Origin of the sequence: Lentzea sokolovensis (assembly GCF_033949975.1) — a bacterium.
In the GTDB taxonomy this organism is placed as follows: domain Bacteria; phylum Actinomycetota; class Actinomycetes; order Mycobacteriales; family Pseudonocardiaceae; genus Lentzea; species Lentzea sokolovensis.
The window spans coordinates 1-113322 of sequence record NZ_JAXAVU010000007.1; the positions used below are offsets into that span (position 1 = coordinate 1).

Genomic DNA, 113322 nt, shown 5'->3' on the forward strand with positions numbered 1-113322 from the left:
CACGGGTCACCCGTCGTTCGTGATGTCGAACTCCTTCTCCAACCAGGTGATCGCCCAGATCGAGCTGTTCACCAAGTTCAAGGAGTACGACAACGAGGTCTACCGCCTCCCCAAGGTGCTCGACGAGAAGGTCGCCCGCATCCACCTCGAGGCCCTGGGCGGCGAGCTGACCAAGCTCACCAAGGACCAGGCCGAGTACATCGACGTGGACGTCGAGGGCCCGTTCAAGGCGGACCACTACCGCTACTGATCGCTGCTTTGAGGGGCGCCCCGGTCAGGGGCGCCCCTTTCGCTTTCCGGAAGAAGTCACATGGCGATCCCCGCCGAACTGAAGTCGGCGTTGAACGACATGCGCGCGGTCCGCGCTCGCCGGCCGCAGGGCCCGTCCACCACACGGCAGTACGCGGAGTGGCGGATCGCCATGGCGGTAGCGCTGGAGTCGCTGTCTGCGGTTCTCCCGCTTCCCGCAGATCGGCAGAGGGCGACTGAGGAAGCCGCGGCGGCGCGAGCCGAGGCGTCTTCCATAATTCAGGGGATCAAGTCGCCGCACGCGGACCAGGAGCAGTAGTGGGATTCTTCGGCACCTACGCCTACGAGCACGGTTCCTGGAAGACGCTGTCCGAGGGCGAACTGCCGCCACTCGCGGAGCCGTTCCTGTGGATCGACATCCACGACAGCGACATCACGTCGGTCGTCTACGCGCCCGCGGGTCCCGGCGCAGGCGTCGCCTACCTGGGCCTGACGCCGCGCACCTACTTCGAGAACCCGAACGCGTCCGACCCGACCGACGTCCTGCGCGAGGCCGCGGGACTGGCGGCGTGGTGGGCGCTGTCGAACTCCGGGGACGTTCCGGCCAAGCAGGCGGAGCTGCTCGCGTTCCTCGCGGAGGACGAGGACCCGAACGGGTTCGAGTGGGACGAGTCGGAGGACGTCGACGAGATCGACGACGGGGAGGTGTTCGTCGAGGTCAAGACTCGGCGGTTCCTCGCGGCGCTCGACCTGCCGCTGCCCGACGGGTTGGCTGACGAACGCCCGCCAAGCTGACGCAGGGGTCCCCCGCCAAGGGGACCCCTTCTTTAATTCTTGCAGGTGGCACCGACAATTTTGGTGATCATGAAACCGGCGGCCTCGCTGTGGGGCTGCTGCTTTACGTGAGATACAGCTGCCTGCTGTGGTCTTCCCGCGCTCGGCTGGCGAGATCCGCGACCATCGCGCGCGACTGCGCCTCGCTGAGTGCGACCGCGTCCAAGCGCTTGAAGATCGTTTTGCAGCTTTTGACTCCGGCGGGGTCCTGAACGAACACCTGCGCGATTTCGCAGTCCGTGAACGCCACGGTGCTGCGCTTTTCGTACTCCCACATCGTGTAGCTGGCCATGAAGACTCCGGCCGGACCGCTCGACGCCGACACGACTCGGAGAATGTGGCTCTGGAAGAGCAGCCTCATGAGCTGGTCTTCCATGACCTCGGGACTGCCGACCCTGAGCCGCAACGCGTTCTCGTGAATGAAGTAAGTGCACTGCGGCCGATCATGGCTCCGCAAGAATGCCTGCCGCTCCATCCGGGCGCGAACAGCGACTTTGATCTGGTCTGGCGGGACCACGCCGCGAGCCTCGTACAAGCTCAACGCGTACTCCTCGGACTGCGACAGCCCTGGCATGACGGCCAGGTTGTAGCTGAAGATCTTCTGCGCGCTCGACTCGGCCATCGACAACGTGCCGAGTCTTCCCGGTGCCTGCACGAAGTAGAGGTCGAACGCCGACCGATACCTGTTCAGGAAGTCGGTGATGAACTCTTGGCTGCGGCCGCACCTACCCAGGTACTGGATGATGTCGATCTCGGTGGCGCGCACCTTGCCGTGTTCGATGTTGGAGACCTTGCCGGGATCCCACCCGAGCATTCGGGCGATCCGGCGGCCGCGGAAGGTCGTGAAGCGCTCGCGCACCTGACGCAACTCATCGCCCAGGTCACGGCTGTAGGGAGTGGACGGATCGCCGTTCATGCAAACTGACGTTAGGCGATGGAGGAGAAACAACATCGTGCCCAAACGGGTGGAATTAGGCCTGGCCAGCGTGCCGCACGACGTCGTGCACGAGGACGTGGTCGTGCCGCTCGTCGACGGCGTCCCGCTCACCGACTGGTTCGGCGAAGACGAGTTCAGCGGTGTTCGCCGCGAGGACCTCGAATCCCAGCCGTTCCAGCCCGGCAAGGCGCGGCTGGTGCTCGGCTGTTCCTGCGGCATCGCGGCATGCGGACCGCTGGTCGCCGACATCACCGCCGACCGCGACACGATCATCTGGACGAGGTTCCGTCGGCCGCATCGCGACGGGCACGAGTACGTCGGCATCGGGCCGTGCGTCTTCGACCGGGCGCAGTATGAGAAAGCGCTGCTGGAACTCGGTTGACGTGCGGGTTTTACTGGCCTGGTGCGGACGACCATCATCAAGAAGACCCTGCGCGTGCCGGCCTCCGACGGTGCGCCGGGTGACGGTGCCGCGGTCGCGAGGCAGTTGGACGCCGCGCTGATCAGCTCGGGTTTCAAGGCGTCGCGAGAGCTGCTGGAACACGTCGGCGGGTTGGCCGAGGCCGAGGACTTCGCTGCGGAGATCGTGCGCGCGGTCAAGGAACTCATCGGGGCGCGGGGGCAGCACAACCCGTACTTCAAGGAGTTCCCGCACAACGTGCCGGACACCCTCGCGTTCTGGTGGGAGTGCCTGCGGGACGCGCTGGAGAAGGGCGCCGAGCCGACCAACAACCTGCTCGACCTGCCGAAGTACGGCCGGGTCCAGCACTCCTACGAGGAGATGCTGCGGGCGCACGACGAGTTGATCCCGTCGTTGAAGGACCGCATCACGGTCGTGCACCTCGGTGGCACGCTCGACGAAGAGGTGCGGCGCCTGTTCGAGGAACTCGCCACGAGCCCGATTCCGTTGGCGGAGAACGACAGGGCGTTGCTCGGTGAGCTGGCCGTGCTCTGCGTCGACAGCGAAGTCGAGGTCCCGGTCCGGGAGAACCGCGCGATTCTCAACGCCGCGCGGCTCGTCGCACAGCGCCCACTCCAGGACGTGGACACTGTTACCGACGTGCTGCGGCTCGCGGCGGAGGCGTCCGGGGGAGACGTCACGCTCAAGGAAGCGACGCGATTTCGGTCGTTTCGTCGGCCCGAACGCAGGGCGTTGCTCGGCGCGTTGAACGAGGTCGCGGAGAGCAAGCTCGGCGACGTCAACTCGAACCGCGAGGCGTGGAAGCGTCTTGGCGAGCGGTTGCACCCGCACGAGTACCCGTTCGAGCGGGCGCAGGACGTGTTCGCGGTGGCGCGTGGGGAGAAGGTCGCGCGGTCGTTCGCCGGGCAGGTCGAGATGGCGTTCGCGGAGAACGACACCGAACGTGCGATCGGCATTCTGGCCAAAGCGCCGGGCATGTTGTTGCGGCAGCTCGACAGGCTTCTCCGGCACGGCGCCGAGAACCTCGCTGAGCACGTTGAAGCCGCCGTGCCCGAAGTGTCGAGCAGGGTCCTCATCTCGGTGCTGGAGCACCTGTCGAACCGCACGACGCCGGACGCCGCGCGCGTCTTCGCCAGTCGTGCGCGCCGGGTCTGGATCGCCGACGACGACCGTGAGCCGCTCGATCGCAAGGCCGTCGAGGCGATCGTCGAGGTGGTCGAGAACGAGCTGATCCGCAGGCTGCCGGAGTACTCCGAGCTGGTCGTGGACGACGAGGTGCTCGACGTCGTGGTGCCGGTTTCCGGTACCGAGGAAGGCTTCGGCGTGCTTCCGCGCGGGTCGAAGCTCTGGTTCGGCGGCGACGTGCTGCGGTTCTTCGTGCACTGGCGGCAGCACGTCAAGCGGACCGACTACGACCTGTCCGCGGTGCTGCTCAACGAGAACTTCGAGTACAAGGGACAGGTCTCGTGGACGAACCTCAAGCAGGCCGGTGCCTACTACTCGGGTGACCTGACCGATGCCTCTGACGGCGCGACGGAGTTCATCGACCTGCACCGCGACGCGATGAGGGCGAAGTACGTGGTGCCGCAGGTGAACATCTACTCGGGGGAGGGGTTCGACGAGGTCGCCGAGTCGATGTTCGGGTTCATGAGCCGCGATCTCGACCAGATGGGCAAGCCGTTCGAGCCGAGCACGGTTCGCGCGCGTTCTTCCATGCGTGGCAGGGGAAAGGTCGCGTTGCCGGTGATGTTCGAACGGGAGGGCGACTCCTGGTTCGGCACCTGGCTGCACCTCTACCTGCGCGGCTCGTCGTGGGGCAATCGCGTCGAGGAGAACCGCGACGTCGTGAAGCTGATCGCGGCAGCGGCGTTGCAGCGCAAGTACTTCACCGTGACGCGGCTAAGGGATCTGTTCGTGCGCAAGGGATCCACAAAGGACGCCCCGGTGATCCGCATCGGCTTGACGCAGGACGAAACCGGAGCCGTCACCACGGTGGCAGAACTCGGGAAACTGCTGTCGGACTGACCGGCCTCGCTGCTAACGTGGTCCCAGCGAGGCCATGAGAGAGCTTCCTTCTAACTCTGGAACCGGAATGGTCTTCGGACCGCCGGTCTTTAGCCCTCTCGCTTTCCTCGCCCCTAGCTCCACTCGACGGCGATGCCCGCGATCCCCGGCCCGACGTCGCCGAAGTACGCGCTGACGACGCCGCCGAGCCCGCACACGAGCTCGTCGACGTCGACCGGCGTGGCGTCGGCGGAGGCCAGGAACTGCTTCATGCAGCGCGCGGGCATCGCTCGCCGGTGGAACGAGAGCTGCACGAGGTAAGAGCCGCACGTGTCGCGGAACGTCCGGTGGTGGCCCGGGCTCGCGCTGCCGGTGTCGTCGGCGATCGTGAAGCTGAAGACGTGCTCCTCGCCCGCCGCGAGCCGCCGGTCGAACAGCATCTCCACCGCGAGGTTGCGGGAAGCGCTTTCCCGGCGCAGACGCCCCTGCCGGCAGCCTTCGCCGGATCTCACCATCGCGTTCTCGATCAACGAGCCTTCGTCGCCGTGGTGCATCGCCAGGTACCGGTCCGGCCCCTGCCGCACCGCGCGCACGACCAGCCGTGTGGTGATGGAGCGTTGCTCGCGGTGCATGCCTATCTGGACGGTGTCGTGCACGGAGAGCACTTCGAGGTCGGCGTTGCCTCGTGCCGCTTCTGGTACGGAGTCGAACGTCGCGAGCAACGGCGCGGGATCCGGCCAGGTCGCGACAGGACGTGGCGCGTAGGTGTTCGCGTGGCGCGGGCCGATGAGGTCCAACAAGGACGATGGCGGCAGGCGCAGCACGGTCTCCAGCGCGCGCACTGTGCTGATGGCACGTGGCACCTCGGGATGACGCAGGCCGCGTTGCCAGTACGAGAGTGTCGACTGGCCCACTTGGACACCCAGTTGCTCAAGATGAGCGCGCAGTCGTGCCAGCGAGAGGCCACGGTGGGCGATCGCCTCGCGCAAAGCGCGGTGGAACGGCCCGTAGCGCAGCGTCTCGGCGAGGGGGGTCGGTAAACCCCCAGTCGGGAGCCCGATCGGTTCATCGACCGACCCGGCGTGCCCGGAATCCGCGGCCACCGCGGCACCTACCCTTCACACGCGCCGTGTGACTGTTCACCGTAGTCACTCGTTCTGGTGATCGAAAGCTCGGATTTCGCCCGTGTGGGGGACGTACTGCGGCCGTGTGAGTGGCTGGGGCCGCTCCCGTTAGGGTTTTGGCGTGGGAAAGCTCGTAGTGATCGAAGGCCTCGACGGTGCAGGCAAGCGCACTCTCGCCAACGGATTGACCGAGGCGTTGGCCGCTCAGGGCAGGACCGTGGCCGGCCACGCGTTCCCGCGCTACGGCCAGAGCGTGCACGCGGACCTCGTCCGCGACGGCCTCTACGGCCGGCTCGGCGACCTCAGCGACTCGGTCTACGGGATGGCCGTCCTCTACGCGCTGGACCGGCGCGGCGCGGCTGACGAGATCCGCAAGGACCTCGAAGAGCACGACGTCGTGTTGCTCGATCGGTACGTGGCGTCGAGTGCCGCGTACAGCGCCGCGCGCCTGCACCAGGACGAGCACGGCGAGTTCGTGCGGTGGGTGCGCGAGCTGGAGATCGACCGCTTCGGGCTGCCCGTTCCCGACCTTCACCTGCTGCTGCGCGTGCCCGTGGAGGTCGCGGCCGAGCGGGCGGCCAAGCGCGAGCAGGACGACGATTCGCGGGCCCGCGACATCTACGAATCCGATGGCTCGCTGCAGGCGCGGTGCGGTGTCGTTTACGACGGATTGGCGAACATCGGCTGGCTCGCGCCGTGGCAAGTGGTCGACGGGCGGTCAAACGTGAACTTTCATTCGCTTCTGGAACCGCTCTTCACTCCTTGAGTGGTCGCTCACGTGCGTACCGATTGACACGATCGAGTGTCCGGTACGTCACTCTGAGTGCATAGGGGATTGCGATTTGAAGCGTGTCCTGCAGCGCCCTCCGGTCGGTGTCGCCCGTACGGCGGTCCTGATCGCTGCCGCCCGCGCCACCGAGCGACGTCAGCTCCGACCGCTCTTCGACGACCCGCTGGCCGCTGGACTCGTGGAGGCCGCCGGCTCCGCGAGCGACCTGAACGGCGTGCGCACCCTCGCGGGCGATCACTTCGTCCTGCGCACCCGGTACTTCGACGACGAACTCCTCGGCTCGGCCCTGCCCCAGGTTGTGATCATGGCGGCGGGTCTCGACACAAGAGCGTTCCGGCTGCGGTGGCCGCCGGGCACGACACTCTTCGAACTCGATCTGCCCGAGCTGATCGAGTTCAAGGAGGACGCCCTGCGCGACCAGCTCGCCCAGCCCGCGTGCGAACGCGTCGTCGTCCCGTGCGATCTGCGCGACGACTGGGCGACAGCGCTCATACGTGCCGGGTTCGACCCGAAGAGGCCCACGGCGTGGTTGCTGGAGGGCCTCTTCATGTTTCTGCCGCCGGACGCGGGCGAGCAGATCCTGTACTGGGTGAGCGCGATGTCCGCCCGAGGCAGCACGCTCGCGCTCGAACACGTCAACCACGCCTTCCGCGAGTTGCCGCAGATGAAGGCCGTGCATCAGCGGTTCGACGCGCTGGACGCCCGCTGGCAGTCCGACGTGGAGGACCCGGTCGAGTGGCTCGACGGCTACGGCTGGCACGCCGCGGTGACGCATCAGGTCGACCTGGCCGCGCGGCACGACCGCGCGGTGCCGGCGATCACCGACCCGAGGAAAGTGGGTGACGCGCGCATCTGGTTGGCTTCTGCCGTTCGCACAACCTGACAACACCTGGTAACAAAAGGTGATCCTCGCGCGGATACTCCCGCGACGAACAGGTCAAACGGGGCGAGGTGGGGTACGTGGAACGACAGTTCCGGCCGGTTACCGAACGAGCGCACATCGCCACCAGCAGCAACGGAACGTGGGCGGTGCGCGAACGTGCGACCGGGAGTGCGACGATGTTGAGTATGAAGGCACGCGTGCTCGTCGTCGATGACGACCCCGCCCTGGCGGAGATGCTGACGATCGTGTTGCGCGGGGAGGGCTTCGACACCGCGGTGGTCGCCGACGGTGCCCGTGCCCTGCCCGCGCTGCGCGAGCTCAAGCCCGACCTCGTGCTGCTCGACCTGATGTTGCCGGGCATGAACGGCATCGACGTCTGCAAGGCGATCAGGTCCGAGTCGGGCGTGCCGATCGTGATGCTCACGGCGAAGAGCGACACGGTCGACGTGGTGCTGGGTCTCGAGTCCGGCGCGGACGACTACGTCGTCAAGCCGTTCAAGCCCAAGGAGCTGGTGGCCCGCATCCGGGCTCGCCTGCGGCGCACCGAGGCCGAGCCGTCCGAGGTCCTGCAGATCGGTGACCTCACGATCGACGTCCCCGGCCACGAGGTGTTGCGCGAGGGCAGGCCGATCCAGCTCACGCCGCTGGAGTTCGACCTCCTCGTCGCTCTGGCCCGCAAGCCGCGCCAGGTGTTCACCCGCGAGGTGCTGCTCGAGCAGGTGTGGGGTTACCGCCACGCCGCCGACACGCGCCTGGTGAACGTCCACGTGCAGCGGCTGCGGTCCAAGGTCGAACGGGACCCGGAACACCCCGAGGTGGTGTTGACTGTCCGCGGTGTCGGGTACAAGGCCGGCCCTCCGTGACAGGTGGCGTATGAAGTTCGTTCGGCCGGCCATCGCGAAGGCGCAGCTCCTCGCCGAGGAAGCGCGTAAGCGATGGTCCGCGTTTGGTGACCTCTGGCGTCGTTCGCTGCAGCTGCGCGTCGTCGTGTCCACGCTCGCGCTCTCGTCGGCCGTGGTGTTCGTGCTGGGCATGGTGCTGCAGATGCAGATCACCAACCAGCTGCTGAACACCAAGGAGGATGCCGCGGTGCGCCAGGCCATTGCCTCGCGCAGCCTGATCCAGTCCGATCTGGTCGGTCTGAATCCGGGGCCGGACAGCGTGCAGACGCGGTTCACCAGCGCGATCAACAAGCTCGCCGTCGGTGGCGCCGGCACGGACGCCACGACGGCGGGTGCCGGCGCGTTCGAACCGGTCCTGGCCGACGGGCTGGGTTCCGCCGGCGCCGGGCGCGTGCCGTCCGTCGGCAAGCTCGACGACGTGCCGCGCGGCCTGCGCGAGATGGTCGAGGACGGCGGTTCCGGCACCCAGATCCACACCGTGCAGCGCGACGGCGCGCAGACCACGTTGTTCGTCGTGGGCCTGCCGATCAGCACGTCCGCGCGCTCGATGCAGCTGTACCTGATCTTCCCGCTGACCTCCGAGCAGCGCACGGCCGAGGTCGTGCAGTCGACGCTCGCGGTCGGCGGCATCGTCCTGCTGGTCCTGCTCGCGCTCATCGCGAACCTGGTGACGCGCCAGGTGGTGCGGCCGGTGCGGCAGGCGGCCGAGGTCGCGGAACGGTTCGCGGACGGCACTTTGCACGAACGCATGCACGTCGTAGGCGAGGACGACGTGGCGCGCCTGGCCGAGTCGTTCAACGAGATGGCCGAGTCGATCCAGGCGCAGTTCAAGCAGCTGGAAGAGTTCGGCCAGCTGCAGCGCCGCTTCACCTCGGACGTCTCGCACGAACTGCGCACGCCGTTGACGACGGTGCGCATGGCCGCGGACGTCCTGCACGCCTCGCGCGAACAGTTCCCCGCCGGGCTCGCCCGTTCCACCGAACTCCTGGTCGACGAGCTCGACCGGTTCGAGTCGCTGCTGGGCGACCTGCTGGAGATCTCCCGCCTGGACGCCGGCGTCGAGGAACTCACCGCCGACCAGGTCGACATCCGCGTGCTGGCGCGCCGGGCGCACGACTCGGTGCGCGCGATCTCGACGAGCGCCGGGTCGCCGGTGGTGCTGGACCTGCCGGACGACGAACTCGTCGCCGAGCTCGATTCCCGCCGCGTGGAACGGATTCTGCGCAACCTGCTGGCGAACGCCATCGACCACGGCGAGGGCCAGCCGGTCGAACTCACCATGCGCGGCAACGCCGACGCCGTCGCGATCACCGTGCGGGACCACGGCGTCGGCCTGCGCCAGGGCGAGGCCGACCTGGTGTTCAGCCGCTTCTGGCGCGCCGACCCGTCGCGCAACCGCCGCACCGGCGGCACCGGTCTCGGTCTGTCGATCTCGCTGGAGGACGCCCGGTTGCACGGCGGCTGGCTGGAGGCGTGGGGCGAGCCCGGCCACGGTGCCGTGTTCCGTTTGACGTTGCCCCGCAGGCACGGCGAGGAACTGCGCGAAAGCCCGCTGCCGCTGGCGCCCGCGATCCAGCTGGAACCCGTCACGGTGGTGGAGGAGCCGATCGCCGACGAGGAGCCCGGCGAGATCGAGCTGCGGCCCGAGGAGATCACCTGGCAGCCCGCCGAGCCCGTCGACGGGACTCCGGCGGACAAAGCGGCGAACGAGGTTTCGGAGGAAGTGCGGTGAAGCGGCTGTCGTTGCTGGTGCTCGTCCTCGTGACCCTGACCGGGTGCGCCGCGATCCCGACGAACACCCAGCCGAAACCGATCGGGTCGAAGGACAGCAAGGCGTCCAACACCCCCGCCGCGCCCGAACCGCGCCAGAACATCGACCCGTTCATGCTCGTGCGCGACTTCTTGAACGCGACGGCGAACCCGGACAGCGACTACGCGGCGGCCCGCGCGTTCATGACGCCTGAGGCCAACAAGAACTGGGACACCAAGAACCCCACGATCATCGAGACCGGCTTCTCCACCGTGCCGACCTCGCAGGCGGCGCAGGACAAGACGCAGACCGTTCTCCTGCAAGGCAACTACGTCGGGCGGCTGGGCAGCGACAACGCGTTCGTGCCGCAGCTCGGCGAGTTCCGCATCCCGGTGAAGGTCGAGCGCGCCAGCGACAACCAGTGGCGGATCTCCGAGCCGCCGCTCGGCGTCTACATGCCGCAGAACCTGTTCAACACCACCTACCGCCGCGTGACCCTGTACTTCTACAACCCCGAGTTCACCGTGCTGGTGCCGGATCCGCGCTACGTCGTGATCCCGCCGGCGACGAGCATCCCGACGCGCGTCACCGAGCTGCTGATCGCGGGCCCCGGTGACGCGGTGCGCGACACGCTGGTGAGCGCGCTCGGCACGGAGACCGAGAAGTTCTCGGACACCAAGGAGTCCGACGACGGCGCGTTGGAGGTGAACCTCACCAACGTGGGCAAGGACCTGACGCCGGAGAAGCGCAAGCAGATCGTGGCGCAGGTCGTGAAGTCGTACTCGGGCGTCACCTCGTCGCGGGTGCGCGTGCTCGTCGACGGCCAGCAGATACTGCCGGACCAGCGCGACTACCGGCCGTCCGACGTGTCGGCGACCGCGGGTGAGACGTTGCTGGCGCTGAACGCGAACCTCCAGGGCATGCTCGTGACGGACGGGTCGATCCGCTCGCTCACCGACGGCAACCCGATCAAGGGCCCCGCCGGCGCGGGCACTTACGGCGCTGTGTCGGCCGCGCAGTCCCTGGACGGCTCACGGCTCGCCGTGGTGTCGCGTGAGGGCGGCGGAATGCGTTTGCGCGTGGGTGAGCTGGAGCAGGACCTGTCCGAAGTGGACCAGCGCGCGACCACGCTCTCCAGGCCGACGTGGCAACTCTCGACCGGCCAGGGCACCGAGGTCTGGACGGCCGTCGACGGCAACTCGGTCGCCCGCGTGACCCGTTCCGACAACGGCAGCTGGACCGCCAAGGGCGTCAACATCACCGAGATCATGCCGTTCGGCTCGATCAGCGAACTGCGCCTCTCCCGCGACGGCACGAGGGCCGCGCTGGTGATCGCCGGCAAGCTCTACATCGCGTCGGTGGTGCGCGACAACCAGGACGTGTCCCTGCGCTCACCCCGGCAGCTGCAGCCGTCGATCCTGGCCGCGTCCGTGCAGTCGATCGACTGGCTCTCCCAGGACGTGCTGGTCGTCTCCTCCTCGCTGCCCGCGTGGCCGGTCACCAAGGTCTACACCGACGGCTACAAGATGGACCGCTACAGCCAGTCGAACCTCACCGTGCCGGTGGGTTCGGTGGCGGCGGCCGCGGCACGTCAGGTGCAGGTGGTCGACTCTTCCGGGCTGTGGTCGGCATCGGACATCACCGATGTGTGGAAGTCGAGCGCGATCCGGGTGCCGTCGGGCGCGCTGGTGTTCTACCCGGGCTGATCCGGACGGGGTTCGCGCGGTTGGGCTGAGGCTGGCCGGGTTCAGGTTTGTGGGCTGTCGCGGTGGGCTGTCGGCAGCTTGGTTCAGGTGGCTGGGTTGTCGGCAGCGGGCTGACGTCGGTGGGCTGACGTCGGTGGGCTGACGTCGGTGGGCTGACGTCGGTGGGCTGACGTCGGTGGGCTGACGTCGGTGGGCTGACGTCGGTGGGCTGACGTCGGTGGGCTGACGTCGGTGGGCTGACGCGGAACTGGTCGATGGCAGATGGGTTGCCGCAGTTGGACTGACGGCAGCCGGCTGCAGGTGGTCGGGCTTACGTCGGCGGGCCTGATCCGGACTGGGCTCGCGCGGTTGGGCCGATGCCAACCGGATTCAGGCGGACGGGGCCGGCGGCAGTGGACTGACGCCTGCGGGCTGTCGGCAGCGGCCAATGAGGGCGGGCTGATGCCGGTGGGCTGATGCGAGTGGGTCGGCGAGGTTGGGCCGACTCGGGCCAGGGCCGGCGCGGGCCGGTGTGGCGGCGGCAGGTGCGCGAGCTCTGTGCGGGCCGACAGGCCCACGCGGTTGGCCCGCGTCGGCGCTTCCGGACTGACGGCAGCGAGCCGTCGTAGCCGACTTGCCGGCAGCGAGCCGTTGTACCGGCTTGCCAACGCAGCGACCGGCTTGCCAACGCAGCGACCGGCTTGCCGAGGCAGCGAGCTGTCGCGGTTGGGCTGCCGACGGCGCGCAGGCTGCGTTTCCAGGTGCCCGGCGAAGTCCGCGGCCCTACTGCCCTGGCCGGTGTGGCTGGGCCGAGGTCAGCACGAGCACAGCGTTCGTGCGCACCCCCGCCTGCCGTAAGGCACGCACGCAGGCCGAGGCCGTGGCACCGGTGGTGATCACGTCGTCCAGCAGCACCGTGGTGCCTGGTGGCGCCGGACCGCGGACCTCCACCCGCCCCGCGAGGTTGCGTTTGCGCGCGATCGCGGTCAGGCCCACGGAATCGGCCACGCCCGGCGCCAGCCGGAGGATCGGTGCGACGGTGGCGATGTCCGTTTCCTGTGCGATTCGGAGCATGTGGTCGCCGCCGCGGTTGCGCGCGGCGCTGCGGCGGGAGGGCGCTGGGATGAGCGTCCACGGTGGAGGGCCGATCGCCACCAGGGTGGCCGCGACCAAGGCGCCGAACCACGCTGCAAGGGCTCGTGCGCCCCGTTCCTTGAAGGCGAGCACCAGTTCCCTTGCGGTGCCGTGATAGGCCGCCAGCGTCCACACAGGCGGCCCCACGCCGGGCACCTGGAGTCGTGCGGGCGGGCCGAAGCCGGCGAGGCACGTGGCGCAGCAGGCGGTGCCGGCGACGCCGCAGCCGGAGCAGGTGGGCGGGAGGAGCAGGTCGAGAGCTGTCATGGGATCAGGATGGCGGCGAGGTCTGACAGAAAATCGCGGCCGGGACCGAAACAAGACACCGGAGGAGCTCAGCGGGGACTTTCGGCACCGCCCACAAGGGTGAAGTTGGGGTGACGATGTCGATCTCCGGCACGGTCGTGGCGCGCGAAAACCCGCTGCTCGGCGCGCGTTCTGTGACGACGTCCCAAGATCTTGTAACTCGTTTCGCCCCGTTTGTCCCAACCTCTGTTGAGCGGACGTTTCAGAACTGAGGCGTCCGCACGTCACGTCGTCGATCAAGGCCTTGCCCTGGGCGGCGATCGCCTCCTGGGGTGACCCGTGGACGGGCCCCTCGCGCCGCCCTGAGTTAACGATTATTCACGTATGGAGCTGACCAGCGGTTATTCATTGGAATGCTGGTACGTCCCGTCGCGATGGTGATCGACTGCCTTGTCCTGCATTGGGCGAAATCCACCGTTCGGGCGGGCGTGACAGGGCCGTGATCGGGTATCGGGGCCGCACGGTTGGGTTGCAAGAAGTGCGGTAAGCGTCCACGGAGTGGTTCGGAATCGATCTCTTCCAGGTTTCGGGAACATGACGCGGGGGCCGCCCGTTGGCTGGGTATGAGGCGGCGACTGGACCCGTTCGACGCAGCGAGGCTGCCGTCGAGTGCCGGTTCGGCCGTGCGCCGTTCGGGTGAGCCAGGGGCTGTCGGGTTTGGTTCGGAGCACGCTCGGGAAACGCTTGGCAACGCGCTGTCGTCGCGCTGCGTAGTCACCAAAAAATCTCGTCGTTCCCCCGGCAAGGGGGCTTACGCGACGGTGAATCCCAAGCTAACGTGCACCGCTATCAGCGTTCCCGGCCCTCGGGGAGGAGGCGAACAGCCCATGATCCTGGCGCCGTGAGAGCTGAGGGAGACGACCCTCTGCGACACATCCGCGATCCAAGATCGCCACGGCGCTTTAAAGCAGTCCAGCCATAGCTCGCAGCAAAGCGAGGGAGGTCGTGTATGGACATCGTCGTTAAGGGCCGCAACGTCGAGGTGCCCGATCACTACAGGGTTCACGTCGCCGAAAAGCTGGCCCGGCTTGAGCGCTACGACCGCAAGGTCATCCGCTACGACGTGGAACTTTTCCACGAGCCGAACCGCCGCCAGTCGAAGAACTGCCAGCGGGTCGAAATCACCGGCAAGGGACGTGGACCTGTGGTCCGTTCCGAAGCCTGCGCGGGTGACTTCTACGCCGCGCTCGATTCTGCGGTCGCGAAGCTCGAGAACCGTCTGCGTCGGTCACACGACCGCAGGCGCGTCCACCACGGGGCCCGCGCCCCGATCTCGGTGGCCGAAGCGACAAGCGGACTGGTCGACCAGTCCGCCGGCGAAAGCATGACGTCGCGCCGCGCCAAGACCGCGGTGCTCGACGCACCCGAGGCCGACTACGAGGGCATGGCGGAAGTGCCCGCGCAGCGTTGGGACGACGGCCTCGAAGACAAGTTGCCCGGACGCGTCGTACGCGAGAAGGAGCACGCCGCCAAACCGATGACCGTCGACCAGGCCCTCTACGAGATGGAACTGGTCGGACACGACTTCTACCTGTTCGCAGACACCGAGTGCGGACGCCCGAGCGTCGTCTACCGCCGGAAGGGATTCGACTACGGCGTGATCAGGCTGGCCTGACCGCCCACCACGTTCCTTCGACCGCCGCCGCCCCGCACCCCTCGCGTGCGGGGCGGCGGCGTGCGTCTACGGCACTCGCTGGTCACCGTGGTGGTGCGGATTTCGGCCCTTTTGGCAGCCGAAACACCCGCTGCGGTCGGGTTGTGCGAACGGCGTACAAGTGTCGGGCCTACCCGACTCCCGACCAGGTTGAGCTTCTCAACCGCACGTTCGGGTGCGTGCGTCTGGTGTGGAACAAGACCCTGGCCGAGCGGAGTCGCCGCTACCGAGTCGAGGGCGTCCGCGCCTCGTATCGCGAAACCGACGCCGCGCTGACCGGTTGGAAGCGGTCTGAGGAACTCGCATTTCTGTCCGAGGTGTCTTCCGTGCCGTTGCAGCAGACGCCGCGTCACCAGCACACGGCGTTTCGGAACTTCTTCGCCGGACGTGCGCGGTATCCGAGGTTCAAGACGCGAGCAAGTCGCCAGAGCGCGCACTACACGCGTTCGGCATTTCGAGTGCGCGACGGAGCGTTGACTCTCGCCAGGACCAACGAGCCCCTGAGGTTCGTGTGGTCGTTCGACGAGGCCAGCCTCGTGACTTTGAATCCCACGATGGTCGTGATCTCCCGTGAGCCTGACGGCCGTTGGTATGTGACGTTCGCCGTCGACGTCACGGCAGTCGCGCCGCTCGACACCACTGCCAGTGCTATCGGTGTGGATCTCGGTTTGACCCACCTGCTGGTGACCAGCGATGGCGAGCGGATCGCCAACCCGCGGCACCTGGCTCGCAAGGCGCGGAACCTGGCTCGCTACCAGCGACGGTTGGCCCGCTGCAGACCAGGGAGCCGAAATCGCCGCAGGGCCAAGCTCAAGGTCGACCGCGCTCACCGCAAGGTCCGCAACGCGCGGCGTGACTTCCTGCACCGCACAACCACGGCGCTGGTTCGCTCGGCGCAGACCATCGCGATAGAAGATCTCAACGTCGCGGGGATGGTCCGCAACCGCCACCTCGCCCGAGCGATCTCGGACGCGAGCTGGGGTGAGTTCCGGCGGCAGTTGGAGTACAAGTGCGACCGCGCGGGTCGCACACTGGTCGTGATCGACCGCTGGTTTCCGTCGAGCAAGACCTGCTCCACCTGCGGCCGCCGGCTGGCGGATCTGGCTCTGTCCACCCGGCACTGGACGTGTCCGGGATGTCGCACCCGGCACGACCGGGACGTCAATGCGGCGAAGAACATCCTTGCGGCTGGTCTAGCCGTGGTCCGGGGTGCCCCCGGCGATGTCTGCGGAGCTGATGTCAGACGGCGAGGGTCTTCCCTGCCGCTGTCGGCGACGAAACAGGAAGTCCGTGCCGCGAGGCACAGCGGTTGAACGCTCTCCGCCACGAGGCGGGTGGGAATCTCCGTCTTTCGGGGCAGGGAGAAGTCAACGTCAAGGTGAAATCGGCCGGACCAGGAACCTTTACGCCGTCCTCATACGTTCTCCACACCAGTAGCCGAGGTGGGGGCTCCGGCAACAGGTGGCCTGGGAAGATCGCAGAAACGGCACCTGACCTGCGCAGACCAGGTCGGGCCAGCCAATCCGCCTGTGTCCGTGCACACATCTTGGCGACTTGCCTACGATGGGCAGGGGAAAGGCGTCCGACGTGGGCGCGCCGCGATACAGGTGATGAGGTCTATCCAGATGGTGCTGTCCCGACTGCTCCGCTCCGGCGAGGGCAAGATGCTCAAGCGCCTCCGCAACATCGCACAGCACATCAACCACCTGGAAGACGAGGTGGTGGACCTCTCCGACGCCGAGTTGCGGGGCAAGACCGAGGAGTTCCGGAAGCGCTACGCCGAGGGCGAGTCGCTGGACGAACTGCTGCCGGAGGCGTTCGCCGTGGCCCGCGAGGCCGCGAAGCGCACCCTGGGCCAGCGCCCGTACGACGTCCAGATGATGGGTGGCGCGGCGCTGCACCTCGGCCAGATCTCCGAGATGCGCACGGGTGAGGGCAAGACGCTGACCTCGGTCATGCCCGTCTACCTCAACGCCATCGCCGGCAAGGGCGTCCACGTCATCACCACGAACGACTACCTGGCCAAGCGCGACGCGGACTGGATGGGCCGCGTTCACCGCTTCCTGGGCATGTCCGTCGGCGCGATCCTCTCCGAGATGACTCCGGAGCAGCGACGCGCGTCGTACAACTCGGACATCACCTACGGCACGAACAACGAGTTCGGCTTCGACTACCTGCGCGACAACATGGCGTGGAGCCTGGACGAGTGCGTGCAGCGCGGCCACTACTTCGCGATCGTCGACGAGGTCGACTCGATCCTCATCGACGAGGCTCGCACGCCGCTGATCATCTCCGGTCCGGCCGAGCAGTCCGCTCGCTGGTACACGGAGTTCGCGCGCCTGGTCCCGCGGATGCGCGGCATCGACGTCACCCAGCTCTCCCAGAAGGACCGCATCGAGGTCATCGAGGAGAAGTCGAAGTCGTTCCACTACCAGTACGACGAGAAGAAGCGCACGGTCGCCGTCACCGAGCTCGGTGTGGAGTTCATCGAGGACCAGCTCGGCATCGACAACCTGTACGAGGCGGCGAACACGCCGTTGGTGGGCTACCTGAACAACGCCCTCAAGGCGAAGGAGCTCTACAACCGCGACAAGGACTACATCCTCCGCAACGGTGAAGTCATGATCGTCGACGAGTTCACGGGTCGTGTGCTCTCCGGTCGCCGTTACAACGAGGGCATGCACCAGGCCATCGAGGCCAAGGAGAACGTCGAGATCAAGGCGGAGAACCAGACTCTCGCCACGATCACGCTGCAGAACTACTTCCGCCTGTACGAGAAGCTCGGTGGCATGACCGGTACCGCCGAGACCGAGGCGGCCGAGTTCCACCAGACCTACAAGCTGGGCGTCGTCGGAATCCCGACGAACCGCCCGCCGCAGCGCAAGGACCAGCCCGACCTCGTCTACAAGAGCGAGGAGGCGAAGTTCGAGGCCGTCGCCGACGACATCGCCGAGAAGCACGAGAAGGGCCAGCCGGTCCTGATCGGCACGACGAGCGTCGAGCGCTCCGAGTACCTCTCGAAGCTGCTGGTGCGCAAGGGAATCCCGCACGAGGTCCTGAACGCGAAGCACCACGACCGCGAGGCGCTGATCATCGCGAAGGCCGGCCGCAAGGGCGCCGTCACCGTCGCGACGAACATGGCCGGCCGCGGTACCGACATCGTGCTGGGCGGCAACCCGGACATCATCGCCGACCACGAGCTGCGCGACCGCGGCCTCGACCCGGTGACCACGCCGGAGGAGTACGAGGCCGAGTGGGCCAAGGTCGTCGAGGAGCTGACGACCCAGGGCAAGGCGGAGGCCGACGAGGTCCGCGAGGCCGGCGGTCTCTACGTGCTCGGCACCGAGCGCCACGAGTCGCGCCGCATCGACAACCAGCTCCGCGGCCGCACCGGCCGTCAGGGCGACCCCGGTGAGTCGCGCTTCTACCTGTCCCTGCAGGACGAACTGATGCGCCGCTTCAACGCGTCCATGGTCGAGATGGTCATGACGCGCCTGAACGTGCCGGACGACGTGCCGATCGAGCACAAGATGGTCACCCGCGCCATCCGCAGCGCGCAGACCCAGGTCGAGCAGCAGAACTTCGAGATCCGCAAGAACGTCCTCAAGTACGACGAGGTCATGAACCGCCAGCGCACGGTCATCTACGCCGAGCGCCACCGCGTTCTCGCCGGTGAGGACCTGCGCGACCAGGTCGAGCACATGATCGAGAGCGTCGTCGAGGAGTACGTCAACGGCGCCACCGCCGACGGGTACGCCGAGGACTGGGACTTCGAGAAGCTCTGGACCGCTCTCAAGACCCTCTACCCGGTCTCGCTGGACGCGAAGGAGATCCTCGAGTCCGATGAGGACGTGACGCGCGAGTACCTGCGCGATCTCCTCGTCGAGGACGCGATGAACGCCTACCGCGCCCGCGAGGCCGACATCGACGCCCGAGTCGGCGAAGGCGCCATCCGTGAGCTGGAGCGCCGCGTCCTGCTGTCCGTCCTGGACCGCAAGTGGCGTGAGCACCTGTACGAGATGGACTACTTGAAGGAGGGCATCGGCCTGCGCGCGATGGCGCAGCGCGACCCCCTCATCGAGTACCAGCGCGAGGGCTTCGAGATGTTCAACGCGATGCTCGACGCGTTGCGCGAGGAGACCGTCGGCTTCCTGTTCAACCTCCAGGTCGAAGCGGCCGAGCCGGAGCCCGTCGCCGAGCCCCAGGTCCCCGTGGCCCTGGGCGCGGCACCGCAGGCTCTTCCGCAGGTCTCCGGCAACGGCGGTGGCGGCGGTGCGCGCGCTCGTGCCCGCGCCGCGGCGGCCGCACAGCAGCAGGCGCAGCGGGAGCCCGAGGCGCCCGCTGGCCCGGCCATGGCCCAGCTGGCCAGTGGCAACGCCATCCCGCCCGCCCTGCGCGGCAAGGGTCTCGGTGGCCCCGGCCAGCAGAACCTGAACTACAGCGGCCCGGCTGAGGACGGCGGCGTGGAAGAGCACGCCGAGGCGAGCGGCGCGGCCGGCCAGCAGGGCGGCACCCGCAAGGAGCGCCGCGAGGCGGCCCGTCAGGCCGCGAAGAACCAGCGCAAGCCCCGCTGACCCGCACCACCACCGCGTGGGCCGTGTTCCTCCGGGAACGCGGCCCACGCGGCTTTCCAGGCCCTCATTCCAGCACCGTGAACGAGGTGAACCACCACCTCCCGCTCCGGTGCTCGGCCCGTCCGGCCACGGCCAGCACCCGCCCCTCCCTGCGCACGGTCACCGAGACCTCTGCCGCGAACCGGGACGGATGACAGACCCTGGGCGCGCGCACCATCCGCGTGGTCCGAGGACGAACCAGCCCGCCCAGCCGAGCGGCCAGAACGGGCACCGCGACCTCCCGCAGCAGCCGGGTGGCCCGACGTCCGTCCAGCACCTCCAGCACGACCCCGACGAGCCGTGAAGCGTCGAAGGCGGGCGGGGGCGGTTCCGGCACCGGCACCCAGACGGGCCTGGGCCGTGGCCGGGGAATCACGAAGCCGCCGGAGACTCCGACCGGAGGCTCGTAGGCGGGCAGGCGGCGAACGACTGGGGGCATGCCGAACCTGGCGCGCCGACAACGACATCAGGACATCGGGCACCCGAAAGTGGGTACCGTCCTGCAGGTGCTGAAAGCCCTGGTGCTCGACTACGGCGGCGTCCTGACCGACCCCGGCGAGGACAACCCCGCCGAACCTCCGCTGCTCACCGCGCTGCGCAAAGCGAAGGCGCACGGCCTCAAGACCGCGCTGCTGTCCAACGCGGACGGCTGGTGGCACCCGCCGACCGTCTACACCGGCCTGTTCGACGCCGCGATCATCTCCGGCGAGGTCGGGCTCGCGAAGCCGGACACCGAGATCTACCTGCTCACGGCGAGGAAGCTGGCCCTCGAACCCGAGGAGTGCGTCTTCGTGGACGACCTGGCGGTCAACGTCCGCGGCGCTGCCGAGGCGGGCATGGTCGGCGTCCACCATCGGTCGACACGGTCCACCCTCGAGGAGCTGGAAATCCTGCTAGCGATCGCGCTCCGCGATTGAGGGTTCACCCCGCAGCGTCATTGCCCATTATTCGGCAAAGCACTACCGTCGATTTGGTCAGTAGCCGATTGCATAGGGGAGAAAATGCGAAGAATTGTCGCTTGTGTTGCAGTCGCCATTGCAGCCACGGCAATTGCATCACCCGCGCAGGCGCAGGAACGCGGTTGCTACGAGGACTACCTGCGGGACGGGCGCACCATCGAGGTCTTCTGCGACGAGGGCAGGCCGGGCCGCTTCCGGGCCGTCGCGCACTGCACGAACGGCCTGGGCGTCTGGGACCAGTACGGGACGATCGGCCGGGTCAGGGGCGAGCCGTCAATCGCGGCCTGCACGTCACTGCTGGGCTACCCGCGGGTCAACGGGTACCACGTCGACTGGCTCTGAGCGGGTCACTGGGCCCGGCGCACGAGTTCGAAGCAGAGCACGGCCGCCGCTGACGCGACATTCAGTGATTCCACGCCCGCCGCCATCGGAATCGAGAGCCACGACGTGATGTGTGGACGCACGTCGTCGGTGATTCCGGACGTTTCGCTGCCGAGCACGAATGCGGAGCGCGACGAAAAAGAGGCGGAATAAATCGTGTCGGAAGCGTGGGAATCCAGCGCGTAAAGCGGAAATCCGGACGCGCGCAACAAAGCCGAGGCCTCCGCCGAGGTGCCGCAGCGCAGCACGGGCGCTCGGAAAGCCACTCCGGCGGAGGCCTTCACCACGAGCGGGTCGATCGAGGCGACGCCCCGGCGCGGCACGACGATGCCGTCGATGCCCGCGGCGGTCGCGGTGCGCAGGATCATGCCGACGTTCGCGGGCGTGGTGATGCCGTCCAGCACCAGAACGGACTTCAGCCCGCCCTCTTCGAGAGCCAGCGCCAACGGCTTCATGCGCGGCGCCACGACGTCGGCGAGCACGCCCTGGTCCTGCTTGCCGTTGCCCGCCAGCACCTTCACGCGCTGCGCGGTCGCCCGCTGCACCTGGACCCCGCGCGAACGGGCCGCGTCGATGATCTCGTGCGCGGCCGCGCCTCGGGCCGTGTCGGCGAGCACCACCTTGTCCACCGTGAGCGCAGGGTCGTCCAGCGCTTCCAGCACTGGCTTGCGGCCGTAGACGGTGACGAAGCGGTCCTTGGGCGAGATCTCCACCGGAAGAGAGTGCCAGAGGCAGGCGCACAGGGCTCAAACGGGTGAAGAGCTCCACTAGAGCCGTTCGGCCCTTGTGTTTCGGATCATATCGATGATGATCGTCACATGACGGCAGGTATGCGCAGCGTCGCGCAACGTCAACATCTCGCGAGCGGTCAGGACTCGGATGTGTTCATCCGGTCGGACGGGCTGCTCGTCAAACGCACGCGCACCGGCCGTGACCTGCGGCGCGAGGCCGAGATGATGTCGTATCTGAGCGGCTTCGGGATCCCCGTGCCGCGCGTGCACGAGGCCACCGCCGACGAACTCGTCATGCAGTACGTGCCCGGCCCGCGGATGTCCGAGGAGATCGGCCGCAAGCCGTGGCTCGCGGGCGGTCTCGGCGCGGAGCTCGCGGACCTGCACCACCGCCTCGACCTCATCCCGGCACCGGATTTCCTGAGCGGCGAGGGCAACCTCCTGCACCTCGACCTGCACCCCGGCAACGTCGTGCTGGGCCCGGAAGGGCCCGTGGTGCTCGACTGGGCAAGTGCGACCAAGGGCGACCGCAGGCTCGACGTGGCGCTGAGCTGGGTCTCGCTCGCCGTCGCCCACCTCGCGCCGGTCATGAAGCTCACGCGGTGGCGGTTCCTCCGGTCGTTCATGGCCAACGTGGACCCGAAGGCGGTCGAGGCGATCCCGGAGGCCGCGCGCATCCGGCTGGAGCGGCACGACCGTGATCCGCGCGAACGCGCCGCACTTCAGAAGTTGATGGACCGCGAACGCCACTAGGCTAGGTCGTATGCCGGACCGACTGTCAGCGCTGGACGCCTCGTTCCTGTACCTGGAGGACTCCACGACGCCGATGCACGTCGGTGGCGTGGCGGTGTTCCGCCGGCCCAAGGCCGGTTTCGACTACGACAAGCTCGTCGACCTCATCGAGCAACGCCTCAGCCTCGTGCCGCGCTACCGGCAGAAGGTCGTGCAGGTCCCCGGCCGCATCGCGCGCCCGGTCTGGGTGGACGACCCGGACTTCGACGTCACCTACCACGTGCGCCGGTCCGCCCTGCCCAAGCCGGGCAACGAGACGCAGCTGGACGACCTGGTCGCGCGCCTGATGTCGCGCCCGCTCGACCACTCCCGCCCGCTGTGGGAGATCTACCTGGTCGAGGGCCTGGAGAAGAACCAGACCGCGGTCATCACCAAGACCCACCAGGCCATGATCGACGGCATCGCGTCGCTGGAGATCGGCCAGGTCATGCTGGACGTGTCGCCGACGCCGCGCACGAACGTCGAGAACCTCTGGATGCCGCAGCCGGAGCCCAGCTCGCTGCAGCTCGTGGCCGACGCCGTCACCGACATCGTGCAGCGGCCCGGCGAGCTCGTGGAGAACGTCCGCAGCGCAGCGCTCGACACCGTCAACACGGTCGAGAAGGTCTTCAACGCGTTCGGCGTGCTCGCGAGCGCCGTCCGCACCGTGGCGACGCCCGCCTCCGGCAGCCCGCTGAACGTCCGGATCACCTCGCCGCAGCGCCGGTTCGCCGTCGCCCGCGCCCAGCTCGACGACCTGCGCGCCATCCGCAAGCAGCACGGCGGCACCGTCAACGACGTGGTGCTCGCGGCGCTGAGCGGGGCCCTGCGCAACTGGCTGCTCAGCCGCGGCGAGAACGTCACCGGCAGCACCACCATCCGCGCGATGGCGCCGCTGTCGGTCCGCGAGGCCGACCCGGACTCCGGCAACAACGTGAGCGCATACCTGGTCGATCTGCCGGTCGGCGAGCCGAACCCGGTCGTGCGCCTGCACCACGTGAGCCACGCGATGCGCGCACACCAGGAGTCCGGCCAGTCCGTCGCCGCCGACGCGCTGGTGAAGGTCTCCGGCTTCGCACCGCCTACGCTGCACGCACTCGGCGCACGCGCCGCCAGTTCGTTCAGCCGCCGGCTGTTCAACGTGATCGTCACCAACGTTCCGGGCCCGCAGGTTCCCCTGTACGCGGCGGGCGCGAGAATGACCGAGATCTTCCCGGTCGTCCCGCTCGCCAAGAACCAGGCGCTGGCCATCGGGGTGACGTCGTACGACGGCGGTGTTTACTTCGGGTTGAACGGCGACCGCGACGCCATGTCCGATGTGGACGTTCTCGCGACCATGGTCGAGGAGTCGGTGGAGGAACTGATGGGGACGGCGAGCGCATGAGGGTCTACATCCCGGCCACGGTGCCGATGCTGCGCGCGTTCGTCGACAGCGGCGAACTCGCTCCGGTCACCGGCACGGCGTTCGCGCTGACGCCGGCGCTGCGCGAGTCCTACGCGGCGGGCGACACCGAGGAGCTGGAGTACTCGGCGATGCTCGACGCCGCACGGGCTTCCCTGCGGTTGCTGGCCGCCGACGAGAAGGCGGAGCCGCGTCGTGCGGTGATCGCGGTGGACGTGGACGACGTGACGCTGCGTCCGGACCTCGACTTCTCGGTCGTGAAGGTCGCCGGCTCGTTCACGACGAAGGACGTCGCGGCGGTGCACCTCGACACGGCCGAGGCCGAAGCGGACGTGCGCGCGGCGGCGGACGTCATCGACGCCGCCGACCTGGGCGACCCGGACGCCGAGTTCGCCCTGGGCAGCGCCGAGGACCACGAACTGGCCTGGTACGCGGCGCAGGAACTGCCGTTCGTGCTGGAGCTCCTCTAGTCCCGCCTCTGGTCGTGCACCTCGGGCAGCGCTTCGAAACCGGCTGCCCGATAGGTGGCGACCGCGCCGACGTTCGAACTCGGCGTGCAGACGAGCGCGCTGGACGAGCCGAGCTCGCGCAACGCCGCCGCCCCGGCGACCGTGATCGCCTTGCCGAACCCCTTGCCCCGATGGTCGTGGTGCACGCCCATCGGTTCGATCAGCCCTGGCCTGCCAGGGCCCGCCGACCACACGGTGATCGCCGCCACCGCGACGCCCCGGTCGAGCGCGACCAGGCTTCGGGCGTCGGTGTACGGCAAGCCGACCGCCATCGCGTGCCAGCGCTCCTCGGTGAACGTCGACTTCTCGAACGACGCCCGGATCACGGCCGCGTGCACATCGGCCTGGTCATGTCCGATGACCTCGATCGGCACATCGGGATCCAGCAGCTGGGCACCGAGACGAAGGCGCAGCGGCGTCCACGGCACGTCGGACTGCCAGCCGCGTTCGAACATCAGCTCCTGGAACCGCGTGCCCCGCGGGGACTCGACGTACACCGTCCCTGTGGGAAGGACACCGCGTTCGGGAGCGCAGATGTCGTCGGCCAGTCGCAGCGCCAGTTCCTCGTCCTGACGGGCGTCCGGCGCGATCGTGAACCGCAGCAGGTCGGCGCCGTCCAGCAGCCCGACGGCGACGATCTGCCCATCACCGCGCCAGATCCGGACCGCCGCGGCCGCCTCCTTGGCGCCGAACCGCCGGTACCAGCCGAGATCTCCCGGATGGAGCTGGAACGGCAGGTCGTCGTGCTGCCACTCGCGCAGCGCCCGCACGGCCTCGTCGAACACGATCACATTCCTTCCGCGGGCTCCCACAGCTCGATCCGGTTGCCCTCGGGGTCGACACACCACCCGAACCGGCCGAACTCCGAGTCCTCGGTGTCGGGCAGCACCTCGACGCCGCGCGCCTTCAGCTTCGCCATCAGCGACAGCAGGTCGTCCACGCGCAGGTTCAGCATCGTGCGCTGGTGGGGTTCGCCGATGTAGGGCGTGTCCTGGGCGAACAACGCCATCGTCGTGGTGCCGGGGAACTCGTTCGTCGCCGTGTCGAGCCAGTGGAAGGTGACGGTGCCCTTCTCGCTCATCGGCACGCCCAGGTTGTCGCGGTACCAGGCGGCCAAGCGCACAGGGTCCCTAGAACGCAGGAAAACCCCGCCGATGCCAGTCACCCGCGCCACCCGACGGACCCTACTACCGCGTGCCACGATGGGGGAATGGACGCCGTCACGTCTGCACCCGAACCGGTCAACGAGCCCGTGCGCACCTATGCACCCGGTAGCGCCGAACGGACGAGTCTGCAGGCACGCATCACCGAGCTCGAAGGCACGTCGCACGAGCTGACGATGACCATCGGCGGTCAGCAGCGCATGGGCGGCGGCGACCGCATCAACGTCGTGCAGCCGCACGACCACAGGCACGTTCTAGGTGTGACGGCGCAGGCCACGAACTCCGACGTCGCGGACGCCATGCGCGCCGCCCAGCACGCCGCACCGGGCTGGCAGGAGCTGCCGTTCGACGAGCGCGCCGCGGTCATGCTGCGGGCGGCCGACCTGCTCGCCGGTCCGTGGCGCGACACCCTCAACGCCGCCACGATCCTCGGCCAGTCCAAGTCCGTGCAGCAGGCCGAGATCGACGCGGCGTGCGAGCTGATCGACTTCCTGCGCTTCAACGTCCACTTCGGCCGCAGGATCCTGCAGGAACAGCCGATCTCGTCGCCGGGCGTCTGGAACCGGATGGACCACCGGCCGCTCGACGGGTTCGTCGTGGCGATCACGCCGTTCAACTTCACCGCCATCGCGGGAAACCTGCCGCTCGCGCCCGCCCTGATGGGCAACGCCGTGGTGTGGAAGCCGTCGCCGACGCAGCAGCTGGCCGCGCACTTCACCATGGCGCTGCTCGAAGAAGCCGGCCTGCCGCCAGGCGTGATCAACCTCGTCACCGGCGACGGCCAGGCCGTGAGCCAGGTGGCGTTGCGGGACAGGTTCTTCGCCGGACTGCACTTCACCGGTTCCACGCGCACGTTCAAGGCGTTGTGGCAGACCATGGCGGGCAACCTCGACAACTACCGCGCCTATCCGCGCGTCGTCGGCGAGACCGGCGGCAAGGACTTCGTGCTGGCACACGCCTCCGCCGATCCACGTGCGCTCGTCACCGGACTGGTGCGCGGTGCGTTCGAGTACCAGGGCCAGAAGTGCTCCGCGGCCTCACGTGCGTACATCGCGCGTTCGTTGTGGGACGGCGGAGTCCGCGAACAGCTGCTCGACGTCACGAAGTCGTTGTCCTACGGCGATGTCACGGACCTGTCGGCGTTCGGCGGCGCCGTGATCGACCACCGCGCGTTCGCCAAGCACGAGGAGGCGCTGCTGATGGCCTCCGCGTCCACTTCGGTCGAGGTGCTGGCCGGCGGCTCGTGCGACGACTCGGTGGGCTACTTCGTCGATCCCACGGTGCTGCTCGGCACCGACCCGCACCACGACATCTTCACGACGGAGTACTTCGGCCCGATCCTCGCCGTGCACGTCTACGAGGACGCGGACTTCCCGAAGATGATGGAGATCATCGACACCTCCACGCCGTACGCGCTGACCGGCGCCATCTTCGCGCGCGACCGCGTGGCCGTCGACCAGGCACATCGCGCCCTGCGGTTCGCCGCGGGCAACTTCTACGTCAACGACAAGCCGACCGGAGCCGTCGTCGGGCAGCAGCCGTTCGGCGGGTCGCGCGGCTCCGGCACCAACGACAAGGCGGGCTCGATCTACAACCTGCAGCGCTGGACGAGCCCGCGCGCCATCAAGGAGACCCTGGTGCCGCCGACGGATCACCGCTATCCGCACATGGGTTAGTTCTGCGGTTTCCAGCCGGTGGCCTCGGTGAGCTTCGTGCTCACCACCCGCTGCGAGCGTCCGAACACCTCGAACGCCGCGGCGAACCTGCCGAAGAACTTCGGCAGGCGTGTGATTCCCATGTCCCGCTTGAGAACCGGCGTCCCGACGTTGTAGATGCCCGCGGGAGCGTCGAGTGCGGCGACGGCCGCGGCCGCCGCGTCACCGGGGTGCACGACCGACATCCAGCCGTCGCCGACGAGCACCGGCGGTGACATGGCGTCGCCGCCGATCAGCATCCCGAAGCGCAGGAACACACCGCCGGGGTGCGCGAGGACGTTGTGCTGCGCCTGCACCGAGCTCGCGATGTGCCCGACGGGCTTGATCGGCGCGCTCTCGTCGAGCTCCCGGTCACCGCCGTCCGCGTAGACGAACGAGATGCCCTCCTGCACGATCCGCCCGACTCCGGCCGCCCTCGCGGCCTCGACCAGGGCGGCGGTGCCCTCGGTGCGGATGCGGTCGTTGTCCGCCCAGGTGCTCGCCAGCACGGCCTTCGCGCTGAGCGGGATGCGGGTGGCGAGGTTGACGACGGCGTCGTAGCCCGTCAGCGCCACCGCCAGCTGATCTGCGTCGAACAGCGAGGTCGTGTGCCGGTCCAGCACCCCGACCTCGTGCCCCGCCGTCCGCAGCCGCGGCACCGCTTCCCGTCCCAGAACGCCCGTCGCACCGATCACGAATACCTTCATGACCAGTGGACGAGACAGCGCGTCAGGATGTGACAAGCCGCTGGAAGGCCTGCTGCGCCTTGCCCAGTCCGATCTGCGACACCTGCGACGAGTTGGCCTTCGGCAGGTCGACGATGATCGAGTAGGACTCGGTGGCGTTGACGGCGACGGTGTAGATGGACTGCATGACGCCGGGCCGGACGACGAACGAGATCGCCGTCGAGTGACCCTTGATGAGCATCTCGCCAGACGCGTTCGCCGGCTTCTCGAAGGCGCCCAGAAACGCCACCACCACGAACATGTCCGAGTCGGTGCCGGTGTTGCCCTCCTGGTAGACGCAGGACCGCGGAATGGCGGGATCCGGCGCCGGTGTGCCCGCCAGTGGGGTGTCGAAGTCCGCCGCGACCAGCAACTGGCACGGGTCGGCAGGCAGCTTGCGCGCCGTGTCGATGCGCGGCGACGTGGTGACGACCGTCGTCTCGGTGGTGGTGGTGGTCGTGGTCGTGGTCGGCGGTGCCGCCACAGGGACCGCTCCGCAGCCCGCCACCAGGAACAGCAACGGCAGTAGGCGCTTCACCTGGGCAGCCTTCCCATCGCCTTCGCCGCCAGTCCCTGCGTGACCTGCCCGACCACGTTGAGATCGTGGCTGCGCTGCAGGACCTTCAGCCCGACGAGCTGCCCGTCCCGCACCTCGACGACGGCGTCGCACGTGACCTCGCCCGAGGCGTCCACGCACTTGCTGGTCAGTGGACGGTCATCGCTCTCGCCGGGCTGACCGCCGTCGATCACGGCGCCGTAGCCGCCGTCGGACAACAGCTTCTGCGACTCGTCCGCGAACTTCGCGTTCAGCAGCGTCAGCCGCACGGTCAGCGAGTCGAACGGGAAGTCGCACGACCGGTCTGTCCTGGTGGGGGAGCCGTTCATCTGTCCGGCGTCGCCGGACTGCAGCAGCGAGCAGGGGTCGGTGTCCTCGAAATCCTGGGCGGGCGTCTGCGCGGTCGAGCAGGCCGTCAGGGCGAGGAGCAGCACCGGAAGCAGTCGGATCATGAGAACAACCTTTGCACCACCGCGACGGACGACGTGCGGGCGACCGACCCCACGTCGTAGTTGCCAGGGATCTTCTCGGCTGTCATCACCAGCACGCGGTCCGCCGCGAGCTCGGTCACGGTGACACCGATGCTGTTCGACGGCTCGCTGGTGAAGTCGGTCTCCACGCCCCACCACGCCTTGCGGCCCTCGACCGTGAGGTCCGAGCCTTCGTTCACGCGGATCTTCGCCTGCTCCAGCGACTCGTTCTCGACGCTCATCCACACGATCTGGCCCTCGATCGACCACCGGCAGCTGAGCGGCTCGTTGAGCGGTTCCGGTGCCTTAGTGAAGGGCTTCCCGAAGTCCGGCTCGGCGAGCAGCGTGCAGGCGTCGACGGTGGCGAGGTCACGCAGCTTCGGTGCGGCCGCGGGAGCAGGAGGTGGTGCGGGCGTCGAGCACGCGGTCAGCGCGACCAGCAACGCCACAGCCCCCAGGCGTGTGTTCATGCGGGAAGTGTGACTCATGACGTCACCGGCAGGCGGTCGAGCGCGAACTTGATCAAGGTGGTGCGCTGGAACAGCAACCATCCCTCGTTCGCGCCGGGCATCCGCGTCTTGACGGTCAACGACCGCGCGTAGCCGACGGCAGCCCACACGCCGCAGTCCAGTTCGGACGCGTCCGTGTCACAGCCGAACCACATCGTGTGCCCGTCGATCTCGCCCTGATGACCGTTCGGATGGGCCTTCTTGACCTCGTCGTACTCGATCTCCTCCAGTCCGACGAGGACGGTCAGGTCGCCGGCGGGGAAACCCCAGGTGTACCGGCAGAACCCTGGGGTCTTCTGGTCGGGCGTGGGCACGACCGCGGTCGCGTTCATGAGCGGGCTGCTGCCGTCCACCGGTATCGCCTTGCACGTGTCGAACGCGGCCAGGTTCCGCGGCTTGTCGATGCGCGGTGACGTGGTCGGCACCGGCTTCGGCGGTGGTCCGGGGATCTCGGCGGTGCACGCGGTGAGGGCAGCGCACAGCGCGACGACCCCCAGAACTCTCCTCATGCGGAGAGTGTGACTGAGCCGCGCAACCTCAATCCGTGTAATCGTCCATGCCGGCACGGGACGCGAGCAGCCGCCGCAGCGACGTGAGGCGGCCCGGCGCGTCCGGCACGAGTTCGTCGAGCATGCAGCCGGGATCCTCGGGCGCGCCCAGGTGACCGCAGCCGGGCGGGCACTCCTCCGCGGCCTCGGCGAAGTCCGGGAAGGCCTTCACGATGTCGTCCGGCGTGATGTGCGCGAGGCCGAACGAGCGGATGCCCGGAGTGTCCACGACCCAGCCGCCCTCGGGCAGGCGCAGTGCCACGGCCTGGGTGGAGGTGTGGCGGCCCTTGCCGACGCCGGACACCACGCCCACCGCGCGGTTCGCGTCCGGCACGAGCTTGTTGACCAAAGTGGACTTGCCGACGCCGGAGTGGCCGATCAGGCACGACACCGTGTCCGCGAGCCTCGCGCGCAGCGCGGCCGGTTCCTCGTCGGAGCGCGTCACGATCACCGGCACGTCGAGCTCGGTGTAGAGCGCCAGCAGCGAGTCCGGGGAGGCGAGGTCGGACTTCGTCAGGCACAGCACCGGTTCCAGGCCGCCCGCGTACGAGGCGACCAGGCACCGGTCGATGAAACCCGTGCGGGGCGGGGGATCCGCCAGCGCGACGACCATGATGAGCTGGGACGCGTTCGCGACGACGACGCGTTCGAACGGGTCCGTGTCGTCCGCGGTCCTGCGCAGCACCGAGGTCCGTTCCTCGACGCGCACGATGCGGGCCAGCGTGTCCGGCTGGCCCGACGTGTCACCGACGATGCCGACCTGGTCGCCGACCACCACGGGCGTGCGGCCCAGTTCGCGCGCACGCATCGCCGTGACGATCGCGCCCGACTCCATCGTGCACGTCCAGCGGCCGCGGTCCACGCCGATCACCATCGCGGTCTCGGCGTCGGCGTGTTCCGGCCGCTTCTTGCTGCGCGGCCGCGTCCCCTTGCCGGGGCGCACGCGCACGTCGGACTCGTCGAGCTTGCGCCAGTCCTGCTTGCTCACTTCTACGCGCCCCCGGTGAGCATGGCGTTCCACATCCCTGGGAAGTCGGGAATCGTCTTGGTCGTGCTGCCGATGTCGTCGACCGACATGCCCGGCACCACCAGGCCGATGATCGCACCCGCGGTGGCCATCCGGTGGTCGGCGTAGGCCTTCCACACACCACCGTGCAACGGCCGCGGGTCGATGATCAGGCCGTCCTCGGTCTCGGTCGCGTTGCCGCCGACCGCGTTGATCTCGTTGACGAGCGCCGCGATCCGGTCGGTCTCGTGGCCGCGGATGTGCGCCACGCCCCGGATGATCGTGCGGCCCTCGGCCAGCGCGGCCAGTGCGGCGACGGTCGGCGTGAGCTCGCTCTCGTCGCGCAGGTCGATGTCCACGCCGGACAGCTTCGCCGGTCCGCGCACGGTCAGACCCTGGTCCGACACCTCGACCGCACAGCCCATGCGCTCCAGGATGCCGCGCACCGCGTCACCGGGCTGGGTCGTGACGGAAGGCCAGTGCGGGATCGTCACCTCGCCGCCGGTCACCGCGGCCGCCGCCAGGAACACCGTCGCGTTCGACAGGTCCGGCTCCACGTGCCACGTGCGCGCGCTGATCACGCCGGGCTCGACGTGCCACACGTTCGCAACGCTGGTGTCGACCTGAACGCCGACCGAACGCAGCGTCTGGACCGTCATCTCGATGTGCGGCAACGAAGGCACGGGCTTGCCGTCGTGGCGGATCGTCACGCCCTTGTCGAAGCGGGCACCGGACAGCAGCAGCCCGGACACGAACTGCGACGAACCCGACGCGTCGATCGTCACCTCGCCGCCGGGCACCGACCCCGTGCCGTGCAACGTGAACGGCAGCGCGTCGCCTTCGATCTCCACGCCCAGCGACCGCAGCGCACCCAGCACGGTGCTCATGGGTCGCGTACGGGCGTGCGGGTCGCCGTCGAACCGGATGCCGCCCTCGGCCAGCGCGGCGGCGGGCGGCAGGAAGCGCATGACCGTGCCCGCGAGACCGCAGTCGACGTCGGCAGGCCCGCGCAGCAGACCGGGCATGACGTCCCAGCCGCCGTCCTCGCGATCGGCGATCCCGACGCCGAGGGACGACAGCGCGGCGGCCATCAGCACCGTGTCGCGGCTGCGCAACGGCGCGTGGACCGTGGACGGCCCGTCGGCCAGCGCCGCGAGCACCAGAACGCGGTTCGTGATCGACTTCGAGCCGGGCACCGGCACCGTCGAGTGGACTGGGCCGGACGCGCTGGGGGCTGACCAGTGCTGAGTCATGCACAGATGATCCCGCATCCGTCCTGGGACAGTTCGCACTGGTGTGCGGGACGTGGGATTATCGCAACTTCGGAGGTGATCGGTTTTGTGCGGTAGGTACGCCTCCACCAAGGACCCGGCGCTGCTGGCGGCCGAGTTCGACGCGGTGGACGGGACCGGCGACGAGGCACCGGGGGCGGACTACAACATCGCCCCCACCAAGCACGTCATGGCCGTGGTCGAGCGGCAGCCGGAGGACGAGGAGCTGGAACGCAGCGTTCGCGTCATGCGCTGGGGCCTCGTCCCGCACTGGGCCAAGGACCTCTCCGGTGCCGCCAAGATGATCAACGCCCGCGCCGAGAGCGTGCTGACCAAGCCCGCGTACAAGCAGTCGGCGATCAAGCGGCGCTGCATCATCCCCGCCGCCGGTTGGTACGAGTGGCAGCCGGCCGAGGGGCGCAAGCAGCCGTACTTCATGACGCTCGGGGACGACACGTCCCTGGCGATGGCGGGCCTGTGGTCCGTGTGGTGGAAGGACGACGTTCCGACCGTCACGTGCGCTGTGCTCACCACGGAATCCCTCGGCGCGTTGGCCGAGGTGCACAACCGCATGCCGTTGCTGCTGCCTCAGGACCGCTGGTCGGCGTGGCTCGATCCGACGTCGCTGGACCCGTCCGAACTGCTGACCCCGGACCTGTCGATCGTCGAGGCACTGGAGTTGCGCCCGGTGTCGACCGATGTGAACAGCGTGAAGAACAACAACGCCTCCCTGATCGAACGCGTGGAGCTGCCGTGACCACGCTGTTGGTGGACACGCCGCACGGCCCCGCGAGGGCCTCACTGCACTGTGCCCACGAACCGCGTGCGGCTCTGCTCCTGGGCCATGGCGCCGGTGGCGGCGTCGAGGCCCCGGATCTGGTCGCCGCGTGCCGCGCCGCGAACTCCGTCGGCGTGCACGTGGCGTTGATCGAACAGCCCTACCGCGTCGCGGGCCGTCGTGCCCCGGCGCCGGCGGGTCAGCTCGACACCGCCTGGTTGTCCGTGGTCGAGGACCTGGGCGAACGCTGGTTCGACGGCCTGCCCCTGGTGTTCGGGGGCCGGTCGTCGGGCGCGCGCGTGGCCTGCCGCACGTCGGTCGAGGGCCAGGCCGTGGCGGTGCTGTGCCTGGCGTTCCCGGTGCACCCGCCGGGCAAGCCGGAGAAGTCCCGGATGGCCGAACTCGACGGGGTCGAGGTCGCCACGCTGGTCGTGCAGGGCGAGAACGACCCGTTCGGCCAGCCCGAGGTCGCCCACCACCGCGAGGTCGTGCTGCTCAAGGGCGATCACTCGCTGAAGGCGTCCGTCGCGGACGTGGGCCGCTACGTCGGCGAGTGGATGGACCGCGTGCTGCGTCCGCTCGACTAGCGTTCGGCGTATGACGGTCATCGATGAGCAGGGCAGGCCAGAACCACCGATGGGCGGTGACGAGCTCGCCACCCTCAAGGGCTTCCTCGAGTTCCAGCGCGCCACTCTCATGTGGAAGATCAAGGGCCTCACCGCGGAGCAGCTCAACGCGACCGCCGCGAAGTCCACGATGACCCTGGGCGGGATGGTCAAGCATCTTGCCTACGTGGAGGAGCAGTGGTTCCGCGTGGTCCTGCACGACCGCGAGCCGCTGGAACCGTGGGCGAGCGTCGACTGGAAGGCCGACAACGACTGGGACTGGCGCTCGGCCGCCAACGACACCCCGGAGCAGCTGCGCGAGTTGTGGCGGCGCGCTGTCGACGGCGCCAGGAAGGACCTCGTCGAGGCGCTCAGGCGCGGCGATCTGAGCCAATCGGCGAAGCGGGCACCGTGGCGTGACGGGCGCGTCCCCAGCCTGCGGTGGATCCTCACCCACATGATCGAGGAGTACTCACGGCACAACGGCCACGCCGACCTGATCAGGGAAGCGATCGACGGCCAGACCGGCGAGTAGGGCGAGCTCTTCCGAATGGAGGAATGGGTCGGCCGAAAGTACGAAATCCGCTCTTCGTGACAACCGGGTGTATCTCCGAGTCGTCGATCAGTGTGTAAGGCGAACGCCTATCGAGATGAATTCGGGAGAACACGTGAGCCGTTTCCGCACGATTGCGACCGCAGCCGCATTGGCCGGCACTGCCGCATTGGTCGTCGTGGCGGCCTCTGCCGCTCAGGCCTCCGACCCGGCAGCGGCGGCCCCGTGGTGCACCGGCGACGATCTGGCGATCCGCGTCGACGACATGCGTTCTCCGTCGGCCAAGGACAAGGCGCACGTGATCCGGTTCGTCGCCGCGGAGGGTGTCTCCTGCAGGATCGGTGGCACCGTGAGCAACCTGCGCTTCCTCGACTGGAAAGGCAACGACATCCACGCCGCCCTGAACGGAGGCCAGCCTCCGTACAGCGAGACGCTGGTCGGCGGGGACAGCTATGCCGTCAAGTACGTGGCATCGAACAGCGAGGGCCCCCAGCAGTTCCCCGCCTTCGTCCGCTTCAACCTGCCCGGCCAGGGCAAGCTGGGCGCTTTGGTCACCGTCGCGTGGCCGGCGTCCGGTATCGGTGCTGAATACGTCCGGAGCGGCGGCATCACGGCGCCGGTCGGTTAAGCACTGATTCCGGCGACCACCGCATTGGTGAGTCGCACCAGTTCGGCAGGCGTGATCTCGACTTCGAGACCACGCCTGCCCGCGCTGCAGAAAACCGTCTCGAATTGCATCGCCGACTCGTCGACCACGACCGGAAGGCGTTTCTTCTGGCCGAGAGGCGAAATACCCCCGGCGACGTAACCCGTCGCACGTTCGGCATCGGCGACGACGGCCATCTTGGCCTTCTTGCCCTTCAACGCCGCAGCGAGGCCCTTCAGGTCGAGTTGCCCGGTCACCGGCACGACACCGACCGCGAGCTTGCCGTCGACCTCGGCGACCAAAGTCTTGAACACGCGCCCCGGCACGATCCCGAGCGCCTCGGCCGCCTCCAGCCCGTAGGACTCGTGGCGGGGGTCGTGCTCGTACGAGTGCAAGGTGTGCGCCACCCGCTGCTTGTCCAGCAGCGCTGTGGCGGGGGTCCCACGTCCGGCCATGCGGAATTACTACCAGCCCCTCCGTTGTTACTCAGAACGTGGCAACGAACATGCTTGAGCGGTCACGCGTAAAGTCAGTCCCGACCCAGAACCTGTGGGAAGGGAGCGCGGTGCCCGCCACCGGCACGACAGAGACGACGGCGGAGCGCGCTGCACGTTTCGAGCGCGACGCGATGCCCATGCTCGACCAGCTGTACTCGGCTGCCCTGCGCATGACGCGCAATCCGGCGGATGCCGAGGACCTGGTGCAGGAGACGTTCCTCAAGGCCTACTCGGCGTTCGCGTCCTTCTCGGAGGGCACGAACCTGAAGGCCTGGCTCTACCGGATCCTGACGAACACCTACATCAACGGCTACCGCAAGAAGCAGCGCCAGCCGATCCAGCAGCCGACCGAAGAGATCACGGACTGGCAGCTGGCGCGTGCGGAGAGCCACACCTCGTCCGGGCTGCGCAGCGCCGAGGTCGAGGCACTCGACAACCTGCCCGACAGCGACGTCAAGGAAGCATTGCAGCGGTTGCCGGAGGAGTTCCGGATCGCGGTCTACCTCGCCGATGTCGAAGGCTTCGCGTACAAGGAGATCGCAGACATCATGGGCACCCCGATCGGCACGGTGATGTCCCGGTTGCACCGGGGCCGTCGCCAGCTCCGCGACATGCTGGCGGACGTCGCCCGCGACCGCGGTTTCCTCCGTAGCGGCAACGGCAGCAACGGAGACGCGTCATGAACTGCGGCGAACCCCACGACACCGACTGCTCAGAGGTGCTGTCCGAGGTCTGGCTGTTCCTGGACCAGGAATGCGACCAGGGCCGGCGCGCGGCACTGCAGACGCACCTCGACGAGTGCCATCCGTGCCTGGAGCAGTTCGGGCTGGAGGAGCACCTCAAGGCGCTGCTCGCCCGCAAGTGTGGCGGAGACTACGCACCCGCCGACCTGAAGGCGCGCATCCGCGCGACGATCGTGGAGATTCGCACCGAGGACTGAAAAGTTCTCCTGCAAGACAAAAGGCCCTGGTCACCGTGGTGGTGTCCAGGGCCTTTCGCACGACTCAGGCGTTGGGGCGCTTGCCTCGGTTGGCGCCGCCCTTTTTGCGGTCGCGGCGCTTGCGAGCACGCTTCGACATGGGTGTCTCCTAGGATCAGAACTGCTTCACCCACCAGTTTCTCATGGAGGAGTTCTGAGCACTCTCACGGACCTGCTGGCCGAGCACACCAAGCTCTCCGGCGCCGCCGTCGACCACCTCCAACTGGTGGTCGCGGAGTGGCAACTCCTCTCCGACCTGTCGTTCGCGGACTTCGTCATGTGGGTCCCGCTGGAGGACGACAAGTTCCTCTGCGTGGCCCAGGCCCGCCCCACCACGGCGCCCACCGCTCACCCGGAGGACGTCGTCGGCAGCGAGGTCGAGTCCGAGGAACATCCGCAGCTGCGCAGGGCCATGGACGAGTCGCGGATCTGCCGCGAGGAGGACCCGCGCTGGCACCTGGGCGTGCCGGTGCGGCGCGAGACCATCCCGGTGCGGCTGGGCACGCAGGTCATCGCGGTGCTGAGCCGCAGCACGAACCTGGCCGTGCCGCGCGTGCCGTCGCCGTTGGAGATCTCGTACCTCGGCAGCGCCGCCGACCTGTGCCAGATGATCGCGGACGGCACGTTCCCCGCGCCCGAACCCTCACCGGACGTGCACACCAGTCCGCGCGTCGGCGACGGCCTGATCAGGCTCGATCCGTCGGGTGCGGTGGTGTTCGCGTCACCGAACGCGTTGTCGGCCTTCCACCGGATGGGGCACGCCTCGGACCTCGTCGGCGTGCACCTCGCACCGCTCACGCGCAGCCTGATCGGCGACCCGTTCGACGCCACCGAGGTCGCCCAGCGCATCAGGCAGGCGCTCGAAGGACAGCCGTCGATGCGGATGGAGGCCGAGTCACGGCGCGGCGCCGCGGTGCTCTTCCGTGCTTTGCCCCTTCGGCCACGCGGGCAGGCCGCGGGCGCCATCGTGCTGTGCCGCGACGTGACCGAGGTGCGCCGTCGTGACCGTGCGTTGATGTCCAAGGACGCCACGATCCGCGAGATCCACCACCGGGTGAAGAACAACCTGCAGACCGTCGCGGCCCTGCTGAGGCTGCAAAGCCGCAGGCTGAGCAACCCGGAGGCGAAGGAGGCGCTCGCCGAGTCCGTTCGCCGTGTGACTTCCATCGCACTGGTTCACGAGACGTTGTCGATGTCCGTCGACGAGCGGGTCGATCTCGACGACGTGGTCGACAAGGTCATCCCGATGATGAGCGACGTGGCCGTCACGGAGACCCAGGTCAGCGTGCGGCGCGAGGGCGGGTTCGGCATCGTGCCGGCCGAGATCGCCACCCCGTTGGTGATGGTGCTGACCGAACTCGTGCAGAACGCCTTCGAGCACGCCTACGCCCCTGGCCAGCGAGGAGAGGTCGTCGTGCATTCCGAGCGCTCCGCGAAGTGGCTCGACGTGACGATCACCGACGACGGCAAGGGCCTTCCGCAGGGTTTCTCCCTGGAACGCACTGATCGTCTTGGTCTGCAGATCGTTCGGACCCTTGTTGATTCCGAATTGAGAGGCTCTTTGAGCTTGCGGCGGCGGCCCCGAGGCGGTACTGAGGCGGTCCTGCGCGTGCCGCTCAGAGGGCGGCGCTAAACTAACGCCGTGCACACGTGACGACCAGCCTCAGCGGTCTCACGTGGTCATGCGGGAGGGTGTGCAAACAAAAGAAGCCCGACACCTGGCACGGTGTCGGGCTTCTCCTATAAAGATCAAACGCAGTAGTTGCTGTTCGCGGCTAACTGCCTGGTCAGGCGTTGCTGCGGGCCCGCGTGCGGGCGTTGCGGCGCTTGAGAGCGCGGCGCTCGTCTTCGCTCATCCCGCCCCAGACGCCGGCGTCCTGGCCGCTCTCGAGAGCCCACGCGAGGCAGTCGGAGACGACGGGGCAGCGGCGACAGACGGTCTTCGCCTCGGCGATCTGAAGCAGCGCGGGACCACTGTTCCCAACGGGGAAGAACAGCTCGGGGTCCTCGTCGCGGCAGATCGCGCGGTGGCGCCAGTCCATTGGAACTACTCCTCAGCGATAGGCGCGCACAAGGGCACGCCGGTTGTCAGCGGTCGTTTTTGGGGTGCTTGTGAATGCTTTCACGAACGGCTGGGATGTCAAGGGGTAAGCACTGACCCGGTGAGTGAACTCACCCAAAAGATCGACAGCGTTCACCTGGGGTTTCACGCTCTGCTGTCACTCGACTGCAGTACATCCCGGGAAGGTACCGAGACGGTCACGAACCGATCACGGACTGTCAAGTTCCTTACAGGGCAACAGTCAACGCGTCCGGGACCGCTCGGAACTCCACCGCGGTGGTCGCCCCGAGGAAGTCTCCGTCAACCTGAAGGTTCGCGGGCTCCTCGCACTTCACTCTGACATAGCCCACGTCATCACGCCGAACGAGATTTCCGCCCTTCGGATTCCCCGTCGCGAGGACCTGGGCGATGAAGCGCCCGACGGTGGGTACCCGCATCGTCCTCAACGCACTCAAACCCAGGCCGCCGTCGAACGACGTGCTCGGGTTGAGCTGGATCGCCCTGTCGCCGAAGTACGTCCAGGGATCGGTGTTCGACACGAACACCATGCCGACGTCGTCGAACGGCGCCTCGTCCGGCACCTCGACGATGAAGTGCTGCGGCTTGCGCACGATCTGCGCGTACGCCTTGAGCGCGACGCTCAGATAAAGGGCGGGACTCGCGTTGCGGCCCTTGGCGCGCTTGCGTTCCACACCTGCGACGACATCGGCGTCCAGGCCCATGCCCGCGTTGAAGGTGAACCAGCGGCCGCCTTCGATGACGTCCGCGAAGACCTGGCCGAGCCCGATGCGGCGCCTGGTGCCGTGCTCGATCGCCTGGAGAAGGACGTGCGTGGCCTCGACGGGGTCGCGCGGAATGCCGAGCGCGCCCGCGAAGACGTTGGCCGACCCGCCGGGCACGACGCCCAGCATCGGCTTCTCGGGACGGGGGCCGCCGCGCAGGATGCCGTTGACCACCTCGTTGACCGTGCCGTCGCCGCCGTGGGCGATGACCAGGTCGAACCCGTCCGCCGCCGCCTGGTGGGCGGCGTCCGCCGCATGGCCGCGATAGGAGGTCTCGATGACCTCCAGCTTCACGTCACTGGCGAGTGCGTGCGCCAGCACGTCACGGCCCGCGGGCGTCGTTGTAGTCGCCTGCGGGTTCACCACGAGAAGAGCGCGCACTACTTGAGAGTAAGACAGTGCGTGACCGTCCGCGGCTCGCATGTCCTCCCTCAGGGTGGCTACAGCCTCACGAAAGTGGCGTAAATCTCCCTTCCGTCAGCACCGCGTTCACCTCGCAGCCGAGTGCACCCCGGACGACCGCCGGCTCGCTGAAGGCCCCTTGATCTTCCCGCGTGGGACGTGCTCGGAGAGCCCTCCAACCGGGTGGCCTACGATCCGTGACCAGTACAGAACGTGATGAAAGGTCTCCCGTGACCACTCAGATCCAGGCGCCGCCGCGCGCGGTGCGCATCGCGTCCGCGCTCACCTTCGTGCAGGGTCTGGGCGGCATCGCGCTGGCCGTCGCGCTCGTCATCCGGGTGATCGGGGGCTCGACGCCCGCGGGCCCGATCCTCGGTGCGGCCGGCGTGCTCGTGCTCTGGTTCGGCGGGGCGCTCTTCGCGACGGTCATGTTGTTCCGCGGTCACCACGGCGCTCGCACGCCCGTGATCGTCACGCAGCTGCTGTTGCTCGGCTGCGCCTGGTACGCGTACGGGCCCTCGCAGCAGCAACTGCTCGGCTCGCTGGGCGGCATCTACTGCGTCGTCGTGCTCGTGTTCCTGTTCACCAACGACGGGCGCAGGTGGGCGATGGGCCTCGACGACGTATCGGAAGGCGACAAAGCCGACTAACGGAGGGTGGTCACGGTCACACGGCCGGGTGAAGCTGTGGGTGGTTGCTTAACCACTCCCTGCACTCACCGAGGTGACCAACCATGCGTTTGACCATTGCGATCGCGGGTGCCGTCCTGGCGGCTCTCTCCCTCGCCCCTGTGACGGCTTCGGCGGCGCCCGAGGACCCGAACATGTCGCCGATGATCATCGGCGGCGGCTACGCGTCGAACTTCCCGTACGCGGCCCGCCTGTTCTTCAACGGGCGGGAGAACTGCTCCGCCACGAAGATCGCACCTCAGTGGATCCTGACCGCTGAGCACTGCGTTTCGGGCAACGGCACGTACACGTTCCGCGCGGGCAGCCTGGACCAGACCTCCGGTGGCCAGCTGGTCACCGCGAACCAGATCATCAAGCACCCGTCGGCCGACCTCGCGCTCGCGCGGGTCGGCACGACGATGACCGCGCCGTTCGCCCCGCTCGGCTCGACGGTCTCGGTCGGCGAGACCGTGAAGCTCTACGGCTGGGGCGCCACCTGCACCAACCAGCCGGAGATCAACTGCCAGTCCCGCTACCTGAAGGTCGCGGACACCCGCGTCACGACCACGAACGGTCGTGACTACCGCGGTGGCCAGGCCATCAGCGTGCGCCGGATCGACGGCATCGCCGCCGGCGGGGACTCCGGTGGCCCGATGTTCGCGGACGGCCGTCAGGTCGGCGTCGCGTCCACCTCGGACCGTTCGAGCGTCTCGAACTACACCAACATCAACAACACCAGCTACCGCGCCTGGATCCGTCAGTACGCGGGTGTCTGACACACCCTGATTCACCTGCGGTAACCCTGCGATGGCCCTCGGCTCCGGCCGGGGGCCATCACCCTGCGTGTTCACTAATGGTGGATGGACACGAACGGAGTAGCCAGCTACCGTGCCTCCAGCGTTCGCGCCGCTTGGGAGCAGGGTGAGGTGCGCAGTGCAGGACGGCCCGAAGCGGGTGGCGACAAACGGCGATTCCGAACGCCCGAATGTGGCCCGCCTGTTCGACTACTACCTCGGCGGAGCGCACAACTTCGCGGTTGACCGCGCGTTGGCCGAGGAGAGCATCAAGAAGTTCCCCGTCGCCGAGATCGCGCGCACGATCAGGTCCTTCTCCCGCCGCGTGGTGCGTCTGTGCGTCGAGGAGTACGGCATCCGCCAGTTCCTCGACCTGGGCAGCGGCATCCCGACCGCCGGCAACGTCCACGAGGCCGCCCAGGCACTCGACCCGTCGTGCAACGTCGTTTACGTCGACCACGACCCGGTGACCGTGGCCCACGCGCGCACGATGCTGCGTGACAACCTCAGCGCCGCCATCGTGCAGTCCGACATCTCCGACGTGGGAGCCGTGCTGCGCCACCCGGAGACACGTCGTCTCATCGACTTCACCCAGCCGACCGCCGTGCTGATGGTCGGCATCCTCCCGTACGTCATCGACGAGCCCGCCGGTGTCGTCGCGCGCTACCGGGCCGCGTTGGCCGAGGGCAGCATCATCGCTCTGACGCACCTCACGAAGGACGTCGAACCGGAACTGGTCGATCGGCTGGTCGACCTCTCGGACCACATGGACTCCAAGCTCGAACCGCGGTCCAAACAGGACGTGGAGGAGTTCCTCTGCGGCCTGAAGCTGCTGGAACCCGGCCTGGTGCTCGCCGCCCACTGGCGGGCGGACGGCGAGCTTCCCGGTACTTCCGCCGCGGCCGACGCGTCGACGTACGGCGCCGTGGGGATGGTCTAGCCGTTCTTCACTCGCAGCGCCTGACCACTTGTGGTCGTGCTGTCCGTGACCGTCGTTCCCGTGCTCTTGCGCCATTGCAGGTCGTTCGCGCCGGTGCTGCGTTCCACCTTCACCCCGTTCAGCGAGATGTTCTGCACGCTGTCGGTCGTGATGGCCGGGCGCCCGTCGTTCTTCTCGAACTCGACCGTGCTGTTCAGGAACTCCACGCCGGTCGCGTTGCGGATCCAGAACCCGAACGCCGGCCGCACGCCGAAGATCCGCGGCGGGTACTCGCCGGACACCTCGGGCGGACTCTTCGAAGCGTCGGACTCCTTGTGGTTGCCCGGAACCGTCAGCTTCACGTTGTCGAACGTCAGTCCGGTGATCTTCGAGTCGGACCGGCCGGAGACGGTCGACGCGTACTCGGGGTCGCCGGGGATGTCGCGTGGCGCGGTCAGGTTCGTGCCGGTGATGTTGCGATAGGTGATGTTGCGGATCCTGCCGGTGGGCGGGCTGTCCGGGCAGCGGCCGCGTTTGCCGACGTGCAGGTAGATCGGTGAGGCGGTCCTGGTGAGCTGGATGTTCTCGTAGAGGACGTCCTCGATCACCGCGCCGTCCATCGACACCATGCCGAGACCGGCCTTCGAGGCGCCGGTGACCTTGAGGTTGCGGAACTGGATGTTCCTGAAGCTGCCGCAGGTCTCGGAGCCGAACTGGATCGCGTTGTTCTCCGTCGACTGGATGGTGGAGTCGCGGACGACGTTGTTCTCGCTCAGGAACGTCTTTCCGGTGGCGTAGTCGCTCTTGAACGCCACGGCGTCGTCGCTGGAGATGACGGTGGAGTTCGACAGCTCGACGTTGGAGCTGTTGATGAAGTTGATGCCGTCGCGGTCGTCAGGGGTGTCGACGGTGATGCGGTCGAGCCTCATCCCGTTGCAGCCGTTGGTGATGATCGCGAAGTGACCGGCCTCCCGGAAGGTCACGTCGGTGATGGTGACGTTCTTGCAGAACTTGAGCGACAGCATCTTGTCGCCCTTGCCCGCGGGGATGTTCTCGCCGGTCTCCAGCTTGTTCGCGCCGTCGATCACGCCCTTGCCGGTGAGGCTGACGTTCTCGACGTTCTCGCCCCACAACAGGGCGTTGCGGAAGTGGCTGTGCCCGAAGTCCTGGTACTTGCCGTAGGTGGGGTTGGGTTCCGGCGCGTCGATCCCGCTGCCGGACGCCACGATGCGCGCACCCTGCTGGATGTTGATCGTGACGTTGCTCTTGAGGTGGATCGAGCGCGAGAGGTACGTGCCCGGCGGAATTTCGACGGTGCCGTTGCCGGCCGCGCTGGCCGCCGTGATGGCCTTGTCGATGGCGACCGAGTCGATCGCCTTGCCGTCGCCCTTCGCGCCGTAGTCCTTGACGTTGAAGCTCGCCGCCTTCGCCACTCCTACCGGTGCCACGACCACCGCCAGTGCGACGAACGCGCCGGTCAGTCGACGCTTCATCGTTGGTCCTTCCTCTTGTGTCGAGGGCGGCGGCTGCTCGGCGTCTGAAAAGTTCTGAAAACGTTTTCAGGAGAAATCGTAGTGAAGGCCGGCCCGCGAAGTCCAGGGTGACTTCGCGAACCGGCCTTCGTGGTCTTGCTCAGCCCTTGTAGGCGGCCTGCTGGCCCGCGAGCGCGGCCGGGCCGCGGTACTGCGCGCCACCGAACGCGAGGATCGCGTAACCGATGATGCTGAACAGCCACAGGCCGACGACACCGAAGACGGTGTCCTTGCCGAAGGACTTCGCGACATCGATCGAGACGATCGCCAGGATGACGATGTTGACGATCGGGATCAGCAGCAGGATCAGCCACCAGCCCGGACGGCCCGCGACCTTCAGCAGGACGTAGATGTTGTAGATCGGGATGATCGCGGCCCAGCCCGGCTGACCGGCCTTGGTGAAGGTCTTCCAGAAGACGACGACGCCGAAGATGGCGAGCGCCAGGTAGATGATCGTTCCGAAGACGCCGATGCCGGTCGAGACGGCGGGGTCGATCGTAGTCGGGTCAGTGCCCACGGTCTTTCCTTCTTTCCACGCTTACTTTGTGCCGGGGGATCGGCGAGCGGGGACGCTGCCAGCACCGTGGACCCGTCCTCAGTGGAATCCCCGTTTCGTGAGCGTTTCGAGACCTTCCGTCAACCTTCAGAGTGACTGGCCGAGCTCGGCCAGGGCATCGCCCGCGACGCGCATGGTCGTCCACTCGTCCATCGGGACGGCGCCCAACGACTTGTAGAAGCCGATGCTCGGCTCGTTCCAGTTGAGCACCCACCACTGCAAACGGGTGTACCCCTTGGCGACGCATTCCTGGGCAAGCGCTTTCAGGAGCTGCTTGCCCAGACCGTTGCCGCGCTGGTCCGGCGTGACGTAGAGGTCTTCGAGGTAGATGCCGTGGACGCCGTCCCACGTCGAGAAGTTGAGGAACCACAACGCGATCCCGACGACCCGGCCGTCCACTTCGGCCACGTGGCCGAACAGCGCCGGACTTTCGCCGAACAGCGCGGTGTGCAACTGCTCCGCGGTGAGGTGGCACTGCTCGGGCGCCTTCTCGTACAGCGCCAGCTCGTGCACCAGCCCCACGACCGCGTCGACGTCACGCGGTTCCACCCGCCGGATCATCACACCTCCCAGGCAGGCACGTTGAGCCTGCGCACCTGCGGGTCGCCCCGCTCGTCGCCCAGCTGGCAGATGCCGGCCGGGTCCAGTCCGAAGTGGACGCCCTGGTCGGGCGCGAGGCCCAGCCACGCCGCGATCAACACACGGCTGAAGTGCCCGTGGCCCACCAGCACCACGTCACCGCCGGGCAGGATCTTGCGCACCTCGCCGAGCACCTTGCGGGCCCGTTCCTGCACCTCCGCGTGCGTCTCGCCGCCCGGCATGGGGTGCGACCACACCGTCCAGCCGGGCACGCGCTCGCGGATCTGCGGCGTGGTGATGCCCTCGTAGTCGCCGTAGTCCCACTCGGCCAGGTCCTCGGTCGTCGCGTTGACCTCCAGCCCGGCCAGCGCGGCCGTCCTGGTGGCGCGCTGCCGAGGGCTGGTCAGCACCAGCGCGGGTGCCTGGTCCGTGCCCCTCAGCCGGGCGAGCGTCGCGCCCGCGCGGCGTGCCTGCTGCTCGCCCTCAGGCGTCAGCTCGATGTCAGTGCGTCCCGTGTGCCTGCCGCTCTCGGACCACTCGGTCTGGCCGTGACGCAGCAGGTAGAGGTGGGTGCTCACCTGGTTGATCCTAAGGAGTGACGGGGACCACGTTTGGAGTAGTACACCGTCGAGGTACCCCGCGCGCCATGAGCGGCGAGCATCACGACCACGGCGCCCCTGACGAGGTCGACGCCCAGGAGATCCGCGAGGCCTTCGGGGTTCGCGTCGCGCGCATCCGCGCGGAACTGACCTCGACGTGGAACAAGCTGAGTCAGAACGAGCGCGACAACGACCCCAGAAACCGGTGATGGTCCGCTATTGGGGGCGGTCGAACGGCTGAACGTCCGTCCGGTGCTGTTCGCCGCGGTCGGGCTTGATCAGCACCACGAAGTCCAGCGCTTCGCCCAGCGCCTCGGCGTCGATCAGGTGTGTGGTCACGCTCCACCGGCCGGGAGGCAGTGAGACGGCGAATCCTTCGTCCTCCTCGGCGTTCCCGGTGATGTGCTCGATGCCGCTCACCCGGACGTCGGTCTCGCTGATCAGCAGATAGGGCTCGGACTTCACGGCGACGTGCTGCTCTTCGGCTTCTGTGAGCGCGGGGTCCTCGCCCCACCGCACGATGAACTCCCACGCGCCATCCATGCCCGTGCTGAGCGGAACCACTGATCCCGTCTCGATGTGGCGGACGATGCCCGCGTCGTCCAGCAGTTCTTCTTCCCACGTGTCGTAGTCGACGACGTGTGTGAACGGCTTGCGATGCCACAGCACCTGCATGCCCGCGTCGGTCGCCACCAGCCCCCGTGCCACTGCCATGCGGAAATCCTTGCACGCACCAGACCGGTGACATTTCGGCTCTCCTCGAAATGCGGGCGCGTTGACGGTGCCGGCTGCTTTTCTGGGACGTCCTGATCGCGGTTCTGAGGGGGAATGACGTGGGATACGTGCTGGATTGGCAGGAACTGGAGCCGTCGGACGAGATCGGCCAAGGTCCTCAGGCGGCGAACACCCTCGCGGGCAGTGTGGTGAGCGTCGTCACCTGGCCCTGCCCCACTATCGGCAACTTCTGCTCCGATGAGGGAAATCACCCGGCGTTGAGCTGAATGGCGTAATACTCCCGTCGGGTTGTCGTTTTGATTGGCAGATTCCGGGCGGAATCACGAGCCTCGTGCTGCACGGCGTGGTTAGAACGGAGTGGACAGTCCTTTTTGAGGGGGACCCGCTCATGCGCCGTGCAGTCGCGCTTTTACTTCCTGTTCTGCTGGCAGCGGTACTACCGGCGCTGCCCGCGTCGGCCGCGCCGGAACCATCTTCCGCACCTGGCTGGACCGTCTCCGGTGACGAGATCCGGTGGACCACCGCCACGTCGATGCCGTTGCTCGACGCGGGTGTCGAGTTCTGGGAGGGCGACCGGTTCCTCGGGCGCGCCCAGGAGTCGGCGAACCTGCGGACCTACACGCTGAAGGCCGCTCTGAAGGACCCCGCCGCACTTCAGGTGCGGTCGGCCGGGAAGCGGCTGGACGTGCCGGAGCCTCCGGCGGCCGGTCTGTCCGTGCCAGAGCTGCCGGCGTTGCAGCCAGAGGCCGGCGTGGATCCGGGCACGCCGGGGCCGTACGCCACCGGCACCGGTGAGTACGCGCTCGACTCGATCAAGCTGCCCGAGTACGCGGCGCCGATCGAGATGGAGGCCGTCGTCGTCGCGCCCAAGGGTGCGCCCGGCAAGCGGCCGCTCGTGCTCTTCCTGCACGGCAGGCACTACACCTGCTACAGCAAGTCGGATCCGAACCGGATCGCGATGAACTGGCCGTGCCCCAGCGGTTTGACGGCGGTGCCGAGCCACAAGGGCTACCTGAAGGCGCAGCAGTTGCTGGCGTCGCAGGGATATCTGACGGTGTCGATCTCCGCCAACGGGATCAACGCCCAGGACGCGATGACCGCCGACGCGGGTGCGCAGGGCCGTTCGTCGCTGGTGCGCCACCACCTGGCGAAGTGGGCGGACTGGGCCTCTGGCAAGGGTTCCGCGCCCGGCGCCGTGAAGTCCGCGCCGGCCGCCGACATGTCGAAGGTGCTGCTGGTCGGCCACTCCCGCGGTGGTGAGGGCGTCAACCGCGCCGCCACCGACAGCCTCACCCCACCGCCTGGTGACACGGGGTTCTCCGGCCCGGTGCTCTGGAACATCCGCGGCGACGTGCTGATCGGTCCCACGATCTTCGGCCACAACCCGGCGCCGGACGTGCCCTCGGTGACGTTCCTGCCCGGTTGCGACGGTGACGTGTCCGACCTGCAGGGCCAGATGTTCGTGGACCAGACGCGCGGCCTGAGCCGTGGCGACGCGGTGCACAGCGCCCTGTACATGATCGGCGCGAACCACAACTACTTCAACAGCGAGTGGACCCCCGGCCAGGCGGAGGCGCCGGCGTCCGACGACTTCTGGCCCGGCCAGCAGCCGGACCCGCTGTGCACGCCCGGCACCGCCACCCGCCTGACCGCCGACCAGCAGCAGACCATGGGCGCCACCTACATCGCGGCGTCCACGCGCCTGTTCCTCGGCCGCGACCAGTCCGTGCTGCCGCTGCTCGACGGCTCCGGCGTCCGTGCCCCGTCCGCCGACCCGGCCCGCGTTCTCTCGCACGCGATCGGCGCGGACCGCAAGTCGCTCGTCGTGCCGGACGGTTCCACCGGTGTGTCCGGCAGTGCGCGTGTCTGTCAGCAAACGTCCCGTGATGCCGCCGTCGGGTGCAGCACCGCGCGTTCACCGCACTTCGTCGGTTTCCGGGGTGCGGTGGCACAGCCCGAACGCCTTTCGGTCGCGTTCAAGTGGTCGGCCGCGGGCCAGGCCGGGGTGGTCACGCCTTCCGCACCGGTGTCGTTGAACGGCTCCAGCGATCTGGCGTTGCGCCTGGCCGTTCCGCCGAACTCCGCGGCTTCCCGGTTCGGCGTCTCCGTGACCGACCACAGTGGACGGAAGCACTCGCTCGGCGCCGTCTCGGTGACCGGACTGCCCGGCTCGGATCGCACGAGTTCGTTGTGGGCTCAGGAAGTCCGCGTGCCGCTGCCCTCGGGCGTCGGCCGGGTCGCTTCGCTGGAACTGGTCCCCGAGTCCGCGTCCGGCGAAGCGTGGCTGATCGACGCCCACGGCTGGGAGAAGGGCCTTGTCCCCGTGGTTCCCACGCGGCTGGCCAGGGTCGACGCCGCGGTCACGACCGTCGACGAGGGCGACTCCGGCGCGCAGACCCACAACATCGTCGTCACCGCGACCGGCAACGGCACCCGCGTGATCCGCGTCTTCTACACCGACCCGGCGACCAAGCAGCCCACGACCCAACTCGTGACGCTGAAGCCGGGCGAAAACCGCGCCGAGGTACCGGTGACCTACACCGGCAACACCAGGTGGAGCGCCGACGTCCGTTACCCGGTGTCGGTCCAGGCGATCTCCAACGCGGTCGTCGGTTCCGCAGTCGGCGGACTGCTGGTGCGCAACGACGACCCCGCGCCGAAGGTGACGGTCACCCCCGTCGCCGGCAGCGTCGTGGAGGGCGGCACCCTGAAGTGGAGGCTGACCCTGTCGGAGGCGGTCGACTCGCCGGTCGCGCTCTCCGGCGTTCCGGTGGCACCCGCCTCCGGCACCGAACTGTCCACAACGGACGTCGACGCCGAGTGGCTGCTCAGGAACTCCGGTGAGGAGGCGCTGCCTTCGCGACCGTTGTCCTCCACGCGGGCCGGGTTCTACGCGTTCATCCAGACGGGCTCGACCACTTACGAGTTCGGGGTGCCCACCGTGACCGACACCGAGACCGAGGGGGAGGAGCAGGTCCGGCTGAAGTTCGAGGGCGTCTCGCCCACCGGCACCGACTTCGAGGTGATCGGCAAGGTCACGGACGCGGCGTGAGAGTTGGTGAGTGGTCGTGGCCTGACCACGACCACTCACGACATGCCGGTGAGCCGGCACAACGCCGCGAACCCGTCATCGCTTCCAGGCCAGTGCCGCCGGACCGCGGGCAGACCGGCACGTCGTACGACCCCGCGCAGCACCCAGGTGACGATGATCGCGTCGTCGGCGTACCCGAGAACGGGGATGAAGTCGGGGATCAGGTCGATGGGCAGCGCCAGGTAGGCGAGCAACAGACCCAGCCTGATCCGCACGCCGCGCGGCAGGGCGCGGTCGACGGCCAGCCGGTGCACCAGGCGCACCACGTCGGGGAGCAGCCGGAGTGCTTCGCGAAGCAGTCCTCCGCGCGGCCTCGCTGTGATCAACACGACGACCAGCACGACCCACGTCAGCAGAAGCGCGCCGACGACGCCGATCAGAAGGTCCAACCACCACGTGCCCGTCATCACCGCACCCCGGAAAGACAACGCTGGCCTGCGAAAGACATCTTCGCAGGCCAGCGGCGTCCAGAAGGCTGAGGGCTCAGCCCTGCTTGGTCTCCCAGAAGATCTTGTCGATCTGCGCGATCAGGTCGAGAAGCGCCTGACCCGAGGCCGGGTCCATCGACGCCTTCGTGCCGCCCGCGCCCGCGGCCTTGGTGGCGCGGTTGAACAGGTCGTGCAGCTCGGGGTACTTCTCGAAGTGCGGCGGCTTGAAGTAGTCCGTCCACAGCACCCAGAGGTGATGCTTGACGAGCTCGCTGCGCTGCTCCTTGATCAGGATGGCGCGCTCCCGGAACTCCGGGTCCTCGTTCGCCTGGTACTTCTCCTGGACCGCCTTGACCGACTCGGCCTCGATCCGGGCCTGGGCCGGGTCGTACACGCCGCAGGGGAGATCGCAGTGCGCGGTCGCCTCAACGCGTGGGCGGAGAATGCGCGACACGAGTCGCATCGTTCCTCCCAGAATGAAAAACAGTGGATGCTCCGACGGGAAGAACCTTACTCCGGCTGATCGAAGGGTGATCGTTGAGACCGCGTCTTTCCACCGTGCTCGTGCGGGGTCCGTCGATGGCGCCTGCCCTCAGGGACGAGGACGTCGTGCTGGTCAGGTGGGGTGTGCGACCCAAGCCCGGGCAGGTGGTGCTCGTCTCGTGGGCGAGCAGGCCCGGGCAGTTGTCGGTGAAGCGCGCCTCCCACGAAGTGGACGGCGGGTGGCACGTGGTGGGAGACAACCCGTTCGCGAGCACGGACTCCGAGCACCTCGGACCTGCGCAGGTGCTCGGAGTTGTCAAAGCTCGACTATGGCCGAGGCCTGGTTTCAGGCTTTGAGGGACGCGTACAGGGCTAGGCAGTCCTCGTAGCGCGGCAGCACGCCGGCTTCGTAGGCCTCGGCGAGGGTGGGAGCCGAGGTGTCCTTCTCCGACAACAGGAACTCGAGCTCGCGCGGCCACGGGAGGTCGAGAGCGGGGTCGAGCGGCGTCAGGCCGTGCTCGCCGGACGGGTTGTAGACGGTGGAGCAGAGGTAGTTCATCGTCGTGTCGTCCTCCAGCGCGATCATGGCGTGGCCGAGGCCCTCCGCCAGGTAGACCGCGTTGCACTTCTCGGCGTTCACCAGCACGGCGTCCCACTGGCCGAACGTGGGGGAGCCGACTCGGATGTCCACGATCACGTCGATGAACGAGCCGCGCGGGCAGAAGACGTACTTCGCCTGCGACGGCGGGACGTCCGCGTAGTGGATGCCGCGGATCGTCCCCGCGCGGGAGACGCTGTGGTTGGTCTGGGCGACCCGGAGTGGGTGGCCGACCGCCTCGGTGAAGGCGGCCTCCTGGTACGGCGAGACGAACACGCCTCGGTCGTCGGGAAATGTCCGAGGGGTGAACTCGAACGCGCCGTCAATTTTCAGCGAACTCGCCTGCATGCCGTCACTCTAAGGCGTCAATCTTTCTTGACCGATCGGGTGCTTCCTGCCTGCAGAAACTGACCGGTCGGTGCAGAAAACCGGACGGACGTCTTGCTACATGCCCTCTGACCTGCGGAAAAAGTGTGATCCCCGCCGCAGACAGCGACGCGGGACCCTGCCACACTTCCCGTCACCCGCAACACTCGGGCACTTCTCCGACGCAACTCGTCGGAGGTCGTCGACCGAGTTTCCAGGCCCCGTGTACCCGGTGTGACAACGCTGGGCCGGTGCGCCGTTTGGTGAATGAGCCCAGTTGGGCCACTACGCCGCCCGCACCGCAGGAGGGACGCCGTGACAGCAGTGAACGAAGCCCGTACCGAGAACTCCGATCCGACGCAGTTGACGGACGAGGAGATCTTCACCGCGCACCTGGGCGGGAAGCTCGAGGTCGGCGCGACCGCCTCGCTCGCTGACCCGAAGGCGCTGTCGATCGCGTACACCCCTGGTGTCGCACGAGTGAGCAAGGCCATCGCGGAGGACGCGAGCCTGGCCGCGAAGTACACGTGGGCGCACCGCCTGGTCGTCGTCGTCAGCGACGGCACCGCGGTGCTCGGTCTCGGTGACATCGGCCCGAGCGCGTCCCTGCCCGTCATGGAGGGCAAGTCCGCGCTGTTCAAGACGTTCGGCGGCCTCGACTCCATCCCGCTCGTGCTCAACACGACGGACGTGGACGAGATCGTCGAGACGCTCGTCCGGCTGCGCCCGTCGTTCGGCGCGGTCAACCTGGAGGACGTCTCCGCGCCGCGCTGCTTCGAGCTGGAGCAGAAGCTGATCGAGGCGCTCGACTGCCCGGTCATGCACGACGACCAGCACGGCACGGCCGTCGTGTCGCTCGCCGCGCTCAACGGTGCGAACACGGTGCTCAGCAAGAACATCGGCGACCAGCGGGTGGTCATCTCCGGTGCGGGCGCCGCGGGCATCGCGATCGCCAAGATCCTCATCGCGGCCGGCGCCGGTGACATCACGCTGCTCGACTCGCGCGGCATCGTTCGTGCGGGCAGGGCCGGGCTCAACCCGGTCAAGGAGCAGATCGCGGCGGTCACGAACAAGAGCAACCTCGACGGCGGCATCGACGTGGCGCTGCGCGGCGCGGACGTCTTCATCGGCGTCTCGTCCTCCAAGGTGTCCGAGGACCTCATCGCGAGCATGGCGAACGACTCGATCGTCTTCGCGCTGTCGAACCCGGACCCCGAGGTGCACCCGGAGGTCGCCGCCAGGCACGCCGCGATCGTGGCGACCGGCCGCAGCGACTTCCCGAACCAGATCAACAACGTGCTCGCGTTCCCCGGCATTTTCCGCGGGGCTCTCGACTCGGGTGCGCGACGGATCACGGAAGGCATGAAACTCGCGGCCGCGGATGCCATTCTCGCCGTCGCGAAGGATGATTTGGGCCCAGACCGAATTGTTCCCTCGGCATTGGACCCGCGCGTCGGACCCGAGGTCGCAGCGGCTGTGGCCGTGGCGGCGAAGGCCGACGGAGTCGCCTGATCCGGCACTTGTATTCGCCACTCATTTGCATCTTCACGGGTACCGGAACCACGACCGTGGCTTTTCGTTAACCCGTGCAGGGGTGGGCGATGACGCTCTGAAGCGCTACCGTCCCTCTCCTCGGGTGTTCACTCGAGGAGAGGGTTCGTGTTTGCCGCCGTTCGGGTGCCGTTGTCGCGCCCACCCGAATTGCCGCGGGCGGTGGATGCGGGAGAGGGTGGGCCGGTGCCCAAGTGGGTGGGACGCGCGACGGTGGTGAACGGCCGTGCACGGACGGCTGTTCCGGCGTCCGGGAAACCTCCGATGACGCTGGACGGGCTGACCCTGCCCGACGCGCCGTCGTTGCTCGTGGACGCCAAGGGTGTCGTCATGCAGGCGAACCCCGCCGCCGTGGAGCTCGCGGCCGCGCAGGGAGCCGACGACCTCGTCGGGCACCCGCTCGGTGAGCTGCTCCTCGGCAACACCTCCGACCTGCGGTTGCTGCGCGCGGACGGCACCGAACTGCCGGTGCGCGTCGCCCGCCACGCCGTTCCGGGAACGGGCTTGCAGGCCGTCCTGCTGATCGACGTGTCCGATCTGGCCTCCGCCGCGGACGCGTTGCGCGACGAACAGCGCCGGCTGCGCAAGGTGCAGCGGGTCGCGGAACTCGGCTCCTGGGAGTTCGATCCCGGGACCGGCCTGACCGTCTGGTCGGACACGCACTACGAACTCCTCGGCCTCGAACGCGGCGCCGTTGTACCTGGTGCGCAGGCCGTCCTGGACGTCGTGCACCCGGACGACTACCACATGGTCGAGACGTACTGGCACGGTCGCGAGATCACCGGCGACCCGATCGACATCGAGTACCGGATCGTCCGCCCGGACGGCCAGCTGCGGTGGATCCGCGGCGTCGCCGAGGCGAGGCTGGACGACGCCGGCAGCCTGGACAAGATCACCGGCTACATCCGCGACATGACCGAGTCCAAGCGCGCGGCCACCGAGCTCGCCCAGGAACGGGCGCGGCTGCTGGAAGCGCAGCGCATCGCCCGCATCGGCAGCTGGGCGTACGAGACCGGCACGCGCGCCGTGCACCGCAGCGAAGTGCTGATGGAGATGTTCGCCGAGCTCGGCATGACGCCGGACGAGGACCTGCTCAGCGGCGTGCACCCGGACGACCGCGAGGCCGTCAAGGCGTTGCGGCACCAGCTGCTGCACACCCAGGACAACGCGCCGGTCGAGGTCGAGGTCCGCAGCGAGGTCGGCGAGCGCGTCTACATGTGCCGCGCCCGCGCCGAGATCGCGCCGTCCGGCCGCATCGAGCGCTACCACGGCACGATCCAGGACGTCACCGAAGCACGTGCCCTGGAACGTCAGATGCGCGAGGACCGCAGACGGCTGGCGGACGCGCAGCAGGCCGCCCGCCTCGGCATGTGGGAGTGGAACCCCGGCACCGGCGAGGTCGTGTGGTCGGACATGCTGCGCGAGCTCTTCGGCCTGCCCGCGGAACTTCCCGGCAGCTACCAGGCCTACCTGGACCTCGTGCACCCCGAGGACCGCGCCTGGGTCGACGACCTGTGCCGCCAGCTGGTGGTGGACGAGGTCGCCTCGCAGTTCGAGCACCGCGTGGTGCGCCCGGACGGTTCACCGCGCATCTTCCGCTGCCACGGCATGATCGTCCACGACGCGCGCGGCAAGCAGCTCGCCGTCGGCACCGCCCAGGACGTCACCGAGCAACGGGCCGCCGAGGCGCGCATGAAGCGTTCCTCGCAGCGCTTCACCGACCTCGTGTCCGTGACGCCGGTCGGCATCGGCCTGTTCGACGAGGGCGAGCGCCTGGTCGACGCCAACGACGCGTTGTGCGACCTGCTCGGCATGGAGCTGGAACAGCTGCGCGGCATGACCGCCGAACAGCTCACCCACCCCGAGGACACCTCGCCGGGCCTGCAGTGGGCCGCCGAACGCACGCAGAAGATCCCGCAGCGCATCCTCGTCCGCCCGGACGGCGAGAAGGTCTACTGCGAACTCCACATCGCTCTGTCCGTGCAGGACGACGGCCGCCGCTTCTGGCTGATCGTGTTCCTGGACATCACCGAACGCCGCCGCGCCGCCGAGGCGTTGCGCCACCAGGCGACCCACGACGAGCTGACCGGCCTGCCGAACCGCGCGCTGGTCAAGGAGATCCTCGCCAAGCTGCTGGAGGGCCCCGGACGTTCGAAGGTCGCCGTCTTCTTCTGCGACATCGACAACTTCAAGCGCGTCAACGACTCTCTCGGCCACGACGCCGGCGACGAACTGCTCGTGGCTCTGGCGCGACGGCTGGAGGGCGGCCTGCCCGACGGCTGCACCGCCGCCCGACTGTCCGGCGACGAGTACGTGATCATCTGCGAGGACATCGACTCGGTCGGCGGCGTCGACGCCCTGGCCACGCGCGTCGCCTCGTTGCTGCGCACGGCCGTCCCGGTGCACGGCCAGCTCGTCCGCGTCTCGGCCTCGATCGGCGCCGCAGTCCCGAACGGTTCGCGCGCCAACGGTGCCGACCTGCTGCGGTTCGCCGACGCCGCGATGTTCGAGGCGAAGCGCGCCGGCGCCGGCCGCGTGTCCCTGGCCTCCGCGGCGTTGATCGCGTCGGCCGACCGCCAGGTGCACCTCGAAGGCCAGTTGCGCGACGCGTTGCAACACGACGGCCTGGTGTTGCACTACCAGCCCGTCGTCGGCGTCGACGGCGCCGTCCTGACCGCCGAGGCCCTGGTGCGCTGGCCGCACCCCGACCGCGGAATGCTGCCGCCGGACGTGTTCCTGCCCGTCGCCGAACAGGGCGACCTCATGCGCGAACTCGACCGCTGGGTCCTGCGCACCGCCCTGCGCGAAGCCGCGACCTGGCCCGCGCCCGACGGCCGCCCGGTGTCGGTGGCCGTGAACCTCGCCGGCCTGGTGCCGGGCGATCCCGAGTTCGTCGACATCGTGTCGACCGCGATCATGGAGTCCGGCGTCCCGTGGGAACGCGTGGTGCTCGAACTGGTCGAGACCGCGTTCGTCGACCTGCCCTCCCGCGTCCGCCAGTCGATGGACGAACTGGTGAAGCGCGGCGTGCAGTTCGCCGTGGACGACTTCGGCACCGGCTACTCGTCGCTGGCCCGCCTGAAGGACCTGCCGGCGCAGATCATCAAGGTGGACCGGCGCTTCGTTTCCGGCGTGGGCAACGACTCCTCGGACTTCGCCGTCGCCCGTGCCGTCGTCGACATGGCCCGCGCGATGGGACGCAAGTGCGTCGCGGAGGGCGTGGAGACCGCCACCCAGTTCCACGTTCTGCGTGGTGTCGGGGTGGACGCCTACCAGGGCTGGCTGTTCTCGCGTCCGGTGCCGCCCAAGGAGTTCCGCGCGGTGCTAGCCCTCGGACCGCTCCACATACCCCGCGCTGGCTGAGATCTCCGGCAGCAGCGCCGCGATCCGGTGCTTCGGCAGGTCGATCAACCGCAGTTCGAGATCGTCGGACGCCACCGAGGCGTTGTCGACGATCTCCGCCGCCTGCCGCTTGGTCAGCACGCCCTGCGACGCGGTGATCAACGCTTCGCGCCAGACGTTGCGCAGCTTGCCGTGCGCCTTCATCAGGACCTCGCGCACCGTGCGTTCGCCCAGCGACAACGTTCCGGTGAGAACCTGATCGGCGACGACGATCGTGGTCTTGCCATCTGGGTTGTTGCGCAGGAACTTCAACTTGAACCGGGTCTGCACCAGCTCCTGGAGTTCCTTCTGCCCCGCCTCCGAGGACACCGCCGGGTGGTTGTTCGGCACCAGGCAGGCCAGCCGCGCGGGCGACGAGGCCAGCAACGTGCGCAGCAGCCACGGCCCCGGATCCGCGGACAGGTCGACGGCCAGCGACGCCGCGCCCTTCCCGACGGGCTCGGCCCACCCTGCGGAACGGGGCTTCGGCGGCGGCGAGGACTCCGGGCGCGGAGCCAGTTCCGACAGGGCGGACAGCGCCTCGGACGAAGGCCCTGACGACTCCACGGACTGCGCGCCGTGCGTGTAGATCCGCGTGCCACCGGACACCGCGCGCCGCCCGGTGGGCCGGCACACGTACAGGTCGGCGGCGGACCCGATGGCCTGCGCGCCGTCGAAGCGGTGGAACGCGGGCAGGATGGCCTCGAAGACCAGCCCGAGCTTCTGCAGTTCCTGCTGCACCTTCAAGCCCAGCGCGGGAGTCCGGTCGGAGAAGCCGTAGGCCAGCAGCAGGCGGCCGGACGCGATGTCCGCCAATGCCTCGATGCCGCGGCCGGCAAACAGGCCCATGCCCTCCGGGGTGTAGGGCGGGTCGCTGAAGACCAGGTCGAACGATTCGAGCGCGCCCGCGGGCAGGCCGAAACGCATGTCGCAGTGCAACGTCCGGATGTCGTGCCCGCGTGCCAGCGCCCGTGAGTCGATGAACTCCAGCAGGCGCTCGTCGAGGTCCACGACCGTGATCGACACGTTCGGATTGACGGCGGCGACGGCCAGCGACGTCAAATCGTGGTCGCCCAGGCACAGCAGCCGCTTGCCCGCCAGGTCGTAGTGGGAGTTCAGCCACACAGCGCGGTTCAGCGCGGTCTCGGCCGTCGCCTGCACGTGGTCCAACGAGGACAAAGGCGACGGCACGTCGGCGATGTCCACGAGGATCTGGCGCAGCACGTCGGTGTGGTCGCGGACACCGGAAACGCCGAACTCCGAGCGGTACGAGGCCACCAGACCGGGGGCGATGCGGTAACGATCGTCTGAAGATTCCGCGTCGTCGCCCAGGGCCTTGAGCAGGTCCTGAACGGTGCGGCGCGGAACCGCGGGCAGGCGCACGAGTTCCGCCAGCGGGTGCCAGTCCTCGCTGAGCAGGGACAACACTTCGCGGAGCTTGCGGGCGTGCACGCCGCGCTCCGCCACCAACTGCCGAACCTGGTCGATCGTCACAAGACGTAAACCATACGGCCCGTCACATCGTGGAACGCTGTGCCGGGGTACGCCGAACGAGTTAAGGTCTTTGGGATCTACATCCAGGGCGGCCCAATCGGGGTGGTCGTCACGACCGGAGGGATCCGAAGGGTGATCGAGTTCCGGGCCGTAACCAAGCGGTTCGAGGACGGGACCATCGCTGTCGACGAGCTCGACCTCACGGTCGAGGCGGGCACCATCACGGTGTTCGTCGGTCCTTCCGGCTGTGGCAAGACGACGTCGCTGCGCATGGTCAACCGCATGATCGACCCGACGTCGGGCACGATCCTGGTGGACGGCAAGGACGTCCTCACCGTGGATCCGCCCACGCTGCGGCGCGGCATCGGCTACGTCATCCAGCAGGCGGGGTTGTTCCCGCACCGGACCGTGCTCGACAACATCGCGACCGTCCCACTTCTGTCCGGTTGGGACAAACGCAAGGCGCGCACGCGTGCGGCCGAACTGCTGGAGATCGTCGGGCTCGACGCGAACTTCGGCAAGCGCTACCCGGCCCAGCTCTCCGGCGGCCAGCAGCAACGCGTCGGTGTCGCCCGCGCGCTCGCCGCGGACCCGCCGGTGCTGTTGATGGACGAACCGTTCAGCGCCGTCGACCCGGTCGTGCGCGAGGACCTGCAGAACGAACTCCTTCGTCTGCAAGCGGAACTCGACAAGACGATCGTGTTCGTCACGCACGACATCGACGAGGCGCTGAAGCTCGGTGAGCGCGTCGCGGTGTTCCAGACGGGCGGGCACCTCGCGCAGTACGCGCGGCCGACCGAGCTGCTGGCCGCGCCCGCCAACGACTTCGTGGCCTCGTTCGTCGGACGTGACCGCGGCTACCGCACGCTCACGTTCCTGCACGCGGACGTGCCCGTGCACCCCGTCACCACGGCCAAGCTCGGCGAGCGCATCACGGTCACCGACTGGACGCTCGTCGTGGACGAGGCGAACCGGCCGAAGGGTTGGCTGTCCGGTGTGGACGGTGAGGTCGAGGTCGTGGAGAAGGACCTGATCTCCGGCGGTTCGCTCTACGACGGCTCGACGTTGCGCGGCGCGCTCGACGCGGCGCTCAGCTCGCCGTCCGCGCTCGGCGTGGTCGTCGACGGCGCCGGCGCCGTCACCGGCGTGGTCAAGGCCGACGACGTCATCAAGGCCCTCGCGAAGGCCCGCGCGGCGGGTGAGGTCCCGAAGTGACCTGGATTTTCGAGAACTGGGAAAGGTTCTGGGAAGTCACCGAGGTGCACCTGCGGCTCTCCGTCGTGCCGGTGCTGATCGGTTTCGTGCTCGCGATCCCACTGGGGTGGTGGGCGAGCCGGTCGCAGACGGCGCGCGCGGTCCTCTTCCCGTTCGCCAACATCCTGTTCACGATCCCGTCCATCGCGTTGATCGTGATCACGCCGGTGCTGCTCGGCGTGAAGATCCTCGACGAGATCAACGTCATCGTGCCGCTGGCGGTCTACACGCTCGCGCTGATGATCAGGTCGGTCGCGGACGCGCTGTCCGCGGTGCCGGGCAACGTCGTCGCCGCGGCGAACGCGATGGGGTTCCGGCCGTTGCGCCGTTTCCTCACCGTCGACTTCCCGCTGGCGTTGCCGGTCACGATCGCGGGCCTGCGGGTCGCGACCATGTCGAACATCAGCATGGTGAGCGTCGGCGCGCTCGTCGGACTCGGCGGCTACGGCCAGCTCTTCACCGAGGGCTACCAGACCGACCACACCGAGAAGGTCCTCGCGGGTCTCATCGGGACGGTCGTGCTGGCGGTGCTCGCGGACGCCCTGCTGTTGCTGATCGGACGGCTGCTCACGCCGTGGGCACGGGCGGGGAGGTGAGCTGAATGGGTGGCTGGCTCTTCGATCCCGCGCACTGGTCCGGCACGACCGGGATTCCGGTGCGGTTGGCCGAACATCTCGGCTACACGCTGCTGACGTTGCTGATCGCCGCGGTCATCGCGATCCCGCTGGGCGCGTTCGTCGGTCACACCGGCAAGGGTGGGTTCGTGATCGTCGGACTCTCCAACGCGCTGCGGGCGTTGCCGACCACGGCGGTGCTGATCCTCGTCGTGCTGTGGGCGGGTCTCGGTGACTTCCCGGTGTACGTCGCGCTGGTGCTGCTCGCGATCCCGCCGATCATGGCGGGCACGTACGCGGGTGTCCGCGCTGTCGACCCGGTGACCGTCGACGCCGCACGGGGCGTCGGCATGCGCGAGTCGGGTGTGCTGCTCCAGGTGGAGATCCCGAACGCGCTTCCGTTGATCTACGGCGGTTTCCGCGGCGCCGCGCTGCAAGTGGTCGCGACCGCCACCATCGCCGCCTACACGGGCGCCGGTGGACTGGGCAGGCTCGTCTTCGACGGCCTCGCCCTGCAGGAGTTCGGACAGATGCTCGCCGGCGCGGTGCTCGTGGCACTGCTCGCCGTTCTCGTCGACCTGGGGTTCGCCGGCCTGCAACGGCTGACGGTCTCGCCAGGGCTGCGTCCAGTGGGAACCGGAGGAAAGAGATGAAGCGCATCGCGACAGCCGTCGCTGCGGTCATGCTTCTGTCTGCGTGCGGTGGCGATCCGCTGACCGGAGACGGGAAGACCGACCCGGCCCCGACGGACACCATCGTCGTGGGCTCCGCGAACTTCCCGGAGTCGCGACTGCTCTCGGAGATCTACGCGGAAGCGTTGTCCGCCAAGGGCGTCAAGGTCTCGAAGAAGCCGAACATCGGCAACCGGGAGCTGTACTTCAAGGGCGTGCAGGACGGCTCGATCGACCTGATCCCGGAGTACACCGGCGTGCTTCTCAAGCACGTCAACAAGGAAGCGCCCGAAGTCGGTTCGGACGAGGTCTACGCGGCGCTGAAGAAGTCGCTGCCGGCGGGCCTCATCGTGCTCGACAAGTCCTCCGCCGAGGACAAGGACGCGGTCGTCGTCACCAAGCAGATCGCCGCCCAGTACAGCCTCAAGTCGCTCGACGACCTCGTGCCGTACTGCAAGGACCTGGTCTTCGGCGGCCCGCCGGAGTTCCAGAACCGCCCGGACGGCCTGCCCGGCCTGAAGGCCAAGTACGCCTGCGAGTTCAAGGAGTTCAAGGCCCTCGACGTCGGCGGCCCGCTGACCGTCGCCGGCCTGAAGGACAACACGGTGCAGGCGGCCGACCTGTTCACGACGGACGCGGCCATCAAGGCCAACGAGTTCGTGGTGCTGGAAGACCCGAAGAACGTCTTCGCCGCGCAGAACGTGTTGCCGCTCATCAACGAGAAGAAGGCGTCGCAGCAGGTCCGCGACACCCTCAACGCCATCTCGAAGAAGCTCGACACGAAGACGCTGCTGGAGCTGAACCAGAAGCTGTCGTCGCCGGACAAGCCAGAACCGGAGAAGGTCGCCAAGGAGTGGCTCGCCTCGGCGGGCATCTGACCTGGACCTGAGAACCGCTGGCCCGCAGCCGATTCACGGCTGCAGGTCAGCGGTTTTCGCTTGTACGGCCATGTAGATGAAGGTGTCCTCGTAGCCGAGCGAGTGGTTCACGCGAAGCATGTGCTCGTTCTCGCTGCTCGTGCGCGTGCGAATCTCCTCGATGCCGGTCAGGTTGTGCAGCATGCGTGCCTTGATCAGCCTGCCTAGTCCTTTGCCGCGGTGCGCCGGCAACACGACCGTCTGCAGTTGTTCGGCGAGGGTCGGGACCACGGAGTTCAGCTCCACCACCGTGACTCCGGCGGCCTCGCCCTCGTGCAGCAGGAGCACGACCCAGTGGACCGCGACGGCGGTGGCCTCCTCCCGCCGGATGCTCTCGACAGTGTTCTGCGTCAGGTCGATCGTCGTGTCGCCCTGTGGCGCGTCCCTGATTCCGTTGAGCGCCTCGACGTAGGCCTCGACGAACTCCTCCGGCGCCGCGCCCTTCCAGGTGACCAGCTCGTATCCCGCCGGAACCTCGCCGATCTCGGGCGGGTCGGCGAGAGTCAGCCGTTGTCTCGTCATGGTGGTGACGACCCGGAATCCACGGGCGGCGGCGAACTGTTCAGCAGGGCTGTCCTTGTACACGCTCCACGCCTCGATGACGGTGCGTCCGCGCAACAACGACCGCATCGCGCGGAGCAGCGCCGTACCGATGCCACGACGGCGGTGTTGAGGCAGCACCACGATGTTGGCGTTGGCGAGGTGGGTGTTCGCCTCGGCCTTGGAGACCTTCACCTCGGCATAGCCGATGATCTTTCCTTCTTCTCTCGCCACGGCGAAGTGCGCCGCCTCGAAGCCGACGTCGTCGCGGAGCTCCCACATGGCGACGCAGGATTCGTAGAGTGGCCGCTTCTTGCTGGGCGAGTCCTCGACCGCCCAGGTCGCCAGGACCTCGTAGAGGCCACGCCGGTCCTCCTCTGGCGCGGAAGCGAACTCCAGTTCCTCGATCTCGACCACTACCCCCATGCACTCATGCAACCAGCTCGTGGTGCTCCGCCCAAGCCCCGATCGCCGCGGCGATCTCCTTCGGCCGGTCCTCCTGCGCGTGGTGCCCTGCCTCACCAGCGGCCACGACGTCCAGCGCCGCGATGTTCTCCGCGCACCAGGTGTGCAACTGCGGTCCGATCAGCAACGTCGGCGAGCCCTCGAAGGTCAGCAACAGCTTGGGCACCCCGGACTCGCCCAGCCAGGCGTCGTAGGCCTCGATCCGCGGCACCAGCGAAGCAGGCTCGCCGTCGAACGGCATCTGCCGTGCCCAGGCGAGCACCGGCCGCCGGCTCGCGGCGTCGGGGAACGGCGCGAGGTAGATCGCCATGTCATCCGGAGAAACCGGCGTGCGGACACCGCCGGTGAACGCCTGTCGCACGAACCCGTCACTCTCCAGAACCAGCTCCTCACCGAGACCGGGCGTGCGGAAGCGCCGCACACGTTCCTGTGCGGGCAAAGGAAGTTCGGACCCGGTCATCGGCTTCACGATCGTCTCGAAGAAGGCGATGCCCGCGACGCGCGAAGGGTTCCTGGCCGCCCAGTCGAACGCCAGCGCGCCGCCCCAGTCGTGGCCGACCAGGATCACGCGGTCCAAGCCGACAGCGTCGAACCACGCGTCCAGGTAGCGAGCGTGGTCGGCGAACGAGTAGTCGATGTCCGGCTTGCCGGAACGGCCCATGCCGATGAGATCCGGGGCGAGCCCTCCCAGTTCGGGTAAGACGTTGCGCCAGCTGTGCGACGAGCCTGGGTTGCCGTGCAGGAACACGAACGGCGCGGAACCGGACTCCAGGTAGTGCATGGTCGAGTCGAGAACGGGAACGACGGGCATCGGAGGCTCCTCAGTCGAGCGGGACGTCGAGCAGTGCCGTCAGCTCGCGGGAGAGCGCCTCGATGCGGTCGCCGGAGCGGCCGCCCAGGGGTTCCAGCAGGCGGTCCAGCAGGGCGCCGACGACGGCGATGGCGGGCCCGACGACCTCGTGGCCGCGGTCGGTCAGCGTCAGCCGGACCGTTCGGGTGTCGACGGTGTCGCGGGTGCGCGCGATGAAGCCCGAAGCCTCCAATGCGCGCGCCAGCTTCGAGACGTACAGCGGTTCCAGGCCGGTGTGCTCGGCCAGTTCGCGTTGTGACGGCCGGTCCAGCGCGACCAACGACGACAGCACCACGTACTGGGCGTGCGTCAGGCCGTGCGGCGTCAACGCGCGGTCAACGGCCGTTCGCCACTTCATCGCCAGACGCCACACGAGGTGCCCAGGCGTCGCTCCCGCACTGCTCATGGCAGATACGGTACATGGCTACTATGTACATGGCTACGAAGTTGCGGCGTGCCCGCCGATCCGGACCGTCAGCTCCTCGGCCGCCTTGCGGACCTCCTTGGCCAGATCGGGCCAGGTAGCGCCGCACGGCGTGTCGCACAGGTGCCGGAACGTCAGCGTGATGGCCGCGATCGGTCGCTCGCCGTGGTCGAACACCGGTGCGGCCACCGAGGCGAACCCCGCGGTCACGAACCCGTCCTCGACCGACCAGCCCTGGCGGCGTTCGAGCGTCAGCAACCGGCGCAGCGCCGGCAGGTTGTGCGGGCCCCGGCCGGTTCGGTCGACGAACGCGGCCACGGACGGCAGCAGTGCCCTGACCTGCGCCGGCGGCAGGTGGGCGAGCATCGCGCGGCCGGAGGCGGTCAGGTGGGCCGGCAGCCGGACGCCGACGTCGGACACGATCGACTGCGGCTGCCTGGGCTGCTCGCGCACGAGGTAGAGGGCCTCGGCGCCGTGCAGGACACCCAGGTGCGCGACCTTCTCCATCCGGTCGGCGAGCTTGCGCAGCAACGGGCGGGCCAGGCGTTCCAGCGGGTCGTGCCGCAGGTACGCGGAGCCGAGTTCGAACGCCGCGACGCCCAGGCCGTAGCGCTTCTCCTCGGGAAAGTGCGTCGCGAAGCCGGCCTCGGTCAGCTCCGACAGCAGGTGATAGGTCGTTGACCTGGGCAGATTGAGCTCGCGCGCCACCGACGCCGCGGAGACGGGCCCCGGTCTGCCCGCCAGCAGCCGGAGGACCGCCAACCCTCGCCGCAGCGCGGGAACGTCACTGCTGCTGCCCACGCAGTGATTTTCCCACGTGATGCAGCCCACGCCGTTACTACATCAGGGCACACTCAACAGAACACGCCCGGGGAGCGTTGGAGGGGCGTGACGGTTTTGAAGGGGGTCGGGATTGACACCGAGTTTCGATGACTTCGTGGCAGAACAGGTGACCCCGTTGCTGCGCTATGCCACCGTGCTCACGTGCGACCCGCACCTGGCCCAGGACGTGGTCCAGGAAGTCCTGCTGCGCGCGCAGCAGAAATGGGATCGCATCGGTTCAGTCGACCTCCCCAACGCCTACGTCAAGCGCATGGTGACCAACGAGTACCTCTCGTGGCGCAGACGCAGGGCCGCCAAGGACGTCGCTCTCTGCATGACGACGCTGGAGTCCGTCACCCCGCCCGTCGCGGACAAGACGCACCACTACGACGAGCGGGAAGCAATGTTGCAGCGGATCGCGAAGCTGCCCCGCAAACAGCGGGCCGCCGTCGTGCTCCGCTACTACGAGAACTACGAGGACTCGGAGATCGCACAGATGCTCGGTTGTGCCGAGGGAACCGTGCGCAGCCACATCTCGCGTGCGCTGGCCACACTCCGCCTGGACCACACGCCGGAGCCCGCAGGAGTCGGGTTGCGGCTAGGGGAGGGCCTGTCGTGAACGACACCGAACAGCTGATCAAGGATGCGCTCGGCCAGCTCGCCGAACGCACCCCGCATCCGGGGCCGACGCTGAACGCCCTGAGGCGCAAGCGGAAGCGGCAGCGGAACAACATCTTCCTGATCGCCACGGCCGGCGTGGCCGCGGTCGCCGTCCTGATCTTCGCGGGCGTCATCGCCGGCGACAGGTACACGCCGCCGAACGCGAACGACGCCGCCGCCGCGCTCGTGCAGGACAACGGCAAGAGCGCCGCGTTCAAGTACGCACCGCACTGGTTGCCGTTCGGGTTCGTCGAGAGCCTTCGCGCCACGAACGTGGCGCCCACCAGGGTGTGGGGTCCCGCGGGCGCTACGCCCTACAGCAATCCGGGCCTCGTGATCAGGGCGCTCGGCGGGATGCCGGACACCCACGGGTGGGAGTCGGCCAAAGTCCGCGGTCTGGAGGCGTGGGTGCAGGTCAGGGGAGACGCCGCAACCGTCGTCTGGAAGGCGCAGGACGTCTTGGAGGTGACCATGGGCGGGGTGAGCGACGCACGTGAGGTCGCTCTGCGCGTGGCCGAGTCGGTGCGAGCCGACGGCAAGATCACCCACGAACCGCCGTTCAAGCTCGAAGGCAGGTACGCCGAGGTCGTGCGCGGCACCGCGCCGGACAAGTGGCACTCGTCGCTGGGCAAGAACTCGATCTCCGTGCAGGTGGCGACGGACAGGCCGGAGCTGCCCGCGCCGAACGAGGCGCTGACCGTGCGCGGCAAGCAGGGCGTGCGCAACGGCAACACCGTGGCGGTCCAGGACGGCGGCCTGTGGATCTCGGCGACCTCCAGCGCCTGGTCCGACGAGCTGGTCGAGCTGGTGAACAAGGTCGAGATCGCCGGTCGGCCGGACACGGGCTGGATCGGCAAGGGCCTCTAGAGAGCCTGTCTGGGATCTCAGACACCATCGGGCGCTCCGGGGTCGCTGACTCGGCCCCGGAGCGCTGTGATGTCTGCATGCGACAACCGGTGGAGCTGGGTCCGAAGCCTCTGACCCTCGAGGACGTTCATGCCGTCGCCCGCGACGGCGCCCCGGTGGAGATCACCGCGGCGGCCCGTGAGGCGGTCACCGCCGCCCGTGGCCACATCGAACAGCTCGCCACGGCCGAACGCCCCACCTACGGCGTCTCGACCGGGTTCGGCGCGCTCGCCGTCCGGCACATCCCGCCGGACCGCCGTGCCCAGCTGCAGCGGTCGCTGATCCGCTCGCACGCCGCCGGTTCCGGGCCCGAGGTCGAGCGGGAGGTCGTGCGGGCGTTGATGCTGCTGCGCCTGCGCACGCTCTCGACCGGCCACACCGGCGTCCGGCTGTCCACTGTGGACGCCATGGCCGGGATGCTGAACGCCGGCATCACCCCGATCGTGCACGAGTACGGCTCGCTGGGCTGTTCCGGCGACCTCGCGCCGTTGTCGGCGAACGCGCTGGCGTTGATGGGCGAGGGCATGGTCCGCAACTCCCGCGACGAGCTCGTGCCCGCCGCCGTGGCGCTGGAGGAAGCCGGTATCGAACCGGTGCAGCTGGCCGAGAAGGAAGGCCTCGCGCTGATCAACGGCACCGACGGCATGCTCGGCATGCTGTCGCTGGCGATCGCCGACTTCACCAGGCTGCTGGACGTCGCGGACCTCACCGCCGCGATGAGCGTCGAGGCTCTGCTGGGCACGGACCGGGTCTTCGAACCCGAACTGCACGCGCTGCGCCCGCACCCCGGCCAGAACGTCAGCGCCGCGCGGATGCTCGCGTTCCTCAAGAACTCCGAGATCGTCGCCTCGCACCGCGGCCCGGACTGCACCCGCGTGCAGGACGCGTACTCGCTGCGCTGCTCGCCGCAGGTGCACGGCGCGGCTCGCGACACGGTGGCCTACGCGGCGACGGTGGCCGATCGCGAGCTGTCGTCCGTGATCGACAACCCCGTCGTGCTGGCGGACGGCCGTGTCGAGTCCAACGGCAACTTCCACGGCGCCCCGGTCGCGTACGTGCTGGACTTCCTGGCCATCCCGCTCGCGGACGTCGCGTCCATCGCCGAGCGTCGCACCGACCGCATGCTCGACGTCTCGCGGTCGCACGGCCTGCCGCCGTTCCTCGCCGACGACCCCGGCGTCGACTCCGGCCACATGATCGCCCAGTACACCCAGGCGGCGATCGTGTCCGAGCTCAAGCGCCTGGCCGTGCCGGCGTCCGTCGACTCGATCCCGTCCTCCGCGATGCAGGAGGACCACGTGTCGATGGGCTGGTCCGCCGCCCGCAAGCTGCGCAAGGCCGTGGACGGTCTCACGACCGTGCTGGCCATCGAACTGCTCACCGCCGCACGGGCTCTCGACCTGCGCGCGCCTCTCAAGCCCGCCCCCGCGACGGCCGCCGCCGTGGCGAAGTTGCGCGAGACCGTCCTGGGCCCCGGCCCGGACCGCCACCTCGCCCCCGAGATCGCCGCCGCCGAGGCCCTGATTCGAAGTGGAGCCCTGTAATGGCTGTTCGCGCTGACCGAGGCACCGAGCTGACCGCGAAGAACTGGTCGACCGAAGCCGCGCTGCGGATGTTCCACAACAACCTCGACCCGGACGTCGCCGAGCGTCCCGAGGACCTCGTGGTCTACGGCGGCACCGGCAAGGCCGCGCGCGACTGGCCGTCGTTCGACGCGATCACCCGCGAGCTCAAGAACCTGGAAGCCGACGAGACCCTGCTCGTGCAGTCCGGCCGTCCGGTCGGCGTCATGCGCACGAACGAGTGGGCGCCTCGCGTGCTCATCGCGAACTCCAACCTCGTGCCGGACTGGGCGAACTGGCCCGAGTTCCGCCGCCTGGAGGCCGAGGGCCTCACGATGTACGGGCAGATGACCGCCGGGTCGTGGATCTACATCGGCACCCAGGGCATCCTGCAGGGCACCTTCGAGACGTTCGCCGCCGTCGCCACCAAGCGCTTCAACGGCACGCTGCGTGGAACCCTCACGGTGACCGCGGGCCTCGGCGGCATGGGTGGCGCGCAGCCGCTCGCCGTGACGATGAACGAGGGCGTTGCTCTCTGCATCGAGGTCGACCCGCATCGCGCGCAGCGTCGCCTGGAGACCCGCTACCTCGACGAGGTGGCGGACGACCTGGACTCGGCGATCGAACGCGTGCTGGCCGCGAAGGCCGCCGGTGAGGCCGTTTCCGTTGGTGTCGTGGGCAATGCGGCGGAGATCCTGCCCGAGCTGCTGCGCCGCGAGGTCGCGATCGACATCGTCACGGACCAGACGTCGGCGCACGACCCGTTGGCGTACCTGCCCGTCGGTGTCTCGCTGGAGGAGTGGCAGGACTACGCCGCCACGAAGCCCGAGGAGTTCACCGAGCGCGCCCGCAAGTCGATGGCCGCGCACGTCGAGGCCATGGTCGGGTTCATGGACCGCGGCGCCGAGGTGTTCGACTACGGCAACTCGATCCGCGGCGAGGCGCAGCTCGGCGGCTACGAGCGCGCTTTCGCGTTCCCCGGCTTCGTGCCCGCCTACATCCGGCCGCTGTTCTGCGAGGGCAAGGGCCCGTTCCGCTGGGCGGCGCTGTCCGGCGACCCCGCCGACATCGCCAAGACCGACGCCGCGATCCTGGAGCTGTTCCCGGAGAACGAGCAGCTGCACCGGTGGATCAAGATGGCAGGTGAGCGCGTCGAGTTCCAGGGCCTGCCCGCCCGCATCTGCTGGCTCGGCTACGGCGAACGGCACCTGGCCGGCCTCAAGTTCAACGAGATGGTGGCGTCCGGCGAGCTGTCCGCGCCGATCGTCATCGGCCGCGACCACCTCGACTGCGGCTCGGTGGCCTCCCCGTACCGCGAGACCGAGGCGATGGCCGACGGTTCCGACGCGATCGCGGACTGGCCGCTGCTCAACGCCCTGGTCAACACGGCTTCCGGTGCCACGTGGGTGTCGATCCACCACGGCGGCGGCGTCGGCATCGGCCGTTCGATCCACGCCGGCCAGGTGACGGTCGCGGACGGCACCGAGCTCGCGGCGCAGAAGATCGAGCGCGTGCTGACCAACGACCCCGGCATGGGCGTCATCCGGCACGTGGACGCCGGGTACGACGAGGCGAAGACGGTGGCAGCGGACAAGGGCGTCCGCATTCCGATGGAGGGCTGATGCTCGACCAGATCGCGGACGTCGGCAAGGACCTGAAGCGCGGCGGCTACTCGCGCCACGGGTACAACAAGCCCGAACTCGAACTGCGGCACTGGTTCGTCGAGCAGGCGGTCCGGCGAGGTCTCAACGTCGAGACCGACCGGAACGGCAACCTCTGGGCGTGGTGGGGCGAGCGCGGCGACAACGCGCTCATCACCGGCAGCCACCTGGACTCGGTGCCCGGCGGCGGCGCGTTCGACGGCCCGCTGGGGGTGACGTCGGCTCTGGAGGCCGTGGATCTCCTGCAGGCAAAGGGGTTCAAGCCCGCGCGGCCGTTCGCGATCACGGTCTTCGCCGAGGAGGAGGGCGGCCGGTTCGGCGTCGCGTGCCTCGGCTCCCGGCTGCTGGCCGGCGCCATCTCCCCGGAGAAGGCGCTGGCGCTCAAGGATCCGGACGGCATCACGCTCGCCGAGGCGATGAAGGCCGCCGGGTACGACCCCGATCTGGTTGGCCGCGACGAACGGGCGCTCAAGCGCATCGGCCAGTTCGTCGAGCTGCACGTCGAACAGGGCCGCGGCCTCACGGTGCCGGTCGGTGTGGCGAGCAGCATCCTCGCGCACGGCCGGTGGCGCTTCACGTTCGCCGGCGAGGGAAACCACGCCGGCGCGACGCTGATCGAAGATCGCCGTGACCCGATGCTTCCGGCATCACAACTCGTCCTCGCCGCCAGGAAGGCGGCCAGGGGTGGCGGGCGTGCCACCGTGGGAAGGCTCGTCCCCAACCCCGGTGGCACCAACGTCATCGCGTCCACTGTGGACGTCTGGCTGGACGCACGGGACACCGACGACGCGCGCACCCGTGCGATGGTCGCGGAGATCTCCGAGGCGGCTCACCAGGCCGCCAAGGAGGAAGGCTGCGAGCTGAGGATCACCGAGGAGTCGTACGGCGACACGGTGCACTTCGACAGCGGGCTGCGGGACGACATCGCGGGTGCGCTCGGCGGCGTTCCGGCGCTGCCGACCGGAGCAGGTCACGACGCGGGCATCCTCGCCGCGCACGTGCCGACCGCGATGTTGTTCGTGCGCAACCCCACCGGCGTCAGTCACGCGCCGGAGGAGTTCGCCGAGCAGGCCGACGTCGACGAGGGCGTCAAGGCGCTGGCCGCGACCATCGAACATCTCGGCTCATGAACTTCTGGTGCGAGCGAGCCTGGTTGCCCGCCGGGCTCGCCGAGCGCGTCCTGATCAGGGTCGAGAACGGTGTGATCGCGAACGTGTCCACTGTGGACACGATTCCGCTGGGTGTTCGCCGCCTGCACGGCGTCGTCGTGCCGGGCTTCGCGAACGCCCACTCGCACGCGTTCCATCGGGCGTTGAGGGGTCGCACGCACGACGGCGGCGGCACGTTCTGGACGTGGCGCGAAGGCATGTACGCGCTGGCGTCGAAACTGACCCCGCAGTCCTACTACCGCCTGGCCCGCGCGGTCTACGGCGAGATGGCGCTCGCGGGTGTGTCGGCCGTGGGGGAGTTCCACTACGTCCACGACAGGTCGAACGAGTTCGGGTACGCGCTGCGTGAAGCGGCCAAGGACGCGGGCATCCGCCTCACGTTGCTCGACACCTGCTACCTCGCGGGTGGCATCGACCAGCCGGTGAACGAGGTGCAGCAACGCTTCTCCGACGGCACCGCCGAGGCGTGGGCGTCCAGGGTCGGCGAGCTGAAGTCCGACGACGTGATGCGCGTCGGTGCCGCGATCCACTCGGTCCGGGCCGTCCCGCGCGCCGAGCTCTCCGTGGTGGCGCAGGCGTTCCCGGACGCCCCGTTGCACGTCCACCTCTCCGAGCAGCCCGCCGAGAACGAGGCCTGCCTGGCCGCCTACGGCCTCACGCCGACCGGACTCCTGCACGAGGCCGGGGCGTTGTCACCCCGCACGACGGCCGTGCACGCCACGCACCTGACGGCCGAGGACATCGCGATGCTGGGCGGCTCCGGCACCGGCGCGTGCTTCTGCCCGACGACCGAGGCGGACCTGGCCGACGGCATCGGCCCCGCCCGCGAACTGGCCGACGCGGGCAGCCCGTTGTCGCTGGGCAGCGACCAGCACGCGGTGATCGACCCGCTGCTGGAAACCCGCGCGTTGGAGCACGACGAACGCCTCCGCACCGGTCAGCGCGGCCGTTTCTCGCCGGCCGAACTGCTCGACGCCGCCACCCGCCACTCCGCACTCGGCTGGGACGGCGGACGCATCGAGCCGGGCGCGCCCTGCGACCTCGTGGCGATCAGCTGCTCGACGCCGCGCACCGCGGGTTCGTTGCCGCAGCAGGTTCTCCTGACGGCGACGGCGTCCGATGTGGACACGGTGGTCGTCGGCGGCCGCGTGGTCGCCGCAGGTGGGGTGCACGAGACTCTGGGAGACGTCGGCAGGCTGCTGACGGACGCGATCGAGGAGCTGTGGGAATGAGCGTGCTGATCACCGGCATCGGTGAGCTGACCACGAACACCGAAGTCAGCGGCGACGCGCTGGTCATCGACGGCTCGGAGATCGCCTGGGTCGGAAACGCGAACAGCGCCCCCGCGGCCGACGAACGGGTCGACGTCGAGGGCCGCGCGGTGCTGCCCGGCTGGGTCGACAGCCACACCCACCTGGTCTTCGCGGGCGACCGCACCGCCGAGTTCGGCGCGCGCATGGCCGGCAAGCCCTACACCGCGGGCGGCATCGCCGTGACCGTCAACGCGACCCGTACCGCGACGGACGAGGAACTGGCCGCGGTCCTGCGCAAGCACGTCGCCGAGGCTCTCCGCCAAGGAACGACGTTCGTCGAGACCAAGACCGGCTACGGCCTGAACGTTCAGGACGAGGTGCGGTCGGCGCGCATCGCGGCCGAGCACGCCGACGAGGTCACGTTCCTCGGCGCCCACCTCGTGCCGCCCGGCGCGGACGCGGACGAGTACGTCGACCTGGTCCGCGGCGAGATGCTCGACGCCGTCGCACCTCTCGTGCGCTGGGCTGACGTGTTCTGCGAGAAGGGCGCCTTCGACTACGACCAGTCGAAGGCCGTGCTCCAGGCAGCCGCGGCGAAGGGCCTCGGCCTGCGCGTCCACGGCAACCAGCTCGGCGAGGGCCCCGGTGTGCGGCTGGCCGTGGAACTCGGCGCCGCCTCGGTAGACCACTGCACGTACTTGTCGCCTGCCGACATCGACGCGCTCGCGTCGTCGGACACCGTCGCCACGCTGCTCCCGGCGTGCGATCTGTCGACCCGCCAGTCGCTGCCGCCCGCCCGCGCCCTGCTGGACGCCGGTGCGACGGTCGCGCTCGCCAGCAACTGCAACCCCGGCTCGTCCTACACCTCGTCGATGGCGTTCTGCGTGACGACAGCGGTCCTGCAGATGCGGATGAGCGTCGAGGAAGCGGTCTGGGCGGCCACGGCGGGAGGCGCGCAGGCGTTGCGCCGCACCGACGTGGGGGTCATCAGGCCTGGTGCGCGGGCTGATCTCCACGTGCTGGACGCACCCTCGATCACGCATCTGGCGTACCGACCGGGCGTCCCGTTGACGCACTCGGTGTGGCGTCGGGGCGAACGAGCCAATTGAGACAGCTGTCTCATTGCCCTCCGTGTGGGCCTACTGGCGGAAGGTGCGGGGCCGTACGGTGTCCCCGTGGTGGATTTCGCGGAGGCCCTGACGAAAGCCGTCGACAACAGCGGCCTCAGTCTCGAACGCATCCAGCACCACCTGGCCGCGCGCGGCATGCAGGTGAGCATCTCGACGCTCAGCTACTGGCGCCGCGGCCGCAGCCGGCCGGAACGCCCCGAGTCGCTGAAGGTCGTCGCCGCGCTGGAGGAGCTGCTCGACCTCGGTGAGGGCTTCCTGACCGACCGGCTGGGCGACAAGCGGCCGCGTGGGCGCTGGGTGGACCAATCACTGTCACTTGAGGACATGTGGGACTCGCGGGCCACCGACCTCGGTGAGGTCATGTCGCGGATCGACCGGCTGCAGCCGACGGCGACGACGTACCTGAGCGTGCAGGACCGGCAGGTGATCGGGCCGGACCGCCGTGAGGTCTCGAACCACTGCACCGGCGTGATCCAGGCGCTGGAGGACGGTGTCGACAGGTTTCTCGCGATCCAGCTGGCCGATGCCACGGACCTCGGCGTGCCGTCGATCGAGGCGGGGCCGCCGTGCCGGCTCGGGAGGGTGCGCAGTGAGGACTCCACGGGGTTCCTCGTCGCGGAGATCCTCTTCGACCGGATGCTCAGAGCGGGCGAGACGGCTCTCGTCGACTACGTGGTCCGGATGAGACCCGGCGCCGACAGCGAGGTCTGCGACCGGCGGTTCCTGCGTCCGGTGAACGACTACACGCTGCAGATCGACTTCCACCCGGACGCGGTGCCGGCGCGCTGTTTCCAGTTCGCGCGGCCGTCGTTGCACGAACCGGAGACCGCGCTGAACGACCTGTGGATCGGGACGACGGCGTCGACGCACATCCACGTGCGGAACTCGAAGCCCGGAATCTATGGAGTGCGGTGGGAGTGGGAGTAGCCGCTACTCCCACTCCCACCGCAAGCGCCCCCAGTCGAAACGATGCGCTCGGCCGAGCCGCATTCGGCCTGCTCATCAAGGGCGCCCAGGATGGCCGTCGCCGCTGCAGGGTGGCGGCGACAGCAGGTTCCTAGACCTTCAGCAACAGGTTCGGCGAACCCGTTTTGATGTCGGTCAGCTTGTTCGGCGTGGCCACACCGACCAGGGCGTTGCGCACCTGGGCGGGCGTCGCGGACGGGTTCGCGCTCAGGTAGAGCGCCGCCGCTCCGGCGACGTGCGGGGAGGCCATCGACGTGCCGCCCATGGACCGCGTGCCGGTGTCGTTGCTGTGCGAGGCGCTCACGATGTCGCTGCCCGGTGCCCAGATGTCGAGGCACTGGCCGTAGTTCGACGAGCCCGCAGACCAGATCGAACGCTTGTCCGCGCGGTCCGACGCACCGACCGTGATCGCCTCCGGCGTGCGGGCCGGGGTGAAGTTGCACGCGTCCTGGCCGCTGTTGCCGCCCGCCAGCACGTAGGTGATGCCCGCGCTGATCGAGCGCTTGACGGCGTTCTCCAGCGAGGCGTTCGTGCCGCTGCCGCCAAGGCTCATGTTGACGACGGCGGGCTTCTTGCCGTTGGCGGTCACCCAGTCGATGCCGCGGATGATGCCGTCCCACGCACCGCTGCCGTTGCAGTCGAGGACGCGGACGCCGACGAGCTTGGCCTTCTTCGCGACGCCGTAGGTCTTGCCCGCGACCGTGCCGGCGACGTGCGTGCCGTGGCCCTGGCAGTCCTGTGCGACGGCGTCGTTGTCGATGAAGTCGTAACCGTCGGAAGCGCGGCCCTCGAATTCGGAATGCGTTTTCCTGATTCCGGTGTCGAGAACGTACGCCGTCACGTTCGACGCGGTGTTCGGGTAGGTGTAGGACTGGCTGAGCGGCAGATTCGCCTGGTCGATCCTGTCGAGACCCCAGACCGGGTTCGACTGCGTGGCCTGGATCGTGGCGACCGTGTTGCGCTCGACGAATTGAACGTCCGGGTCGGCCGCGAGGCGCCGCGCCTGTCGTTCGGACATTCCGGTGACCGAGAACCCGTTCAGCGCGGTGCTGTAGGTGTGCTTGACATTGCCCTGGTAGCGGGACGCCAACGCGCTGGCAGGGGTGCGCGCTCCGTCCTTCAGCACCACGATGTAGCTGCCCTCGACCGCCTGTGCGCCCGCACCGGGGAGCACTGCTTGTTCAGCGATCGCGGTGGGCGTCCACATCGCTGTGGAAGCGATGCCCAATGCCGCCGCGATGGCGACACGACGCCGAAGTGCCATGGGTTCCTCCTGGCAGGGAATGAACTGGGGAACACCAAGAAACTAACGCGAGTTGTGCTCTGGATAACAGGTTCGAAACTTCAGTTCTCAATACTGTCAAAACTGTTTTGACACCGTTTTCGGGCACTCGCCGTGCCTGGACGAGCCGGATTTGATCACTGGCCGTAGCATTCGGGCGTGCAGGAATTCGCCGAGGCGTTGACGAAGGCCGTGGAGGCCAGCGGTCTCAGTCTGGAGCGGATCCAGCACCACCTGGAGTTGCGTGGCGTGCAGGTGAGCCTGTCGACGCTGAGCTACTGGCGACGCGGGCGCAGCCGTCCGGAACGGCCTGAGTCGCTCGCCGCGGTCGCCGCGCTGGAGGAGATCCTGAAGCTGGCGCCGGGAACGTTGACCGGCAGCCTCGGCGACAAGCGGCCGCGCGGGCGATGGGTCGAGCGCGCCGCCGCGCTGGAGGGGATCTGGCAGGAGGCCGCGGTCGACCTCGGTCGCGCCATCAACCGCGTGGACAGGCTGCTGGCGTCCCCGGCGAAGTACATCAGCCTGCGGGACGTCGTGGTGATCGGTGCCGACCGGCGTGAGATCGAGATGCGGACCAGTTCGGTGATCGAGGCGTTCGAGGACGGCGTCGACCGGCTGCTCGTCGCGAAGGTCGCGGAGGACACCGACCTCTCCACCGGTGACATCGTCGCCGAGAAGTCGTGCCGGGTGGGCCGGGTGCGCAGGGACGACGAGAACAACCTGCTCGTCGCCGAGGTCATCCTCGACCGGGTGCTGCGGGCGGGGGACACCGCGCTCGTCGACCTCAGGATGATCGCCGACCCCGGCGCGGACAGCGTGTCGGCGGACCGCACGTTCATCCGCAACCTGCGCGACTACGTGCTGGAGGTCGAGTTCCACCCCGACGCGGTGCCCGTGCGCTGTCACAGCTTCACCCGGTCCGAGAAGGGCGCACCCGACGTGGACACGGGCGACCTCTGGATCGGCACCACCGCCTCCGCGCACCTGGTCGTGCACGAAGCCCAGGCGGGCTCCGTGCACGGCATCAAGTGGGAGTGGGAGTAGCGGCCCTCGCTCGCTACTCCCACGACTGCGCATCGAGGTTCTCTAGTTCCCGATGCGCAGCAGCCTGTCGGGCGATCCGGCGCGGAGGTCGCGCAGGTTCGCTGTCGTGGTCGCGCCGTTCACGAGTGCGTCACGCACCTGCTGGTTCGTCGCGTTGGGGTTCGCGCTCAGGTGGAGCGCCGCCGCACCGGCCACGCTCGGGGCCGCCATGGACGTGCCGCTGTCGAGCCGGGTGGCGAAGTCGTTCGCGCTGGAGGCGGAACGGACGTCCGTGCCCGGTGCCCAGATGTCGACGCAACGGCCCCAGTTCGACTCCTTCGCCCACTGCGGCCAGAGCGATCGGTTGTCGTTGCGGTCGGTGGCCCCGACCGTGATCGCCTCGGGCAGCCGGGCGGGGGTGAAACCGCACGCGTCGCGGCCGTCGTTGCCCGCGGCGAGCACGTAGGTGAACCCGGCCGCGATCGACCGCCTGATGGCGTTCTCCATGAGGTCGTTCTGGCCGAACCCGCCGAGGCTCATGTTGACCACCGCGGGGCGTCGGCCGTTGACGGTGACCCACTCGATGCCGGAGACCACGCTGTCCTGGTCGGCCATGTTGTCGCAGCCGAGCACCCGCACGCTGACGACCTGCGCCCGCTTGGCGACACCGGAAGTCCGGCCCGCGATCGTGCCGGCGACATGGGTGCCGTGGCCGGCGCAGTCGCTTGCGTCCGCGTCGTCGTCGATGAAGTCGAAACCGTGCGACGCGCGACCTTCGAATTCGTTGTGCGTGATTCGGACGCCGCTGTCGAGAACGTAGGCGCGTACACCTGCCGCCGCATTGTTCGGATACGTGTACTGGGCGTTGAGAGGCAGGGCGCGCTGATCGATCCGGTCCAGGTTCCACGGCGCGTTCCACTGGGTGGTCTGGCCGGAGAGGATCAGATTGCGCTGGACGTAGGAGACCTTCGGGTCCGCGGCGAGCCGTCTGGCCTGGTGTTCGGACATGTCCCGCACGGAGAAGCCGTTGAGCACGGCCTTGTAGGTGCGCTTGAGGCTGCCCTCGTACTTGCTCAGCAGGCTCTGCGGAGATGCGCTGACGCCGTCCTTGAGAACGACGATGTAACTGCCGGGAACGGCCTCACCCTCGCCCCGCAATGCTTGTTGTGCATTGGCGGTGGGCGTGCAGAGAACGGTCGCGAACAATGCCGCAGCAATGCAGGTGTTGATTCTCATCGGGTCCTCCAGGCAGGCTTGACGCGATGAAACGTAACTTCACGGGCAGGTGAAATGGCAGTGGAGAAAATTTGGTCGCCAATACTGTCAAGACTGTGGCGAGCTGGAGCAGCTCCACGTGGCACAATGCCGCGCCGCGAGGCAGGGTGAGAGGTATGGAGTACACCAACCTCGGTCGCAGCGGCCTGTCCGTCTCCCGCCTGTGCCTCGGCACGATGAACTTCGGTCCCGAGACGTCCGAGGCCGACAGTCACGCGATCATGGATCGCGCCCACGAGCACGGCCTCAACTTCTTCGACACGGCCAACGTCTACGGCTGGAAGAAGGGCGAGGGCGTCACCGAGAACATCATCGGCAACTGGTTCGCCAAGGGCGGCACCCGGCGCGAACGGACCGTTGTCGCCACCAAGCTCTACGGCAGCATGGGCGACTGGCCGAACGAGACCAAGCTGTCGGCGCTGAACATCCGTCGCGCCGCCGACGCGTCGTTGAAGCGCCTGCAGACCGACTACATCGACCTCTACCAGATGCACCACGTCGACCGCGAAACGCCGTGGGACGAGATCTGGGAAGCCTTCTCCGTGCTGCGCCAGCAGGGCAAGGTCATCTACTTCGGCTCGTCCAACTTCGCCGGCTGGCACATCGCCCAGGCCGCAGAGGCCGCGCGCACCCGCGGGTTCCTCGGCCTGGTGTCCGAGCAGTCGATCTACAACCTGATGACGCGCTGGGTCGAGCTGGAGGTCTTGCCGGCGGCCCGTCACTACGGGCTCGGCGTGATCCCGTGGTCGCCCCTGCACGGCGGGCTTCTGGGCGGCGTGTTGCGCAAGCAGCGCGAGGGTGGGGCTTCTCGGTCGGCGTCCGGGCGGTCCGCGGACGCGCTGGAGAAGTACCGCGACACGATCGACGCCTACGAGAAGTTGTGCGCCGAGATCGGGGAGGACCCGGCGAACGTCGGCCTTGCCTGGCTGCTGCACCAGGAGGGCGTGACGGCGCCGATCATCGGGCCGCGCACCATCGAGCAGCTCGACAACTCGTTGCGTGCCGCGGAGTTGAAGCTCGACGCGGACGTGCTGGGCAAGCTCGACGAGCTGTTCCCGGCGCCGGCGCCGAACGGGTCGAAGCCGGCCCCGGAGGCCTACGCCTGGTAGCTCGCCCGGATCAGCCGAGGCCGGGGGCCAGTTGCTCAGTCCTCGAAGTCGTCGTCATCGCGCGCCAGGAATGTGGCGAAGCGTTCGATGGGCGTCTCGAAGTCCGGGTTGGCGTCGACGAACTCCCGGAGCTTGTCGGCGAGCCACGCGAAGGTGACCTCTTCCTCGCCGCGCCGCTTCTCCAGCTCTTCGATGCCGCGATCGGTGTGGTACATGGCAGAACTCCTGTGAGGGCTTAGAAAACGAGCCGCCGGACTCCAAGGGAATCCGGCGGCTCGTTCGTTCAGGACTGGCTTACTCGAACGCGCGGGTGATGATCTCGCGCTGCTCGACCTCGTGCACCTTGCTCGAACCGGCCGACGGGGCTGCCATCGGGCGGCGCGACACGCGGCGGACGACGCCGAGGTGCTCGGGCAGCAGCTCCGGCAGGGCCAGGCCGTAGAACGGCCAGGCGCCCTGGTTCGCCGGCTCCTCCTGCACCCAGCGGACGTCCTTCGCGTTCGGGTAGCGCTCCAGGGTCTCGGTCAGCTTGCGGGCCGGGACCGGGTAGAGCTGCTCGACGCGCACGATCGCCACGTCGCCGCCGCCGCGCTTCTCGCGCTCGGCGTGCAGCTCGTAGGAGATCTTGCCGCTGCACAGCAGGACCTTCGTGACGGCGTTCGGGTCCTTGATCGTCGGGTCGTCCATCACCGAGTGGAAGCGGTCGTTGATGAACTCGTCCGTGCCGGACACCGCGGCCTTGAGGCGCAGCATCGACTTCGGCGTGAACACGATCAGCGGCCGGTCGACGCCGTCGAGGGCGTGGCGACGCAGCAGGTGGAAGTAGTTCGCCGGCGTCGACGGCACCGCGACGGTCATGGAGCCCTCGGCGCACAGCTGCAGCCAGCGCTCGATGCGGCCCGACGTGTGGTCGGGGCCCTGGCCCTCGTGGCCGTGCGGCAGCAGGATCACGACGTCGGAACGCTGACCCCACTTCGCCTCACCGGACGAGATGAACTCGTCGATGATCGGCTGCGCGCCGTTGACGAAGTCGCCGAACTGCGCCTCCCACAGCACCAGCGCCTGCGGGTTCGCCACCGAGTAGCCGTACTCGAAGCCGACCGCCGCGAACTCCGACAGCACCGAGTCGTAGACCATGAACTTGCCCTGGTCGTCCGACAGGTGCTGCAGCGGCGTGTACTCGTCGCCGGTCTTGCGGTCGATCAGGGTCGCGTGGCGCTGCACGAACGTGCCGCGGCGCGAGTCCTGGCCGGCCAGGCGGATGTTGCGGCCCTCGATCGCGAGCGAGCCGAACGCGAGCAGCTCGGCGAACGCCCAGTCGATGCCGCCTTCGCGCGCCATCTTCGCGCGGCGCTCTAGCACCGGCTTGACGCGGGCGTGCGGCGTGAAGCCCTCCGGCAGGTTCACGTGCGAGTCGGCGATGTGCTCCAGCGTCTCGCGGGAGATGCCCGTGGGCAGCTTCGCCGGGATCTGCTGCTCGGCCTCCACGGACGGGCTGACCGTCACGGGGTGCTTCTCGAGCTCGCGGACCTCGTTGAAGACGTGCTCCAGCTGGCTGGAGAAGTCCTGCAGCGCCTTCTCGGCCTCTTCGACCGTGATGTCGCCGCGGCCGATCAGGGACTCGGTGTAGGTCTTGCGCACCGAGCGCTTCTGGTCGATCACGTCGTACATCGCCGGCTGCGTCATCGAGGGGTCGTCGCCCTCGTTGTGGCCGCGGCGGCGGTAGCAGACCATGTCGATCACGACGTCCTTGGCGAACGCCTGGCGGTACTCGACGGCCAGCTTCGCGACCCAGTAGCAGGCCTCGGGGTCGTCGCCGTTCACGTGGAAGACCGGCGAGCCGATCATCTTCGCGACGTCGGTCGAGTACTTCGAGGACCGCGAGTGCTCCGGCGCGGTGGTGAAGCCGACCTGGTTGTTCACGACGATGTGGACCGTGCCACCGGTGCGGTAGCCGCGCACGAGCGCCAGGTTCAGCGTCTCGGCCACGACACCCTGACCGGCGAACGCCGCGTCACCGTGCATGGCGACCGGCAGGACGGGGAAGAAGTCGCCGCCCTTGTCGATCAGGTCCTGCTTGGCGCGCACGATGCCCTCGAGCACCGGGTCGACGGCCTCGAGGTGCGACGGGTTCGCCGTCAGCGACACCTTGGTCTCGCCGTCGCCGAACATGCGGAAGTACTTGCCCTCGGCACCGAGGTGGTACTTCACGTCGCCGGAGCCGTGCGCCTGACCGGGGTCGAGGTTGCCCTCGAACTCGCGGAAGATCTGCGAGATCGGCTTGCCGACGATGTTCGCGAGCACGTTCAGGCGGCCGCGGTGCGGCATGCCGATGACGACCTCGTCGAGCTCGTGCTCGGCGGCCTTGTCGAGCACCGCGTCGAGCAGCGGGATGACGGTCTCGCCGCCCTCCAGCGAGAAGCGCTTCTGGCCGACGTACTTCGTCTGCAGGAACGTCTCGAACGCCTCGGCGGCGTTCAGCTTGCTGAGGATGTACTTCTGCACGGTGGCCGGCGGCTTCTCGTGCGGAACCTCGACGCGCTCCTGGATCCAGCGGCGCTCTTCGGGCTCGAGGATGTGCATGTACTCGACACCGACGGTGCGGCAGTACGAGTTGCGCAGCACACCGAGGATGTCGCGGAGCTTCATCCGCTCCTTGCCGGCGAAGCCGCCGACCGGGAACTCGCGGTCGAGGTCCCACAGCGTCAGGCCGTGGCTGAGCACGTCCAGGTCGGCGTGGGAGCGCTGGCGGTAGTTCAGCGGGTCCGTGTCGGCCATCAGGTGACCGCGCGTGCGGAACGCGTCGATCAGCTCGATGACGCGCGCCGTCTTGTCGACAGCGCCCTCGGGGATGTCGGCGACCCAGCGGATCGGCTCGTAGGGCAGCCGCAGCGACGCGAAGATGTCGTCGTAGAAGCCGTCCTCGCCGAGCAGCAGCTGGTGCACGCGCTTGAGGAACTCGCCCGACTCCGCACCCTGGATGATGCGGTGGTCGTACGTGGAGGTCAGCGTGATGATCTTGCTGACGCCCATGTCCGTGAGGGCCTGCTCGCTGGTGCCCTGGAAGTGCGCGGGGTACTCCATGGCGCCGACGCCGATGATCGCGCCCTGACCGGCCTGCAGTCGCGGCACCGAGTGGTTGGTGCCGATCGTGCCGGGGTTGGTCAGCGAGATCGTGGTGCCGGAGAAGTCGTCCGCCGTCAGCGAGCCACCGCGGGCCTTGCGGATCAGGTCCTCGTAGGCCTGCCAGAACTGCGTGAACGTCATGTTCTCGCAGCCCTTGACCGACGCGACGACCAGCGTGCGGCTGCCGTCCTTGGCCGGCAGGTCGATCGCCAGGCCGAAGTTGACGTGCTCCGGCGTGACGACGAACGGCTTGCCGTCGACCTCGGCGTAGTGCCGGTTCATGTTCGGGAACGCCTGCAGCGCCCGGACCACCGCGTAGCCGATGACGTGCGTGAAGGAGACCTTCCCGCCGCGCGTCCGCTTCAGGTGGTTGTTGATGACGATGCGGTTGTCGGCCAGCAGTTTCGCGGGCACGGCACGCACGCTGGTCGCGGTCGGAACGGTGAGCGACAGCTCCATGTTCTTCGCGATCGCGGCGGAGGCACCGCGCAACTGCTTCTGCTCGGGCTGCGCGCTCGGCTTGACCGGGGCGGCCTTCGCGGCCTGCTGCGGCGCGGGCTTGCCGGTCGACGGCAACGAGGCCGCCGGCTTCGGCTGCGACTGCGCGGCAGGCTTGGGTGCGGCGGCGGGCGCGGGCTTGCCGTTGTCCGCGGCCGGCGGCGTCACGGTCGCGGTCGTGGTGGCCGTGGAGCCACCCGCGCTGGCCGTGGCGGTACTGCCGTTGCCGCCCGCCCGCTTGTAGTCGGCAAAGAAGTCATGCCATGCCGGGTCTACGGATGACGGGTCCGCGAGGAACTGCTCGTACATCTCCTCGACGAGCCACTCGTTCGGCCCGAATTGTGACGCAGGACTGCTGCTGGACACGGCTGGCGCTCGCCTCTATCCATCTCGCTCTTGGTGTTGACTCATGCGGTAGTCAGGTTAGTCCCCCTGGCACGGGCCTTCACACGCTGGAGGCACATGGCAAGGAGTGCTCTGTCACAGGATCGATCAGGACGGCCCTGGCGTCACCCGCAGTTGAGCAGTTCTTGATGTGCGTCTCACTACGTCTCCTCACTTTCGGGTAAAGCTCATGGAGCTGTTGGACGGGCATACGCACCGAGCGCGGTGATCAGTTCACGATAGGTACAACGCGCCCGCTCTGCGGATTGATCTTGCCCGCTGTCCGTTCAGGTCAGTGAACGCCTGATCGAGGCCGTGAACGCCGCGGTGAAGGCGGCTCTGGTCTCGTCGGACGTCCGGTCCAGGGACAGGTACGGGTTCAGGTCCTCCAACTCGACCAGGAGCAGGTCGCCGTCCCGGGTCCGGCAGGCGTCGACGCGCTGGACGCCGTGGCCGAGGCCGTTCCAGTCGATGAACCTCTGCGCGAATTCCAGGTCTTCCGGCGTCGGGGCGTAACCGGTGAGTTCCCAGCGCCGGGCCGGGTCCGGTGCGTGCAGGGCGTATTGGAAGTCGTGGTCCACGAAGTAGAACGACACCTCGTACCGGAAATCGATCTTGGGCTGGATGAGCAGGTCACCGATTCTGCTCCCGACCTCGTCGCGGCCCACGAATTCCAGGCCGTGCGAGTCGGCGCCGGCTTTGGGCTTCACGACGTACGTGCCGGCCAGGGGGAGGCGGTCCAGCTCGTCCGGGTGGCCGACCGTGGGGATGACCGGGTAGCCCTGCTCGGTCAGATCGACCAGGTACTGCTTGCCCGCCATGTCTGCCTTGCCGGTCAGCGGGTTGTAGACGCGCTGGCCGGTGGCTGCCGCCTGCTCCCGGAAGTGGCGGTAGGCGGGCAGGTAGTCGATCACCGGGCCGCTGTTGCGGACGACGACCACGTCGAAGTTCGCCATCACGGCAGCGGCGTCCTCCGGGTGGCAGACGGCCAGGTCGAAATGCTGTCTGAGGTGCGAGGTCAGGTAGATGTCCTCGTCGCAGTAGCGGCGGCCTCTGGCCGGGTAAGCGAGGTTGGAGACGTAGAGGACGGAGGGGCGGGTGGGCATGGCATGGGCTCCTTCGACCTGGCCGGCCTGGGGGTTGTTTCTACGTCATGGGGCAGGGCGGGGACGAGGGGTCGTGGTGGGGGCCACGGGGGTTCGTGCTGGTGCTGTCGCGGGGGTTCGGGCCTGGCGGGGTCACGGAGGTTCGCGCTGCTGGCGGTCACGGGGCGGGCCTGGTGGAGCCGTGCTGTCGGCGCCGCGGGGGTCGGGCTTGGTGGAGCCGTGCTGCTGGTGCCGAGGGGTGGGCCTGGTGGAGTGACCGAGGTTCGTGCGGGTGGGTGCCGCAGGGTTGGTGCGGATGGGAGCCGCGGAGGCTCGTGCGGGTGGTCGCCGCAGGGTTCGTGTGGATGAGGAGCCGCGGAGGTTTGTGCGGGTGGGTGCGGCGGGGTTCGTGTGGATGGGGAGCTGTGAAGGTTCGTGCGGGTGGCCGCCGCAGACGTCCAGCCGCAGACGTCCAGCCGCCTGCGTTGCTGTGGCCGGCGGTGGCCGTGCGCGTTGGCGACAGAACCGCTTGCCTTCGCCGTTCCGGTGCCCGGCGGCCGTGCTCACCCGGACGTCGGGTGGGCGCGGCGGGCGTTCCTTGGCGGGCTTGTGGTCAGGCGGCTTCCGGGGTGTCGCCGTGGCGCCAGAGGCGGGCGTAGGTGCCGTTGGCCGTTAAGAGGTCGGCGTGGGTGCCCTGTTCGATGATCCGGCCGCCCGCCAGGACGACTATTCGGTCGGCCTTGGCCGCGGTGGCGAGGCGGTGGGCCACCACGAAGGTCGTTCTGGCGCCTGCCAGGTGGTCGCTGGCCGCGAGCACCGCCGACTCCGTGGCCGGGTCGAGGGCGGCGGTCGCCTCGTCCAGGAGGAGCAGGTCCGGGTTGACCAGTTCGGCTCTGGCCAGCGCCACCAGCTGGCGCTGGCCCGCGGAGAGGTGGTTGCCGCGTTCGCCTACGGGCTGGTGGAAGCCGTTCTGCAGGGTGGCGACCATCGGGAGGGCGCCGACGGCTTCGGTGGCCCGCTGGATCTCCTGTTCGGTGGCCGTGGGGCGGCCGTAGGCGACGTTGGCGGCCAGGTCGCCGCCGAACAGGTGGGCTTCCTGGGGGACCACGCCGAGGCGTTGGCGGTACGCGGAGAGGTCGTAGGTGCGGACGTCCACGCCGTCCACCAGGACCGCGCCACTCGTGGCGTCGTAGAAGCGGGCGATGAGTTTGACGAGGGTGGACTTGCCCGCGCCTGTCTCGCCCACCAGGGCGACGGTTTCGCCTGGCTTCACGTGGAGGGACACGTTGTCGAGCGCCGGGGTCTCGGCGCCCGCGTAGGTGAAGGAGACGGCGCACAGCTCGACCTCGCCCCGCAGGCGGGGTGGGACCGGGATCGGGGCCGGTGGCGGTTCGACCGTGCTCGGGGTGCGCAGGAGGTCGCCGATTCTGCGCAGGCCCACCCTGGCCTGCTGGTAGCCGTCGAAGACGCCGGAGAGCTGCTGGATCGGGCTGAAGAACAGGCCCAGGTAGAGGAGGAACGCCAGCAGGACGCCCGGCGTCAGCGTGCCCGTCGCCACGCGGTGGGCACCCACGGCGAGGACCACCGCTTGGGCCACGCCGGAAAGCATTGCCACGAAAGGGAAGTAGGTGGCGATGTAGCGCTGGGCCCGCAGCCGGGTGCGGCGGTAGGCGTCACTGCGTTCGGCGAAGGCCTCCGCCGAGCGGCGTTCCCGCGTGTAGGCCTGGGAGACGCGCAGGCCCGACACGTTCTCCTGGAGGTCGGCGTTGACCGCGCTGACTCGTTCGCGGGCTTCCGCGTAGGCAGTCGACGAGAGACGTTGGAAGAGCACCGTCGCGACGGCCAGGATCGGCAGCACCGACAGGGCGATCAGGGCCAGCGAGGCATCGGTGAACACCAGCGCCGCGGTGATGCCGACGACGGTGATCAGGCTGATCACGGCGGTGACCAGGCCGGTCTGCAGGAACGTCGAGAGGGCGTCGACGTCCGTCGTCATCCTCGTCATGATGCGGCCGGCCATCTCGCGCTCGTAGTAGTCGAGGCCGAGGCGTTGCAGGTGGGCGTAGCTGCGGACGCGCAGCAGGTAGAGCAGGCGCTCGCCCAGGCGGGCGGCGAAGATCGTGCTGCTCGCCGTGGTCAGCCAGCCGACCACGACCAGGCCCACGCCCAGAACGACGGCCTGCCACAACGACGACTCGGCGCCACCCACGACACCGCCGTCGATGCCCAGGCGCACCAGCGACGGCATGCCCATGCCGACCAGCGCGTCCAGCACCACCAGGGCGCCCACGCCGCCCAGCGCCCAGCGAACGGGGCGCAGCAGGCGGGCGAGGCGGAAGGCGGGATCGGGGGCGCGCGGGTCTTCGCCGTGCAGCACCGGGATCTCGGTGGCGGGCGGGAGTTTCCGCACCTGCGCCAGCAGTTCCGGGGTGGGCGGGCCGCCGGCCAGCGCGGACATCCCGCCACCGGCACCGCCGCCTCCACCGCCGCCACGGCGGCCGCCCGCAGCGGGAGTGGACGTTCTGGCCTCGGCGATCAGACGCTCGTCCAGGTCTTCCTGCGACAGCGCCGGCCACAGCTCACCGGTGCGGACGGGCGCGGCGGACTCGATCGCCTCGCCGGGGCCCGCCAGCAGATCGCGGTAGAGGGCGCAGCGCGCCATCAGTTCGGCGTGCGTGCCCAGGTCGATCACGCGGCCCGCGTCCAGGACCGCGATCCGGTCGGCGAGCGACAGGGTGGAACGCCGGTGCGCCACCAGCAAAGTCGTGCGGTTCGCCGTCACCGAGGCCAGCGTCGCGTGGATCGCCGCCTCGGTCGCGTTGTCCACGGCGGACGTCGCGTCGTCCAGCACGAGGATGCGCGGGTCGGAGAGCAGCGCACGGGCCAGGGCCACGCGTTGGCGCTGGCCGCCGGACAACGTGAGGCCGCGCTCGCCGACCACCGTGTCGTAGCCGAGCGGCAGGGCCTGGATGAAGTCGTGGGCCTCCGCGGCCTTCGCGGCGCGTTCGACCTCGGCCCGCGACGCGTCCGGACGGCCGTACGCGATGTTCGAGAACACCGTGTCGGAGAAGAGGAAAGCCTCCTCGAACACCACGCCCACCGTGCCGCGCAACGACTCCAGCTTCAACGTCCGCACGTCCGCGCCGCCGACCCGCACGGCACCCGCGTGCACGTCGTAGAAACGGGGCAGCAGCAGGGAGACCGTCGACTTGCCGGAACCGGACGTGCCGACCAGCGCCAGCGTTTCGCCTGGCTCCACGGAGATGGAGAAGTCCTGCAACACCGGCTCGCTGCGGGCGTACCCGAACGTCACGCCGGAGAACGAGACCCCGAGCGGCCCGTCCGGCACCTCACCGGGGCCGTCCGTCACGTCCGGCTGCGAGTCGATCAGCTCGTAGACCCGCTCCACGCCGGCGCGGGCGAGCTGTGCGGACACCATCAGACTCGACAGCAGCCGCGTCGGCCCGACGAGGTTCGCCACGTACGTCGTGAAGGCGAGGAACGTGCCCAGCGTGACCTGGCCGTGCAACGCCAGCCAGCCACCCAGCCCCAGCACCGCGACCTGGCCGAGCAACGGCAGCGCCGTCACGGTCGCGAGCGGCTTCGACGACAGCCGGGCGGCCCGCATCCGTTCCGCGAACAGGGATTTGGCGTGCTTCTCCAGCCGCGCGACCTCGCGCGCCTCCTGACCGAAGCCCTTCACCACGCGGACACCGGTGACGGTCTCCTCGACGTGCTGCGCCAGATCGGCGGCCCGCTGCTGCGCCGACCAGGTGGCGGGGAACAGCGTCAGCCGGGTGCGCCCGGCCAGCCACGCCACCAGCGGCAGCACGATCACCGCGATGATCGTCAGCGGGATCGACAGGTAGATCATCGCCGCCAGCGCGGCCACCGCGAACACGACCGTGCCCACGGCCAGCGGCGCCATCATCAGCAGCGACTGCACCAGCTGCAGGTCGGTGATCGAGCGCGACACGATCTGCCCGGTCCTCAGCTCGTCCTGCTTCGCGCCGTCGAGCCGCTGCACCGCGGAGAACACGCCGAGCCGCAGGTCGTGCTGCACGCCCAGAGCCAGCCGCCCGCCCAGATAGCGCCGCAGGAACGCCGACCCGAACGTGAGCAGTTCAAGAACGATCAGCGCCACCATGAGCGGCCACAGCCGGTCGGTGCGGCCCACCGTCGAGTCGTCGATCGCGGTCTTGAGCAGCAACGGACCCGCCGCCTGCAGACCCACGCCGACGACCGCGGCGACCACCGACAGCACCACCAGACGGGGGTGCTGCCAGCACGCTGCGGTCAGTCGGCGGATCCAGCCCTTTGTCACGGGACCCACAGTACTTTCGGGGTCCGACATAAAAGTGTGACGTCAGAAACCGCAGGTCAGGTGATGTCCTTGGACTGCGTGACCGCCCAGCCGCCCGCGAAGACGATCCCGGACCAGGCGAGGAACACGAGGCCCGACCACCACCAGTCGAGCGCTCCGCCGGCACCGGCGATCGCGCGCAGCACGTCCTCGATCTCCGGTGGCACCACGCCCGCGGACGACAGGAACAGGTCGACCGCGACCGCCCCGGTGAGCCCGTTGATCGACCCGTTCGGCAGGAAGCCGATGACGGCCGGCACCTCCAGGTACGCGAGCACGAAGTGCAGCACGTTCTCGATCACCAGGAAGTACAGCAGCAGCAACACGATCGTCCCGGCGACGTTCGGGATGAGCGCGCCAACCCCGACGCCGAACATCGTCATCAGGATCGACGACAGCACGCAGACCAGCGTCAGCATCGCCCAGCCACCGGCGTCCGGCAGCTGCCCGGACTCGCTGGTGAGCACCACACCGATGCCGAGGAACAGCATGATCGCGAGGCCGTAGATCGCGCCCCACAGCACGTAGACCAGCATCTTCGCCAGCATCGAATGCATCCGCGACGGCGCGGTCAGGAACGTCGTCGTGATCGTCCGGCGGTTGAGCTCGCCCGAGATCGCCATCGCGCCGAAGATCATCGGGAAGATCGTGGAGATGTTGATCGCCCGCGCCATGCCGAACAGCGAGATCTTCCACTGGTCCGGTGTGACCCCGAGGAAGTCGGACACCTCGTCCACGTCGCTCGACGACGCGAAGTCCACGAAGAACTGTCCCAGCAGACCGGTCGCGAGCCCCCAGCCGAGCGCCAGCACCGCGGTCGGGATCAGCAGACCCCACCACAGGCCGGTCGTCGTCGTCTTGCGGAGTTCCGCCTGTACGAGGTTGCCCATCAGGCCCAACCACCCTGCTGTTGCTGCTGATACGGCGCCGGTGCGCTCCCGGCGTACTGGCCACTGGTGAGCTGGAAGAACAACCGCTCCAGGTCGATCTGCTCCTCCTGGATGCCGTAGATCGACACACCGGCCTTCAACGCGCGGTCCGCCACGTACTTGGAGTCCACACCGGACACCGCGAGCCTGCCGTCCGGCAGTTGCTCGATCGCCTGCACGCCTTCGGCACGGAGAGCGTTCGCGAGCGCGTTGAGGTCCGACGGCTGCACGAGAACGCGCCGCTGCTGCGACTGCCGCAACTGGTCCAGCGGCCCGTAGAACATCGTCTGCCCGCGCGAGATGATCACGACCTGGTCGACGGTCTGCTCGACCTCCGCCAGCAGGTGGCTGGAGATCAGCACCGTGCGTCCCATGCGCGCGTACGACTGCAGGAACGTCCGCAGCCACGCGATGCCCTCGGGGTCGAGCCCGTTCGCCGGTTCGTCCAGCACGAGCACCTGCGGGTCGCCGAGCAACGCCGTGGCGAGCGCCAGTCTCTGCTTCATGCCGAGCGAGAACCCGCCCACCTTGCGATCGGCGGCCGTGCCCAGGCCGACCAGGCCGAGGACCTGGTCGGCCTGCGCGTCCGGCACGCCGATGGCCGACGCGTACACGCGCAGGTGGTTGCGGGCGGAGCGGGCGGGGTGGAACCCCTGCGCCTCCAGCACCGCGCCCACCACGCGGCCGGGCTGGCCGAGTTGGTGGAACGGTCGTCCGTTGATCGTCGCCGTGCCGCTCGTCGGCTTGACGAGACCCAGCAGCATTCGCAGGGTCGTCGTCTTGCCTGCGCCGTTCGGGCCGAGGAAGCCCGTCACGCTGCCGGGGGACACGGTGAAGCTCAGGTTGTGCACGGCCATGACAGAACCGAACTGCTTGGACAGGTTCTGGACCGCGATGAGGCCGCTGCCGTCATGCATGCGGCCCATCCTGCCTGATACGTCAGTCCGGCAAGGCGTGCTTGGGCCGAGACACGACGGGCGCGCGATGCACGACCGACGGTTCGTCCCGCATGACCGGCAGTTCGGTGGTCATCTCCGCCGGAGTCTCCACCGGCAGTTCGATAACACCTGATCGAGTGAATGGGTTGCGCAACGGCCGGCGCCGCTCGCGGTGAGGCAGTCCCTCGCCGATCAGGTGCTGGTGCGCCATGTTCCAGATCTGGCACGGCCACCGGCGGCGACGCAGCCAGCCGGGACAGGCCTTGCACCGGCCGTCCTCGTCGGGCTGGTGCACCGTCAGCAACAGCCGCCAGCCGTCCGCCAGGCGGTGGATCTCCGCGCGGGCCAACGGAACCAGCGCCTCGGCCTCTCCGTGCTCTGCGACTTTGTCCAGCAGTGCCAGGCGTTGCAGCACCGCGTCGCGGAGGGTCTCGTCCATCACATCTTCGCCGTGGCCTGGTCGAGCAAAGAGCCCAGTCGACGCGTCTGAGTGGCGGACATCACAGCGGTCTCGCCTGGAGGCGTGACCAGCAGAACCCGGTCGTTCTCCACCAGAACGGTCATCGATCTGTCCCGACCGAACGGGTCGTGGCAGTGGATCCATCCCTGTGGTTCAGCCATGGAATCTCCCTTCGAGGGACACCCGACTCCGTCTTCATCGGCCGAACCCCCTGCTCGCCGCACCGGGAAACACCGAATTCACTCGTTTGCTGGACTGGTCGGACGCGGCCAGTGGTCCACTCGGGGAAACTTTTGGGTCGCGTTTCGGTGGGGGTGCTGGGCGCGGTGTGCCAAGGCCCGCTATATTTGGACACGGCGGCCCCGCTCCCAGTGACCCCCAGGCTGGTTGAGCGCGGCCGCCCTTTACGTGGCGGGCTCCGGTGTTCATTGGTCTTCGACCAATTTCGCCGGAGCCCGCAGTGCTTGTCGGGGAACATCCCGCACCTCGGGGTCTTTCTCCCCTCTCTTTTTCTTTCAGGCACTCGCGCACGCTCTGCGCGAAATCGGCTTGCGCCCTGCCCTCTCGTACGCTGTAAGTTCCTCGTACACCGTAAGGGGGAGGAATGATGACTTCGACGACCGAGAAGGTCGGGGTGCACCCGCACCCCCAGCGCTGGGCCGTGCTCGGCGTGCTGTGCCTGTCCGTGATGGTGGTGGTGCTGGACAACACCGTTCTCAACGTGGCGATCCCGTCGATCTCGACGGGCTTGGACGCGAGCACCGCGGACGTCCAGTGGATGATCAACGCTTACTCGCTGGCGCTGGCGGGTCTGCTGCTCACGACCGGATCGCTCAGTGACAGGTTCGGCCGCAAGCGGGCACTTCTGGCCGGTCTCGCGCTGTTCGGCACCGGTAGCGCGGTCGCCGCCTACGCGAGTTCGTCCGAGGCGTTGATCGCGGCCCGCGGCTTCATGGGGATCGGCGCCGCGGTCCTGATGCCCGGCACGCTGGCCGTGCTGATGCAGTTGTTCGACGACAGGGAACGCCCGAAGGCCATCGGCATCTGGGCCGCCGTCACGAGTCTCGGCTTCGCGGCGGGACCGGTGATCGGTGGCGCGCTGATCAAGCACTTCTGGTGGGGCTCGGTGTTCCTGATCAACGTGCCGGTGGCGATCCTCGCGATCACGGCCGTCGCGCTGCTGGTGCCGGAGTCCAAGGACCCGACCGTGCGCAAGCCGGACGTGCTCGGCTCGATCCTGTCGATCATCGGCATGGTGTCGATCGTGTACGCGGTGATCGAGGTGCCGGAGCACGGGTTCGGCTCGGCGGAGTTCGGCGTGCCGGTCGCGGTCGGCCTGGTCACGATGACGGGCTTTGCCTTGTGGGAACGGCACACCGCCGATCCGATGCTCGATCGCGGGTTCTTCAGGAACCGCCGCTTCACCGGCGCGGTGGCGTCGGGTGTGCTCGCCGCGTTCGGAATGGCGGGCTCGCTCTTCCTGCTGACGCAACACCTTCAGGGCGTGCTCGGCTACAGCCCGTTGGAGGCCGGCGTGCGCGTGGCGCCGATGGCGATCGCGTTGCTCGTCACCAGCAACACGCTGGGACAGCTCGTGATGAAGCTCGGCGCGGGCACGGCGATGCTGCTCGGCATGACGATCGTCGCGGCCGGCGTGGCGTTGCTGTCGATCGGCACGACCTACCCGCCGACGCTGGCAGGCCTGATCCTCATCGGCGTGGGTGTCGGTGTGTCCCAGCCGGTCGCGGTCAACGCGCTGATGGGGTCGATCCCGCCGGAACGCGCCGGCATCGCCTCTGGGCTGTCGGGCACGCTGACGGAGCTGGGCTCCTCGTTCGGCATCGCGGTGCTCGGCGCGCTGCTGTCGGCGCGGTTCGTGGCCTCGCTGCCGGACGGCGTGCCGGGGCGGTCGCTTTCAGAGGCGCTGCACAGCGGCGCGGACATCACGATCGTGCGCGAGGCGTTCTCCAACGGCATGAGCGTGAGCCTCGTGATCGGGGCGATCGCTGTGTTCCTGGGAGGTGTTGTGGCCAGCGTGTTGCTGCGACGTGCCTAGGATCGGCCTGTGGAGAGCGTGTGGTTCGGCAAGCCCAGGCCCAGCAGCGGTCAGCCCCTCGGCCTGAGCCGGGAGGCGATCGTCCGCAAGGCGCTGGAGATGCTGGACGCGCACGGCATGCAGAAGCTCTCCATGCGCAAGCTCGCCGCGGAACTGGGCGCGGCGCCCATGTCGCTGTACTGGCACGTGCCGACCAAGGACGCGCTGATCGAGCTCTGCCTCGACGAGATCTACGGCGAGTTCCCGTTGCCGGGCCCCGAGGACGACTGGGAGACGGCTGTGCGCGCGATGATGCACGCGATGCGTCATCTCGCGCACAAGCACCCGTGGTGGGTCCGGGGCATCGGCGAGTTCAACAGCATCGGCCCGAAGGCCGTGGCGATGAGCGACGCGATGTTCGAACCGATGACGCGGGCAGGTCTGTCGCTGCCCGCGGCGGCGCGGTCGATCTCGACGATCTCCAGTTTCGCCATCGGGTACGCGATCGCCGAGGTCAACTTCGTGGCGCGGGGCGGGATGGACTCGCCGCCGCCGGACCTGCCGAAGATCGCGGACCTGTACCGGGAGAAGCACCCGAACTACGTCAGGATGCTGGACGAACCGGAGCTGTGGTCGCTGGAGGGGCAGTTCGAGTTCGGGCTGGACTGCGTGATCGACGGCATCAAGGCGCGCGTCGAGGCCCTCAGATAGGCGAAACCCCCGCAGCGATTCACGCGTGCGGGGGCCTCATTCATTCAGTTGGTCTTAGACGACGGTCTCCAGCGGCGTGTGCACGAGGCCGGTCGCCTCGGCCACCGGGCCGTTGGTCAGCAGTCCGGCGTGGACGTTGAGACCCAGGGCCAGCGAACGGTCGTCCTTGAGCGCCTTCTCCCAGCCCTTGTCGGCCAGCGCGACCGCGTACGGCAGCGTCACGTTCGTCAGCGCGTAGGTCGAGGTGCGCGGGACGGCGCCCGGCATGTTCGCCACGCAGTAGAACACCGAGTTGTGGACCTCGTAGGTCGGCTCGGCGTGCGTGGTGGCGCGCGAGTCCTCGAAGCAACCGCCCTGGTCGATGGCGATGTCGACGAGCACCGAACCCGGCTTCATGTCCGCGACCAGCGCGTTCGACACGAGCTTCGGGGCGGCGGCACCGGGGACGAGCACGGCGCCGATGACCAGGTCGGCCTCGCGGACGGCCTGCTCGATGGCGAACGAGTTCGAGGCGAGCGTGCGCAGCCGGCCCTGGAACTGGGCGTCGATCTGGCGCAGGCGGTCGACGTTGGTGTCGAGGATCTGCACGTCCGCGCCCATGCCGACGGCGATGGTGGCGGCGTTGACGCCGGCCACGCCGCCGCCGATCACGACCACGCGGGCCGGGGCGACACCGGGGACGCCACCGGGCAGCACGCCGCGGCCACCGGAGGGCTTCATCAGGCTGAACGCGCCGACCTGCGGGGCCAGCCGGCCGGCGACCTCGGACATCGGGGCGAGCAGCGGCAGCGAGCGGTTCGGCAGCTGCACGGTCTCGTAGGCGATGGCCGTGGTGCCGGACGCCAGCAGCGCCTCGGTCAGTGGCCTGTCGGCGGCGAGGTGCAGGTACGTGAAGAGGGTCTGACCGGCGCGAAGACGGGGGTACTCCTCGGCGATCGGCTCCTTGACCTTGAGAACCAGGTCACCTTCCGCCCACACGTCGTCGGCGGTCGGGAGGATCTTGGCGCCCGCGGCGAGGTACTCCTCGTCGGTGATCGCGGAGCCGAGACCGGCGCCCTGCTCGACGTACACGTCGTGGCCGCGGCTGGTCAGTTCGTGCGCACCGGCAGGCGTGAGAGCGACGCGGTACTCGTGGTTCTTGATCTCGCGAGGAACTGCGATCCGCACGATGACTCCTCCGTTCGGTGGGCCGACATCTCATAATGTGGGCCAGTCGGAAGGTCATGTCACTGTGCGGATCGCACTATCCGGTAACCCTCTGGTTGTTCGTCTAGGACAGAGCGACCTGAGCCTCGTTCGCGTTCCACTCGACCGTCCCGCGTTGACACTCGGCGGGGGCCGCACATAGCGTTCGCGCCGAGAACTGAACACCGGCCGCGGCGCGCAAGCGTCAGAACCCGAGTGGGAGAGACCTCGACGAACCGGTCGGGGCGCCGAAGGGGCAAGCTCCCGCACACTCTCAGGCAGCAAGACCGCTCGGGGTAGGCAACTCTGCACGGCGGAGGGGGCGCAAGTTTCCTGACCCGTCACAGCCAGAGGAGTCGCGCCGTGGAGTTCCCCGAGAACCTGCTCTACACCGCCGAGCACGAGTGGGTCGACTGGACGCCGGGCACCCAGGACCCGCTGACCTGCGGAATCACCGAGTACGCCGCTGATGCGCTCGGCGACATCGTCTTCGTCCAGCTGCCCGAGGTCGGTGCCAAGGTCGTCACCAACGCGGTCTGCGGCGAGCTGGAGTCCACCAAGTCCGTCAGCGACCTGTTCTCGCCCGTCACCGGTGAGGTGATCGAGGTCAACAGCGCCGTCGTGGACGACCCGGCGATCGTGAACAACGACCCGTACGGCGCCGGATGGCTGTTCAAGGTCCGCGTCGAGTCGGCCGAGAACCTCCTCACCTCGGCGAAGTACGCCGAGCTCACCAAGTCTGACTGACCGCTCCACCACCACGAGGGACTGATCAGTGGCGATCAGCGTTTTCGACCTGTTCTCCGTCGGCATCGGACCGTCCAGTTCACACACGGTCGGCCCGATGCGCGCGGCCGCGATGTTCGTCGAGAAGCTCGGCGCACGTGTGTCCGAAGTGGACCGCGTGCACGTCGAGCTGTTCGGCTCGCTCGGCGCGACCGGCCACGGCCACGGCAGCCCCAAGGCCGTGTTCCTGGGCCTCGAAGGCAACCATCCCGAAGAAGTCGATCCCACCGTCGCGGCCGCCCGCGTCGAGGAGATCGTCTCCGCCGAACGGCTCAAGCTCGGCGGCGCGCACGAGATCGACTTCGTGCACGACCGCGACCTCGTCATGCACCGCCGCAAGTCACTCCCGTTGCACCCCAACGGGATGAGCTTCGAGGCGTTCGCGGACGGCAAGTCGGTCGAGCACGCCGTCTACTACTCGATCGGCGGCGGTTTCGTCGTCGACGAGAACGCGTCGGGCACCGACCGGATCAAGCTCGACTCGACGCCGTTGGCGCACCCGTTCCTGACCGGCGACCAACTCCTCGCGCGCTGCCGCGAGACCGGCCTGTCGATCAGCGAGATCATGATGGCCAACGAGCTGTCGTGGCGCACCGAAGCCGAGGTCCGCCAGGGACTTCTGCACATCTGGCACGTCATGCAGGAGTGCGTCGAACGCGGCTGCAACGAGCACGGCGTCCTGCCCGGCGGTCTGAAGGTCCGCCGCCGCGCCGCCGAGATGCGCAAGACGCTGGAGAAGGAGCACTTCGTCACCGACCCGTTGCGGGTCATGGACTGGGTGACGCTCTTCGCACTGGCGGTCAACGAGGAGAACGCGGCGGGCGGCCGTGTCGTCACCGCACCGACCAACGGCGCGGCCGGCATCGTCCCGGCGGTTCTGCACTACTACACGAAGTTCGTCCCGGGAGCCTCCGACGACGGCGTGGTCCGGTTCCTGCTGACGGCGGGCGCGATCGGCGTGCTGTTCAAGGAGAACGCGTCGATCTCCGGCGCCGAGGTCGGCTGTCAGGGCGAGGTCGGCTCGGCCTGCTCGATGGCGGCCGGTGGTCTCGCCGAGGTGCTCGGCGGCACCCCCGAACAGGTCGAGAACGCCGCCGAGATCGCCATGGAGCACAACCTCGGCCTGACGTGCGACCCGATCGGCGGTCTGGTGCAGATTCCGTGCATCGAACGCAACGCCGTCGCGTCCATCAAGGCCATCACGGCTGTGCGCATGGCTTTGCGCGGCGACGGCTCGCACTTCGTGTCGCTCGACAAGGTCATCAAGACCATGCGGGACACCGGCAAGGACATGTCGGTGAAGTACAAGGAGACAGCTCGCGGCGGACTCGCCGTGAACGTCATCGAGTGCTGAGTCAGGCGAGCGCGTCGATCTGCGTCACCGCGTACTGCGCGACCTCGTTGTCCATCGCGGACAGACGGTCGCGCAGTGCGGGGGTGCGCAACCAGTTCCGGATCGGCTGAGCCGGTTCGTCCCAGCACAACCAGCCGCCGTCGCACGGGGTGCCGCCGGACAGGAAGTCGTACGACCACTTGTGAGCGAGCTCCGCGACGGCGGCGTCGGGGAGACCGTCGACGACGGGCAGCCACGGCGTCAGGTCCTCGTCCATCTGCGCGGCGGCCTGGACCAGCTCGTCCAGGTCCGGGCTGTCCGACGAGCGGACGATGATCCCGGTGAGCGCCGCCCGCAGCGCGGTGCGCTCGTGCTCCGGCCAGGCGGGCAGGTTGGCCAACGTCAGACCCTGCGTGAGCCGGCTGTCCGGGTCACGTTCCAGCAGATCGAGCACCCTGGGCGCGAGTCGTCGCCAGGCGAGCTCGTACTCGTCCGGCTCGAAGTGGTCCTCGACCTCCCAGGCGAACTGCCACACGACGGTGTCGGGCACCAGTGCGGGATCGCCGTCGAGCAGGGCCAGCTCGGCCCGGGTCCAGCAGAGTCCGCAGCCCTTCACGTGCTCAGCGGGCGTCGTACGCGGCCTGCGCGGCCAGCACCTCGGGCATGCGGCCCTCCAGCAGGTGGATCAACGACAGCAGCCGCTCGGCCGTGTCGCGGCCCAGCGGCGTGAGGCTGTAATCGACGCGCGGCGGGTTCGTGTTCTGGGCTTCCCGGTGCACGAGACCGTCGCGCTCCAGCGCCTGCAACGTCTGGGACAGCATCTTCTCGCTGACCCCGTCGACGCGGCGGCGCAGCTCGTTGAAGCGCAGCTGCCCGTCGGCGAGCGCGGTCAGCGTCAGGCTGCCCCACCTGCCGGTGATGTGCTCCAGCGTGGGACGCGACGGGCACGCTTTCGCGAACACGTTGTAGTCCATAGCGGCATCATACCTGGTCAAAACGCTAACTGAAAGTAAGTGTGAGAGCTCTCCGCGTCAGGAGAGCTCTCACACCTCAGAACGGCCAGGTGGCGTTCTGACCTGCTTCGAGCAAGGGCACCATGCGGAAGGTCGCGTCCGTCAGGCCGCCGAATTCGTGGCGATGAGCCGTACCGGTGGCGTACGCGGCGTTCCGGTATCCACCGAGGTTGAACCCGTAGATCGGCACGTGCCGCGGCACGACGTCCGAGACGCCCTTCCCGTAGTACCCGGACATCGTCTGCATGTCCGAGATGATGAACACGCGGTCGTGCCTCTTGTAGGTGCGCTTCAGCGACCCGACGATGTCGGTGCCGTGCCCGACCTCGCCGATCCGCTTGAGGAACCGGTCGACCTCGCGGATCACCGAAGCGCCCCGCCCGACGTCGTGCCGGAACGTGCCGTCCGCGAACCCGACGACGTCGACCTGCTCGCCCTTCGCGCCCAGTGCGACGCCGAACACCGCCGCGGCCTTGGCCGGGGTGACCTTCGAACGCGCCGAGATCGTGCCGCCGGTCATCGACGCCGAGGTGTCGACGAGGATCAGCGACCGGCCCGGCAGGGCAGGCAGGTTCTCCAGCGACGCCTGCAGCGCCTGGTCCAGGGCGTGGCCCCAGCGCAGGCTCGGCGCCGCCTCGTACGCGGACAGGAAGCGGAACGGGAACTGCCGCGAGCGCGCGACCTGGCCGGGGTCGGCCAGACGTGCCGCGACGGCCGCCGCTGCCTCGTCGGACATGCCGGCCTCGTCGAAGTTCCTGAGGTTCCTCAAGAGAGCCATGTACCCCATCGACGGCGCGAGCGCCTCCCACACCTCACGGGTCAGCGGGCCCTGCAGCCAGCCGGCCACGGACTCCCACGTCATCCCCGCCTGGCGCAGCACGTCGACCGCGTCGGGACGGGAGAACAGCGAACGGCGCTGCTCGACCGGCCACGCCAGCAGCTCACGCCGTGCCGCGATCACGCGCAGCTCGGCGGGAACGTCCGCCTCCGCGGAACGGCGGCGGTCCAGCACGTACTGGAAGAGCGCGCCCTGCCACGGAGCGGCGGGCGAGGGGTGAGCGAGGTTCAGCACGTCGGCCATCCGGAAGCCGCGGGCGTCGCTGTCCCACTTGAGGACCGCGCGCTCGTTGTAGAGGCGCCCGACGGCGTCGGCGATGCCGCGCTTGATCGGCTTCGGCACGCGCCGGCCGTTCGTGCCGGTCCAGTAGGCCAGGAGTTCGCCCGGCTCGTCGGCGCGCTGCAGCACGGAGTCCACGACGGCGCGGTTGGTCACGCCGGCGTCGGACTCGGCCACGAGCCGTGCCAGCACGAACTCGGCCGCGCCCACGAGCGACGCCGTGCGCATGTTCGCCTCGCCGCGCAGCCACGCGAGCAGGCGCGCGGTCCACTCGGGATCCGCGAGAGCGGTCTCGTGGACGAGCTGGGCGAAGCGGTTGTCGCGCTGACCGCCGGACTCGTAGAAGGTGTCCTCGCCGCCCATGTTCGACACGGCGAGCAGGAACAGCTCGGACTTCGCGTCACGGGCGTAGCCGTCGCCACCCTCGTAGGTGCGGCGGGTCGGTTCCGGCGCCGTGGCGACCGGGCTGGTGCCCGCCGGACGTGCGCGGAAGATGTTGAACTTCGCCATCGGCTCTTTCCCCCTCGGAAAAAACAAAGGGAGCCCACAAACCCCACACGTGTCCGAGATCAAAGTCGCGGAAGGTACGTTGCTGCTCTGCCAGTTGAGCTACAGCCGGTTTCCCGTCTGGCGGGACTCGAACCCGCAACCCGCCCATTAACAGTGGAAGTAACCCTCTGCTTCGCACCGGACACGTGTGAAGTTGTGCGCTCCCGAGATCAAACGCGCCTGCGGTTGGGTTTTCATCTCGAATGAAGTAACCGCGAGCTTCGCACCGGGTGCGATTTCTATGCAACCACACCGCGCCAGCGATTTAATTCCGGCGGATGTGGAGTTTTTGGACGCCCGAGATCAAGTCGCGGAGGGTGACGTGCTCACCGAGGTGAGCGAGACCGGCCGAAACCGGCCTCAGGAGTTGAACCTGAGTAATCACCGGAAGTAACCCTCCGCTGCGCACCGGGCGCACACTCATACAACCACGCCGCGCAAAGGGTTTTCCTAGGGCGCCGCCTTCACGAGCCTGCGCAGCAGGTAGAAGAGGCCGACCGTCAGCAGGAATCCGACGGCGCTGATCATCACGATCTGCTCGACCGTGTCGGCCTTCGATCCCGCGAACACGTAGGCGGCGCAAATGGGGATGGTGCCGATGAGGGTGAACGACATGAACTGGCGGAACGACACCCTGGACACCCCCGCGGACACCGACACCGTCTCCGCCATCATCGGAATTCCGCGCGCCACTCCGAAGAACCAGGGACCGAACTGACGGCCCCATCGCCGCATTTCGGTCAGCTCCTCGATGGTCACCACCCGGCGCACCAGCCACGGGCCCGCGAACCGTCCCAGGGCGTATCCTGCGGCAGAGGAACCCAGGGATCCGATGATCGCGAGCGCCAGTCCGAAGGGCAGGCCGAGTGCCGTTCCCGCCAGCACGATGAGCGGAGTGGACGGCACCGGCAGCAGCACGTCCACGACGAGCAGGGCGAAGATCGCCGCCGCCGCCCACACCGGGTCGATGCCGCGCACCCACGACACGACCCCTTCGAAGTCGATGAGGTCCAGTGCCTCGAACACGATCCAGCTCAGCAGGACGAAGCCGAGCACGACGGCCGGTATCCACTTCCACCGAACGCCCGTCTCATAACTCATCGGGTGATGGTCGCCCACGTCGATCCGCCGGACAATCCGCCAGTGGCGCAGGTTCCGCGAAGGGACACACATGAGTGACGATCTCGTGCCTTTTCTGGGGCACTGGGTGCTCGACCCGGCACGCTCCGCGTACACGGGCGGCAATCCTCCCCGCAGCGGTCACCACGACCTGCGGCTGGAGGGCGAGCGGCTGATCGTGAGCATCGAGGGCGTGCTGGGGTCCGGTGATCCCATCCGCACCGGGTACACATTGGACCTGTGGCACGACACGCCGATGAGTGTCGGCAAGGTCGACCGCGTGCGCACGGTCGTGGAGCCCAGACGGTTCTGCACGATCGCCTACGCGGGTGCGCAAGCGGTTGCGCGCTCGTGGCGGATCCTCGGCCACCTCAACGAGATGACGATCGTCCAGTCCGCTCCTGACCAGTTCGGCGTGTGGCGTGACGACGTCTCGGTGTATCGCAGGCAGTTCTAAGGTCGTGGCCGGAACACCGTGACGACGACGCGCAGACCCAGCAGCACGCTGATGATCAGCAGGTTGTAGCCGAACACCTGGTACAGCCCGATGTCCGCCGTGACCTCGGGCCCGCCGGACGAGCCGAGCAGCAGCACCGCCATCACACCCGCGGTCGCGCCCAGCACGGTCAGCATGACCTGGTGCAGCAGGCCGGTGACGAACGACCGGTCGCGTTCGTCCGCGAACAGCCTCATCGACATGCTCAGCCGGCCCTGCTCCATCGCCCCGGTGATCCGGTCGATCCGCCGCGGCAACCGGCGCAGCATCGGCAGCACGGCCTGCAGTTCCTCGGCCATGGTCCGCTTCACCGACTCCGGCGTGAGCCGTTCGGAGATCTGCTCCGCGGCGAACGACCGCGACTCCACGACGATGTTGAAGTCCGGCGCGAGCACCGCCAGCGTGCCCTCCAGCGTCGCCAGGGCCCGGAACACCGCCGCGATCTCCGGCGGGACGGCAAGCCCGAACCGCGACACGATCAGGAACAGGTCGCCGAACATCTCCACGTCCGGCCGCATGCCCGCGCCGAGGTGCCGGGCCATGAACTGGCCGAGCGCGCGTTCCAGCCGTTGCTCGTCGATGTCCTCCGGCCGTGAAGTCAGCTCCAGCAACGCGTCGGTGAGGCTCGCCGGGTCGCTGCGGTCGATCGCGAGCAGCAGCCGTTGCAACGCCGAGCGCAGCGCGGAGTCGATCCGGCCGACCGAGCCGAAGTCGAGCAGGCCGAGGCGTCCGTCGGCGAGCAGCAGCACGTTGCCGGGGTGCGGGTCGGCGTGGAAGACGCCGTCCAGCATCACCTGGCGCAGCACGAACCGCAGCAGCGTCCGTGCGAGCCCCACGTCCTCCGAGGCACCGCGCAACGGCACACCGTCGAGCCGGTCCATGACGAGCACCCTGGACGTCGACAGGTGGACGTGGGGCAGTCCTACCGACGAGTCCGACGCCGCCGCCACGGCCGTGATGTTGCGTGCCTCGATCTTGAAGTCGAGTTCCTCGCGCAACGCCGCCGCGAACCCCGCCGCCAGGTCGCGGACGCCCAGCGCGGCACCCCACCGCGTGCGCTGCAGTGTTTCGGCGAGGCGGGCGACGATGTCCAAGTCGCCCTCGGCCGTCGCTCGGACGTCCGGCCGTTGCACCTTCACGACCACCTCGGCACCGGACTTCAGCACGGCCCGGTGCACCTGCGCGATCGAGGCCGCGGCCAGCGGCTCGGGATCGATCTCCAGGAACGCGTCGAGCCCGATCTCGGCGTCGAGCACCGCCCTGACCTGGTCCCACTTCGCCGGCGGCACCTTGTCCTGCAGCAGGCTCAGTTCGTCGACGAAGTCCTGCGGCAACAGGTCGGCGCGCGTCGACAGCACCTGCCCGAGCTTCACGAACGTCACGCCGGCGTCCTGCAACGCGAGTCGCAGCGACCGCGTGAGTCCCGTGGAGGTGCGTTCGCGGCCGCGCAGGTAGGGCCCCAGTCCGTGCCGGAACGCGATGGCGGTGATCCGCGAGTACCGCCGGGTCCGTGCGATCCGGCGCCGTGCCATGCCCCACCACTCGGTGGGCGGCGGGATCGAGCCGGTCGGCACGATGATCTCCGCGAACGCCAGCAGGCCGATCACCGCGAGGAGCGACAGCCCCAGTTGGAGCGTCACCAGCCCGGCAGAGGGATCCGCGGTGGTCTCTCCGAAGGCACTCGACGCGATCGAGATCGCCATCAGGCACGCCAGCGCCGTGCGGATCAGGCCGATGCGCAGGCCGAGGATGCGCCGCGCGGCCAGGGCCATGCCCATGACCGCCAGCAGGAACGTGATCGGGAAGCCGATCGTGTAGACGAGGAAATCCCCCATGATCGAAGCCTAGGACCTCTTGACTGAGACCGTGGACGTCCCGAAAGATCCGATGAATCGCCGCCCGCGTTGACCTTGACCGCACAGTGAAGTGAGGTGCTCGGCAGTGGTCGAACTCAACCGGCGCACAGTGATCGGAGGCGCTCTAGCAGGGGTAGCGGGTAGTGCGCTGCTCTCTGGGAGTGCGTTCGCGGGTGATGCGTTCAGCTGGAAGGACTTCATCGGGACATCCGATCTCATCTGGAAGAAGATGCCCGCGACCTGGTTCGAGGGCCCGTTCCTCGGCAACGGCTACCTCGGCTCCGGCATCTACGCCGAACCAGGTGCCAACGCCATCAGGTTCAACGTCCAGCACTCCCAGGTGCAGGACCACCGGCCGGAGTTCGGGGCGCTGTTCGGCCTCGCCCGGCTGCCCATCGGCTACTTCACGCTCGAACCCGTCGGCGCGATCACCGGCGTCGACCTGCGGCTGGACCTCTGGAACGCCGAACTGACCGGCACGATCACCACGGCCGCCGGAAGTCTTCGGCTGCGCGCCTTCATCCACACCCGCCGCGATCTCTACGCGATCGACGTCCAGGCCAGCGAGGGCGAACGGGCGTTCAGGTGGGTCTTCCACCCGCTCAAGGCGATCAGCCCGCGCACCGACCCGAAGTGGGGCCGCCAGCCACCTCCCGGGTTCACCGACAACCCGCCCGTGCAGCTGACCAGTGCCGGCGACGTGCAGCTGGCCGTGCAGCCGTTGAACGCGGGCGGCGAGCACGTCACGGCGTGGCGCGAGGTCACCCGCGGCACCCGGCGGACGCTGTTCACCAGCGTCGCCTGGTCCCATCCTGAGAAAACAGCTGTGCGCAAGGCGATCGCGAACGTCCGGTGCGGCTCGATCGACGCGCTCGCCGTCGAACATCGGCTGTGGTGGCACGACTTCTACCGCAAGAGCTTTCTGTCCATTCCGGACAAGCGACTGCAGGCGTTCTACTGGATCCAGCTCTACAAGTTCGCCTCGGCGGCGCGGAAGGAGGCGCCCGCGATCGCGACCTGCGGGCCGTGGCTGGAGAACACGCCGTGGCCCAACACGTGGTGGAACCTCAACGTGCAGCTGGAGTACTGGCTGATCCACGGTTCCAATCACGTCGAGTTCGACGCCGTCACCTACTCCGTCGACAGATTCCGCGACGCGCTCGTGGAACAGGTGCCGGCCGAGTACCGGCACGACTCCGCCGGCATCCCGCGCACCACCGACACCGTGCTGAACAACGGCGCGGGCATCGGCAACTCCGGTTACGGCGTGGGCGTTCCCGGCAAGGACGTGCCGACGCCCGAGGTCGGCAACCTGACCTGGACGCTGCACAACGTCTGGCTCACGTACCGGCACACGATGGACGACCGCGTGCTGCGAGGCGTGCTGTTCCCGTTGCTGCGCAGGGCGATCAACTACTACTTCCACTTCCTGGCCAAGGGCCCGGACGGGAAGTGGCACCTGCCGATCACGTTCTCGCCCGAGTACGGCGTGAACGCGCCGGACTGCACCTACGACCTCGCGCTGATCCGGTGGGGCTGCCGGACGTTGCTGGAGTCCGCGAAGTCGTTGCGCGTCAACGATCCGCTGATCCCGAGGTGGCAGGACACGCTTGCCAACCTCACGCCGTACCCCGTGGACGCCAACGGGTACATGATCGGCGCTGGGGTGCCGTTCGCGAAGTCGCACCGGCACTACTCGCACCTGTTGCAGATCTATCCGCTGTACGAGGTGACCTGGGAGGACGCTGCCAGTCGGCAGCTCATCGAGACTTCGCTGAACCACTGGATCAGCTTCGAGGGCGCGTTGCAGGGCTACACGTTCACGGGAGCGGCGTCGATCAGCGCGCAGATGTTGCGCGCAGACAAGGCCGACTTCTACCTCGGTGAGCTGATGCGCAGGTACATCAAGCCGAACACGATGTACCAGGAGTCCGGTCCGGTCATCGAGACGCCGTTGAGCGCCGTGCAGTCGACGTACGACATGCTCTGCCAGAGCTGGGGTGGCGTGATCCGGGTCTTTCCCGCGGTGCCGTGGCCGGACATCTCGTTGGACAACTTCCGGACGCAGGGTGCGTTCCTGCTGTCGGCGTCACGGCAGAACGGCGTCACGCGGTGGATCAAGTTGCGCAGTGAGGCCGGCGCGCCTTGCGTCGTGCGCACGGACATCAAGGATCCGGTCGTGCGTGATTCGCGTGGTCGGCCGAAGCGGTTCTCGGTGCTGGCCAACGGGGATCTGCGCATAGACCTGCGCCGCGGTGAGGAGGTCGTCATTCACCGCAACGGAGACAAGCCCGATCTGAAGGTTGGACCGGTGGGCGGATCACCGGTTCCGTCGTGGGGGCTTCCTGCTTAGTGCGTTGCCGGTGTTCCAACGCGACGGCGGTGCGCTGGAACACCGGCCAACGCGGTCTTAGAAGTCGAACACCTTGCCGGTGAACGCCCGCATCACGCACGGGTTCGAGAACACCTGCTGGAAGTCGACCTTCTTGGTGCGCCACTTGCCGCGCAACGTCGCCTTGGTCGGGTTCAGCTCCATCGTGCACATCGCGCCGGTCTCTTCCATTCTGCGGAAGTCACCTTCGACGGGCAGGAGCTGGTCGCACGCCGATTCGGCGTTGCGGTGCAGTCCGCCTGCGGGTTCGCAGTTCAGCTGCGTGGTGCTGAGTGTGCCCATCTCCGGCTGCACCGACAGCACCAGGCCGGATGCGGGGAGGAGAGGCGCTGTCAGGGGTGCCGCTTGTGCCGTCGCGGGGACGAGCGGTGCGGCGAGCGCGAGACAGGCAAACAGAAGTCGGGTCCTTGCCATGCCAACACTCTGGCGCGGCAAGGACCCGGAATTCCATTCAACCGAGCGGTAACACCAGATCGTGTAAACCGCCGAAAGTGCGTGCAACTAGACGCCGGTCAGTTCCGTCCCGGCGAGAGCCGCGGCCACCTGCTTACCCACCGCAGCCATGCCCTTGGCGTTCGGGTGAACCGGGAACGCGAGGCTCGTCGGGATGATGCCCTCGACCCACTTGTCCCACGGTGCCGCACACGTATCGCGACCGGTGCTGATGTCGTAGGGGTTCACGAAAGTGGCACCGGCGGCTTTCGCCTGTGCGCCCAGCATTCCGTTGAGCTGCTGCTGGACGTTGTCGAGGTACGGCACGTCGCCGCTGGAGATCGGCACGATCGGCCAGCAGCCACCCGACGGCGGCAGGATCCGCAGGTAGCCGACGACCACGATCCTGGCCTTCGGGCTGCGCTGCTTGATGCCCGCGAGCACGGCGGCCACCTTGGCGGAGGTGGCGTCGACGCGCTGGCCGAGCGAGTCGCCGTAGGTCGCCTTGCAGGGAGCGCCGTGCGGGTCGGTCAGGCTCTTGCCGGCGCAGGTCAGGATGATGTCGGAGAAGCCGATGTCGTTGCCGCCGATGGACACCGTGACGAGGTCCGTGTCGGCCTTGAGGGCGGAGAACTGCGGCACGGACTGGCCGGGGATGCCGCTTTGGACACCCGCCATGTCCTTGGTCTGCGCGCCACCGCAGGAGATGTCGGTGAAGTTGGCGATGCCGAGCTTCTTCGCGAGCACGGACGGATAGTTCTGAGTGGACTTGAAGCAGCTCAGCGGGTCGAGCCGCTGCAGGGGGATGAACGGCCCGGAGACGAACGAATCTCCGAGCGAGACGTAGTTCCGGTACTTCGGGGCGGCGCTGGCGTGCGGGGCCAGCAATGCCGCGATCAGGGCTGTGAGCAGGGAGACAACAGTCACTCGGCGCGTCATTGCTACCTCGTTACTGAAGAGTAGGAACGTAGGACGAAGGGTGACCGGACCATTGCGCAGTGTCAATCCCTCGACCAGGCTGGAACGATGACGGGGGTACGCAAAGTAGCTGTGGCATCAGCGGTCGGTAACACGATCGAGCTGTACGACTTCCTGCTCTACGGCACGGCCTCGGCGCTCGTGTTCGACAAGATCTTCTTCCCGCAGTTCGACTCGCGCGTCGGTGTGCTGCTCGCGTTCGCCACGTTCGGCGCGGGTTTCTTCGCCCGGCCGCTCGGCGGCGCGGTGATCGGGCACCTCGGCGACCGGATCGGCCGCCGTTCGATGCTCGTGATCACCCTTTCGGTCACCGGCGTGTCGACGGCGTTGATCGGACTGCTGCCGACCTACGCCCAGGTCGGCATCTTCGCGCCGCTGTTGCTGGTTCTGCTGAGGCTCGTCCAGGGGTTCTTCATGGGCGGCGAGCAGGGCGGCGCGTCGTTGATGGCCGTCGAGCACGCGCCGCCGGGGAGGTGGGGCTGGTACGGCAGCTGGGTGTTCATCGGGTCGCCGGTCGGGCTCGTGCTCGCGAACCTGGCGATGTACCTGTCCTCGAAGGCCTCCGGGCCGGATTTCCTGAGCTGGGGCTGGAGGTTGCCGTTCCTGTTCTCGATCGTGCTGGTCGGGATCGGCCTCTACATCCGGCTGCGCGTGTCGGAGTCGCCGCAGTTCGCGCGCGTCGAGAAGTCGCGGCTGCCGATCGCCGAGGTGCTGCGCGACCGGTGGCGCGTGGTGTTGCTGGGCGCCGGGGTGAACCTCGGCTTCACGATCTTCATCTACGTGCTGAGCGTGTTCATGATCGGGTACGGGCGGACGGCGTTGAAGATCTCCGCGGACGATCTGCTGATCGCCACCGTGGTGGGGTCCGTCGCGCAGGTTGTCGCTGTGCCCGCGTTCGCGCTGTTGTCCGACCGTGTCGGGCGGTTGCCGGTGATGTTCGGTGGCGCGATCTTCCAGGCCGCGTTCGCGTTTCCGTTGTTCTGGCTGACGGACTCCGGTTGGTTCACGTTCGCGATGGTGCTCGGGTTCGTCGGGTCGGCGGCGTTGTTCGGGCCGTCGGCCGCCTACTTCGCCGAGCTGTTCCGGACTCGGGTGCGGTACAGCGGGGTGGCGTTGAGCTTCCAGCTCGGTGCCGTGCTGGGTGGCGGGCTGGCGCCGTTGGTGGCGCAGTCGTTGCTGCGCACCGGGACCTGGGCGATCGCGGTGTACCTGATCTGTGGCGCGGTGTTGTCCGGCGTTTGTCTGTTGGTGATCGGGTCAGCGCACGAGGCGGAGCCGGCGGGTGGCGAGTCCGACGCTCAGCCGTTGGCCCCAGCCCAGTCGTAGCGCGTCGCTCTCGATGCCGTCGCCGAACGCCACCAGGCCGTCCGACTCGACCTCGATGTCGAGTGGTGCGTCGGTGATCTCGCCTTCGGTGTGGGTGATGCCGGTGCTGGGCGAGGGCCAGGCCTCCCTGACGAACCAGACGAGCTTGCGCTCGGTCGGAGTGGGGAGGGTGAGTTGGCTCTTTCGTTCGCGGTGGGCCGAGCTGCACCAGCCCGTTGCTCCGGTGCCGCTGCCGATCAGGATGCCCGACGAGGCCTGGCGTTCGGTGTGGACGCGGTAGCGGCTGGTCTGGTGGCTCGGGTGGCCGACGTAGATCTCGTTGAGCGCGTGGAGGGTCTGGCCGTCGTCCGACTTGGCCTCGACCATCGTGCGGTCTTCGGTGTTGGTGGTGTTGTGCAGGAGTTCCGCGGCGTCGTGCGGGGCGTGCGTTGCCAGCACGCCCCGTTCCGGGTTGATGCCGATCACGGGCTGGCCGTCGAGGTACTTGGCGACGTTCGCGACCAGTCCGTCCTGGCCGACGATGACGACTACGTCCTCGGGCGCGAACAGGAACCGCGACAGGTCTTCCCGCTCGACGACGCCGCGGCGCCAGTCGAGCGGGATGGCGGCGCTGACGTCTCCCAACGCCCTGCGGGCCTGCTGGTCACGATCCACCACCTCGTCCAGGGTTCTGTTGCGGGACTTGAGGAAGAACTCGACCTGCCCTCTCGTCCCGTGTCGTGCCAGCAACTCTGTCAGCTCGGTGCGCCTGTGCACCAGCACAATTCGCGGGGCGAGGCTCATCGGGCCAGTCTCTGAAGGATCGGCTGGAGCATGTCCGGGGTGAGGGTGATGCTGCCGATCTCCGGGAGGTTGCCGGCCAGTTCCTTCGCCGCCAGGGCGTAGAGGGTCTCCTGTGGGATCTCCTTGTAGGCGTCGAGCCTGGCCTTCTCGCCCGCGGCCTCGGCTTCTGCCAGTTTGCGGATGCCGTCCGCCTTGGCGTCGTCGGCCACTCGGCTGGCCCTGGCGTGGTCCTCTGCCTTCTTCAGGGCGTTCGCGCCTCGTTGGACCACCAGGAGTTCTTCTCGCTTCGCCAGTTCGATCTGGTTCTGCAGTTCGTTCTCGCTGATCGAGCGTTCGCGTTCCACCGCCATGGCCCGGCGTTCGTAGGTGGCCTTGTCGGCGTCCTGCTGGACCTTCTCCCGGACGGTGGTCTGGAGGGCCTTCTCCATGTCCGCGTCCGGGCGGATCGCGACCACGCGGATGTCGATGATCTCCAGGCCGATGTGGTCCGCCGTCAGGTTCTCGCTGATCTCCTGCTTGACGCGGGCCACACCGGTTCTGATGGCGGTGTCCAGGGTCAGGGTGCCCAGGATCTTCAGAGCGTGTTGCTGGGTGCTCTCGGTGAGGGTGTTCGCGATCTGGCTCAGCGGGTCCTGGCGCCAGACTCCCGTGTCCGGGTCGATCGAGAAGTCGATCCTGGTGGTGGCGGTCTCCGGGCTGGTGCAGCGGTAGGTGACGGTCAGTTGGACTGTCACGTCCTGGTAGTCGTTCGTTCTGGCGTGGAAGAGCATGGGGAGTTCTCGGTCGTCCACCGGGACCTCGCTGAGGACTGCGGTTCTTGGGCGGAACCAGAAGCTCAGGCCTGTGCCCTCGTGGACGACCTCGCCCTTCCTGACGTGTCTGATGTGGATGGTGGGGGCTCCCCTGAGGTGGCGGAGGCCGGGGTATCTGCTGATGTCAGCCATCTGGGGGCTCCTTGCCGTGCTTGTCGTCTGTTTGACGATAAGCCTATACTTCGGGGTGTGTACACGCCAAGTGATTTCCCTCCCTTTGCTGTCACGGTCGATCTGGTGGTGTTGACCGTGCGGGGGGATGCGTTGTGCGCCCTGCTGGTTCGGCGTGGGGAGGCGCCGTATCGGGGGCGGTGGGCGTTGCCCGGGGGGTTTGTTCAGGTTGCCGAGTCCGTGGAGGCGGCCGCCGTGCGGGAGCTCTCGGAGGAGACTGGGGTGTCCGGGCTGCATCTTGAGCAGTTGGGGACCTATGGGGAGCCTCGGCGGGATCCTCGGATGCGGGTTGTGTCCGTGGCCTATCTGGCGTTGGCGCCTGACTTGCCTGTGCCTGTTGCCGGGACTGATGCCGCTGCTGCGTCCTGGGTTCCGGTCGGGGAGGCTTCGGGGTTGGCCTTCGACCATGACCGGATCTTGGGGGACGGGGTGGAGAGGGCCCGGGCCAAGTTGGAGTACACGGCGCTGGGGACTGCGTTTTGCTCGGCTGAGTTCACCGTGGCTGAGTTGAGGAGGGTTTACGAGATTGTTTGGGGGGTCTCGTTGGATCCTCGGAACTTTCATCGGAAGGTGACTGGGGTGGAGGGGTTGTTGGTCGCCACCGGGGAGAGCACTTCTCGGGATGGGGGGCGGCCGGCTGCCTTGTTTCGGCGGGGGGTGGCTGAGGTGTTGCATCCGCCGTTGGTGCGTGCGCCGGGTCCGTAGGTCGTCCCCCGGTTGCGTTGGCGGGTGCCTGTTTCGTGTTCGTAGGTGGTTGGGTTGCGGGCGGGGACCTTCCGGTTGCGAGAGTTGCCTGGGGCTCCGCCCCAGACCCCGCCAATCTGATCAAAAGCCGGGGCCCACGCCGTGCGCGGGTTGATGGCACGCCTGTTGCGTTGGGCGGAGGCGCGTTGAGTAGGTGGGCGCGTTGGTGGGGTGGCTTCGTCACGAGTCGAGCCAAGAGCGGGCCACAGCTAGGAAGGGATGTCAAACGGACGAAAAGCGTGTCCGTTTGACATCCCTTCCTAGCTGCAGCAAGAGCTGTGGCACGACTCGTGACGAAGCCACCCCACCCTTAGCGCGCGGTAAGGACGGCTCGCCTTCGGCTTCGCGGGTGGGTGGGTGCTAGAGGCGGACTGCGTCCCCCGTGGTGGCGGAGTGCTTTGCGGCCTCGATTACCTCTAGGCCTGCTACCGCGTCCTGTGGTGAGACTGGGGGCTTGCCTGCGGCTACTGCGGCGTAGAAGTCCTGGTAGGCGCCAGGCTCGGTTTGGTAGGGCTCGCCGGCGAGCTTGCCCCAGGCTGTCTCTGGTTCTTCGCCCCAACCTGGGCCTGCGGGGGTGTCGCCTGCCTTCAGGCGGTCTTCCTGGGGGTCCATGCCGTACTTCACGTAGGCGGCGTCGTGGCCCAGTACGCGGAAGCGTGGGCCGAGGTCTGCGGCTAGCGCGCTCATCCAGAGGTGGGAGCGGACGCCGCCCTCATGAGCCAAAGAGAGGAAGACGTCGTCGTCGGCCTTGGCGCCTGGGCGGACGGTTTTGATTTCCGCGTAGACCGTCGTCGGGCGGCCGAAGAGGGCCACCGACTGGTCTACGAGGTGGGTGCCCAGGTCGAAGAGGATGCTGCCGAGGTCCGCCGGGTCGCCTGATTCCTTCCAGGAGGACTTGATCTCTGGGCGGTAGCGCTCGAAGCGGGACTCGAACTTGTGGACCGCTCCCAGGGCGTTCTCCGAGAGGAGTTTCTGGACTGTCAGGAAGTCGCCGTCCCAGCGGCGGTTGTGGAACGGGGAGAGCATCAGGCCCTTGGAGTAGGCGATCGAGGCCAGGGCTCTTGCTTCTGCTGCTGAGCCTGCGAAGGGCTTGTCGACCACCACGTTGAGGCCGTGTTCCAGGACCTGGCGGGCGTGGGTCGCGTGGAAGCGGTTCGGGGTGGTGATGACCACCAGGTCGAAGTTGCCCGACCAGACTTCGTCCAGAGAGGACAGCAGGCGGGCTGACGGGTAGCGGGCCGCTACCTCTGCTTGGCGCTTCGGGTTGGCGGTGACGACGGCGGAGAGTTCCAGGCCTTCCGTTGCCTCGATGAACGGGGCGTGGAAGGCCGCCCCACCTAGTCCGTAGCCGACCAGAGCTGTGCGCATGACGATCAGCCTAAGCGTTCCCAGCAGATGGACGGGGTGTCGCGAGCCTGGACGGACCCCTACCGTCGGTCACCATGACCGTGCTGCTCGTGAGCCGACGCCACGTTGACTACGTGCGCGTCACCAGCATGGCCTGTCGCAGCTCCCGTTGATCTGAGCCCCCTCTTCAACGAACGTTCTGGAGCACAGCCATGTCCTGGTCCTTTGAGACGACGCAGATCCACGCGGGCGCCGCGCCCGATCCGGCCACTGGCGCTCGTGCCACGCCGATCTACCAGACCACCTCTTACGTGTTCAGGGACACGCAGCACGGTGCGGATCTCTTCGCGCTCGCTGAGCCCGGGCACATCTACACGCGCATCAACAACCCCACTCAGGACGTGCTGGAGCAGCGGGTCGCCGCTCTCGAAGGGGGCGTGGCGGCTGTCGCCTTCGCGTCCGGGTCGGCTGCGGAGACGGCTGCGATCCTGAACCTCGCGCGGTCCGGGGACCATCTGGTCTCCAGTGCGTCGTTGTACGGCGGCACGTACAACCTGTTCCACTACACGTTGCCGAAGCTCGGCATCGAAGTGTCGTTCGTGGACGACCCGGACGATCTCGACGCCTGGCAGGCGGCGGTGCGGCCGAACACCAAGTTGTTCTTCGCCGAGTCGCTGGCCAACCCGCGCAGTCACGTCCTCGACATCGAGGGCGTTGCGGGCGTGGCGCACGCCAATCAGGTTCCGCTGATCGTCGACAACACGGTGCCGACGCCGTACCTGCTCAAGCCGTTGGATCACGGCGCTGACATCGTGATCCACTCCGCGACCAAGTACCTCGGTGGTCATGGCACGGCCATCGCCGGTGTGGTCGTGGACGGCGGGAAGTTCGAGTACGGCGCGGAGAAGTTCCCCGACTTCCACGAGCCCGACCCCAGCTACAACGGGCTGCAGTACTGGCCGGTGCTCGGGCACGGGGCGTTCGCGGCCAAGTTGCGGGTGCAGGGGCTGCGGGACACGGGAGCGGCCATCGCGCCGTTGACGAGCTTCCTGGTGATTCAGGGGATCGAGACGTTGTCGCTGCGCATCGAGCGGCACGTGCAGAACGCGCAAGCGCTCGCCGAGTGGCTGGAGGCGCGGGACGAGGTCGAGAAGGTCCACTACGCGGGCCTTGCGTCGTCGCCGTTCCACGCTGCCGCGCAGAAGTACCTGCCGAAGGGTGCGGGCGCGGTCGTGAGCTTCGAGTTGAGGGGCGGGGTGCAGGCCGGGCGGGCGTTCGTCGACGGGACGAGCCTGTTCAGTCAGCTGGTCAACATCGGTGATGTGCGGTCGTTGATCGTGCACCCGGCGTCGACCACGCACAGCCAGCTCACGCCTGAGGAGCAGCTCGTCACGGGTGTCTCACCCGGGCTGGTGCGGTTGTCGGTCGGGCTGGAGGGGCTGGAGGACCTCAAGGCGGACCTGGAGGCGGGCTTCACCGCGGCGAAGTCCGAGTTGTAGTGAGCGGCTGGCGCTTCGGTGACCCGAACGGCCGGCGGAAGTGGTTCAGCCACGCCGAGCCGTTCGCGGGACTGCCGGGCTTCCAGCTCGCGTACGAGACGTGGGGGACCTTGAACGCCGAGGCCTCCAACGCGGTGCTCGTGCTTCACGCCCTCACCGGTGACAGTCATGTCGCCGGGGGCGTGGAGCCGGGTCACCCCACGCCGGGCTGGTGGGATTCCCTGGTGGGGAAGGGAAAGCCGCTCGACGCGTTCTTCGTCGTCGCGCCGAACGTGCTGGGAGGCTGCCAGGGCAGTACCGGGCCCTGGCAGTACCCCGGATTCCCCGGCATCACCATTCGCGACCAGGTCGCGGCCGAGGTGCACCTCGCGGACTACCTCGGCATCGGGCAGTGGGCCGCGGTGCTCGGCGGGTCGATGGGTGGCATGCGGGCAGTTGAGTGGGCGGTCAGTGCCCCTGAACGGGTGAACTCCTTGCTGTTGCTGGCCACGACGGCGCAGGCTTCAGCCGAGCAGATCGCACTGGCCTCCGCTCAACTGCACGCGATCAAAGCCGATCCCCTGGAGGGACTGGGGGTCGCGCGGCGGATCGCGCACATCAGCTATCGCAGTGAGCAGGAGCTCCAGGCCCGGTTCGGGCGGGAGAAGCAGGAGGACGGGCGGTTCGAGGTCGAGTCCTATTTGGACCACCACGCGGCGAAGCTCACCAGGAGGTTCGACCCGGCCAGCTACGTGACGCTGACGGATGCGATGAACTCGCACGACGTCGGGCGTGGACGAGGTGGGGTCAGGGCGGCGCTGGCGAGGATCAGCGCGCGCACGATCGTCGCCGGGGTGGACTCGGATCGGCTGTATCCGTTGGCGCAGCAGCGAGAGCTGGCGGCGGGCATTCCGGGGTCCGACGGGCTGCGGGTGATCAGCTCGCCGTACGGGCACGACGCGTTCCTGATCGAGAGCGAGCAGGTCGGCGCGCTCGTCACGGAACTGGTGCCCGTGCGTTCAGGTACTCGTTGAGCTTCGCGGAGGCGGCGAGCATCGCCAGGCCCTGCGCGGTGAGGCGGCGGCGCCAGTCGGCCAGGGCGGCACCCAACGTGTCGGTGCCGCCCGCCGTGCGGATCTGGTCGACCACCAAGGCGATGCGCGCCAACGGGTAGCCGCCGCGCCGCAGCAGGTGTGCCAGTTCGGCGTCGCGGACGTCCTCGGCCTGGAACACGCGATAGCCGGTGGATTCACGTGACGGGACG

At 68.4% G+C, this 113322-nt stretch carries 112 protein-coding genes and 1 riboswitch (1 of these 113 only partly in view); of the genes, 59 read left to right on the top strand and 53 right to left on the bottom strand.

Annotation, left to right across the window (positions count from 1 at the left end; genetic code table 11):
- The 3 genes from SK854_RS12300 to SK854_RS12310 all read left to right on the top strand — a co-directional run.
- On the top strand, positions 1-250 hold a 250-nt coding region (locus SK854_RS12300), incomplete at its 5' end, for an adenosylhomocysteinase (RefSeq protein ID WP_319975198.1).
- Between the two features lie 60 nt (positions 251-310).
- A complete protein-coding gene (locus SK854_RS12305; RefSeq protein WP_319975199.1) occupies positions 311-568 on the top strand; it encodes a hypothetical protein in 258 nt (85 codons plus the stop codon).
- Positions 568-1044, top strand: a complete 477-nt coding sequence (locus SK854_RS12310) for a hypothetical protein (protein WP_319975200.1) — start codon at positions 568-570, stop codon at positions 1042-1044. Before SK854_RS12305 ends, SK854_RS12310 begins: the two co-directional genes overlap by 1 nt.
- A 103-nt stretch (positions 1045-1147) precedes the next feature.
- Here the strand turns inward: SK854_RS12310 and SK854_RS12315 are convergent, their stop codons facing one another.
- Complete coding sequence (locus SK854_RS12315) at positions 1148-2035, bottom strand: DUF5753 domain-containing protein (protein ID WP_319975201.1); 888 nt, start codon at positions 2033-2035, stop codon at positions 1148-1150.
- Between the two features lies 1 nt (position 2036).
- On the opposite strand from SK854_RS12315, the gene SK854_RS12320 reads away from it, so the two are divergent.
- Positions 2037-2402, top strand: a complete 366-nt coding sequence (locus SK854_RS12320) for a hypothetical protein (RefSeq protein WP_319975202.1) — start codon at positions 2037-2039, stop codon at positions 2400-2402.
- A 21-nt stretch (positions 2403-2423) separates the two neighbouring features.
- On the top strand, positions 2424-4466 hold the full coding sequence (locus tag SK854_RS12325) for a TerD family protein (RefSeq protein WP_319975203.1): 2043 nt from the start codon (positions 2424-2426) through the stop codon (positions 4464-4466).
- A gap of 113 nt (positions 4467-4579) precedes the next feature.
- Here SK854_RS12325 and SK854_RS12330 read toward each other — a convergent pair whose 3' ends face one another.
- A complete protein-coding gene (locus SK854_RS12330; protein ID WP_319975204.1) occupies positions 4580-5359 on the bottom strand; it encodes a Rossmann-fold NAD(P)-binding domain-containing protein in 780 nt (259 codons plus the stop codon).
- A gap of 331 nt (positions 5360-5690) precedes the next feature.
- Between SK854_RS12330 and SK854_RS12335 the strand changes: the two genes are divergently transcribed.
- From SK854_RS12335 to SK854_RS12355, 5 genes are all read left to right on the top strand, one after another.
- Positions 5691-6335: a dTMP kinase gene (locus SK854_RS12335; RefSeq protein ID WP_319975205.1), complete on the top strand. Its 645-nt coding sequence runs from the start codon at positions 5691-5693 to the stop codon at positions 6333-6335.
- Positions 6336-6411: 76 nt separating this feature from the next.
- Positions 6412-7242 (top strand): SAM-dependent methyltransferase, encoded by an 831-nt coding sequence (locus tag SK854_RS12340; protein WP_319975206.1) that lies wholly within the window; start codon positions 6412-6414, stop codon positions 7240-7242.
- Between the two features lie 185 nt (positions 7243-7427).
- Positions 7428-8105: an MtrAB system response regulator MtrA gene (gene mtrA, locus SK854_RS12345; protein WP_030471262.1), complete on the top strand. Its 678-nt coding sequence runs from the start codon at positions 7428-7430 to the stop codon at positions 8103-8105.
- 10 nt (positions 8106-8115) lie between these two features.
- On the top strand, positions 8116-9876 hold the full coding sequence (mtrB, locus tag SK854_RS12350) for an MtrAB system histidine kinase MtrB (RefSeq protein ID WP_319975207.1): 1761 nt from the start codon (positions 8116-8118) through the stop codon (positions 9874-9876).
- Positions 9873-11600, top strand: coding sequence for an LpqB family beta-propeller domain-containing protein (locus SK854_RS12355; protein ID WP_319975208.1), 1728 nt, complete (start codon positions 9873-9875; stop codon positions 11598-11600). The genes mtrB and SK854_RS12355 overlap by 4 nt, the downstream gene beginning before the upstream one ends.
- A gap of 762 nt (positions 11601-12362) precedes the next feature.
- On the opposite strand, the gene SK854_RS12360 is transcribed toward SK854_RS12355, so the two are convergent.
- Entirely contained in the window at positions 12363-12980 is a 618-nt protein-coding gene (locus SK854_RS12360) for a ComF family protein (protein WP_319975209.1), read from the bottom strand.
- Between the two features lie 988 nt (positions 12981-13968).
- Between SK854_RS12360 and hpf the strand changes: the two genes are divergently transcribed.
- The 3 genes from hpf to secA all read left to right on the top strand — a co-directional run bounded on the left by hpf (position 13969) and on the right by secA (position 19247).
- Entirely contained in the window at positions 13969-14634 is a 666-nt protein-coding gene (gene hpf / locus SK854_RS12365; protein WP_319975210.1) for a ribosome hibernation-promoting factor, HPF/YfiA family, read from the top strand.
- 143 nt (positions 14635-14777) lie between these two features.
- Positions 14778-15986, top strand: coding sequence for an RNA-guided endonuclease InsQ/TnpB family protein (locus SK854_RS12370; protein ID WP_319975211.1), 1209 nt, complete (start codon positions 14778-14780; stop codon positions 15984-15986).
- A 312-nt stretch (positions 15987-16298) separates the two neighbouring features.
- Complete coding sequence (gene secA / locus SK854_RS12375) at positions 16299-19247, top strand: preprotein translocase subunit SecA (RefSeq protein WP_319975212.1); 2949 nt, start codon at positions 16299-16301, stop codon at positions 19245-19247.
- A gap of 64 nt (positions 19248-19311) precedes the next feature.
- Here the strand turns inward: secA and SK854_RS12380 are convergent, their stop codons facing one another.
- Positions 19312-19725 (bottom strand): Rv3235 family protein, encoded by a 414-nt coding sequence (locus tag SK854_RS12380; protein WP_319975213.1) that lies wholly within the window; start codon positions 19723-19725, stop codon positions 19312-19314.
- Positions 19726-19792: 67 nt separating this feature from the next.
- On the opposite strand from SK854_RS12380, the gene SK854_RS12385 reads away from it, so the two are divergent.
- Entirely contained in the window at positions 19793-20203 is a 411-nt protein-coding gene (locus tag SK854_RS12385) for an HAD-IA family hydrolase (RefSeq protein ID WP_406601767.1), read from the top strand.
- Positions 20204-20287: 84 nt separating this feature from the next.
- Positions 20288-20587 (top strand): hypothetical protein, encoded by a 300-nt coding sequence (locus tag SK854_RS12390; RefSeq protein WP_319975214.1) that lies wholly within the window; start codon positions 20288-20290, stop codon positions 20585-20587.
- A 5-nt stretch (positions 20588-20592) separates the two neighbouring features.
- On the opposite strand, the gene SK854_RS12395 is transcribed toward SK854_RS12390, so the two are convergent.
- A complete protein-coding gene (locus SK854_RS12395) occupies positions 20593-21339 on the bottom strand; it encodes a TrmH family RNA methyltransferase (protein ID WP_319975215.1) in 747 nt (248 codons plus the stop codon).
- A 105-nt stretch (positions 21340-21444) separates the two neighbouring features.
- Between SK854_RS12395 and SK854_RS12400 the strand changes: the two genes are divergently transcribed.
- The 3 genes from SK854_RS12400 to SK854_RS12410 are packed head-to-tail and all read left to right on the top strand — an operon-like array spanning position 21445 to position 24000.
- The gene (locus tag SK854_RS12400; protein ID WP_319975216.1) at positions 21445-22110 is read left to right on the top strand and encodes a phosphotransferase; all 666 of its coding nucleotides are present in this window, start codon (positions 21445-21447) and stop codon (positions 22108-22110) included.
- A gap of 10 nt (positions 22111-22120) precedes the next feature.
- Complete coding sequence (locus tag SK854_RS12405) at positions 22121-23512, top strand: WS/DGAT/MGAT family O-acyltransferase (protein WP_319975217.1); 1392 nt, start codon at positions 22121-22123, stop codon at positions 23510-23512.
- Positions 23509-24000, top strand: coding sequence for a DUF6912 family protein (locus SK854_RS12410; RefSeq protein ID WP_319975218.1), 492 nt, complete (start codon positions 23509-23511; stop codon positions 23998-24000). Before SK854_RS12405 ends, SK854_RS12410 begins: the two co-directional genes overlap by 4 nt.
- Here SK854_RS12410 and SK854_RS12415 read toward each other — a convergent pair.
- Together SK854_RS12415 and SK854_RS12420 are read right to left on the bottom strand one after the other, a co-directional pair.
- Positions 23997-24824: a GNAT family N-acetyltransferase gene (locus SK854_RS12415; protein ID WP_319975219.1), complete on the bottom strand. Its 828-nt coding sequence runs from the start codon at positions 24822-24824 to the stop codon at positions 23997-23999. The two genes, SK854_RS12410 and SK854_RS12415, sit on opposite strands and share 4 nt — an antisense overlap.
- Before the next feature lie 2 nt (positions 24825-24826).
- Positions 24827-25162 (bottom strand): VOC family protein, encoded by a 336-nt coding sequence (locus tag SK854_RS12420; protein WP_402911711.1) that lies wholly within the window; start codon positions 25160-25162, stop codon positions 24827-24829.
- Between the two features lie 87 nt (positions 25163-25249).
- Between SK854_RS12420 and pruA the strand changes: the two genes are divergently transcribed.
- Positions 25250-26878, top strand: coding sequence for an L-glutamate gamma-semialdehyde dehydrogenase (pruA, locus tag SK854_RS12425; RefSeq protein WP_319975221.1), 1629 nt, complete (start codon positions 25250-25252; stop codon positions 26876-26878).
- On the opposite strand, the gene SK854_RS12430 is transcribed toward pruA, so the two are convergent.
- From SK854_RS12430 to aroA, 7 genes are read right to left on the bottom strand one after another with little or no spacing between them, the layout of a single operon-like run.
- Positions 26875-27603 carry an NAD-dependent epimerase/dehydratase family protein gene (locus SK854_RS12430; RefSeq protein WP_319975222.1) on the bottom strand — a complete coding sequence of 243 codons (729 nt, stop codon included), beginning with the start codon at positions 27601-27603 and terminating at the stop codon, positions 26875-26877. The two genes, pruA and SK854_RS12430, sit on opposite strands and share 4 nt — an antisense overlap.
- Before the next feature lie 22 nt (positions 27604-27625).
- The gene (locus SK854_RS12435) at positions 27626-28159 is read right to left on the bottom strand and encodes a hypothetical protein (protein WP_319975223.1); all 534 of its coding nucleotides are present in this window, start codon (positions 28157-28159) and stop codon (positions 27626-27628) included.
- Positions 28156-28629, bottom strand: coding sequence for a hypothetical protein (locus SK854_RS12440; RefSeq protein ID WP_319975224.1), 474 nt, complete (start codon positions 28627-28629; stop codon positions 28156-28158). Before SK854_RS12440 ends, SK854_RS12435 begins: the two co-directional genes overlap by 4 nt.
- On the bottom strand, positions 28626-29117 hold the full coding sequence (locus SK854_RS12445) for a hypothetical protein (RefSeq protein WP_319975225.1): 492 nt from the start codon (positions 29115-29117) through the stop codon (positions 28626-28628). Before SK854_RS12445 ends, SK854_RS12440 begins: the two co-directional genes overlap by 4 nt.
- Before the next feature lie 14 nt (positions 29118-29131).
- Positions 29132-29665 (bottom strand): hypothetical protein, encoded by a 534-nt coding sequence (locus tag SK854_RS12450; RefSeq protein WP_319975226.1) that lies wholly within the window; start codon positions 29663-29665, stop codon positions 29132-29134.
- 28 nt (positions 29666-29693) lie between these two features.
- On the bottom strand, positions 29694-30692 hold the full coding sequence (gene rsgA, locus SK854_RS12455; protein ID WP_319975227.1) for a ribosome small subunit-dependent GTPase A: 999 nt from the start codon (positions 30690-30692) through the stop codon (positions 29694-29696).
- A 2-nt stretch (positions 30693-30694) separates the two neighbouring features.
- Entirely contained in the window at positions 30695-31963 is a 1269-nt protein-coding gene (gene aroA, locus SK854_RS12460) for a 3-phosphoshikimate 1-carboxyvinyltransferase (RefSeq protein WP_319975228.1), read from the bottom strand.
- A gap of 85 nt (positions 31964-32048) precedes the next feature.
- On the opposite strand from aroA, the gene SK854_RS12465 reads away from it, so the two are divergent.
- The 4 genes from SK854_RS12465 to SK854_RS12480 all read left to right on the top strand — a co-directional run bounded on the left by SK854_RS12465 (position 32049) and on the right by SK854_RS12480 (position 34545).
- Positions 32049-32738, top strand: a complete 690-nt coding sequence (locus SK854_RS12465) for an SOS response-associated peptidase (protein ID WP_319975229.1) — start codon at positions 32049-32051, stop codon at positions 32736-32738.
- Positions 32735-33346: an alpha/beta hydrolase family protein gene (locus tag SK854_RS12470; protein ID WP_319975230.1), complete on the top strand. Its 612-nt coding sequence runs from the start codon at positions 32735-32737 to the stop codon at positions 33344-33346. Before SK854_RS12465 ends, SK854_RS12470 begins: the two co-directional genes overlap by 4 nt.
- A 10-nt stretch (positions 33347-33356) precedes the next feature.
- Entirely contained in the window at positions 33357-33899 is a 543-nt protein-coding gene (locus SK854_RS12475; RefSeq protein WP_319975231.1) for a DinB family protein, read from the top strand.
- A gap of 133 nt (positions 33900-34032) precedes the next feature.
- The gene (locus tag SK854_RS12480) at positions 34033-34545 is read left to right on the top strand and encodes a hypothetical protein (RefSeq protein WP_319975232.1); all 513 of its coding nucleotides are present in this window, start codon (positions 34033-34035) and stop codon (positions 34543-34545) included.
- Here the strand turns inward: SK854_RS12480 and ybaK are convergent.
- The gene (gene ybaK, locus SK854_RS12485) at positions 34542-35018 is read right to left on the bottom strand and encodes a Cys-tRNA(Pro) deacylase (protein WP_319975233.1); all 477 of its coding nucleotides are present in this window, start codon (positions 35016-35018) and stop codon (positions 34542-34544) included. The genes SK854_RS12480 and ybaK overlap by 4 nt on opposite strands.
- Before the next feature lie 50 nt (positions 35019-35068).
- Here ybaK and SK854_RS12490 point away from each other — a divergent pair, with 50 nt between their 5' ends.
- The gene (locus SK854_RS12490; protein ID WP_319975234.1) at positions 35069-35743 is read left to right on the top strand and encodes a sigma-70 family RNA polymerase sigma factor; all 675 of its coding nucleotides are present in this window, start codon (positions 35069-35071) and stop codon (positions 35741-35743) included.
- Positions 35740-36000 carry a mycothiol system anti-sigma-R factor gene (gene rsrA, locus SK854_RS12495; protein WP_189154252.1) on the top strand — a complete coding sequence of 87 codons (261 nt, stop codon included), beginning with the start codon at positions 35740-35742 and terminating at the stop codon, positions 35998-36000. The genes SK854_RS12490 and rsrA overlap by 4 nt, the downstream gene beginning before the upstream one ends.
- 64 nt (positions 36001-36064) lie before the next feature.
- Here rsrA and SK854_RS48220 read toward each other — a convergent pair whose 3' ends face one another.
- The gene (locus tag SK854_RS48220) at positions 36065-36139 is read right to left on the bottom strand and encodes a 50S ribosomal protein bL37 (RefSeq protein ID WP_369809028.1); all 75 of its coding nucleotides are present in this window, start codon (positions 36137-36139) and stop codon (positions 36065-36067) included.
- A gap of 54 nt (positions 36140-36193) precedes the next feature.
- On the opposite strand from SK854_RS48220, the gene SK854_RS12500 reads away from it, so the two are divergent.
- A complete protein-coding gene (locus SK854_RS12500) occupies positions 36194-37672 on the top strand; it encodes a PAS domain-containing sensor histidine kinase (RefSeq protein ID WP_319975605.1) in 1479 nt (492 codons plus the stop codon).
- A 154-nt stretch (positions 37673-37826) separates the two neighbouring features.
- On the opposite strand, the gene SK854_RS12505 is transcribed toward SK854_RS12500, so the two are convergent.
- Together SK854_RS12505 and SK854_RS12510 are read right to left on the bottom strand one after the other, a co-directional pair.
- Positions 37827-38081 carry a WhiB family transcriptional regulator gene (locus SK854_RS12505; RefSeq protein ID WP_015104912.1) on the bottom strand — a complete coding sequence of 85 codons (255 nt, stop codon included), beginning with the start codon at positions 38079-38081 and terminating at the stop codon, positions 37827-37829.
- 247 nt (positions 38082-38328) lie between these two features.
- A complete protein-coding gene (locus SK854_RS12510; protein WP_319975235.1) occupies positions 38329-39264 on the bottom strand; it encodes a diacylglycerol/lipid kinase family protein in 936 nt (311 codons plus the stop codon).
- A 251-nt stretch (positions 39265-39515) separates the two neighbouring features.
- Here SK854_RS12510 and SK854_RS12515 point away from each other — a divergent pair, with 251 nt between their 5' ends.
- The 3 genes from SK854_RS12515 to SK854_RS12525 all read left to right on the top strand — a co-directional run bounded on the left by SK854_RS12515 (position 39516) and on the right by SK854_RS12525 (position 41687).
- Positions 39516-39935: a hypothetical protein gene (locus SK854_RS12515; protein WP_319975236.1), complete on the top strand. Its 420-nt coding sequence runs from the start codon at positions 39516-39518 to the stop codon at positions 39933-39935.
- Between the two features lie 83 nt (positions 39936-40018).
- The gene (locus SK854_RS12520) at positions 40019-40729 is read left to right on the top strand and encodes a S1 family peptidase (RefSeq protein WP_319975237.1); all 711 of its coding nucleotides are present in this window, start codon (positions 40019-40021) and stop codon (positions 40727-40729) included.
- A 145-nt stretch (positions 40730-40874) separates the two neighbouring features.
- Positions 40875-41687 carry an SAM-dependent methyltransferase gene (locus tag SK854_RS12525; protein WP_319975238.1) on the top strand — a complete coding sequence of 271 codons (813 nt, stop codon included), beginning with the start codon at positions 40875-40877 and terminating at the stop codon, positions 41685-41687.
- On the opposite strand, the gene SK854_RS12530 is transcribed toward SK854_RS12525, so the two are convergent.
- The 4 genes from SK854_RS12530 to SK854_RS12545 form a co-directional block, all read right to left on the bottom strand.
- Positions 41684-43159, bottom strand: a complete 1476-nt coding sequence (locus SK854_RS12530; RefSeq protein WP_319975239.1) for a glycoside hydrolase family 28 protein — start codon at positions 43157-43159, stop codon at positions 41684-41686. The two genes, SK854_RS12525 and SK854_RS12530, sit on opposite strands and share 4 nt — an antisense overlap.
- 139 nt (positions 43160-43298) lie before the next feature.
- On the bottom strand, positions 43299-43715 hold the full coding sequence (locus SK854_RS12535; protein WP_319975240.1) for a DUF5684 domain-containing protein: 417 nt from the start codon (positions 43713-43715) through the stop codon (positions 43299-43301).
- 126 nt (positions 43716-43841) lie between these two features.
- A complete protein-coding gene (locus SK854_RS12540; protein WP_319975241.1) occupies positions 43842-44315 on the bottom strand; it encodes a GNAT family N-acetyltransferase in 474 nt (157 codons plus the stop codon).
- The gene (locus SK854_RS12545) at positions 44315-44911 is read right to left on the bottom strand and encodes a histidine phosphatase family protein (protein ID WP_319975242.1); all 597 of its coding nucleotides are present in this window, start codon (positions 44909-44911) and stop codon (positions 44315-44317) included. The genes SK854_RS12540 and SK854_RS12545 overlap by 1 nt, the downstream gene beginning before the upstream one ends.
- A gap of 68 nt (positions 44912-44979) precedes the next feature.
- Between SK854_RS12545 and SK854_RS12550 the strand changes: the two genes are divergently transcribed.
- The gene (locus tag SK854_RS12550) at positions 44980-45141 is read left to right on the top strand and encodes a hypothetical protein (protein ID WP_319975243.1); all 162 of its coding nucleotides are present in this window, start codon (positions 44980-44982) and stop codon (positions 45139-45141) included.
- A gap of 7 nt (positions 45142-45148) precedes the next feature.
- On the opposite strand, the gene SK854_RS12555 is transcribed toward SK854_RS12550, so the two are convergent.
- The gene (locus SK854_RS12555) at positions 45149-45646 is read right to left on the bottom strand and encodes a hypothetical protein (protein ID WP_319975244.1); all 498 of its coding nucleotides are present in this window, start codon (positions 45644-45646) and stop codon (positions 45149-45151) included.
- Between the two features lie 119 nt (positions 45647-45765).
- Between SK854_RS12555 and SK854_RS12560 the strand changes: the two genes are divergently transcribed.
- Positions 45766-45933: a hypothetical protein gene (locus SK854_RS12560; RefSeq protein ID WP_319975245.1), complete on the top strand. Its 168-nt coding sequence runs from the start codon at positions 45766-45768 to the stop codon at positions 45931-45933.
- Positions 45934-46055: 122 nt separating this feature from the next.
- Positions 46056-48719, top strand: a complete 2664-nt coding sequence (locus tag SK854_RS12565) for an alpha/beta hydrolase family protein (RefSeq protein WP_319975246.1) — start codon at positions 46056-46058, stop codon at positions 48717-48719.
- A gap of 35 nt (positions 48720-48754) precedes the next feature.
- Here the strand turns inward: SK854_RS12565 and SK854_RS12570 are convergent, their stop codons facing one another.
- On the bottom strand, positions 48755-49165 hold the full coding sequence (locus SK854_RS12570) for a YkvA family protein (RefSeq protein ID WP_319975247.1): 411 nt from the start codon (positions 49163-49165) through the stop codon (positions 48755-48757).
- Positions 49166-49241: 76 nt separating this feature from the next.
- Positions 49242-49649, bottom strand: a complete 408-nt coding sequence (sodN, locus tag SK854_RS12575) for a superoxide dismutase, Ni (RefSeq protein ID WP_093592081.1) — start codon at positions 49647-49649, stop codon at positions 49242-49244.
- Positions 49650-49750: 101 nt separating this feature from the next.
- Here sodN and SK854_RS12580 point away from each other — a divergent pair, with 101 nt between their 5' ends.
- Positions 49751-50026, top strand: coding sequence for a S24 family peptidase (locus SK854_RS12580; protein WP_319975606.1), 276 nt, complete (start codon positions 49751-49753; stop codon positions 50024-50026).
- On the opposite strand, the gene SK854_RS12585 is transcribed toward SK854_RS12580, so the two are convergent.
- Positions 50016-50615 (bottom strand): dTDP-4-dehydrorhamnose 3,5-epimerase family protein, encoded by a 600-nt coding sequence (locus SK854_RS12585; protein WP_093592084.1) that lies wholly within the window; start codon positions 50613-50615, stop codon positions 50016-50018. The genes SK854_RS12580 and SK854_RS12585 overlap by 11 nt on opposite strands.
- Positions 50616-50996: 381 nt before the next feature.
- Here SK854_RS12585 and SK854_RS12590 point away from each other — a divergent pair, with 381 nt between their 5' ends.
- Positions 50997-52145 carry an NAD(P)-dependent malic enzyme gene (locus SK854_RS12590; RefSeq protein WP_319975607.1) on the top strand — a complete coding sequence of 383 codons (1149 nt, stop codon included), beginning with the start codon at positions 50997-50999 and terminating at the stop codon, positions 52143-52145.
- 225 nt (positions 52146-52370) lie between these two features.
- The gene (locus SK854_RS12595) at positions 52371-55547 is read left to right on the top strand and encodes a bifunctional diguanylate cyclase/phosphodiesterase (protein WP_319975248.1); all 3177 of its coding nucleotides are present in this window, start codon (positions 52371-52373) and stop codon (positions 55545-55547) included.
- Here SK854_RS12595 and SK854_RS12600 read toward each other — a convergent pair.
- The gene (locus tag SK854_RS12600; RefSeq protein WP_319975249.1) at positions 55509-57059 is read right to left on the bottom strand and encodes a bis-aminopropyl spermidine synthase family protein; all 1551 of its coding nucleotides are present in this window, start codon (positions 57057-57059) and stop codon (positions 55509-55511) included. The genes SK854_RS12595 and SK854_RS12600 overlap by 39 nt on opposite strands.
- A 132-nt stretch (positions 57060-57191) precedes the next feature.
- Between SK854_RS12600 and SK854_RS12605 the strand changes: the two genes are divergently transcribed.
- The 4 genes from SK854_RS12605 to SK854_RS12620 are packed head-to-tail and all read left to right on the top strand — an operon-like array spanning position 57192 to position 60476.
- Positions 57192-58274 (top strand): ABC transporter ATP-binding protein, encoded by a 1083-nt coding sequence (locus SK854_RS12605; protein WP_319975250.1) that lies wholly within the window; start codon positions 57192-57194, stop codon positions 58272-58274.
- On the top strand, positions 58271-58909 hold the full coding sequence (locus SK854_RS12610; RefSeq protein WP_319975251.1) for an ABC transporter permease: 639 nt from the start codon (positions 58271-58273) through the stop codon (positions 58907-58909). Before SK854_RS12605 ends, SK854_RS12610 begins: the two co-directional genes overlap by 4 nt.
- A gap of 5 nt (positions 58910-58914) precedes the next feature.
- Entirely contained in the window at positions 58915-59580 is a 666-nt protein-coding gene (locus tag SK854_RS12615) for an ABC transporter permease (RefSeq protein ID WP_093592096.1), read from the top strand.
- Positions 59581-59609: 29 nt separating this feature from the next.
- Positions 59610-60476 carry an ABC transporter substrate-binding protein gene (locus tag SK854_RS12620; RefSeq protein WP_319975252.1) on the top strand — a complete coding sequence of 289 codons (867 nt, stop codon included), beginning with the start codon at positions 59610-59612 and terminating at the stop codon, positions 60474-60476.
- Positions 60477-60509: 33 nt separating this feature from the next.
- Here the strand turns inward: SK854_RS12620 and SK854_RS12625 are convergent, their stop codons facing one another.
- Genes SK854_RS12625 through SK854_RS12640 form a run of 4 tightly spaced genes read right to left on the bottom strand, consistent with a single transcriptional unit; the run spans position 60510 to position 63595 of the window.
- Complete coding sequence (locus SK854_RS12625) at positions 60510-61481, bottom strand: GNAT family N-acetyltransferase (RefSeq protein WP_319975253.1); 972 nt, start codon at positions 61479-61481, stop codon at positions 60510-60512.
- Between the two features lie 4 nt (positions 61482-61485).
- Positions 61486-62331 carry a haloalkane dehalogenase gene (locus tag SK854_RS12630; RefSeq protein WP_319975254.1) on the bottom strand — a complete coding sequence of 282 codons (846 nt, stop codon included), beginning with the start codon at positions 62329-62331 and terminating at the stop codon, positions 61486-61488.
- Positions 62332-62341: 10 nt separating this feature from the next.
- A complete protein-coding gene (locus SK854_RS12635) occupies positions 62342-62776 on the bottom strand; it encodes a MarR family winged helix-turn-helix transcriptional regulator (RefSeq protein WP_319975255.1) in 435 nt (144 codons plus the stop codon).
- Positions 62777-62809: 33 nt separating this feature from the next.
- Positions 62810-63595 carry an IclR family transcriptional regulator gene (locus SK854_RS12640; RefSeq protein ID WP_319975256.1) on the bottom strand — a complete coding sequence of 262 codons (786 nt, stop codon included), beginning with the start codon at positions 63593-63595 and terminating at the stop codon, positions 62810-62812.
- Between the two features lie 112 nt (positions 63596-63707).
- Here SK854_RS12640 and SK854_RS12645 point away from each other — a divergent pair, with 112 nt between their 5' ends.
- From SK854_RS12645 to SK854_RS12680, 8 genes are all read left to right on the top strand, one after another.
- The gene (locus SK854_RS12645; RefSeq protein ID WP_093592114.1) at positions 63708-64235 is read left to right on the top strand and encodes a SigE family RNA polymerase sigma factor; all 528 of its coding nucleotides are present in this window, start codon (positions 63708-63710) and stop codon (positions 64233-64235) included.
- Positions 64232-65143: a hypothetical protein gene (locus SK854_RS12650; RefSeq protein WP_319975257.1), complete on the top strand. Its 912-nt coding sequence runs from the start codon at positions 64232-64234 to the stop codon at positions 65141-65143. The genes SK854_RS12645 and SK854_RS12650 overlap by 4 nt, the downstream gene beginning before the upstream one ends.
- A 77-nt stretch (positions 65144-65220) precedes the next feature.
- Positions 65221-66726, top strand: coding sequence for a histidine ammonia-lyase (gene hutH / locus SK854_RS12655; protein WP_319975258.1), 1506 nt, complete (start codon positions 65221-65223; stop codon positions 66724-66726).
- Positions 66726-68366, top strand: a complete 1641-nt coding sequence (hutU, locus tag SK854_RS12660; protein ID WP_319975259.1) for a urocanate hydratase — start codon at positions 66726-66728, stop codon at positions 68364-68366. Before hutH ends, hutU begins: the two co-directional genes overlap by 1 nt.
- Positions 68366-69535, top strand: coding sequence for an allantoate amidohydrolase (locus SK854_RS12665; protein WP_319975260.1), 1170 nt, complete (start codon positions 68366-68368; stop codon positions 69533-69535). Before hutU ends, SK854_RS12665 begins: the two co-directional genes overlap by 1 nt.
- On the top strand, positions 69532-70806 hold the full coding sequence (locus SK854_RS12670) for a formimidoylglutamate deiminase (protein ID WP_319975261.1): 1275 nt from the start codon (positions 69532-69534) through the stop codon (positions 70804-70806). Before SK854_RS12665 ends, SK854_RS12670 begins: the two co-directional genes overlap by 4 nt.
- Complete coding sequence (hutI, locus tag SK854_RS12675; RefSeq protein WP_319975262.1) at positions 70803-71936, top strand: imidazolonepropionase; 1134 nt, start codon at positions 70803-70805, stop codon at positions 71934-71936. The genes SK854_RS12670 and hutI overlap by 4 nt, the downstream gene beginning before the upstream one ends.
- Positions 71937-72002: 66 nt before the next feature.
- Complete coding sequence (locus SK854_RS12680; RefSeq protein WP_319975263.1) at positions 72003-72884, top strand: hypothetical protein; 882 nt, start codon at positions 72003-72005, stop codon at positions 72882-72884.
- Positions 72885-73014: 130 nt separating this feature from the next.
- Here SK854_RS12680 and SK854_RS12685 read toward each other — a convergent pair whose 3' ends face one another.
- Positions 73015-74187: a S8 family peptidase gene (locus SK854_RS12685; RefSeq protein ID WP_319975264.1), complete on the bottom strand. Its 1173-nt coding sequence runs from the start codon at positions 74185-74187 to the stop codon at positions 73015-73017.
- A 177-nt stretch (positions 74188-74364) separates the two neighbouring features.
- Between SK854_RS12685 and SK854_RS12690 the strand changes: the two genes are divergently transcribed.
- Positions 74365-75249 carry a hypothetical protein gene (locus tag SK854_RS12690; protein WP_319975265.1) on the top strand — a complete coding sequence of 295 codons (885 nt, stop codon included), beginning with the start codon at positions 74365-74367 and terminating at the stop codon, positions 75247-75249.
- 42 nt (positions 75250-75291) lie between these two features.
- On the opposite strand, the gene SK854_RS12695 is transcribed toward SK854_RS12690, so the two are convergent.
- The gene (locus SK854_RS12695; protein ID WP_319975266.1) at positions 75292-76464 is read right to left on the bottom strand and encodes a S8 family peptidase; all 1173 of its coding nucleotides are present in this window, start codon (positions 76462-76464) and stop codon (positions 75292-75294) included.
- Between the two features lie 155 nt (positions 76465-76619).
- Between SK854_RS12695 and SK854_RS12700 the strand changes: the two genes are divergently transcribed.
- Complete coding sequence (locus SK854_RS12700; RefSeq protein WP_319975267.1) at positions 76620-77612, top strand: aldo/keto reductase; 993 nt, start codon at positions 76620-76622, stop codon at positions 77610-77612.
- A gap of 35 nt (positions 77613-77647) precedes the next feature.
- Here the strand turns inward: SK854_RS12700 and SK854_RS12705 are convergent, their stop codons facing one another.
- The 8 genes from SK854_RS12705 to SK854_RS12740 form a co-directional block, all read right to left on the bottom strand.
- A complete protein-coding gene (locus SK854_RS12705) occupies positions 77648-77827 on the bottom strand; it encodes a DUF6104 family protein (RefSeq protein WP_030471325.1) in 180 nt (59 codons plus the stop codon).
- Positions 77828-77906: 79 nt separating this feature from the next.
- A complete protein-coding gene (locus SK854_RS12710; protein ID WP_319975268.1) occupies positions 77907-81602 on the bottom strand; it encodes a multifunctional oxoglutarate decarboxylase/oxoglutarate dehydrogenase thiamine pyrophosphate-binding subunit/dihydrolipoyllysine-residue succinyltransferase subunit in 3696 nt (1231 codons plus the stop codon).
- 305 nt (positions 81603-81907) lie between these two features.
- On the bottom strand, positions 81908-82726 hold the full coding sequence (locus tag SK854_RS12715; protein WP_319975269.1) for an ATP-grasp domain-containing protein: 819 nt from the start codon (positions 82724-82726) through the stop codon (positions 81908-81910).
- Between the two features lie 592 nt (positions 82727-83318).
- Complete coding sequence (locus SK854_RS12720; protein ID WP_319975270.1) at positions 83319-87059, bottom strand: ABC transporter ATP-binding protein; 3741 nt, start codon at positions 87057-87059, stop codon at positions 83319-83321.
- A gap of 26 nt (positions 87060-87085) precedes the next feature.
- Entirely contained in the window at positions 87086-87958 is an 873-nt protein-coding gene (locus SK854_RS12725) for a hypothetical protein (RefSeq protein WP_319975271.1), read from the bottom strand.
- The gene (locus SK854_RS12730) at positions 87958-88914 is read right to left on the bottom strand and encodes an ABC transporter ATP-binding protein (protein ID WP_319975272.1); all 957 of its coding nucleotides are present in this window, start codon (positions 88912-88914) and stop codon (positions 87958-87960) included. Before SK854_RS12730 ends, SK854_RS12725 begins: the two co-directional genes overlap by 1 nt.
- Positions 88915-88936: 22 nt before the next feature.
- A complete protein-coding gene (locus SK854_RS12735) occupies positions 88937-89374 on the bottom strand; it encodes a hypothetical protein (protein ID WP_319975273.1) in 438 nt (145 codons plus the stop codon).
- Positions 89374-89499: a hypothetical protein gene (locus tag SK854_RS12740; RefSeq protein ID WP_281248831.1), complete on the bottom strand. Its 126-nt coding sequence runs from the start codon at positions 89497-89499 to the stop codon at positions 89374-89376. Before SK854_RS12740 ends, SK854_RS12735 begins: the two co-directional genes overlap by 1 nt.
- A 503-nt stretch (positions 89500-90002) precedes the next feature.
- On the opposite strand from SK854_RS12740, the gene SK854_RS12745 reads away from it, so the two are divergent.
- Together SK854_RS12745 and SK854_RS12750 are read left to right on the top strand one after the other, a co-directional pair.
- The gene (locus tag SK854_RS12745) at positions 90003-91451 is read left to right on the top strand and encodes an MFS transporter (protein ID WP_319975274.1); all 1449 of its coding nucleotides are present in this window, start codon (positions 90003-90005) and stop codon (positions 91449-91451) included.
- Between the two features lie 9 nt (positions 91452-91460).
- Positions 91461-92141 carry a TetR/AcrR family transcriptional regulator gene (locus tag SK854_RS12750; RefSeq protein WP_319975275.1) on the top strand — a complete coding sequence of 227 codons (681 nt, stop codon included), beginning with the start codon at positions 91461-91463 and terminating at the stop codon, positions 92139-92141.
- A gap of 54 nt (positions 92142-92195) precedes the next feature.
- On the opposite strand, the gene ald is transcribed toward SK854_RS12750, so the two are convergent.
- Positions 92196-93308 (bottom strand): alanine dehydrogenase, encoded by a 1113-nt coding sequence (ald, locus tag SK854_RS12755; protein WP_319975276.1) that lies wholly within the window; start codon positions 93306-93308, stop codon positions 92196-92198.
- 225 nt (positions 93309-93533) lie between these two features.
- Positions 93534-93626: riboswitch (glycine riboswitch) on the top strand.
- Positions 93627-93689: 63 nt separating this feature from the next.
- On the opposite strand from ald, the gene gcvH reads away from it, so the two are divergent.
- Together gcvH and SK854_RS12765 are read left to right on the top strand one after the other, a co-directional pair.
- Positions 93690-94073, top strand: a complete 384-nt coding sequence (gene gcvH, locus SK854_RS12760; RefSeq protein WP_319975277.1) for a glycine cleavage system protein GcvH — start codon at positions 93690-93692, stop codon at positions 94071-94073.
- A gap of 28 nt (positions 94074-94101) precedes the next feature.
- On the top strand, positions 94102-95466 hold the full coding sequence (locus SK854_RS12765) for an L-serine ammonia-lyase (RefSeq protein WP_319975278.1): 1365 nt from the start codon (positions 94102-94104) through the stop codon (positions 95464-95466).
- A gap of 1 nt (position 95467) precedes the next feature.
- Here the strand turns inward: SK854_RS12765 and SK854_RS12770 are convergent, their stop codons facing one another.
- From SK854_RS12770 to SK854_RS12785, 4 genes are all read right to left on the bottom strand, one after another.
- Positions 95468-96061, bottom strand: a complete 594-nt coding sequence (locus tag SK854_RS12770) for a hypothetical protein (protein ID WP_319975279.1) — start codon at positions 96059-96061, stop codon at positions 95468-95470.
- A 4-nt stretch (positions 96062-96065) separates the two neighbouring features.
- Positions 96066-96419 carry a winged helix-turn-helix transcriptional regulator gene (locus SK854_RS12775; RefSeq protein ID WP_319975280.1) on the bottom strand — a complete coding sequence of 118 codons (354 nt, stop codon included), beginning with the start codon at positions 96417-96419 and terminating at the stop codon, positions 96066-96068.
- 76 nt (positions 96420-96495) lie between these two features.
- A complete protein-coding gene (locus SK854_RS12780) occupies positions 96496-98085 on the bottom strand; it encodes a TROVE domain-containing protein (RefSeq protein ID WP_319975281.1) in 1590 nt (529 codons plus the stop codon).
- A 489-nt stretch (positions 98086-98574) separates the two neighbouring features.
- Complete coding sequence (locus SK854_RS12785) at positions 98575-99225, bottom strand: TVP38/TMEM64 family protein (protein ID WP_319975282.1); 651 nt, start codon at positions 99223-99225, stop codon at positions 98575-98577.
- A gap of 70 nt (positions 99226-99295) precedes the next feature.
- Here SK854_RS12785 and SK854_RS12790 point away from each other — a divergent pair, with 70 nt between their 5' ends.
- On the top strand, positions 99296-99700 hold the full coding sequence (locus SK854_RS12790) for a hypothetical protein (protein ID WP_319975283.1): 405 nt from the start codon (positions 99296-99298) through the stop codon (positions 99698-99700).
- Here the strand turns inward: SK854_RS12790 and SK854_RS12795 are convergent.
- Positions 99697-101574, bottom strand: coding sequence for an ABC1 kinase family protein (locus SK854_RS12795; protein WP_319975284.1), 1878 nt, complete (start codon positions 101572-101574; stop codon positions 99697-99699). The genes SK854_RS12790 and SK854_RS12795 overlap by 4 nt on opposite strands.
- A 250-nt stretch (positions 101575-101824) precedes the next feature.
- On the opposite strand from SK854_RS12795, the gene SK854_RS12800 reads away from it, so the two are divergent.
- A complete protein-coding gene (locus SK854_RS12800) occupies positions 101825-103948 on the top strand; it encodes a glycosyl hydrolase family 95 catalytic domain-containing protein (protein WP_319975285.1) in 2124 nt (707 codons plus the stop codon).
- Between the two features lie 57 nt (positions 103949-104005).
- Here the strand turns inward: SK854_RS12800 and SK854_RS12805 are convergent, their stop codons facing one another.
- Entirely contained in the window at positions 104006-104401 is a 396-nt protein-coding gene (locus tag SK854_RS12805) for an SSI family serine proteinase inhibitor (RefSeq protein WP_319975286.1), read from the bottom strand.
- 87 nt (positions 104402-104488) lie between these two features.
- Positions 104489-105358: an SGNH/GDSL hydrolase family protein gene (locus tag SK854_RS12810; protein ID WP_319975287.1), complete on the bottom strand. Its 870-nt coding sequence runs from the start codon at positions 105356-105358 to the stop codon at positions 104489-104491.
- Between the two features lie 111 nt (positions 105359-105469).
- On the opposite strand from SK854_RS12810, the gene SK854_RS12815 reads away from it, so the two are divergent.
- Positions 105470-106723: an MFS transporter gene (locus tag SK854_RS12815; protein ID WP_319975288.1), complete on the top strand. Its 1254-nt coding sequence runs from the start codon at positions 105470-105472 to the stop codon at positions 106721-106723.
- Here the strand turns inward: SK854_RS12815 and SK854_RS12820 are convergent.
- Together SK854_RS12820 and SK854_RS12825 are read right to left on the bottom strand one after the other, a co-directional pair.
- A complete protein-coding gene (locus SK854_RS12820; protein ID WP_319975289.1) occupies positions 106655-107506 on the bottom strand; it encodes a diacylglycerol kinase catalytic domain-containing protein in 852 nt (283 codons plus the stop codon). The genes SK854_RS12815 and SK854_RS12820 overlap by 69 nt on opposite strands.
- Positions 107503-108450, bottom strand: a complete 948-nt coding sequence (locus SK854_RS12825; RefSeq protein WP_319975290.1) for an SPFH domain-containing protein — start codon at positions 108448-108450, stop codon at positions 107503-107505. The genes SK854_RS12820 and SK854_RS12825 overlap by 4 nt, the downstream gene beginning before the upstream one ends.
- Positions 108451-108507: 57 nt before the next feature.
- On the opposite strand from SK854_RS12825, the gene SK854_RS12830 reads away from it, so the two are divergent.
- Entirely contained in the window at positions 108508-109194 is a 687-nt protein-coding gene (locus tag SK854_RS12830; protein ID WP_319975291.1) for an NUDIX hydrolase, read from the top strand.
- Positions 109195-109593: 399 nt separating this feature from the next.
- Here SK854_RS12830 and SK854_RS12835 read toward each other — a convergent pair whose 3' ends face one another.
- Entirely contained in the window at positions 109594-110601 is a 1008-nt protein-coding gene (locus tag SK854_RS12835; RefSeq protein WP_319975292.1) for a Gfo/Idh/MocA family protein, read from the bottom strand.
- 191 nt (positions 110602-110792) lie between these two features.
- On the opposite strand from SK854_RS12835, the gene SK854_RS12840 reads away from it, so the two are divergent.
- Together SK854_RS12840 and metX are read left to right on the top strand one after the other, a co-directional pair.
- Entirely contained in the window at positions 110793-112079 is a 1287-nt protein-coding gene (locus SK854_RS12840; RefSeq protein WP_319975293.1) for a bifunctional o-acetylhomoserine/o-acetylserine sulfhydrylase, read from the top strand.
- On the top strand, positions 112079-113092 hold the full coding sequence (metX, locus tag SK854_RS12845; RefSeq protein ID WP_319975294.1) for a homoserine O-acetyltransferase MetX: 1014 nt from the start codon (positions 112079-112081) through the stop codon (positions 113090-113092). Before SK854_RS12840 ends, metX begins: the two co-directional genes overlap by 1 nt.
- Here metX and SK854_RS12850 read toward each other — a convergent pair.
- On the bottom strand, positions 113055-113322 hold the 3' portion of the coding sequence (locus SK854_RS12850) for a TioE family transcriptional regulator (RefSeq protein WP_319975295.1). The gene runs 419 nt beyond the window's last position; 268 of the gene's 687 nt are visible here — the last part of the coding sequence; its start codon lies beyond the right edge, outside the window; the stop codon is at positions 113055-113057. The two genes, metX and SK854_RS12850, sit on opposite strands and share 38 nt — an antisense overlap.

What these genes read in the sequence shown, in the direction of transcription:
- SK854_RS12305 (WP_319975199.1), top strand. Translation starts at nt 311, where the DNA reads ATGGCGATCCCCGCCGAACTGAAGTCGGCGTTGAACGACATGCGCGCG.
- SK854_RS12315 (WP_319975201.1), bottom strand. Translation starts at nt 2,035, where the DNA reads ATGTTGTTTCTCCTCCATCGCCTAACGTCAGTTTGCATGAACGGCGAT.
- mtrA (WP_030471262.1), top strand. Translation starts at nt 7,428, where the DNA reads ATGAAGGCACGCGTGCTCGTCGTCGATGACGACCCCGCCCTGGCGGAG.
- mtrB (WP_319975207.1), top strand. Translation starts at nt 8,116, where the DNA reads ATGAAGTTCGTTCGGCCGGCCATCGCGAAGGCGCAGCTCCTCGCCGAG.
- SK854_RS12360 (WP_319975209.1), bottom strand. Translation starts at nt 12,980, where the DNA reads ATGACAGCTCTCGACCTGCTCCTCCCGCCCACCTGCTCCGGCTGCGGC.
- hpf (WP_319975210.1), top strand. Translation starts at nt 13,969, where the DNA reads ATGGACATCGTCGTTAAGGGCCGCAACGTCGAGGTGCCCGATCACTAC.
- secA (WP_319975212.1), top strand. Translation starts at nt 16,299, where the DNA reads ATGGTGCTGTCCCGACTGCTCCGCTCCGGCGAGGGCAAGATGCTCAAG.
- SK854_RS12380 (WP_319975213.1), bottom strand. Translation starts at nt 19,725, where the DNA reads ATGCCCCCAGTCGTTCGCCGCCTGCCCGCCTACGAGCCTCCGGTCGGA.
- SK854_RS12390 (WP_319975214.1), top strand. Translation starts at nt 20,288, where the DNA reads ATGCGAAGAATTGTCGCTTGTGTTGCAGTCGCCATTGCAGCCACGGCA.
- SK854_RS12400 (WP_319975216.1), top strand. Translation starts at nt 21,445, where the DNA reads ATGACGGCAGGTATGCGCAGCGTCGCGCAACGTCAACATCTCGCGAGC.
- SK854_RS12405 (WP_319975217.1), top strand. Translation starts at nt 22,121, where the DNA reads ATGCCGGACCGACTGTCAGCGCTGGACGCCTCGTTCCTGTACCTGGAG.
- SK854_RS12410 (WP_319975218.1), top strand. Translation starts at nt 23,509, where the DNA reads ATGAGGGTCTACATCCCGGCCACGGTGCCGATGCTGCGCGCGTTCGTC.
- pruA (WP_319975221.1), top strand. Translation starts at nt 25,250, where the DNA reads ATGGACGCCGTCACGTCTGCACCCGAACCGGTCAACGAGCCCGTGCGC.
- SK854_RS12430 (WP_319975222.1), bottom strand. Translation starts at nt 27,603, where the DNA reads ATGAAGGTATTCGTGATCGGTGCGACGGGCGTTCTGGGACGGGAAGCG.
- SK854_RS12440 (WP_319975224.1), bottom strand. Translation starts at nt 28,629, where the DNA reads ATGATCCGACTGCTTCCGGTGCTGCTCCTCGCCCTGACGGCCTGCTCG.
- SK854_RS12445 (WP_319975225.1), bottom strand. Translation starts at nt 29,117, where the DNA reads ATGAACACACGCCTGGGGGCTGTGGCGTTGCTGGTCGCGCTGACCGCG.
- SK854_RS12450 (WP_319975226.1), bottom strand. Translation starts at nt 29,665, where the DNA reads ATGAGGAGAGTTCTGGGGGTCGTCGCGCTGTGCGCTGCCCTCACCGCG.
- aroA (WP_319975228.1), bottom strand. Translation starts at nt 31,963, where the DNA reads ATGACTCAGCACTGGTCAGCCCCCAGCGCGTCCGGCCCAGTCCACTCG.
- SK854_RS12475 (WP_319975231.1), top strand. Translation starts at nt 33,357, where the DNA reads ATGACGGTCATCGATGAGCAGGGCAGGCCAGAACCACCGATGGGCGGT.
- ybaK (WP_319975233.1), bottom strand. Translation starts at nt 35,018, where the DNA reads ATGGCCGGACGTGGGACCCCCGCCACAGCGCTGCTGGACAAGCAGCGG.
- SK854_RS12490 (WP_319975234.1), top strand. Translation starts at nt 35,069, where the DNA reads ATGCTTGAGCGGTCACGCGTAAAGTCAGTCCCGACCCAGAACCTGTGG.
- rsrA (WP_189154252.1), top strand. Translation starts at nt 35,740, where the DNA reads ATGAACTGCGGCGAACCCCACGACACCGACTGCTCAGAGGTGCTGTCC.
- SK854_RS12505 (WP_015104912.1), bottom strand. Translation starts at nt 38,081, where the DNA reads ATGGACTGGCGCCACCGCGCGATCTGCCGCGACGAGGACCCCGAGCTG.
- SK854_RS12520 (WP_319975237.1), top strand. Translation starts at nt 40,019, where the DNA reads ATGCGTTTGACCATTGCGATCGCGGGTGCCGTCCTGGCGGCTCTCTCC.
- SK854_RS12530 (WP_319975239.1), bottom strand. Translation starts at nt 43,159, where the DNA reads ATGAAGCGTCGACTGACCGGCGCGTTCGTCGCACTGGCGGTGGTCGTG.
- SK854_RS12540 (WP_319975241.1), bottom strand. Translation starts at nt 44,315, where the DNA reads ATGATCCGGCGGGTGGAACCGCGTGACGTCGACGCGGTCGTGGGGCTG.
- SK854_RS12550 (WP_319975243.1), top strand. Translation starts at nt 44,980, where the DNA reads ATGAGCGGCGAGCATCACGACCACGGCGCCCCTGACGAGGTCGACGCC.
- SK854_RS12555 (WP_319975244.1), bottom strand. Translation starts at nt 45,646, where the DNA reads ATGGCAGTGGCACGGGGGCTGGTGGCGACCGACGCGGGCATGCAGGTG.
- SK854_RS12565 (WP_319975246.1), top strand. Translation starts at nt 46,056, where the DNA reads ATGCGCCGTGCAGTCGCGCTTTTACTTCCTGTTCTGCTGGCAGCGGTA.
- SK854_RS12570 (WP_319975247.1), bottom strand. Translation starts at nt 49,165, where the DNA reads ATGACGGGCACGTGGTGGTTGGACCTTCTGATCGGCGTCGTCGGCGCG.
- sodN (WP_093592081.1), bottom strand. Translation starts at nt 49,649, where the DNA reads ATGCGACTCGTGTCGCGCATTCTCCGCCCACGCGTTGAGGCGACCGCG.
- SK854_RS12585 (WP_093592084.1), bottom strand. Translation starts at nt 50,615, where the DNA reads ATGCAGGCGAGTTCGCTGAAAATTGACGGCGCGTTCGAGTTCACCCCT.
- SK854_RS12615 (WP_093592096.1), top strand. Translation starts at nt 58,915, where the DNA reads ATGGGTGGCTGGCTCTTCGATCCCGCGCACTGGTCCGGCACGACCGGG.
- SK854_RS12620 (WP_319975252.1), top strand. Translation starts at nt 59,610, where the DNA reads ATGCTTCTGTCTGCGTGCGGTGGCGATCCGCTGACCGGAGACGGGAAG.
- SK854_RS12625 (WP_319975253.1), bottom strand. Translation starts at nt 61,481, where the DNA reads ATGGGGGTAGTGGTCGAGATCGAGGAACTGGAGTTCGCTTCCGCGCCA.
- SK854_RS12630 (WP_319975254.1), bottom strand. Translation starts at nt 62,331, where the DNA reads ATGCCCGTCGTTCCCGTTCTCGACTCGACCATGCACTACCTGGAGTCC.
- SK854_RS12635 (WP_319975255.1), bottom strand. Translation starts at nt 62,776, where the DNA reads ATGAGCAGTGCGGGAGCGACGCCTGGGCACCTCGTGTGGCGTCTGGCG.
- hutH (WP_319975258.1), top strand. Translation starts at nt 65,221, where the DNA reads ATGCGACAACCGGTGGAGCTGGGTCCGAAGCCTCTGACCCTCGAGGAC.
- hutU (WP_319975259.1), top strand. Translation starts at nt 66,726, where the DNA reads ATGGCTGTTCGCGCTGACCGAGGCACCGAGCTGACCGCGAAGAACTGG.
- SK854_RS12665 (WP_319975260.1), top strand. Translation starts at nt 68,366, where the DNA reads ATGCTCGACCAGATCGCGGACGTCGGCAAGGACCTGAAGCGCGGCGGC.
- SK854_RS12670 (WP_319975261.1), top strand. Translation starts at nt 69,532, where the DNA reads ATGAACTTCTGGTGCGAGCGAGCCTGGTTGCCCGCCGGGCTCGCCGAG.
- hutI (WP_319975262.1), top strand. Translation starts at nt 70,803, where the DNA reads ATGAGCGTGCTGATCACCGGCATCGGTGAGCTGACCACGAACACCGAA.
- SK854_RS12685 (WP_319975264.1), bottom strand. Translation starts at nt 74,187, where the DNA reads ATGGCACTTCGGCGTCGTGTCGCCATCGCGGCGGCATTGGGCATCGCT.
- SK854_RS12695 (WP_319975266.1), bottom strand. Translation starts at nt 76,464, where the DNA reads ATGAGAATCAACACCTGCATTGCTGCGGCATTGTTCGCGACCGTTCTC.
- SK854_RS12700 (WP_319975267.1), top strand. Translation starts at nt 76,620, where the DNA reads ATGGAGTACACCAACCTCGGTCGCAGCGGCCTGTCCGTCTCCCGCCTG.
- SK854_RS12705 (WP_030471325.1), bottom strand. Translation starts at nt 77,827, where the DNA reads ATGTACCACACCGATCGCGGCATCGAAGAGCTGGAGAAGCGGCGCGGC.
- SK854_RS12715 (WP_319975269.1), bottom strand. Translation starts at nt 82,726, where the DNA reads ATGCCCACCCGCCCCTCCGTCCTCTACGTCTCCAACCTCGCTTACCCG.
- SK854_RS12720 (WP_319975270.1), bottom strand. Translation starts at nt 87,059, where the DNA reads ATGTCGGACCCCGAAAGTACTGTGGGTCCCGTGACAAAGGGCTGGATC.
- SK854_RS12725 (WP_319975271.1), bottom strand. Translation starts at nt 87,958, where the DNA reads ATGGGCAACCTCGTACAGGCGGAACTCCGCAAGACGACGACGACCGGC.
- SK854_RS12730 (WP_319975272.1), bottom strand. Translation starts at nt 88,914, where the DNA reads ATGCATGACGGCAGCGGCCTCATCGCGGTCCAGAACCTGTCCAAGCAG.
- SK854_RS12735 (WP_319975273.1), bottom strand. Translation starts at nt 89,374, where the DNA reads ATGGACGAGACCCTCCGCGACGCGGTGCTGCAACGCCTGGCACTGCTG.
- SK854_RS12740 (WP_281248831.1), bottom strand. Translation starts at nt 89,499, where the DNA reads ATGACCGTTCTGGTGGAGAACGACCGGGTTCTGCTGGTCACGCCTCCA.
- SK854_RS12745 (WP_319975274.1), top strand. Translation starts at nt 90,003, where the DNA reads ATGACTTCGACGACCGAGAAGGTCGGGGTGCACCCGCACCCCCAGCGC.
- SK854_RS12775 (WP_319975280.1), bottom strand. Translation starts at nt 96,419, where the DNA reads ATGGACTACAACGTGTTCGCGAAAGCGTGCCCGTCGCGTCCCACGCTG.
- SK854_RS12780 (WP_319975281.1), bottom strand. Translation starts at nt 98,085, where the DNA reads ATGGCGAAGTTCAACATCTTCCGCGCACGTCCGGCGGGCACCAGCCCG.
- SK854_RS12785 (WP_319975282.1), bottom strand. Translation starts at nt 99,225, where the DNA reads ATGAGTTATGAGACGGGCGTTCGGTGGAAGTGGATACCGGCCGTCGTG.
- SK854_RS12790 (WP_319975283.1), top strand. Translation starts at nt 99,296, where the DNA reads ATGAGTGACGATCTCGTGCCTTTTCTGGGGCACTGGGTGCTCGACCCG.
- SK854_RS12795 (WP_319975284.1), bottom strand. Translation starts at nt 101,574, where the DNA reads ATGGGGGATTTCCTCGTCTACACGATCGGCTTCCCGATCACGTTCCTG.
- SK854_RS12800 (WP_319975285.1), top strand. Translation starts at nt 101,825, where the DNA reads ATGCCCGCGACCTGGTTCGAGGGCCCGTTCCTCGGCAACGGCTACCTC.
- SK854_RS12805 (WP_319975286.1), bottom strand. Translation starts at nt 104,401, where the DNA reads ATGGCAAGGACCCGACTTCTGTTTGCCTGTCTCGCGCTCGCCGCACCG.
- SK854_RS12810 (WP_319975287.1), bottom strand. Translation starts at nt 105,358, where the DNA reads ATGACGCGCCGAGTGACTGTTGTCTCCCTGCTCACAGCCCTGATCGCG.
- SK854_RS12820 (WP_319975289.1), bottom strand. Translation starts at nt 107,506, where the DNA reads ATGAGCCTCGCCCCGCGAATTGTGCTGGTGCACAGGCGCACCGAGCTG.
- SK854_RS12825 (WP_319975290.1), bottom strand. Translation starts at nt 108,450, where the DNA reads ATGGCTGACATCAGCAGATACCCCGGCCTCCGCCACCTCAGGGGAGCC.
- SK854_RS12835 (WP_319975292.1), bottom strand. Translation starts at nt 110,601, where the DNA reads ATGCGCACAGCTCTGGTCGGCTACGGACTAGGTGGGGCGGCCTTCCAC.
- SK854_RS12840 (WP_319975293.1), top strand. Translation starts at nt 110,793, where the DNA reads ATGTCCTGGTCCTTTGAGACGACGCAGATCCACGCGGGCGCCGCGCCC.